Source organism: Thauera sp. DNT-1, assembly GCF_055393985.1.
Genome location: NZ_AP043752.1, coordinates 1,060,225 through 1,173,498 on the forward strand (window position 1 = coordinate 1,060,225; position 113,274 = coordinate 1,173,498).

At 68.7% G+C, this 113,274-nt stretch carries 102 protein-coding genes and 1 tRNA gene (2 of these 103 cut by a window edge); 49 read left to right on the plus strand and 54 right to left on the minus strand.

The window, feature by feature from the left end:
* A protein-coding gene (locus ACZ5PP_RS04990; protein ID WP_004318358.1) for a SurA N-terminal domain-containing protein crosses the window boundary here: on the minus strand, positions 1–623 show its beginning. Its footprint begins 1,273 nt before the window's first position; the window shows 623 of its 1,896 coding nt (coding positions 1–623); the start codon lies at positions 621–623; its stop codon lies off the left edge, out of view.
* A gap of 151 nt (positions 624–774) precedes the next feature.
* Between ACZ5PP_RS04990 and ACZ5PP_RS04995 the strand changes: the two genes are divergently transcribed.
* Positions 775–4,056 (plus strand): EAL domain-containing protein, encoded by a 3,282-nt coding sequence (locus ACZ5PP_RS04995; protein WP_464826820.1) that lies wholly within the window; start codon positions 775–777, stop codon positions 4,054–4,056.
* A 78-nt stretch (positions 4,057–4,134) separates the two neighbouring features.
* On the opposite strand, the gene clpB is transcribed toward ACZ5PP_RS04995, so the two are convergent.
* From clpB to acs, 7 genes are all read right to left on the minus strand, one after another.
* Entirely contained in the window at positions 4,135–6,717 is a 2,583-nt protein-coding gene (clpB, locus tag ACZ5PP_RS05000) for an ATP-dependent chaperone ClpB (RefSeq protein ID WP_464826821.1), read from the minus strand.
* Between the two features lie 70 nt (positions 6,718–6,787).
* A complete protein-coding gene (locus ACZ5PP_RS05005; protein WP_012585591.1) occupies positions 6,788–8,833 on the minus strand; it encodes a sodium:solute symporter family protein in 2,046 nt (681 codons plus the stop codon).
* 37 nt (positions 8,834–8,870) lie between these two features.
* Positions 8,871–11,180, minus strand: a complete 2,310-nt coding sequence (locus ACZ5PP_RS05010) for an exonuclease domain-containing protein (protein ID WP_004298605.1) — start codon at positions 11,178–11,180, stop codon at positions 8,871–8,873.
* A 3-nt stretch (positions 11,181–11,183) separates the two neighbouring features.
* Positions 11,184–11,552, minus strand: coding sequence for a response regulator transcription factor (locus ACZ5PP_RS05015; RefSeq protein WP_004298607.1), 369 nt, complete (start codon positions 11,550–11,552; stop codon positions 11,184–11,186).
* Between the two features lie 30 nt (positions 11,553–11,582).
* A complete protein-coding gene (locus ACZ5PP_RS05020) occupies positions 11,583–14,324 on the minus strand; it encodes a sensor histidine kinase (RefSeq protein ID WP_004298609.1) in 2,742 nt (913 codons plus the stop codon).
* Positions 14,325–14,337: 13 nt separating this feature from the next.
* Entirely contained in the window at positions 14,338–14,535 is a 198-nt protein-coding gene (locus tag ACZ5PP_RS05025) for a hypothetical protein (protein WP_464826822.1), read from the minus strand.
* 195 nt (positions 14,536–14,730) lie between these two features.
* Positions 14,731–16,695, minus strand: coding sequence for an acetate--CoA ligase (gene acs, locus ACZ5PP_RS05030; protein WP_464826823.1), 1,965 nt, complete (start codon positions 16,693–16,695; stop codon positions 14,731–14,733).
* A gap of 288 nt (positions 16,696–16,983) precedes the next feature.
* Between acs and ACZ5PP_RS05035 the strand changes: the two genes are divergently transcribed.
* Complete coding sequence (locus tag ACZ5PP_RS05035; protein ID WP_004298615.1) at positions 16,984–18,516, plus strand: fumarate hydratase; 1,533 nt, start codon at positions 16,984–16,986, stop codon at positions 18,514–18,516.
* A gap of 90 nt (positions 18,517–18,606) precedes the next feature.
* On the opposite strand, the gene ACZ5PP_RS05040 is transcribed toward ACZ5PP_RS05035, so the two are convergent.
* Together ACZ5PP_RS05040 and ppsA are read right to left on the minus strand one after the other, a co-directional pair.
* Positions 18,607–22,362, minus strand: a complete 3,756-nt coding sequence (locus tag ACZ5PP_RS05040; protein WP_464826824.1) for a bifunctional diguanylate cyclase/phosphodiesterase — start codon at positions 22,360–22,362, stop codon at positions 18,607–18,609.
* 148 nt (positions 22,363–22,510) lie between these two features.
* Complete coding sequence (gene ppsA / locus ACZ5PP_RS05045) at positions 22,511–24,877, minus strand: phosphoenolpyruvate synthase (protein WP_012585594.1); 2,367 nt, start codon at positions 24,875–24,877, stop codon at positions 22,511–22,513.
* Between the two features lie 137 nt (positions 24,878–25,014).
* On the opposite strand from ppsA, the gene ppsR reads away from it, so the two are divergent.
* The 3 genes from ppsR (at position 25,015) to msrB (ending at position 27,543) form a co-directional block, all read left to right on the plus strand.
* Complete coding sequence (gene ppsR, locus ACZ5PP_RS05050) at positions 25,015–25,848, plus strand: posphoenolpyruvate synthetase regulatory kinase/phosphorylase PpsR (RefSeq protein WP_004298619.1); 834 nt, start codon at positions 25,015–25,017, stop codon at positions 25,846–25,848.
* Between the two features lie 106 nt (positions 25,849–25,954).
* Entirely contained in the window at positions 25,955–27,124 is a 1,170-nt protein-coding gene (locus ACZ5PP_RS05055) for a DUF2863 family protein (protein ID WP_004298621.1), read from the plus strand.
* A gap of 17 nt (positions 27,125–27,141) precedes the next feature.
* Positions 27,142–27,543: a peptide-methionine (R)-S-oxide reductase MsrB gene (msrB, locus tag ACZ5PP_RS05060; RefSeq protein WP_004298623.1), complete on the plus strand. Its 402-nt coding sequence runs from the start codon at positions 27,142–27,144 to the stop codon at positions 27,541–27,543.
* 233 nt (positions 27,544–27,776) lie between these two features.
* Here the strand turns inward: msrB and ACZ5PP_RS05065 are convergent, their stop codons facing one another.
* From ACZ5PP_RS05065 to ACZ5PP_RS05080, 4 genes are all read right to left on the minus strand, one after another.
* Positions 27,777–28,958, minus strand: coding sequence for an acetyl-CoA C-acyltransferase family protein (locus ACZ5PP_RS05065; protein ID WP_004298625.1), 1,182 nt, complete (start codon positions 28,956–28,958; stop codon positions 27,777–27,779).
* A gap of 29 nt (positions 28,959–28,987) precedes the next feature.
* Positions 28,988–29,911, minus strand: a complete 924-nt coding sequence (locus tag ACZ5PP_RS05070; RefSeq protein WP_012585597.1) for a CobD/CbiB family protein — start codon at positions 29,909–29,911, stop codon at positions 28,988–28,990.
* A 112-nt stretch (positions 29,912–30,023) separates the two neighbouring features.
* Entirely contained in the window at positions 30,024–30,647 is a 624-nt protein-coding gene (locus ACZ5PP_RS05075) for a CoA pyrophosphatase (protein WP_004298629.1), read from the minus strand.
* An 8-nt stretch (positions 30,648–30,655) separates the two neighbouring features.
* Positions 30,656–31,306, minus strand: coding sequence for a retropepsin-like aspartic protease family protein (locus ACZ5PP_RS05080; protein ID WP_012585598.1), 651 nt, complete (start codon positions 31,304–31,306; stop codon positions 30,656–30,658).
* A 224-nt stretch (positions 31,307–31,530) separates the two neighbouring features.
* Between ACZ5PP_RS05080 and ACZ5PP_RS05085 the strand changes: the two genes are divergently transcribed.
* From ACZ5PP_RS05085 to ACZ5PP_RS05110, 6 genes are all read left to right on the plus strand, one after another.
* On the plus strand, positions 31,531–31,959 hold the full coding sequence (locus tag ACZ5PP_RS05085) for a type IV pilin protein (protein ID WP_012585599.1): 429 nt from the start codon (positions 31,531–31,533) through the stop codon (positions 31,957–31,959).
* Positions 31,956–32,492, plus strand: coding sequence for a GspH/FimT family pseudopilin (locus tag ACZ5PP_RS05090; RefSeq protein WP_004298635.1), 537 nt, complete (start codon positions 31,956–31,958; stop codon positions 32,490–32,492). The genes ACZ5PP_RS05085 and ACZ5PP_RS05090 overlap by 4 nt, the downstream gene beginning before the upstream one ends.
* Positions 32,493–32,503: 11 nt before the next feature.
* Positions 32,504–32,986: a type IV pilus modification PilV family protein gene (locus ACZ5PP_RS05095; protein WP_012585600.1), complete on the plus strand. Its 483-nt coding sequence runs from the start codon at positions 32,504–32,506 to the stop codon at positions 32,984–32,986.
* A gap of 100 nt (positions 32,987–33,086) precedes the next feature.
* Positions 33,087–34,121, plus strand: a complete 1,035-nt coding sequence (locus ACZ5PP_RS05100) for a PilW family protein (protein ID WP_464826825.1) — start codon at positions 33,087–33,089, stop codon at positions 34,119–34,121.
* On the plus strand, positions 34,121–34,747 hold the full coding sequence (locus ACZ5PP_RS05105) for a pilus assembly PilX family protein (protein WP_464826826.1): 627 nt from the start codon (positions 34,121–34,123) through the stop codon (positions 34,745–34,747). Before ACZ5PP_RS05100 ends, ACZ5PP_RS05105 begins: the two co-directional genes overlap by 1 nt.
* A 32-nt stretch (positions 34,748–34,779) precedes the next feature.
* The gene (locus ACZ5PP_RS05110; RefSeq protein WP_464826827.1) at positions 34,780–38,349 is read left to right on the plus strand and encodes a pilus assembly protein; all 3,570 of its coding nucleotides are present in this window, start codon (positions 34,780–34,782) and stop codon (positions 38,347–38,349) included.
* Positions 38,350–38,421: 72 nt separating this feature from the next.
* On the opposite strand, the gene ACZ5PP_RS05115 is transcribed toward ACZ5PP_RS05110, so the two are convergent.
* From ACZ5PP_RS05115 to ACZ5PP_RS05150, 8 genes are all read right to left on the minus strand, one after another.
* Positions 38,422–39,516: a PEP-CTERM sorting domain-containing protein gene (locus ACZ5PP_RS05115; protein ID WP_043746097.1), complete on the minus strand. Its 1,095-nt coding sequence runs from the start codon at positions 39,514–39,516 to the stop codon at positions 38,422–38,424.
* 254 nt (positions 39,517–39,770) lie between these two features.
* A complete protein-coding gene (locus ACZ5PP_RS05120) occupies positions 39,771–39,968 on the minus strand; it encodes a YjfB family protein (protein WP_004298647.1) in 198 nt (65 codons plus the stop codon).
* 432 nt (positions 39,969–40,400) lie between these two features.
* A complete protein-coding gene (locus ACZ5PP_RS05125; protein ID WP_004298649.1) occupies positions 40,401–40,886 on the minus strand; it encodes a YajQ family cyclic di-GMP-binding protein in 486 nt (161 codons plus the stop codon).
* A 15-nt stretch (positions 40,887–40,901) separates the two neighbouring features.
* Positions 40,902–41,225 carry a pyrimidine/purine nucleoside phosphorylase gene (ppnP, locus tag ACZ5PP_RS05130; RefSeq protein WP_004298651.1) on the minus strand — a complete coding sequence of 108 codons (324 nt, stop codon included), beginning with the start codon at positions 41,223–41,225 and terminating at the stop codon, positions 40,902–40,904.
* Between the two features lie 14 nt (positions 41,226–41,239).
* Entirely contained in the window at positions 41,240–41,470 is a 231-nt protein-coding gene (locus ACZ5PP_RS05135; protein WP_004298652.1) for a DUF2788 domain-containing protein, read from the minus strand.
* A gap of 21 nt (positions 41,471–41,491) precedes the next feature.
* Positions 41,492–42,721 carry an argininosuccinate synthase gene (locus ACZ5PP_RS05140; protein ID WP_464826828.1) on the minus strand — a complete coding sequence of 410 codons (1,230 nt, stop codon included), beginning with the start codon at positions 42,719–42,721 and terminating at the stop codon, positions 41,492–41,494.
* Between the two features lie 67 nt (positions 42,722–42,788).
* Complete coding sequence (gene argF, locus ACZ5PP_RS05145) at positions 42,789–43,715, minus strand: ornithine carbamoyltransferase (RefSeq protein WP_004298656.1); 927 nt, start codon at positions 43,713–43,715, stop codon at positions 42,789–42,791.
* Between the two features lie 9 nt (positions 43,716–43,724).
* Complete coding sequence (locus ACZ5PP_RS05150; RefSeq protein ID WP_464826829.1) at positions 43,725–44,900, minus strand: acetylornithine/succinylornithine family transaminase; 1,176 nt, start codon at positions 44,898–44,900, stop codon at positions 43,725–43,727.
* A 324-nt stretch (positions 44,901–45,224) separates the two neighbouring features.
* Here ACZ5PP_RS05150 and ACZ5PP_RS05155 point away from each other — a divergent pair, with 324 nt between their 5' ends.
* A complete protein-coding gene (locus ACZ5PP_RS05155; RefSeq protein WP_040828285.1) occupies positions 45,225–45,515 on the plus strand; it encodes a DUF3579 domain-containing protein in 291 nt (96 codons plus the stop codon).
* A gap of 165 nt (positions 45,516–45,680) precedes the next feature.
* On the opposite strand, the gene rpsT is transcribed toward ACZ5PP_RS05155, so the two are convergent.
* Positions 45,681–45,947, minus strand: coding sequence for a 30S ribosomal protein S20 (gene rpsT / locus ACZ5PP_RS05160; protein ID WP_004298664.1), 267 nt, complete (start codon positions 45,945–45,947; stop codon positions 45,681–45,683).
* Between the two features lie 170 nt (positions 45,948–46,117).
* Between rpsT and murJ the strand changes: the two genes are divergently transcribed.
* Positions 46,118–47,656 (plus strand): murein biosynthesis integral membrane protein MurJ, encoded by a 1,539-nt coding sequence (murJ, locus tag ACZ5PP_RS05165; RefSeq protein ID WP_464826830.1) that lies wholly within the window; start codon positions 46,118–46,120, stop codon positions 47,654–47,656.
* A gap of 193 nt (positions 47,657–47,849) precedes the next feature.
* On the opposite strand, the gene ACZ5PP_RS05170 is transcribed toward murJ, so the two are convergent.
* Positions 47,850–48,776, minus strand: coding sequence for a LysR family transcriptional regulator (locus ACZ5PP_RS05170; protein WP_004298667.1), 927 nt, complete (start codon positions 48,774–48,776; stop codon positions 47,850–47,852).
* Between the two features lie 107 nt (positions 48,777–48,883).
* Here ACZ5PP_RS05170 and ACZ5PP_RS05175 point away from each other — a divergent pair, with 107 nt between their 5' ends.
* The 3 genes from ACZ5PP_RS05175 to ACZ5PP_RS05185 all read left to right on the plus strand — a co-directional run bounded on the left by ACZ5PP_RS05175 (position 48,884) and on the right by ACZ5PP_RS05185 (position 52,820).
* Positions 48,884–49,660, plus strand: coding sequence for a ferredoxin--NADP reductase (locus ACZ5PP_RS05175; protein ID WP_004298669.1), 777 nt, complete (start codon positions 48,884–48,886; stop codon positions 49,658–49,660).
* 199 nt (positions 49,661–49,859) lie between these two features.
* Positions 49,860–52,232, plus strand: a complete 2,373-nt coding sequence (locus ACZ5PP_RS05180; RefSeq protein ID WP_464826831.1) for an EAL domain-containing protein — start codon at positions 49,860–49,862, stop codon at positions 52,230–52,232.
* Positions 52,233–52,337: 105 nt separating this feature from the next.
* A complete protein-coding gene (locus ACZ5PP_RS05185) occupies positions 52,338–52,820 on the plus strand; it encodes a glutathione peroxidase (protein ID WP_004298672.1) in 483 nt (160 codons plus the stop codon).
* Positions 52,821–52,894: 74 nt separating this feature from the next.
* On the opposite strand, the gene ACZ5PP_RS05190 is transcribed toward ACZ5PP_RS05185, so the two are convergent.
* Together ACZ5PP_RS05190 and ACZ5PP_RS05195 are read right to left on the minus strand one after the other, a co-directional pair.
* Positions 52,895–53,293, minus strand: coding sequence for a type II toxin-antitoxin system VapC family toxin (locus tag ACZ5PP_RS05190; protein WP_004298674.1), 399 nt, complete (start codon positions 53,291–53,293; stop codon positions 52,895–52,897).
* Entirely contained in the window at positions 53,293–53,529 is a 237-nt protein-coding gene (locus ACZ5PP_RS05195; protein WP_004298675.1) for an AbrB/MazE/SpoVT family DNA-binding domain-containing protein, read from the minus strand. Before ACZ5PP_RS05195 ends, ACZ5PP_RS05190 begins: the two co-directional genes overlap by 1 nt.
* A 151-nt stretch (positions 53,530–53,680) precedes the next feature.
* Between ACZ5PP_RS05195 and ettA the strand changes: the two genes are divergently transcribed.
* From ettA to ACZ5PP_RS05270, 15 genes are all read left to right on the plus strand, one after another.
* Positions 53,681–55,345 (plus strand): energy-dependent translational throttle protein EttA, encoded by a 1,665-nt coding sequence (ettA, locus tag ACZ5PP_RS05200; RefSeq protein ID WP_464826832.1) that lies wholly within the window; start codon positions 53,681–53,683, stop codon positions 55,343–55,345.
* 163 nt (positions 55,346–55,508) lie between these two features.
* Entirely contained in the window at positions 55,509–55,778 is a 270-nt protein-coding gene (locus ACZ5PP_RS05205) for a hypothetical protein (protein ID WP_004298679.1), read from the plus strand.
* A 29-nt stretch (positions 55,779–55,807) separates the two neighbouring features.
* On the plus strand, positions 55,808–57,232 hold the full coding sequence (locus tag ACZ5PP_RS05210) for a Tad domain-containing protein (protein WP_004298681.1): 1,425 nt from the start codon (positions 55,808–55,810) through the stop codon (positions 57,230–57,232).
* Positions 57,229–57,999, plus strand: a complete 771-nt coding sequence (locus ACZ5PP_RS05215; protein ID WP_004298684.1) for a hypothetical protein — start codon at positions 57,229–57,231, stop codon at positions 57,997–57,999. The genes ACZ5PP_RS05210 and ACZ5PP_RS05215 overlap by 4 nt, the downstream gene beginning before the upstream one ends.
* A gap of 2 nt (positions 58,000–58,001) precedes the next feature.
* Positions 58,002–58,784, plus strand: coding sequence for a hypothetical protein (locus ACZ5PP_RS05220; RefSeq protein WP_012585612.1), 783 nt, complete (start codon positions 58,002–58,004; stop codon positions 58,782–58,784).
* Positions 58,781–58,960, plus strand: coding sequence for a hypothetical protein (locus tag ACZ5PP_RS05225; RefSeq protein WP_004298692.1), 180 nt, complete (start codon positions 58,781–58,783; stop codon positions 58,958–58,960). The genes ACZ5PP_RS05220 and ACZ5PP_RS05225 overlap by 4 nt, the downstream gene beginning before the upstream one ends.
* A 7-nt stretch (positions 58,961–58,967) precedes the next feature.
* On the plus strand, positions 58,968–59,828 hold the full coding sequence (gene cpaB / locus ACZ5PP_RS05230) for a Flp pilus assembly protein CpaB (RefSeq protein ID WP_004298695.1): 861 nt from the start codon (positions 58,968–58,970) through the stop codon (positions 59,826–59,828).
* Positions 59,815–61,254, plus strand: coding sequence for a type II and III secretion system protein family protein (locus tag ACZ5PP_RS05235; protein WP_012585613.1), 1,440 nt, complete (start codon positions 59,815–59,817; stop codon positions 61,252–61,254). The genes cpaB and ACZ5PP_RS05235 overlap by 14 nt, the downstream gene beginning before the upstream one ends.
* 12 nt (positions 61,255–61,266) lie before the next feature.
* Positions 61,267–62,691: a CpaF family protein gene (locus ACZ5PP_RS05240; protein ID WP_043746136.1), complete on the plus strand. Its 1,425-nt coding sequence runs from the start codon at positions 61,267–61,269 to the stop codon at positions 62,689–62,691.
* On the plus strand, positions 62,688–63,557 hold the full coding sequence (locus ACZ5PP_RS05245; RefSeq protein ID WP_004298704.1) for a type II secretion system F family protein: 870 nt from the start codon (positions 62,688–62,690) through the stop codon (positions 63,555–63,557). The genes ACZ5PP_RS05240 and ACZ5PP_RS05245 overlap by 4 nt, the downstream gene beginning before the upstream one ends.
* Complete coding sequence (locus tag ACZ5PP_RS05250; protein ID WP_464826833.1) at positions 63,554–64,459, plus strand: type II secretion system F family protein; 906 nt, start codon at positions 63,554–63,556, stop codon at positions 64,457–64,459. Before ACZ5PP_RS05245 ends, ACZ5PP_RS05250 begins: the two co-directional genes overlap by 4 nt.
* Before the next feature lie 2 nt (positions 64,460–64,461).
* The gene (locus tag ACZ5PP_RS05255; RefSeq protein ID WP_464826834.1) at positions 64,462–64,788 is read left to right on the plus strand and encodes a DUF192 domain-containing protein; all 327 of its coding nucleotides are present in this window, start codon (positions 64,462–64,464) and stop codon (positions 64,786–64,788) included.
* Positions 64,785–65,813, plus strand: coding sequence for a TadE/TadG family type IV pilus assembly protein (locus ACZ5PP_RS05260; RefSeq protein WP_464826835.1), 1,029 nt, complete (start codon positions 64,785–64,787; stop codon positions 65,811–65,813). The genes ACZ5PP_RS05255 and ACZ5PP_RS05260 overlap by 4 nt, the downstream gene beginning before the upstream one ends.
* Before the next feature lie 257 nt (positions 65,814–66,070).
* Positions 66,071–71,629 carry an RHS repeat-associated core domain-containing protein gene (locus tag ACZ5PP_RS05265; protein ID WP_464826836.1) on the plus strand — a complete coding sequence of 1,853 codons (5,559 nt, stop codon included), beginning with the start codon at positions 66,071–66,073 and terminating at the stop codon, positions 71,627–71,629.
* Positions 71,629–72,339, plus strand: coding sequence for a hypothetical protein (locus tag ACZ5PP_RS05270; protein ID WP_464826837.1), 711 nt, complete (start codon positions 71,629–71,631; stop codon positions 72,337–72,339). The genes ACZ5PP_RS05265 and ACZ5PP_RS05270 overlap by 1 nt, the downstream gene beginning before the upstream one ends.
* A 50-nt stretch (positions 72,340–72,389) precedes the next feature.
* Here ACZ5PP_RS05270 and ACZ5PP_RS05275 read toward each other — a convergent pair whose 3' ends face one another.
* From ACZ5PP_RS05275 to ACZ5PP_RS05295, 5 genes are all read right to left on the minus strand, one after another.
* Positions 72,390–73,328, minus strand: coding sequence for a DMT family transporter (locus ACZ5PP_RS05275; RefSeq protein WP_012585621.1), 939 nt, complete (start codon positions 73,326–73,328; stop codon positions 72,390–72,392).
* A gap of 65 nt (positions 73,329–73,393) precedes the next feature.
* Positions 73,394–74,239, minus strand: a complete 846-nt coding sequence (locus ACZ5PP_RS05280; protein ID WP_464826838.1) for a Rossmann-like domain-containing protein — start codon at positions 74,237–74,239, stop codon at positions 73,394–73,396.
* Between the two features lie 151 nt (positions 74,240–74,390).
* Positions 74,391–76,136: a VWA domain-containing protein gene (locus tag ACZ5PP_RS05285; RefSeq protein ID WP_464826839.1), complete on the minus strand. Its 1,746-nt coding sequence runs from the start codon at positions 76,134–76,136 to the stop codon at positions 74,391–74,393.
* A gap of 10 nt (positions 76,137–76,146) precedes the next feature.
* Positions 76,147–77,580 carry an AAA family ATPase gene (locus ACZ5PP_RS05290; RefSeq protein ID WP_004315812.1) on the minus strand — a complete coding sequence of 478 codons (1,434 nt, stop codon included), beginning with the start codon at positions 77,578–77,580 and terminating at the stop codon, positions 76,147–76,149.
* Positions 77,580–77,966: a DUF2237 family protein gene (locus ACZ5PP_RS05295; RefSeq protein WP_004315811.1), complete on the minus strand. Its 387-nt coding sequence runs from the start codon at positions 77,964–77,966 to the stop codon at positions 77,580–77,582. The genes ACZ5PP_RS05290 and ACZ5PP_RS05295 overlap by 1 nt, the downstream gene beginning before the upstream one ends.
* A 210-nt stretch (positions 77,967–78,176) precedes the next feature.
* Between ACZ5PP_RS05295 and ACZ5PP_RS05300 the strand changes: the two genes are divergently transcribed.
* The 5 genes from ACZ5PP_RS05300 to ACZ5PP_RS05320 all read left to right on the plus strand — a co-directional run bounded on the left by ACZ5PP_RS05300 (position 78,177) and on the right by ACZ5PP_RS05320 (position 82,331).
* The gene (locus ACZ5PP_RS05300) at positions 78,177–78,791 is read left to right on the plus strand and encodes a response regulator (protein WP_004315810.1); all 615 of its coding nucleotides are present in this window, start codon (positions 78,177–78,179) and stop codon (positions 78,789–78,791) included.
* A 27-nt stretch (positions 78,792–78,818) separates the two neighbouring features.
* Entirely contained in the window at positions 78,819–81,386 is a 2,568-nt protein-coding gene (locus ACZ5PP_RS05305; protein WP_012585626.1) for a sensor histidine kinase, read from the plus strand.
* Complete coding sequence (locus ACZ5PP_RS05310) at positions 81,383–81,751, plus strand: response regulator (RefSeq protein ID WP_012585627.1); 369 nt, start codon at positions 81,383–81,385, stop codon at positions 81,749–81,751. Before ACZ5PP_RS05305 ends, ACZ5PP_RS05310 begins: the two co-directional genes overlap by 4 nt.
* Positions 81,752–81,765: 14 nt before the next feature.
* Positions 81,766–82,146 (plus strand): Hpt domain-containing protein, encoded by a 381-nt coding sequence (locus ACZ5PP_RS05315; protein WP_012585628.1) that lies wholly within the window; start codon positions 81,766–81,768, stop codon positions 82,144–82,146.
* Between the two features lie 94 nt (positions 82,147–82,240).
* Positions 82,241–82,331 (plus strand) — tRNA-Ser (locus tag ACZ5PP_RS05320).
* Between the two features lie 336 nt (positions 82,332–82,667).
* Here the strand turns inward: ACZ5PP_RS05320 and ACZ5PP_RS05325 are convergent.
* A complete protein-coding gene (locus ACZ5PP_RS05325; RefSeq protein WP_004315804.1) occupies positions 82,668–83,450 on the minus strand; it encodes a hypothetical protein in 783 nt (260 codons plus the stop codon).
* A gap of 279 nt (positions 83,451–83,729) precedes the next feature.
* Between ACZ5PP_RS05325 and ACZ5PP_RS05330 the strand changes: the two genes are divergently transcribed.
* On the plus strand, positions 83,730–85,052 hold the full coding sequence (locus ACZ5PP_RS05330) for an IS1182 family transposase (protein ID WP_004301215.1): 1,323 nt from the start codon (positions 83,730–83,732) through the stop codon (positions 85,050–85,052).
* A gap of 155 nt (positions 85,053–85,207) precedes the next feature.
* On the opposite strand, the gene ACZ5PP_RS05335 is transcribed toward ACZ5PP_RS05330, so the two are convergent.
* The 10 genes from ACZ5PP_RS05335 to ACZ5PP_RS05380 all read right to left on the minus strand — a co-directional run bounded on the left by ACZ5PP_RS05335 (position 85,208) and on the right by ACZ5PP_RS05380 (position 93,750).
* Positions 85,208–86,641 carry an efflux transporter outer membrane subunit gene (locus ACZ5PP_RS05335; protein ID WP_012585629.1) on the minus strand — a complete coding sequence of 478 codons (1,434 nt, stop codon included), beginning with the start codon at positions 86,639–86,641 and terminating at the stop codon, positions 85,208–85,210.
* On the minus strand, positions 86,638–89,691 hold the full coding sequence (locus tag ACZ5PP_RS05340) for an efflux RND transporter permease subunit (RefSeq protein ID WP_273421934.1): 3,054 nt from the start codon (positions 89,689–89,691) through the stop codon (positions 86,638–86,640). The genes ACZ5PP_RS05335 and ACZ5PP_RS05340 overlap by 4 nt, the downstream gene beginning before the upstream one ends.
* 14 nt (positions 89,692–89,705) lie before the next feature.
* On the minus strand, positions 89,706–90,806 hold the full coding sequence (locus ACZ5PP_RS05345) for an efflux RND transporter periplasmic adaptor subunit (RefSeq protein ID WP_464826840.1): 1,101 nt from the start codon (positions 90,804–90,806) through the stop codon (positions 89,706–89,708).
* Between the two features lie 144 nt (positions 90,807–90,950).
* Positions 90,951–91,160, minus strand: coding sequence for a gas vesicle protein GvpG (locus ACZ5PP_RS05350; RefSeq protein ID WP_004304933.1), 210 nt, complete (start codon positions 91,158–91,160; stop codon positions 90,951–90,953).
* 3 nt (positions 91,161–91,163) lie between these two features.
* Complete coding sequence (locus tag ACZ5PP_RS05355; RefSeq protein WP_012585632.1) at positions 91,164–91,364, minus strand: hypothetical protein; 201 nt, start codon at positions 91,362–91,364, stop codon at positions 91,164–91,166.
* A 195-nt stretch (positions 91,365–91,559) separates the two neighbouring features.
* On the minus strand, positions 91,560–92,057 hold the full coding sequence (locus ACZ5PP_RS05360; protein WP_004304937.1) for a hypothetical protein: 498 nt from the start codon (positions 92,055–92,057) through the stop codon (positions 91,560–91,562).
* On the minus strand, positions 92,054–92,455 hold the full coding sequence (locus tag ACZ5PP_RS05365) for a hypothetical protein (protein ID WP_004304939.1): 402 nt from the start codon (positions 92,453–92,455) through the stop codon (positions 92,054–92,056). Before ACZ5PP_RS05365 ends, ACZ5PP_RS05360 begins: the two co-directional genes overlap by 4 nt.
* A complete protein-coding gene (locus tag ACZ5PP_RS05370; RefSeq protein WP_012585633.1) occupies positions 92,455–92,817 on the minus strand; it encodes a hypothetical protein in 363 nt (120 codons plus the stop codon). The genes ACZ5PP_RS05365 and ACZ5PP_RS05370 overlap by 1 nt, the downstream gene beginning before the upstream one ends.
* A gap of 56 nt (positions 92,818–92,873) precedes the next feature.
* A complete protein-coding gene (locus ACZ5PP_RS05375; RefSeq protein WP_273424018.1) occupies positions 92,874–93,503 on the minus strand; it encodes a DUF3313 family protein in 630 nt (209 codons plus the stop codon).
* A 22-nt stretch (positions 93,504–93,525) separates the two neighbouring features.
* Positions 93,526–93,750, minus strand: coding sequence for an RNA-binding protein (locus ACZ5PP_RS05380; protein ID WP_464826841.1), 225 nt, complete (start codon positions 93,748–93,750; stop codon positions 93,526–93,528).
* A gap of 121 nt (positions 93,751–93,871) precedes the next feature.
* Between ACZ5PP_RS05380 and ACZ5PP_RS05385 the strand changes: the two genes are divergently transcribed.
* On the plus strand, positions 93,872–94,339 hold the full coding sequence (locus tag ACZ5PP_RS05385) for a hypothetical protein (protein WP_012585635.1): 468 nt from the start codon (positions 93,872–93,874) through the stop codon (positions 94,337–94,339).
* Between the two features lie 66 nt (positions 94,340–94,405).
* On the opposite strand, the gene ACZ5PP_RS05390 is transcribed toward ACZ5PP_RS05385, so the two are convergent.
* The 4 genes from ACZ5PP_RS05390 to dmeF all read right to left on the minus strand — a co-directional run bounded on the left by ACZ5PP_RS05390 (position 94,406) and on the right by dmeF (position 98,231).
* Positions 94,406–94,843, minus strand: coding sequence for a hypothetical protein (locus ACZ5PP_RS05390; RefSeq protein WP_464826842.1), 438 nt, complete (start codon positions 94,841–94,843; stop codon positions 94,406–94,408).
* Between the two features lie 158 nt (positions 94,844–95,001).
* The gene (locus ACZ5PP_RS05395; RefSeq protein ID WP_004301215.1) at positions 95,002–96,324 is read right to left on the minus strand and encodes an IS1182 family transposase; all 1,323 of its coding nucleotides are present in this window, start codon (positions 96,322–96,324) and stop codon (positions 95,002–95,004) included.
* A 413-nt stretch (positions 96,325–96,737) separates the two neighbouring features.
* Positions 96,738–97,076: an arsenic metallochaperone ArsD family protein gene (locus tag ACZ5PP_RS05400; protein ID WP_464826843.1), complete on the minus strand. Its 339-nt coding sequence runs from the start codon at positions 97,074–97,076 to the stop codon at positions 96,738–96,740.
* Between the two features lie 84 nt (positions 97,077–97,160).
* Positions 97,161–98,231, minus strand: coding sequence for a CDF family Co(II)/Ni(II) efflux transporter DmeF (dmeF, locus tag ACZ5PP_RS05405; RefSeq protein WP_464826844.1), 1,071 nt, complete (start codon positions 98,229–98,231; stop codon positions 97,161–97,163).
* A 222-nt stretch (positions 98,232–98,453) separates the two neighbouring features.
* Here dmeF and ACZ5PP_RS05410 point away from each other — a divergent pair, with 222 nt between their 5' ends.
* The 5 genes from ACZ5PP_RS05410 to torD all read left to right on the plus strand — a co-directional run bounded on the left by ACZ5PP_RS05410 (position 98,454) and on the right by torD (position 104,704).
* Complete coding sequence (locus ACZ5PP_RS05410; RefSeq protein ID WP_464826845.1) at positions 98,454–99,779, plus strand: hypothetical protein; 1,326 nt, start codon at positions 98,454–98,456, stop codon at positions 99,777–99,779.
* 194 nt (positions 99,780–99,973) lie between these two features.
* Positions 99,974–100,159 (plus strand): periplasmic nitrate reductase, NapE protein, encoded by a 186-nt coding sequence (locus ACZ5PP_RS05415; RefSeq protein ID WP_004304957.1) that lies wholly within the window; start codon positions 99,974–99,976, stop codon positions 100,157–100,159.
* Between the two features lie 75 nt (positions 100,160–100,234).
* Positions 100,235–101,458 carry a pentaheme c-type cytochrome TorC gene (gene torC / locus ACZ5PP_RS05420; RefSeq protein WP_004304959.1) on the plus strand — a complete coding sequence of 408 codons (1,224 nt, stop codon included), beginning with the start codon at positions 100,235–100,237 and terminating at the stop codon, positions 101,456–101,458.
* Between the two features lie 16 nt (positions 101,459–101,474).
* Positions 101,475–103,991: a trimethylamine-N-oxide reductase TorA gene (gene torA, locus ACZ5PP_RS05425; protein ID WP_464826846.1), complete on the plus strand. Its 2,517-nt coding sequence runs from the start codon at positions 101,475–101,477 to the stop codon at positions 103,989–103,991.
* Complete coding sequence (gene torD / locus ACZ5PP_RS05430) at positions 103,991–104,704, plus strand: molecular chaperone TorD (RefSeq protein ID WP_004304964.1); 714 nt, start codon at positions 103,991–103,993, stop codon at positions 104,702–104,704. Before torA ends, torD begins: the two co-directional genes overlap by 1 nt.
* Positions 104,705–104,766: 62 nt before the next feature.
* On the opposite strand, the gene ACZ5PP_RS05435 is transcribed toward torD, so the two are convergent.
* Positions 104,767–105,087: a helix-turn-helix domain-containing transcriptional regulator gene (locus ACZ5PP_RS05435; RefSeq protein WP_004304966.1), complete on the minus strand. Its 321-nt coding sequence runs from the start codon at positions 105,085–105,087 to the stop codon at positions 104,767–104,769.
* Positions 105,088–105,089: 2 nt separating this feature from the next.
* A complete protein-coding gene (locus ACZ5PP_RS05440; RefSeq protein WP_043746187.1) occupies positions 105,090–105,428 on the minus strand; it encodes a type II toxin-antitoxin system RelE/ParE family toxin in 339 nt (112 codons plus the stop codon).
* Between the two features lie 157 nt (positions 105,429–105,585).
* On the opposite strand from ACZ5PP_RS05440, the gene ACZ5PP_RS05445 reads away from it, so the two are divergent.
* A complete protein-coding gene (locus ACZ5PP_RS05445) occupies positions 105,586–105,741 on the plus strand; it encodes a universal stress protein (RefSeq protein ID WP_004304970.1) in 156 nt (51 codons plus the stop codon).
* A 3-nt stretch (positions 105,742–105,744) separates the two neighbouring features.
* Here ACZ5PP_RS05445 and ACZ5PP_RS05450 read toward each other — a convergent pair whose 3' ends face one another.
* From ACZ5PP_RS05450 to ACZ5PP_RS05465, 4 genes are all read right to left on the minus strand, one after another.
* Positions 105,745–105,942, minus strand: a complete 198-nt coding sequence (locus ACZ5PP_RS05450) for a zf-HC2 domain-containing protein (protein WP_004304972.1) — start codon at positions 105,940–105,942, stop codon at positions 105,745–105,747.
* Positions 105,939–106,550 carry a sigma-70 family RNA polymerase sigma factor gene (locus tag ACZ5PP_RS05455; RefSeq protein WP_004304974.1) on the minus strand — a complete coding sequence of 204 codons (612 nt, stop codon included), beginning with the start codon at positions 106,548–106,550 and terminating at the stop codon, positions 105,939–105,941. The genes ACZ5PP_RS05450 and ACZ5PP_RS05455 overlap by 4 nt, the downstream gene beginning before the upstream one ends.
* A complete protein-coding gene (locus tag ACZ5PP_RS05460; protein ID WP_043746193.1) occupies positions 106,547–107,347 on the minus strand; it encodes a DUF3047 domain-containing protein in 801 nt (266 codons plus the stop codon). The genes ACZ5PP_RS05455 and ACZ5PP_RS05460 overlap by 4 nt, the downstream gene beginning before the upstream one ends.
* 187 nt (positions 107,348–107,534) lie before the next feature.
* Positions 107,535–107,822: a BrnA antitoxin family protein gene (locus ACZ5PP_RS05465; RefSeq protein ID WP_012585644.1), complete on the minus strand. Its 288-nt coding sequence runs from the start codon at positions 107,820–107,822 to the stop codon at positions 107,535–107,537.
* A 248-nt stretch (positions 107,823–108,070) separates the two neighbouring features.
* Here ACZ5PP_RS05465 and ACZ5PP_RS05470 point away from each other — a divergent pair, with 248 nt between their 5' ends.
* The 5 genes from ACZ5PP_RS05470 to ACZ5PP_RS05490 all read left to right on the plus strand — a co-directional run bounded on the left by ACZ5PP_RS05470 (position 108,071) and on the right by ACZ5PP_RS05490 (position 112,874).
* The gene (locus ACZ5PP_RS05470; RefSeq protein WP_464826847.1) at positions 108,071–111,556 is read left to right on the plus strand and encodes a class I SAM-dependent DNA methyltransferase; all 3,486 of its coding nucleotides are present in this window, start codon (positions 108,071–108,073) and stop codon (positions 111,554–111,556) included.
* Positions 111,557–111,560: 4 nt separating this feature from the next.
* A complete protein-coding gene (locus ACZ5PP_RS05475) occupies positions 111,561–112,025 on the plus strand; it encodes a putative toxin-antitoxin system toxin component, PIN family (protein ID WP_082047912.1) in 465 nt (154 codons plus the stop codon).
* Positions 112,022–112,243: a ribbon-helix-helix protein, CopG family gene (locus tag ACZ5PP_RS05480; protein ID WP_012585648.1), complete on the plus strand. Its 222-nt coding sequence runs from the start codon at positions 112,022–112,024 to the stop codon at positions 112,241–112,243. Before ACZ5PP_RS05475 ends, ACZ5PP_RS05480 begins: the two co-directional genes overlap by 4 nt.
* A 46-nt stretch (positions 112,244–112,289) precedes the next feature.
* Complete coding sequence (locus ACZ5PP_RS05485; RefSeq protein WP_156147855.1) at positions 112,290–112,445, plus strand: hypothetical protein; 156 nt, start codon at positions 112,290–112,292, stop codon at positions 112,443–112,445.
* A gap of 114 nt (positions 112,446–112,559) precedes the next feature.
* Positions 112,560–112,874, plus strand: a complete 315-nt coding sequence (locus tag ACZ5PP_RS05490) for a BrnA antitoxin family protein (protein ID WP_276659430.1) — start codon at positions 112,560–112,562, stop codon at positions 112,872–112,874.
* A 46-nt stretch (positions 112,875–112,920) separates the two neighbouring features.
* Here the strand turns inward: ACZ5PP_RS05490 and ACZ5PP_RS05495 are convergent, their stop codons facing one another.
* Positions 112,921–113,241, minus strand: coding sequence for a type II toxin-antitoxin system RelE family toxin (locus ACZ5PP_RS05495; RefSeq protein WP_012585651.1), 321 nt, complete (start codon positions 113,239–113,241; stop codon positions 112,921–112,923).
* Positions 113,228–113,274 carry the end of a type II toxin-antitoxin system prevent-host-death family antitoxin gene (locus ACZ5PP_RS05500; protein WP_012585652.1) on the minus strand. It continues 205 nt past the right edge of the window, so the window shows 47 of its 252 coding nt (coding positions 206–252); its start codon lies beyond the right edge, outside the window; the stop codon is at positions 113,228–113,230. The genes ACZ5PP_RS05495 and ACZ5PP_RS05500 overlap by 14 nt, the downstream gene beginning before the upstream one ends.

A 113,274-nucleotide genomic window follows, 5' to 3' on the forward strand; every position in this document is an offset into this window, starting at 1 on the left:
GCGTCGTCCACCTTGACGTCGGCCGCCAGGGCCTTCGCCGAGAGGCGGAACTCGCGCACGCTGCGCGACTCCAGCTGGGCGTCGAGGAAGCGCCGCGCCGATGCCTGGGGAACGATGCCGGCGTCGCCGACCGCCGCGACGATCTGCTGCACCCGCACGTCCTGCGCCAGGCGCGCCTCGAAAGTCGCGGGTGTCATGCCCTGGGCACGCAGCAGGGTCTCGTAGCGCTGCAGCGAGAAGCTGCCGTTTTCCTGGAAGGAGGCCACGCCGGCGATGGTCTCCTGCAGTTGCTGCGGCGTCACCACGAGACGGTTCTCGGCGGCGTAGAGCGCGAGCACGCGCTGGTTGATCAGGTTCTCGAGCACGGCTCGCCGCAGTTCGGCCGACTGCAGCAGCGCACGGTCGACCTGGCCCCCGCCGTCCTGCCGCAGGCGGTCCTGCTGCTCGCGCAGGGCCTGGTCGAACTCCCATGCGCCTATGGTGGTGCCGCCGACACGCGCGGCCTCGTTCGCCGAACCCGAGTCGCTGAAGTAGGCGTCCATGCCGAAGAAGGCGAAGGGGACGATCAGGAGCGCCAGGATCACCTGGGCGACGCGTTTATTGTTGCGAACAGCCTCGAACATCTCGTATTCCGTGGAAAGGACAGAAAAATGCAGCCGTGTGGCAGGATCCCGGCGCGAAAAGTTCCGCAGTTTAGCGCATCGGTCCGGCTTCGGGTCCGCGGCATGCCATCCGTCACAGCGCGCAGGGAACGGCGCTCAATATACTGCGCGGATGCGCGCAAGCCCTCTCCCCGCAGTCGTCCTCGCCCTGGCCTATTGGGCGGTCGGCTATCCCGCCCTCCATCTCGCCATCCCACCGGGCTACACCGCCCCCTTCTTTCCACCGGCCGGTATCGCACTCGCCGCGCTGTTCGTGTTCGGACTGCGCCTGTGGCCTGCGGTGTTCGCAGGGTCGGCCCTGATCCAGCTCGCCACCGCCTGGCCGCTGCTCGGCAGCGCAGGCTGGAATCCGCTCGGTCCGCTCGCCGTCCCGGTAGGCGCCACCCTGCAGGCGGTGGTCGGCGTCCTGCTCGCGCGCCGGCTGCTCGCGCCCGGCGACACGCTCGACACGACCGGCTCGGTGATGCGCTTCCTCGGCATCTGCATGCCGCTGAGCGGGCTGGTGTGCTCGACGATCGGCGTCTCCGCCCTGGTCTGGGCGGCGGTGATCCCGGCATCCGACGCGCTTTTCAACTGGTGGACCTGGTGGACCGGCGACACCCTGGGCATGCTCGTCGCCGCCCCGCTCACCCTGGTGTTCATTGGTCGCCCGACGCAGGACTGGCGCCAGCGCAGACTCGGCGTCGCGCTGCCGATGTCGATCGCGCTCGTGCTGCTCGCCCTCGCCTACCGGCAGGTGGTGAGCTGGGAGGATTCGCGCGTGCGGGCGCAGTTCGAGCGCGACAGCGTCCATCTCTCCGCCCTGCTGCAGAAGCGCCTCGAAGAACAGGTCGACATGGTGCGTTCGATCGAGCGCCTGCTGCTCGCGAGCGACCAGGTCTCGCGCGCCGATTTCCACGAGTTCGTCGCACCCTGGATGCGACTGCACCCGGGCACGCGCAGCTTCACCTGGAACCCTTACGTAAGACACGCTGAGCGCGCGGCATTCGAAGAGGGGATCCGGAGCGACTACCGGGTCGATTACCGCATCCTCGACCGCGATCCCGCCGGACAAACTTCGCCTGCTACCGAGCGTCGCGAGTATTTCCCGGTCACGCACGTCGAGCCCGAAGAGGGCAACCACGCCGTGCTCGGCATGGATCCACTGTCCTTCCCGGTCGCGGGCGAGGCGATCGAACGCGCGCTGGCCACCGGCCAGCCAGCGGCCAGCGCGCGCATGCGCCTGGTGCAGGAGCACGGGGAGCAGCATGCCGTGGTGCTCTATCAAGCCGTTTTCGCCTCCTCGCCGCCTGCACCGGTCCGCGCCCCGCTCGGAGTCGTGTCCGCGGCACTGGGCATGGACGACCTGCTCGCAGCCGTTTCACGCCAGGCTGCGGCGCAGGGCATCGCGGTGCGACTCTCCGACCGCGACGCCGGGCCCGAGTCGGCGCTGCTTGCCGGCGACGATCGCGGACAGGAGTCGGTCTGGCCGGAAGAGATCCTGGCGCGCACCACGAGCATCGATTTCGCCGGTCGTCGATGGGAGCTGCACACCCGCGCCCTGCCCCGCTACATCGAACAGCTGCGCAGCTGGGCCGCGTGGGGCACGATCGCGGTCGGCGTCCTCACCAGCGCAATGCTCGGCGCGCTCCTGCTCATCACCACCGGCAACCGTCGCCGCATCCAGGCGCTGGTCGAACACCGCACCGCCGAGCTCCAGGCCGCGAGCGTACGCTTGCATGAAAACCGCGCCGCACTGATCGACGCCCAGCGCATCGCCCGCCTCGGCAGCTGGGAGACCCTCTGCGCACGCGACGGGCTGCACGCCTCGGACGAGCTCCACCTGCTGCTCGACAGCACGGCAGGCGACCTGAACTCGCTCGCCGACCTGATCGACGCGATCGCCCCCGCCAGCCGCGCGGCCCTGACCGACGCGCTCGAGCGCGCCGCCACGGAGCCGGGCCGGATCATGCTCGACTGCAACACCGACAGCCTGCCGATGCGCACGCTGCAGTTCCGCATCGAGGGCGAGCATGTGGGCGGCCGCCTCCGGCGTATCCGCGGTACCGCGCAGGACGTCACCGCGCTGCGCGAGGCCGAAGCCCGCATCCGCTACCTGGCTCGCTTCGACCCGCTCACCGGGCTGCTCAACCGCAGCGCCTGGCAGGACCACGCCCAGGACGTGCTGCGGCACGCCGCGCGCCATGACGACCGCTGCGCCGTGCTGTTCCTCGACCTCGACGACTTCAAGACGGTCAATGACTCGCTCGGCCACGCCGCCGGCGATCGCCTGCTCGCCCAGGTGGCCTGCCGCCTCGGCGGCTGCGTACGCGCGGAAGACCTGGTCGCCCGCATCGGCGGCGACGAGTTCGTGATCCTGTTGTCGCGCCTCGCGCACGCCGAAGAGCCGGCGCGCGTTGCCGAGCGCGTGCTCGATGCGCTCGCCCGCCCGCTGCAGATCGACAGCCAGCCGCTGCGCGTCGGCGCGAGCATCGGAATCGCCCTCTACCCCGCCGACGGTGGCGAGATCGATACGCTGCTCAAGCACGCCGACACTGCGATGTACGAGGCCAAGGAGTCCGGCCGCAACGCCTACCGCTTCTTCCTGCCCGAGATGACCCAGCGCGTGACCCGCCGACTGCAGACCGAGGCCGAACTGCGCAAGGCGATCGAGAGCGGCGATCTGCGCCTGCACTACCAGCCTCAGATCGACGCGGCGAGCGGCCGGGTGTACGGCTGCGAGGCCTTGGTGCGGTGGCAACATCCCGAGCGGGGTCTGCTCCCGCCCGACCGCTTCGTCCCTTTCGCCGAACAGAGCGGCCTGATCGTGCCGCTCGGGGAATGGGTGCTGCGCGAAGCCTGCCTGCAGCAGGTGCGCTGGCGCGACGCCGGCCTGCCGCCGCTCGACGTGGCGGTAAACATCTCGGCGCTGCAGTTCCGCCGGCGCGACTTCGTCGCCACGGTGGCGCGCGTGCTGGGCGAGACGGGCGCCGATCCGGCGCGGATCGAGCTGGAGATCACCGAGAGCGCGCTGATGGACGCGACGCCCGAGCTGGTGGCGAGCTTCGACCAGCTCGTGGCGCTCGGACTGACGCTGGCCCTGGATGATTTCGGCACCGGCTACTCCAGCCTGTCCTACCTCAAGCGCCTGCCGCTGCGCCGCCTGAAGATCGACCGCTCCTTCGTCGACGGCCTGCCGGACAATCCGGAAGACGTCGCGATCACCTCGGCCACCCTGTCGCTCGCCCGCGACCTCGGCATGGAGGTGGTCGCCGAGGGCGTGGAAACCGAGGAGCAGCGCGGCTACCTCTGCAAGCGGGGTTGCCGCGCGATGCAGGGTTACCTGTTCTCGCGGCCGCTGGGGGTAGAGGAGTTCGGCACATGGTTCGAGGAACGGGCGGCGGCGATCGCATGACGCCGATCGCCGCGCTTCGCCACGGGCCGGCAGGCACGAGACGAAGCGCGATCGGGGCGCGGCTTTGCGCGCCGCGCCTCAGTCGGCGCGCCGGAACAGCAGTTGCCCGCCCTCGACATCCACCCGGATGCAGTCCTTGGCGGCGAAGCGACCTTCGAGGATCGCCTTCGCGAGCGGGTTCTCGATGCGCTCCTGGATCGCCCGCTTCAAGGGCCGTGCGCCAAACACCGGGTCGAAGCCGGCAGTCGCGAGCTCGGCGAGCGCCGCATCGCTGATCTCCATGCCCATTTCCAGCCGCGCCAGGCGCTTCTCGAGGTACTGCAACTGAATCTTCGCGATGCCGGCGATGTGCTTTTCATCCAGCGCGTGGAACACCACCACCTCGTCGATGCGGTTGATGAACTCCGGACGGAAGTAGGTCTTCACTTCCGCCATCACCGCGAGCTTGATCACCCCGTAGTCGTCTCCCGCCATGGCCTGGATCATCTGGCTGCCGAGGTTGGAGGTCATCACGATCACGGTGTTCTTGAAGTCCACCGTGCGGCCCTGGCCGTCCGTCATGCGACCGTCGTCGAGCACCTGCAGCAGCACGTTGAACACGTCCGGATGCGCCTTCTCGACCTCGTCGAAGAGGATCACGCTATAGGGCTTGCGCCGCACCTGCTCGGTCAGGTAGCCGCCTTCCTCGTAGCCGACGTAGCCCGGGGGCGCACCGATCAGGCGCGCCACCGAGTGCTTCTCCATGAACTCGCTCATGTCGATGCGGATCAGGTGTTCCTCGGAATCGAACAGGAAGTTCGCCAGCGTCTTGCACAGCTCGGTCTTGCCCACCCCGGTGGGGCCGAGGAAGAGGAAGGAGCCGTAGGGACGGTTCTCGTCCGACAGGCCCGCGCGCGAGCGCCGGATGGCGTCGGCCACCAGGCGCACCGCCTCGTCCTGGCCGACCACGCGCTCGTGCAGCTTGTCCTCCATCTTCAGGAGCTTCTCGCGCTCGCCCTGCATCATCTTGCTCACCGGGATGCCGGTGGCGCGCGATACGACCTCGGCGATCTCCTCGGCGCCCACCTCGGTGCGCAGCAGCTTGTTGGGCGCGGCATTCTGGCCCGCCTGCTCGGCCATCCTGAGCTGGCCCTCGAGCTGCGGCAGCTTGCCGTACTGCAGCTCGGCGACCTTGTCGAGCTGGCCCTTCCGTTGGTACTCGGCCATCTGCGCGCGCAGCGCGTCGATCTCCTCCTTGATGTGGGCCGAGCCGGCGACCTTGGCCTTCTCCGCCTTCCACACCTCTTCCAGGTCGTTGTACTCGCGCTGCAGCTTGGCGAGCTCGTCCTCGATCAGTTGCAGGCGCTTGAGCGAAGCCTCGTCCTTCTCCTTCTTCACCGCCTCGCGCTCGATCTTGAGCTGGATCATGCGACGGTCGAGCTTGTCCATGACCTCGGGCTTGGAGTCGATCTCCATCTTGATGCGCGCCGCGGCCTCGTCGATCAGGTCGATCGCCTTGTCGGGCAGGAAGCGGTCGGTGATATAGCGGTGCGACAGTTCGGCCGCGGCGACGATGGCCGGGTCGGTGATGTCGACGCCGTGGTGGATCTCGTACTTCTCCTGCAGGCCGCGCAGGATGGCGATGGTCGCCTCGACCGAAGGCTCCTCGACGAGCACCTTCTGGAAGCGGCGCTCGAGCGCCGCGTCCTTCTCGATGTACTTGCGGTATTCGTCGAGCGTGGTGGCGCCGATGCAGTGCAACTCGCCGCGTGCGAGCGCGGGCTTGAGCATGTTGCCGGCATCGATCGCGCCCTCGGCCTTGCCGGCGCCCACCATGGTGTGGAGCTCGTCGATGAACACGATGATGCGCCCCTCTTCCTGGGCGATCTCCTTGAGCACCGCCTTCAGGCGCTCCTCGAACTCGCCGCGGTATTTGGCGCCGGCGAGCAGCGCCGCCATGTCGAGCGAGAGCACGCGCTTGCCCTTGAGCGTCTCGGGCACCTCGTCATTGACGATGCGCTGCGCCAGGCCCTCGACGATCGCGGTCTTGCCCACGCCCGGCTCGCCGATCAGCACCGGGTTGTTCTTGGTGCGGCGCTGCAGGATCTGGATGGCGCGGCGGATCTCGTCGTCACGACCGATCACCGGGTCGAGCTTGCCGCTTCGTGCGCGCTCGGTGAGGTCGAGACAGTACTTCGACAGCGATTCGCGCTGGCCTTCGGCGTCCTGGCTGCCCACGTTGGCGCCGCCGCGCACCGCCTCGATCGCGGCCTCGAGCGCCTTGCGCGCCAGGCCGTTCTCCTTGAGCAGGCGGCCGGCCTCGCCCTTGTCGTCCGCGAGCGCGAGCAGGAACATCTCGCTGGCGATGAACTGGTCGCCGCGTTTCTGCGCTTCACGGTCGGTGACGTTGAGCAGGTTGTTGAGGTCGCGCCCGATGCTGACCTCGCCGCCGTGCCCTTCCACCTTGGGCAGGCGGCCGACGGCCTTGGCGACCGCATTCTTGAGCGGCGGGACATTGACCCCGGCGCGCTGCAGCAGCGACACACTGCCGCCGTCGTCCTGCTCGAGCAGGGCCTGCAGCACGTGCAGCGGCTCGATGAACTGCTGGTCGTTGCCCACGGCGATGCTCTGCGCATCGGCGAGGGCCTGCTGGAACTTGGTGGTGAGCTTGTCGAAACGCATGGAGGTCATCCTCGGGATTCGTTGAACTGAACCCTATGTGGGGCGCATCCGGCGCGCTTCAAGTGCGCGCTCAAAGATGCGGCCGGCTTTGTCCCGGGATGTCGGGGTAACGTACGTAGTCGACCAGGTCCTGGATCTCCTGCGGCGGTGGCTTGGTCAGCAGGCTGACCGCGACGATGGTCGCAAAGCCGAGCGGCACGCCGAACACGCCGGCCGAGATCGGGTTGATTTCGAACCAGGCGTTCGCCATCGCGCCGCCGAAGAAGGGATGGGTACGCACCACGTAGAACACCGTGACCGCCAGCCCGGCCAGCATGCCGGCGACCGCCCCCGGGCGGTTGGCGCGCTTCCAGAAGATGCCCAGCACGAGCGCCGGGAAGAAGGCCGAGCCACCGATCGAGAAGGCCAGGCCGACCATGAAGAGGATGTTGTCCGGCCGCATCGAGGCCACCCAGGCCGCCACCACCGCCACCACCAGCAGCTGCGACTTGGAGATCACCAGGCGCCGGTGCGCGCTCGCCTTGGGGTTGATGACCTTGTAGTAGAGATCGTGCGACAGCGCGTTCGAGATCGTCAGCAAAAGGCCGTCGGCGGTCGACAGCGCGGCGGCCAGCCCCCCGGCCGCGACCAGGCCCGATACCACGTAGGGCAGGCCGGCGATCTCCGGGGTGGCGAGCACGATCACGTCGGTGTTCAGGCGCAGCTCGGCGAGTTGCAGGATGCCGTCGCCGTTGAGGTCCTCGATGCGCACCAGCCCCACCCTGCCCCACGACGCGACCCAGTCGGGCAGGATCGCGATGTTCGAGCCGACCAGATTGTTATAGACCTCCCACTTGGCGAACACCGCGTAGGCCGGCGCGGTGACGTAGAGCAGGAAGATGAAGAACAGCGACCACAGCACCGAGCGCCGCGCCTCCATGACGCCGGGCGTGGTGTAGTAGCGCATCAGGATGTGCGGCAGCGCCGCGGTGCCGACCATCAGCACGAACATCAGGGCGAGGAAGTTGTTGCGCGCGGTGGCGGACTCGCTCGCGGTGGCGCCCGGATGCGCCTCGGCGTGACGCGGCGGCGGGCGGGCGCGCTCGAGCGCCTCGGCGCGCGCGCGCTGCCAGGCCTCGCGGGCCTCGGCCGGCGTGCGCGGCAGGTCGCGCAACGCGCGCTCGGTCAGTGCGATGTCGCGCGCCGGCGCGCTGTCCAGGCGCATGCGGTTGAGCTCGTCGATCATGCGCCGGCGCTCGTCCTCGAGCGAGGCGGGCAGCGCGGCGATCTTGTCGGCGTAGTCGCGCGCGCGCGCGCTGTAGAGATCGCGCACCGCGCGCTCGGTGGGAGCCTCGAGGAGCTCGTCCTCGCGCGCGCTGATCTGCTGCAGCACGGTGCCGTAAACCGCCTGCGGGATCGGAATCCCGGTGAGCTTGTAGGACAGGATCACGACCGGAACGAGGTAGGCGATGATCAGGATCACGTACTGCGCCACCTGGGTCCAGGTCACGGCGCGCATGCCGCCGAGGAAGGAGCACACCAGGATGCCGGCCAGGCCGATGAAGAGCCCGATCTCGAACTCGACGCTGACGAAGCGGCTGGTCACGAGGCCCACGCCGTAGATCTGCGCGACCAGATAGACGAAGCTCGCCAGCACCGCCGCCGCCAGTCCGACCAGGCGCGCGACGTTGCCCTGGTAGCGCGCGCCGAGGAAGTCGGGGATGGTGTATTGGCCGAACTTGCGCAGGTAGGGCGCGAGCAGCAAGGCCACCAGCACGAAGCCGCCGGTCCATCCGGTCACGAAGGCCAGGCCCTCGAAGCCGCTGAAGTACAAGGTACCGGCCAGACCGATGAAGGATGCGGCGCTCATCCAGTCGGCCGCGGTCGCCATGCCGTTGAACAGCGCCGGCACGCGGCGCCCGGCGACGTAGTACTCGGTGACGTCGGAGGTGCGCGAGAGCACGCCGATGGTGGCGTAGATCGCGATCGTCACGAACAGGAAGACGTGGCCGATGAGCTGCTGCGACAGGCCCAGGCTCTCGCCAATCGCGAGCAGCACGACGAAAAGCGCGAAGCCGAGGGTGTAGATGCCGTAGTAGCGGCGCAGCTGGCGCGCGAAGCCGGGGTTGCGCCTCAAGGGGAATGCTCTCCGCGCGGCCTGCGGCAGCCGGTCATCAGTACTTGACCCGCGCGTAGTAGGTCTTCTCGGCGGCCTCGCGCGCGTCGCGCAGGGTGCGGATGCCCTTCTCGGCGAGCAGCGGGATCAGCTTGAGAAAGACCTCGGCGGTCACGATCGCGTCGCCGAGCGCGGTGTGACGGCCGACGATGGTCAGGCCCAGGCGCTCGGCGATCGCCTCCAGGCGGTGCGACTCCTGGTTGGGATGCACCACTGCCGACAGCAGCAGGGTGTCGATCACCGGATGGTCGAAGCGCAGGCCGGTCTGCTCTTCCTTGAGCTGCAGGAACCGCATGTCGAAGGCGGCGTTGTGCGCGATCAGCACGGTGTCGGCGGCGAAGGCGTGGAAGGCGGGCAGCACCTTGTCGATGGTGGGCTGGCCGCGCAGCATCTCCGAGGTGATGCCATGGATCTTGGCCGACTCGGGGGCGAGCGGACGCTCCGGGTCCACCAGCTGCTCGAAGGATTCCGCGCGCAGCAGCTTGCCGTTGAGGATGCGGGTGGCGCCGACCTGGATGATCTCGTCGCCCTGCGAGGGGTTGAGCCCGGTGGTCTCGGTGTCGAACACCGTGTAGCTGAGCTCGGAGAGCAGGCGGTCGTCGAGTTCGTGCGACTTCTCCGACCACGCGAAGAGATCGAAGTCGTAGTACTCGGGACGGCTCTCGCCGCGCAGGTAGGTCTCGGCCTCGGCCTGCTCCTGCGGCGTCGCCGCCGGCAGCAGGATGCGGAAGAAGGCACGGTGGCGCACCTTCTCGCGCTCGAGCCACATCTCGCCGTCGTGGCGGTCGACCACGTCGCGCACGGTGAGCGGGCTGCTCTCGTCCTCGATCTTCATCGGTTCGAGCTCCCAGCTCATCACCGTCTCGGTGCTCATCGCCTGCCCCGACCAGATCAGGTCGAGGTGCACGAGGCGCCCGGCCGCGCTCAGGCGGAAGCGCACCTCGCGCACCTCGAATTCGTCCGACAGCCGGCTGGCGAGGTAGGTGATGGCCTGGATCAGCGAGAAGCTGTCGACCTTCACCCACAGGGATTCATCGACCTCCTCGAGCTTGGTGGGCAGGCCGATGCGGGCCTCGATGCGGCGCTGCGCCGCGGCGATCAGGTCGGCGCCGAGCATCTCCTCGAGCGGCCAGCGCGCCTTCAGCGAGTCGGCGAACTCGTTCGCCGTGTGGTCGAGGCGCTGGCTCATGGCCTGCACCTCGTCGCGCACCACCTTGCGGAAACGCGTGCGCATCTCGTCGGTGAGGTCCTCGAACTCGAGCATGTCGGCCGCCGCGCGCACGTTGGCGAGCGAGGCGCGGTTGCCCTCGGTGAGGTTGTGCAGCATCTGGTCGCGGCGCGACTCGGTCTCGAAGTTCCGCGTGATGTTGTCGAGCATCAGGATGAAACCGGTGAGCGTGCGCTCGGACGTGACCGCTGCCGCGGCGACCTCGGGCGCTGCGGGGGACGCGCCGCCCCCTGCATTGCCAGCGCCGTCGCCCTCCGCTGCCGCATTCTGCTGCACACCGGTCACGCTCCCTGCGGCGACGGCTGTCGACTCCGCCGCCACAAGCGCCGGCGCGGCCAGCGACAGCACCGGCGCCATCTGCACGCGCAGCAGCTGGCCGGCACGCGTGGTGGTGACGAAGTTGGCCTGTGCCTGGGCGGCACCGCGACGCAGGCGCTGCTGGATGGTGTCGAGCGCGTGCGCGATCAGGTTGCGCTCGAAGACGCCATAGATGGAGCGCCCCAGCCCGATCAGCTCGCCGCCGCCGGCCACGCCGGGCGCGTCCGAGAGCGCGCGGAACTGGGCGCGCGCACGGTTGTTGTAGAGCAGCACGCGGCCGTCGAGGTTGCACACCACCACGCTTTGGGTGAGCTCGGACATCAGCGCGGCGAGGCGGTCCTTCTCGAGCTCGACCGAAGCCTTGGCGCGCCCGATCTGCGCCTCCACGTCCTGCAGCAGCACGTCGCGCTGGCTCGCGAGCTCGTTGGTGGCGACCGCGAGCTGCTGCACCTCGGGCGGCCCCTCGGGGTGCACGCGGAAACCGCGGTTGGCCCCCAGCATCAGGCGCAGGTTCTCCGACATGCGCAGCAGGCCCTGGACGTACTGACGGAAGAGCACGCGCACCACGCCCACCCCGGCAGCGAAGCCCATCGCGGTGAGCAGGGTACCGAGCGTGAGGTGCGGCGACAGCACCTTCAGGAGCAGGTCGCGCGCCTCGCCCTCGGTCTCCACCCAGACGATCAGCGCCGTGAGCAGGAAGGGCCCGGTCATCAGCAGGAACAGCACGACGACCGCGAGCATGAATCGCGCACGTGCCTGCATGATTCAGTGCTCCAGAAGGCTGCGCACCTTGTCCACCAGCTCGCGGGTGGAGAAGGGCTTGGTCATGTAGGCGTCGGCGCCGAGCGCGAGGCCCTTGGCGACCTCGGTGTCGCGGCCCTTGGCGGTCAGCATCAGGATGCGGATTCCCGCCATCTCGGGGTCGGAACGGATCTCCTGGCAGACCTCGAAGCCGCTCTTCTTCGGCATCATCACGTCGAGCAGCACCAGGTCGGGTCGCGAGGCGCGGATCCTGCGCACCGCCTCCTCGCCGTCGTTGGCCACCTCGACCTGGTAGCCCTCGCGCTTCATGAGAAATTCCAGCGAAATGACGATGTTCTGTTCATCGTCGGCAATCAGTACTTTCTTGTCCATCAGCGTCTCCTCCCCGCCCGATATTCTATGTCATCCCTCGCCCGCCGCCGACTTCAGCGGCAGCTCGAAGGAGAATGTCGCGCCCTCGCCCGGCACCGACTCCAGCCACAGCCGACCGCCGAAGTGCTCGACGATCTGGCGGCTGATCGGCAGCCCCAGGCCGGTACCCTGCGGTCGCGAGCGTTCGTCGCCGCCCTGGCGGAACTTCTCGAACACCACCGGCTGCTGCGCCGGCTCGATCCCCGGCCCGTTGTCCTTCACCGCGACGCGCAGGCGTTCGCCATCGCAGCTCAACGTCACATCCACGCGACCGCTGCCCGTGGGCACGAACTTCGCCGCGTTCGACAGCAGGTTCAGCATCACCTGCAGCAGTCGGTCGTGGTCGGCACGCAGGGTCGGCACCGACTCCGGCAGGTGCAGGTGCAGTTCGGCGCCGCGGTCGCGGAAGAGCTGCAGGGTGGCGTCGCCCGAGTGGCGCACCAGTTCGCACAGGTCGATGTCGGTGTTGTGCCACTCGGCATGGCCGGACTCGATCTTGGCCATGTCGAGCACCTGGTTCACCAGGCGCGACAGGCGCACCGCCTCGGACACGATGATGCCGAGGAAGCGCTGGCGGTCCTCGACGTCGATGTCGGGGTCGTCGAGCATCATCTCGGAGAGCGCTCGGATCGAGGTCAAGGGCGTGCGCAGCTCGTGCGTCACCGAGGACATGAAGTCGTCCTTGAGGCGGTCGAGCTCCTTCAAGCGCTCGTTGGCGGCGCGCAGCTCGGCGGTCGCGGCCTCGAGCGCACGCGACTTCTCCTCGAGCTTGTGCGAGTAGGCGCGCACCTGCGAGGCCTCGTCGAGGATGTCCATGACCTCGCCGAGCCCGAGCGGCTCCGCCTGCACCACGGTCGACACCATCACCCGCGCGGAGGCGCTGCCGATCGCGCCGGCGAGCAGGGTCTCGGCGAAGTGCACCAGCTCGGGATCGGCCTTGAGCTCGGAGACCTGCTGCAGGCCGTGCGAGCGCGCGTAGGCGCCGAAGGCCTCCTCGGTGCGGCGCTGCCCGAGGAAGCGCGCCACCAGCGGCACCAGCTCGCCGGCCTCGGCGCCGGTGCGCCAGAAGCTCGCCGGCGCCGCCGCGCCGCTCCGGAACACGTCCACAAAGAGCGCGCCCTGGGTCGCCTCCGGCCCGGTCGGCACGCGCAGCATCGATACCGCGACGTAGCAGCCGATGTTGGCGAGCAGGCTCCAGAACAGCGCGTGGCTGATGTTGTCCAGGCCGGTGAGGCCGAAGAGCTGCTCGGGCTTGAGCCATTCCAGGCCGAGCACGCCGTGCTCGAGGAAGCCCGGATCGAGCCAGCCCGACTTGGCGAACGAGGGCAGCAGCAGCGTATAGACCCACACCGCGAAGCCGGCGAGCAGACCGGCGAGCGCGCCCTCGCGGGTGCCGCCGCGCCAGTACATGCCGCCGATCACCACCGGGGCGAACTGCGCCACCGCGGCGAAGCTGATGAGGCCGATGCTGACCAGCGCGTAGGCCTCGCCGGCGAGGCGGAAGTAGAGGTAGCCGAGCAACAGCAGCACCACGATCGCACCGCGGCGGATGCCCAGCAGCAGGCCGGTGAGGTCGCGCTCGCGCGCGAGGTCGAGCCGCCGGCTGCGCAGCAGCATCGGCATCACCAGGTCGTTGCACACCATGGTGGAGAGCGCGATCGCCTCCACGATCACCATGCCGGTCGCCGCCGACAGGCCGCCGATGAAGACGAGCAGCGCGAGCGCGCTCTGCCCGTGCGCGAGCGGCAGGGTCAGCACGAAGGTGTCCGGATCCACGGTGCCGCGGCCGAAATGCAGCAGCCCGCCGATCGCGATCGGGATCACGAAGATGTTGATCGCCAGCAGGTAGGCGGGAAAGACCCAGGTCGCGCGGCGCAGGTGCTGCTCGTTGACGTTCTCGACCACCGCGATCTGGAACTGCCGCGGCAGGAAGATGATGGACAGCATGGCCAGCAGCACGTGAGCGAACCAGCCGCCGTAGCCGAGCCGGCCGGCACCGTCGAAGGCGAGCAGGCGGTGCAGCTCGGGCACGGCGGCGGCGCGCGCGTAGAGGTCGCCAAAGCCGTCGTAGAGCCAGTAGGTGACGTAGATGCCCACCGCCAGGAAGGCGAAAAGTTTGACCACCGACTCGAAGGCGATCGCCGCGACCATGCCCTCGTGGCGCTCGGTGGTGTCGAGGTGGCGGGTGCCGAACAGCACCGTGAAGGCGGCGAGCGCGAGCGCGATGTAGAGCGTGCCGTCCTGCCACCAGCCCGCCTGGCTCTCGATGCGGAACAGCGGGTCGTGCTCGCCCACCAGCAGCGCGTAGCCGCTGGAGATCGCCTTCAGCTGCAACGCGATGTAGGGCACGATGCCGACCACCGCGATCAGCGTGACCAGCCCGCCGAGCAGGTGGCTCTTGCCGTAGCGCGAGGCGACGAAGTCGGCGATCGAGGTGACCCGGTAGCTGCGCGCGATGCGGATCATCTTGAGCACGACCAGCCAGGCCAGGGTCAGGCCCAGCGTCGGCCCGAGATAGGTGGGCAGGAACCACGGCCCGCCCGAGGCGGCGCGGCCGACGCTGCCGAAATAGGTCCACGCGGTGCAATACACCGCGAGCGAAAGGCTGAAAACCCAGGGATTGTCGATGACCGAGCGCCCGGCATCCGCGCGCCGGTCGCCGAAGTAGGCCACCGCGAACAGCAGCAGCAGATAGGCGAACGAAGCGCCGACGATCAGCCAGCCCGGGAGCATCCCGACCTCCGCATCAGCGCGTCCCGCGCTCGACGATCCACGCCACGACCAGGATCAGCGCGACCCACACCGAGAACAGATAGACGTGGAGCAGCGGCAACCCGAGAACGGTCTGCGGCCGATCGAACAGGGACAGTATGGGATAGTTGAGCAACACCAGGCCGGCGATGAACACGGCCACCAGCCGCTGCCCGGCCAGACCCTTGCGCATCCTGTCGCTCCCATGAAACGAGCCACGGCAAACGAAAAGGCGCAGCGCCGCCCTGCTCTTCGTGGCAGGGTCGGCGCGACGCACGATCAGGGGCACGCCTTGCGCGTACCCGGTCTCCCCCCGGCACCGGCTCGCTGGCCGGCTTCCTCCTGTCGTTCAGGAAGGCCGGACGCGGGGCGCCCGGCCGGCACTGCATCAGCCCTTGAGCTGCTCGAGGATATGCGGGTTCTCGAGCGTCGAGGTGTCCTGGGTGACATCCTCGCCCTTGGCGAGCTGGCGCAGCAGGCGGCGCATGATCTTGCCGGAGCGGGTCTTGGGCAGGTTCTCGCCGAAACGGATGTCCTTCGGCTTGGCGATCGGCCCGATCTCGTGACCCACCCAGTTCTGCAGTTCCTTGATCATCTTCGCGGCATCCTCGCCGGTCGGACGCGCGCCCTTGAGCACCACGAAGGCCACGATCGCCTCGCCGGTCAGGTCGTCCGGACGACCGACCACGGCGGCCTCGGCCACCTTCTCGTGCGCGACCAGGGCCGACTCGATTTCCATCGTGCCCATGCGGTGGCCGGAGACGTTCAGCACGTCGTCGATACGACCGGTGATGGTGAAGTAACCGGTCTCGGCGTCACGGATGGCGCCGTCGCCCGCGAGGTAGAGCTTGCCCTTGAAGTCCTCGGGGTAGTAGGTCTTCTTGAAGCGGTCGGGATCGCCCCAGACGTTGCGGATCATCGACGGCCACGGCTTGGTGACGACGAGGATGCCACCCTGACCCCAGGGCACCTCGGTACCGGTCTCGTCCACCACCGCAGCCATGATGCCCGGGAAGGGCAGCGTGCACGAGCCCGGAACCATCGGCGTGGCGCCCGGCATCGGCGTGATCATGTGCGCACCGGTCTCGGTCTGCCAGAAGGTATCGACGATCGGGCAGCGGCCGCCGCCGACGTTCTCGTAGTACCACTCCCAGGCCGCCGGGTTGATCGGCTCGCCGACCGAACCCAGGATGCGCAGCGAGGACAGGTCGTACTGCTTCGGATGCACTGCCGGGTTGTTGTCGGCGGCCTTGATCAGCGAACGGATCGCGGTCGGCGCGGTATAGAAGATGCTGACCTTATGGTCCTGGATCATCTTCCAGAAGCGGCCGGCGTCCGGGTAGGTGGGCACGCCCTCGAACACGATCTCGGTCGCGCCGCAGGCGAGCGGGCCGTAGGTGATGTAGGTGTGACCCGTGACCCAACCGATGTCGGCGGTGCACCAATAGACGTCGTTCGGCTTGATGTCGAAGGTGTACTTCATCGACAGCACGGCCTGCAGCAGGTAGCCGCCCGAAGAGTGCTGCACGCCTTTCGGCTTGCCGGTGGAACCCGAGGTGTAGAGCACGAACAGCGGATGCTCGGCCTCGACCCACTCCGGCTCGCAGACCTCGGACTGGGTGGCCACCACGTCGTGGAACCAGCTGTCACGGCCGGCGACCATGGCGATGTCGGCACCGGTGCGCTTGACGACGATGACGTTCTTGACGGTATCGCAGCCGCCGAGCGACAGCGCCTCGTCGGCGATCGGCTTGAGCGGCAGCGCCTTGCCGCCGCGGAACTGGCCGTCGGAGGTGATCACGGCCACGGCAGCGGCGTCCTCGATGCGATCGCGCAGCGCCTGGGCGGAGAAGCCGCCGAACACGATCGAGTGGGTGGCGCCGATGCGGGCGCAGGCCTGCATCGCGACCACGCCTTCGATCGACATCGGCAGGTAGATGATGACGCGATCGCCCTTCTTGACGCCCATGCCGCGCAGGGCGTTGGCGAACTTGCTGACGCGGGAGAGCAGGTCCTTGTAGGTGATGCGGGTGACTTCGCCGCCGTCGGCTTCGAAGATCAGCGCGACCTTGTCGCCGAGGCCGTTGACCACGTTGCGGTCGAGGCAGTTGTAGGAGACGTTGAGCTTGCCGTCTGCGAACCACTTGAAGAAGGGCGCATTCGACTGGTCGAGGACCTGGGTGAAGGGCACTTTCCAGTCCAGCAGCTCCTTGGCGCGACGCCCCCAGTAACCCTCGTAGTCGTCCTCGGCTTCCTTGCACAGCGCGCGATAACCGTCCATGCCGGACACCGCTGCGTTCTTGACCATCTCTTCCGAGGGATTGTAAATGCGGACTTGTTGCTCGTTGGACATGCTCACCTCTCCTCAACTGTTCAAATGGTTGAAGCTACCCGTTGCGGGTGGGCTGGTTGAACCCAGCCTATGATCCGCCCGAACGCCGACGCCCCGTGAGGGCCCTCCCCGTCCGGACACTCGGATGCCGTTCGAAACGCCGGCATTAGAGAACAGCTATCTTACACAGGACTTACACCGCCCGGCCAGCGACGGCCGGCGGGGCCGGTGGTAGAATCCGGCGCCACTCCGGGCCTTCCGGTCCGGTCGCGTCATTCTGCCCCCATGTCATTCCGGAGACCAAGCGCCATGACGATCATTCGCCAGGAAGACCTCATCCAGTCGATCGCGGATGCCTTCCAGTACATCAGCTACTACCACCCGCTCGACTACATCCAGGCGCTCGGCGAAGCCTACGCGCGCGAGGAAAGCCCGGCCGCGAAGGACGCGATCGCGCAGATCCTGACCAACTCGCGCATGGCCGCCGAGGGCCACCGCCCGATCTGCCAGGACACCGGCATCGCGGTCGTCTTCCTCAAGGTGGGCATGAACGTGCAGTGGGATGCGAAGATGAGCGTCCAGGAGATGATCGACGAGGGGGTGCGCCGCGCCTACAACCACCCGGACAACAAGCTGCGCGCCTCCGTGCTGCTCGACCCCGCCGGCAAGCGCCAGAACAGCAAGGACAACACCCCGGCGGTGGTGCACTACGAGGTCGTCGCGGGCGACGAGGTCGAGGTCATCTGCGCGGCCAAGGGCGGCGGCTCCGAGAACAAGACCAAGATGGTCATGCTCAACCCCTCCGACTCGATCGTCGACTGGGTGCTCAAGACCGTGCCGACCATGGGCGCCGGCTGGTGTCCGCCGGGCATCCTCGGCATCGGCATCGGCGGCACGCCCGAGAAGGCCATGCTGCTGGCCAAGGAATCGCTGATGGATCCGGTCAACATCCACGAGTTGCGTGCGAAGGCCGCCTCCGGCGCCACGCTCTCCCGCGTCGAGGAGCTGCGCCTCGAGCTCATGGAGAAGGTCAACGCGCTCGGCATCGGCGCCCAGGGCCTGGGCGGCCTCACCACCGTGCTCGACGTCAAGATCATGGACTATCCGACCCACGCCGCCTCGCTGCCGGTCGCGATGATCCCCAACTGCGCCGCCACCCGCCATGTGCACTTCCACCTCGACGGCTCGGGCCCGGCGCATCTGCCCACGCCGAAGCTCGAAGACTGGCCGCAGGTCACCTGGAAGGCCGACACCAACGTCGCTACCCGCGTGAACCTCGACACCCTCACCAAGGAAGAGGTCGCGTCCTGGAAGCCGGGCCAGATCCTGCTGCTCAACGGCAAGATGCTCACCGGCCGCGACGCCGCGCACAAGCGCATCGCCGACATGCTGGAAAAGGGCGAGAAGCTGCCGGTCGACTTCACCAACCGCGTGATCTACTACGTCGGCCCGGTCGACCCGGTGCGCGACGAGGTCGTCGGCCCGGCAGGCCCCACCACCGCGACCCGCATGGACAAGTTCACCCGCATGATGCTGGAGAAGACCGGCCTCATCTCGATGATCGGCAAGTCCGAGCGCGGCCCGGTTGCGATCGAGGCCATCAAGGACAACCAGTCGGCCTATCTGATGGCGGTCGGCGGCGCGGCCTACCTGGTGTCGAAGGCGATCAAGGAAGCCAAGGTCGTCGGCTTCGCCGACCTCGGCATGGAGGCGATCTACGAATTCACCGTGCAGGACATGCCGGTGACGGTCGCAGTCGATGCCAAGGGCACCAGCGTGCACAACACCGGCCCGCAGGAGTGGCAGGCGAAGATCGGCAAGATCCCGGTCGTCGTCGCCTGAGCGCCCTCGACGCGCACCCTGCCCCCGAGCGCTTCCCGGAGCGCCCGCATCGAGGGGCCGGGGCGCGGGTGGAGGACGCAGGGCGCGGGCTCAGGCCCGCGCCTGCCGCCACGCCGCGGGCGGCGACCAGTTCGCCACCCAGGCCGGAATCTCTTCCGCCGGCATCGGCCGCGCGATCCCGTAGCCCTGCGCCACCTCGCAGCCCAGTTGCAGCAAGAGGCTGCCGTGCTCGACCTCCTCGACCCCCTCGGCGATCACCTCGCGCTTGAAGGCATCGGCCAGCCCCATGATCGCCTTCAGGATGGCGAGGTCCTCGGCGTCCTCCACCATCCCGCGCACGAACAGCTGGTCGATCTTGAGACGCGCCGCGGGTAGCCGCTTGAGATAGGCGAGCGAGGAATACCCCGTCCCGAAGTCGTCGAGCGCGAAGGACACGCCGATGCGTGCGCACGCCTCGACGATGCGCGTGACCTGGGCGATGCTCTCCAGCGCGCTCGTCTCCAGCACCTCCAGTTCCAGCGCGCCCGGCCCCAGATCGGGGTGGCGCGCCAGCGCCGCCTGCAGGCGCGGCATGAAATCCGCCGCCTGCAGGTGACGCGCGCCCACGTTCACGCTCACCGGCAGGAACAATCCCGCGTGCTGCCAGGCGGCAACCTGGGCGAGCGCCTGTTCGATCACCCAGTCGCCGATCTCGACCGCGAGCGGGTGGTCCGCCACCACGGGCAGGAAGCCGCCCGGCTCGAGTTCGCCCTGGCGCGGATGCCGCCAGCGGATCAGCGCCTCGGCACCCACCACCGCGCCGCTGCGCATGTTCACCTTGGGCTGGTACAGGAGGCGGAACTCGCCCGTGCGCAGCGCGCCACGGATCGCCGCCAGGGTCTGGTGGCGCCCGCGCTGGGAGCGGTCGTGCGCGGTGTCGAAGAGGTGGTAGCGGTTCTTGCCGGCGAGCTTGGCCTGGTACATGGCGAGGTCGGCCTGGCGCAGCAACTGGTCGGCGTCGACCTCCTCCGCCTGCGGGTACAGGGTCAGGCCGATGCTCGCCGAGACCTTCACCTCCTGCCCCGCAAGCTGGACCGCCTGCGAGACCGCGCCGAGCAGGCGGCGCACGAGCAGTTCGCAAGCCTCTACATCGGGCAGGTCGAGCAGCAGGGCGACGAACTCGTCCCCCCCCAGGCGCGAGATGCTGTCGCCCTCGCGCAGCGCCGCCTTCATGCGCGCCGCCACCACCGCGAGCAACTGGTCGCCGGCCTGGTGGCCGAGGGTATCGTTGATGGCCTTGAAGCCGTCGAGATCGATGTAGGCGAGCGCGAGCTGCTGACCGCGCCGGCGCGCCTGCGCCATCCCGCGCTGCATGCGGTCGCTGAGCAGGACGCGGTTGGGCAGCCCGGTGAGCGCGTCGTAATGCGCGATGTATTCCAGGCGCGACTCGTGCTCCTTCTGCTGGGTGATGTCGGTCAGCGTCCCGGAAAGGCCCGCGGGCCGGCCTTGCGCGTCGAACGCGCGCCGCGCGCTCATCTCCAGCCAGCGGAATCCGCCGCCGGCGCAGCGGTAGCGTGCCGCGTGGGTGCAGGACTCGAGCTCGCCTGCAAGCACCTGCTCGATCATCTCGCCGTGCTGGTCGCGATGGTCCGCGTGCACGTGGGCGAGGAAGTGGCGGCCGAGGCTATCCGCGAGCGCGTAGCCGGTGATGTCGGCCCACGCCTTGTTGAGAAAGGTCCAGCGCCCTCGCCCGTCGAGCTGGAAGATGACCTCGCGCACGCTCTCGACCACCGAGCGGTAGCGCGCCTCGCTCGCCTGCAGGCCGTCGTGGGCGCGCTTGCGCTCGATGACCCCGCTGAAGGCATTGCCCACCAGGGTCATCAGGGTCTTGTCCTCGTCGGTCCAGGTGCGCTCGCTGCGCACCGCGTCGAGCCCGATGACGCCGCGCACCTGGCCGTCCACGACCATCGGCACGCCAAGCACCGAACGGATCGACTGCGCCCCGAGCAGCACGCGGTCGGCCTCGGCCTCGGCCGGCAGCGCGGCGACGCTGGGGTAATCGACGATCGCGAGCTGCTTGATCGTGCGCAGGAAGAGCAGCGAGTCGTCGAAGGGCAAGCCCTGCAGCTTGTGGATCTGCGGCTCGACGCCCTCGGCGCACCACTCGTGGGTGTTGTCGAGCAGGGAACCGTCCTCGGACACCTGGAACACGTAGGCGCGATCCGCCTCGGCGAAGCGCCCAAGTTCGCCGAGCGCCCGATGGAGATGAAGGTCGAGCTCGGCCGGCGAGGCGAGGATCAGATCGGACGAGATCCGCCCGACCAGGCGCTCGAAGGCGATCCGTCCGTTCAGCACGCGCTCCGCGCGCTCGCGCGCCAGCTCGGCCGCGACGCGGTCGTCGAAGATCTCCAGCAGGGTGCGTACCGCCGCCTCGTCGTCGAAGGGGCGGCGACGCAGCGCGACAATGAGGCCGAGGACGCCGCCATCGCGATCGAACAGCGGCATGCCGGCGTAGGCCTCTATGCCCATGCGCACGAGTTCGCGGTCGCGCGGAAAGCGCGCATGCACCCCCCGCGGGTAGATGCAGGCGCCCAGCCCGATCGTGCCATCGCAGGGGGAGTCGGCAAGGGCATAGCGGAACGGCCCGATCGCTGCGCCCTCGCCCCAGCCCGCGCGCACCTCGATGTGCGCGCCGTCCGCGCACAGCTGGCCGACGAAGGCGATGTCCAGATCGAGCGCCTCGACGATGTGCCGGCACACGGCCTCGTAGAAGCCCTCGCCCGACAGCCGCGCGTAGCGCGCCGCGAGCGCATCGAGCGCGAGGTCGCCGCGCTTGCGCTCGGTGATGTCGTAGCAATAGCCGATGTAGCCGACGAAGGCGCCGTCCGCGTCGCGGCGCGGATTGCCCTCGTCCGAAATCCAGCGGTAGCCGCCCGCGGCGTGGCGCAGGCGGTATTCCATGCGGAAGGGCTCGCGGCGGGCGAAGGCTCGTTGCCAGGTGTCGAGGCAGCCCTCCAGGTCGTCCGCATGCACGTCGGCCACCCAGCCCGTGCCTTGCGATTGTTCCAGCGTGCGGCCGGTGAACTGCAGCCAGGTGTCGTTGAAATAGTTGCACCCGCCGTCCGCGTCCGAGGTCCAGATCAGCGCCGACTTGCTGTTGGCGAGCTCGCGGAAATGGCGTTCGCTCTCCTCCAGGGCGCGACGTGCGGCCTTGCGGTCCTGCTCGGTGCGCAGCGCGATGATCATGCTCGCGCAGGTGACCAGCATCGGCTCCAGCTCGACGATCAGGGCGTGGTCGTAACCCTGCGCCGCGTTCGCCAGGCCGACCATGCCGATCAGCTGCCCGCCGTGGAACAAGGGCAGGCCGAGAAAGGCGCGCAGCTCGGGGTGGCCGGGCGGCACCCCTGCGCCGCGGGGATCGCCCGCGGGCGCATTGCAGATCACCGGCGTGGCGGTTCTCACCACCGAACCGAACAAGGTGTCGAGGTTGTGGAACTCGAAACCGCCGGTGCGCATGCGTTCGAACAGGGCGCGCGACTCGGGACTCCAGGAGATGTCGCTGAGTCCGTGCATGCGCAGGAAGGACTCGCCGGCCTCGTCGTGCAGCACCTCGCCGATGAAGCCGTACTCGCTGCCGGTCAAGGCCACCAGCTGGTCGAGCATCGCGGAGAAGGTGTCGGCGGACGAACGCCCCACGAGCATGCCGCGCTGCAGCGTGGACAGCACCGACAGCATCTGCGCCTGGCGCGCCACGCAACGCTCGAGGTCGGCGAGCGCGACGGATGCGGGCGGTGGCGCCGGCGGCGCATCCCCATGTCCTGCCCGGGCGGGCACCTCCACCGACGACTCGATCCTCAAGCCCGACATCCGATCCCCTCGAATCCGCATGCACGACAAGCGCGCATGTTAGCGGGAAGCTCTTTCCAGCGGCATGACTGCAACGCCCGGATGCATAAAAAAGGGCGCCGACCCTCGCGGTCGACGCCCTCGATACGACAGCGTGCCGAAGCGGCGTTCAGCGCTTGCCGTGTGCGGCGAGCTTGAGCCAGGTGTCGACCACGGTGTCCGGGTTCAGCGAGATGGTCTGGATGCCCTCGTCCATCAGCCACTCGGCCAGGTCGGGGTGGTCCGACGGCCCCTGGCCGCAGATGCCCACGTACTTGCCGAGCTTGTTGGCCGCCTGGATGGACATCGACAGCAGCTGCTTGACCGCCGGATCGCGCTCGTCGAAGGAATGCGCCACCAGCCCCGAGTCGCGGTCCAGGCCCAGGGTGAGCTGGGTGAGGTCGTTCGAGCCGATCGAGTAGCCGTCGAAGTACTGCAGGAACTGCTCGGCCAGGATGGCGTTGGACGGGATCTCGCACATCATGATCAGCTTGAGGTCGTTCGCGCCGCGCTTGAGACCGTGCTCGGCGAGCAGGTCCACCACCCCTGCGGCCTCCTCGAGGTTGCGCACGAAGGGGATCATGATCTGCACGTTGGTGAGGCCGAGCTCGTTGCGCACCTTCTTCATCGCGGCGACTTCCATCTCGAAGCAGTCGCGGAAGCTGTGCGCGATGTAGCGCGAGGCGCCACGGAAGCCGAGCATCGGGTTCTCTTCCTCCGGCTCGTAGATCTCGCCGCCGAGCAGCTTGCGATACTCGTTCGACTTGAAGTCGGACATGCGCACGATCACCGGCTTCGGATAGAAGGCCGCGGCGATGGTGGCCACGCCCTCGACCAGCTTCTCGATGAAGAACTGCTTGGGCGTCGCGTAGCCGCGCGAGCGGCGGGTGATCTCGTCGCGCAGGCTGGCCGGCACCTGGCCGATGTCGAGGATGGCCTTGGGGTGGATGCCGATCATGTTGTTGATGACGAACTCCAGGCGCGCCAGGCCGACGCCGCCGTTGGGGATCTGCGCGAACTCGAAGGCGAGCTCGGGGTTGCCCACGTTCATCATGATCTTCACCGGAATCTCGGGCAGGTTGCCCATGTCGGTGGTGATGACCTCGAACTCCAGCTTGCCGCGATACACGTAGCCGGTGTCGCCTTCGGCGCAGGACACGGTGACGGATTCGCCTTCGTGCAGCACGTCGGTGGCGTTGCCGCAGCCGACGATGGCCGGGATGCCCAGCTCGCGCGCGATGATCGCGGCGTGGCAGGTGCGGCCGCCGCGGTTGGTGACGATCGCGCTGGCGCGCTTCATCACCGGCTCCCAGTTGGGGTCGGTCATGTCGGTGACGAGGATGTCGCCGGCCTGCACGCGGTTCATCTCGGAGGCGTCGCCGACGATGCGGACCGTGCCGGCACCGATCTTCTGACCGATCGCGCGGCCGTGGGTGAGGGCCTTGCCGTACTGCTTGAGGCGGTACTTCTCCATCACCAGGCCGGAATCCTGGCTCTTCACCGTCTCGGGACGCGCCTGCAGGATGTAGAGCTTGCCATCGACGCCGTCCTTGCCCCACTCGATGTCCATCGGGCGGCCGTAGTGCTTCTCGATGATCACCGCGTAGCGGGCGAGCTCGAGCACGTCCTCGTCGGTCAGCGAGAAGCGGTTGCGATCGGCCTCGGGCACATCGACCGTGCGCACCGACTTGCCGGCGACGGCCTTGTCGGTAAACACCATCTTGATGAGCTTGGAGCCGAGGTTGCGGCGGATGATCGCCGGCTTGTCGAGCGCGAGCGTAGGCTTATGGACGTAGAACTCGTCCGGGTTCACCGCGCCCTGCACCACGGTCTCGCCGAGGCCATAGGAGGCGGTGATGAACACCACCTGATCGAAGCCCGATTCGGTGTCGATCGAGAACATCACGCCCGAGGCGCCCGAATCGGAACGCACCATGCGCTGCACGCCGGCCGACAGCGCGACGTCGGCGTGGGCGAAGTTCTTGTGCACGCGGTAGGCGATCGCGCGGTCGTTGTACAGCGACGCGAACACTTCCTTCATCGCATGCAGGATGTTCTCGTAGCCGTGGATGTTGAGGAAGGTTTCCTGCTGGCCGGCGAAGGAGGCATCCGGCAGGTCCTCGGCGGTCGCCGAAGAGCGCACCGCGAAGCTGCCCTCGCCCTCGGCGGTGATCGCATCGTAGGCGGTCTTGATCTCGGCCTCGAGCTTGGCCGGGAAGGGCAGGTCCACGATCCACTGGCGGATCTGCGCGCCAGTCTTGGCCAGGGCATCGACGTCATCCACGTCGAGCGCGTCAAGCGCGGCGTTGATGCGGTCGGCCAGGCCGTCGTGGGCGAGGAACTCGCGATAGGCTTCGGCGGTGGTGGCGAAGCCGCCCGGGACACGGACGCTGGAAGGCAGCTGGCTGATCATCTCGCCGAGCGAGGCGTTCTTGCCGCCGACCTTCTCGACGTCGGACATGCGCAGTTCGTTGAAAGGGATCACGTAGCGTGTCATGGGTGGCTTCCGCAAATGTTGGGGAAAAAGCAAAATATCGCGAACGGCAGTGTACGATTTTTTGTGCTGTGCCGCATCACAGGGTTTGCCCCAATACACGCCCCGCACCCCTGGTCGGGGCCGCAAGGTCCGAAATCATGAACGACATCGCCCGCCGCACCGTCTTCTTCGTCTCCGACGGCACCGGCATTACCGCCGAAACCCTTGGCCACAGCCTGTTGGCGCAGTTTCCCGAGGCGCGCTTCCGCCAGGTGCGCGCCCCTTTCATCGACGACATCGACAAGGCGATCGACTGCGCGACGCAGATCCGCGAAGCCGCGGCCGCGGACGGCGTGCGCCCGATCGTGTTCAGCACCCTGGTCAATCAGGCCACCGTTGATGCACTGCACAAATCCGACGCCCTCTTCCTCGACCTCTTCGAGCGCTTCATCGGCCCGCTCGAGGCCGAACTCGGCCAGCGCTCCACGCATGCGGTGGGCCGCTTCCACGGCATCGCCGACAGCCTCAACTACAAGTACCGCATCGAGGCGATCAACTTCGCCATGGCGCACGACGACGGCATCTCCAGCGAGGGCGAGCTCGCCGAGGCCGACGTGATCCTGGTCGGCGTGTCGCGCTCGGGCAAGACCCCCACCAGCCTCTACCTGGCGATGCAGTTCGGCGTCAAGGCGGCCAACTACCCGCTGATCCCCGAGGACTTCGAGCGCAACAAGCTTCCCGGCGAGCTGCACAAGTACCGCACCAAGCTCTTCGGCCTCACCATCGCCCCCGAGCGCCTGTCGCAGATCCGCCAGGAACGCCGCCCCAACAGCCGCTACGCCTCGCTGGAGAACTGCCGCTACGAGATCGACGCCGCGCACAAGCTGATGCGCCGCGAGAACATCCGCTGCCTCGACTCGACCACCAAGTCGATCGAGGAGATCTCCGCCACCATCCTGCAGACCATCCGGGTCGACCGCCCCGGTTTCTGAGCGCGCGCCGGGCGCTTCGACCGGCGTTTTCCCGCGGCATTGGTAGAATACGCGGTCATGCGTGCCGCCCAAGCCGGCACCCCGAACAGCGCAACAGGAACCCGACATGAAAAGAACGCGCCTCAAGCGCCGCGGCGGTCTCGGCCGCACTGCCGAACAACTCGTCTGGCTCGCCGGCGGGCTGGCCCAGTCCGGCAGCCGGATCGAGGACCACTACTGGGAGACGCAGCTCGCCAGGCTGATCGACGAGACCCTGACCGACAACGACGAGGAAGTGCTCAACGCCGCGCTCGACCACCTCTACAGCGCCGACGCGCGCGCCTACGACGAGCTCGCCGACAACATCGAGTCGCGCGCCGAATGCGCCGCCGGCAGCCTCGCCGAGCACGACGTCGTGCTGATCGCCGCGCCGGTGCTGGCCTGGTCGCGCTACCGCATCCCCGCCGCCAACATCCCGCCCGCAGTGCTCGCCAACCTGCGCGTGCACCTGCAGGCCCACGTGCTCGCCAAGGGGGCCAAGCTGTCGGTGGCCGACTTCCTCTTCAGCCCCGACCAGCTGCCCCAGGGCTACTGCGCCACCGCGGAGTTCGCCAAGGTGATCTGCGGTGCGGCGGCCGACAACCTCGACCTGCACATCGACACCGATGGCATGCCGGAGACCGCGCAGTTCCTCTCCGACACCCGCTACCTGCTCGCCGCGGTGGCCGTGCCGCGCGGCGCCGCGCTGTTCCGCTGGCAGGAGCCGGACGGCACCCGCGACGGCGCGCTCGAGCAGTGGCGCGCCCAGGGTGGCGCCTGCCTGACCCCGCTGCTGCCCGGCTGCGCGGTCGACCTCGTGCTGCCCGACTCCTACTTCGCCGCCAGCCGCGCCGCCGACAAGGACAGCCGGCCCTACTCGGTGCGCGCCTCGGTCGCCTTCCTCGCCACCACGCTGGAAACACCTGCCGCCAACCTGCGCGCGGTGGTCGCGCCGTTCTGGGAGCGCACTCTCGAGGAATACCGCATCGGCTTCACCGTGCGCGGCCGCGACGAGGTCGTGCACGGGGTGGTGTGGCCGCTGTTGGGGGCCGAGGACGAGACCACCGACTGCGTCGCGCAGATCGAAACCGTATTGCGCGAATCCGGTCTCACCGACGTCGTGGCGCTCGAGCACCACTTCCCGCTCGAGTACTGCGACGATTGCGGCGCCCCGCTCTACCCCTCGCCCGAGGGCGAGGTCGTGCATGCCGAGATGCCCGAGGAACAGGGCGTGCAGGCGCCGCGCCACCTCCACTGATCCCGCACGAGGTTCCCATGGCCCGCGAAGTCGACAAACCCGACGCCGAATGGCGCCGCCAGCTCTCCGACCTGCAGTACCGCGTCACCCGCGAGAAAGGCACCGAACGTGCCTTCACCGGCGAATACTGGGACGTCTGGGACAAGGGCGCCTACAACTGCGTGTGCTGCGGTGCCCCGCTCTTCCGCTCCGAGCACAAGTTCGACGCCGGCTGCGGCTGGCCGAGCTTCTGGACCGCAGCCGAGCCCGACAACGTCGAGACCGCGGTAGACCGCAGCCACTTCATGGTCCGCACCGAGGTCCTTTGCCACCAGTGCGGCGCACACCTCGGCCACGTCTTCGAGGACGGCCCGCAGCCCACCGGGCTGCGCTACTGCATCAACTCGGCGTCGGTGCGCCTGGAGAAGGAGTCGGACTGAAGATCGCGACTCGCGTCGCTCCCACAAAACCCGCACAGCTCCGCAGCCCCCCGGAGGAGCAACACAAGTCGCGATCGAGGCCCCCCGTAGGAGCGACGCAAGTCGCGATCGAGACCCCCAGACCGCCCCGTAGGAGCGACGCAAGTCGCGATTGCCAGTTCAGCGCGCCCGAAACGAAAAAACCCGCGCCAGCCTCTCGGCCGCGCGGGTTTTTCTTGCGACGAGGACGACGCTTACACGCGTTCCCACACCGTGGTGATGCCCTGGCCGCCGCCGATGCACATGGTGGCGACGCCATAGCGGCCGTTGGTGCGGATCAGCTCGTGCAGCAGCTTGGTGATGATCACCGAGCCGGTCGCGCCGACAGGGTGGCCGAGCGAGATCGCGCCGCCGTTCGGGTTGACCTTGGCGGTGTCGAGGCCGAGACCGCGGTTCACCGTGATCGACTGCGCGGCGAAGGCTTCGTTGGACTCGATCACGTCGATCTGGTCGAGCTTCAGGCCGGCACGCTGCAGCGCGAGCTTGGTGGCGGGGATCGGACCTTCGCCCATCACGTCGTTGGGCACGCCGGCGATCGCGTAGGACACCAGGCGCGCGATCGGCTTGTGGCCGCCCGCAGCCGCCTTGGCGGCATCGGCCAGCACCAGGAAGGCGGCGGCGTCGTTGATGCCCGAGGCGTTGCCGGCGGTGACCGAACCATCCTTCTTGAACGCCGGCTTCATCTTGCCCAGCGCTTCCATGGTGGTCATGCGCGGATGCTCGTCGGTGTCGAACACGACGGTGCCCTTGCGGGTCTCGAAGGTGATCGGCACGATCTGGCCCTTGAAGCGGCCCTCGGCGATCGCCGCGGCGGCGCGCTTCTGCGACTCGAGCGCGAAGGCATCCTGCTCTTCACGGGTGATGCCGTGCTTGGTGCACAGGTTTTCGGCGGTGATGCCCATGTGGCCGACGCCGAACGGGTCGGTCAGCACGGCGACCATCGAGTCGATCGCCTTGGTGTCGCCCATGCGCGCACCGCTGCGCAGGGCGGGCAGCAGGTAGGTACCGCGCGACATCACTTCGACGCCGCCGCCGATGGCGAAGTCGGCATCGCCCAGCATGATGGCTTGGGCCGAGCTGACGATGGCCTGCTGCGCCGAGCCGCACAGACGGCTGACCTGGAAGGCGACCGAATCCATCGACATGCCGGCGTTGATCGTGGCCACGCGCGAGACGTAGGCATAGCGGGAATCGGTCGGGATGCAGTGGCCGACGGATGCGAACGAAACCGCCTTCGGGTCCACACCCGCGCGGGCGATCGCTTCCTTGATCACCACCGCGCCGAGATCGGACGGCTCCATGTCCTTCAGCGAGCCACCGAAACCACCCACGGCGGAACGAACAGCGCTCAGAACGACGACTTCACGATTTGCCATAACCCACTCCCTTGTTGAGATTAGACTTGTCACCGCCCCACCCAGCCCGCAGCCGCGAGCAGGAAGAGCAGGAACAGACACACGAACAGAGCCCGCCATAGCAGGCTCACCGTGTTTTGCATGTGATCGACGCCTGCCTCGCTCCCCAGCCCCAGTTCGGGCCGATCCACGATGCCCCCGGCCACATGGACCGGCATGCCGAGCCGCACGCCCAGCGCGCCACCACCACTAGCGATAAGTATAGCCGACGACCTCTCCGGCCACAGCACCGCCTGCGAGCGCCAGCAGTAGATCGCATCCTCGAAATTGCCCATGATGGAAAAAACGATCGCGGTGATCCGCGCAGGCAGCCACTCGATCGCCTCGCGCGCGCGCAGCGCGAAGCCGCCGAAGCCCGCGTCGCCCCCATCCGGGCGCCCCCACTCCTCGGCCAGCAGTCCGGCGAGCCGGTACATCACCGCGCCGCTCGGGCCGGGTAGCAGCACGAACCAGAACATCACGCCGAACAGCCGGCGGTGCGAGACGACCAGCGCCTCCTCGATCGCGAGGCGGGCGATCTCGCTCGCGGAGGCCCCCTCGTGGCGGGTCCCCCGCCAATCCTCGAGCAGGCTGCGCGCGCCCTCGGGCTCGCCGAGGCGAAGCGCCATGTGGATGGCCGAGAAGAAGCGGGTGTCGTGGCGGAAGCCGATGCAGAGGTAGAGCGCCACCACGTTGAACAGGAAGGCCAGCGCGGGATGCATCTCCCACAGCAGCCAGAAGGCGAGCGCGCTCGCGAACCCGGCGGCGGGAACCAGCAGGAGCCACGCGAGCCGTCCCTGCGCCGCCGAGCCGCCCTCGAAGCGCCCTCGCATTCCGCAGACCACGCCGCGCACCCCGCGCACCGTCCACCCGCGCGCCGGCAGCGGACGCAACTGTTCGAGGACGAGCGCAAGGATCAAGGAAAAGAAGGTCATTCAGGCAGGACGTCGCGGGCCGAAAAGGCCCCGGGCACAGAGCCGAGTCATCGGTGCGGCAAGATATCACAAAGGCAAGCGCGCGCCGCCTGCCGGAAACCCTTGGCCGCGCTCAGCCTTCCTCGTTCAGCAGGCGATACAGCGACATCAGGATCCCCGCGGTCGCACCCCAGATGAAATAGCCGTGCCAGGGCATGGCGTGGAAGCGTCGCATCCGCCCCTCGTGCAGGATGCTGTGCTCCTGATGGTTGCGCGGATCGAGGAAGTGCGCGAGCGGCACCTCGAAGGCCTCCGCGACCTCGAAGGCGTCGAGCGTGAGTTCGAGCGGCGGATGCACCACGCCGACCACCGGGGTCACCCTGAAGCCGGTACCGGTGAAGTAGTCGGGCAGCGCGCCGATCAGCTCGACGTGACGGCGGGCGAGCCCGATCTCCTCTTCCGTCTCGCGCAGCGCGGCATGCACCGGCGAGGGGTCGTCGTCCTCGAGGCGGCCGCCGGGAAAGCTGATCTCGCCCGGATGATGGTGCAGGTGGTCGGTGCGCCGGGTGAGCAGCACCGACGGCACCTCGTCGCGCACCACGAGCGGCACCAGCACCGCCGCCGGCTTGGGCGGGCGCGAGCGCGCGAGGTCGCGGCCGTCGCCGTTGAACCCGCCGTCCCGGTGCGGGCCCGCGGCCAGCCGGCGGCGGATCTGTTCCAGAGGGGGAAGACCATGCGGTCCGCTAGCAGGATTCACGCGACGCCTCAGTAACGTTTCTTGAGCAGCAGGCGGTCGCCCTCGCGCCGCCAGTCCATTCGATTGAGGAAACTCATGCCGAGCAGCACCACGGGCAGGTCTGTCTCGTGCACCGCCGCATCGACCCCGAGCATGCGCACGCCGCCGAGCTCCACCGCGTCCAGCCTCACCTTCCAGATCGTCGCCAGCCCGTTCGCGGTCGCGCTCTGGCCCATCGTGCCGGCGCGGTAGTCGATGCCAAGCCGCAGCGCATCGCTGCGCCCCATCGCCACCAGGGTGGCGCCGGTGTCGACCAGGGCATTGACCGCCACGCCGTTGATGCGCGCGCCGGTAAAGAAGTGCCCGCCCCCGTCGGCCTGCAGACTGATCTCGCTCGCCGCGGTTCCCGCGCTGCTCGCCACCTGCTCGCCCAGGCGCGCGACGAAGACACGGCCGTCGTGCTCCAGCGTGGCCGCCTCGCTCGTCGCCGCCCGCAGCACGATGCCCTCGCGCGTGCGTGCGCCCACCTTCACGGTCTGCGGCGCGCCGCCATCGACCACCAGCACCGCCCGGCCCGCGAACAGCCCGGCCACCGCCACGTCGGCAGCGTACGCCGCCCCCGCGCCCAAGCCCGCCGCGATGGCCAGCACGCCGACCGAAGCCGCCTTCCATCCGTCCATCCCGTCCTTCCTCCGCATCGCGCCGATCTCCCTCCCCGTTGCCGATCCGCCAAGCGGGCCCGCCCGCGCTGCGCACCGCCCGCCGATCATCCTCCGAGCCCCCGCCGTTCGTCCACCCGCGACGGCGGCATTCTGCGTGGCGCCATAGAATCCGTCACGAACACCCCGGCGGCAAAGTCCGACAATGCAATCGAGACTGTGCACCATCCGACACGGAGCCCCCCTTGAAACACGCCTCCCGCACCCGCGGCTTCACGCTGATCGAACTGATGATCGTGGTCGCCATCATCGGCATCCTCGCCTCGATCGCCCTGCCCGCCTACTCCGACTACATCCGCCGCTCGAAGATCGTCGAGGCGACCTCGGTGCTGTCCGACCTGCGCGTGCGCATGGAGCAGTTCTACCAGGACAACCGCAGCTACGTGTCGACCGGCACCACCTGCGGCGTCGCCATGCCCACACAGCAGTTCTTCACGATGAGTTGCACCGGCACCAGCACTACCTACACGCTGACCGCGACCGGCAAGTCCGGCACGGACGTGGCAGGGTTCACGTACACGCTGAACCAGCAAAACGTCCGCGCGACAACCGGCGGCAGCTTCGGCACCAGCACGACCTGCTGGGTCGGCAAGAGGGGAGGCGGCTGTCTATGAGGACGCCGATCCAGCGCGGTTTCGGCCTGGTCGAGGCCATGGTGACGATCGCAGTCTTAGCGATCCTGCTCGCGGTCGCCGTACCCAGCTTCCAGCAGATGATCGTCAACGGCCGCACCCGCACCATCGCCGAATCCTTCCGCGCCGGTGTGGATCTGGCCCGTACCGAGGCGATGCGGCGCAATCTGCCGGTCGGGTTCGCCGTCGTCTCAGCCGTCACCGGCTGCAGCGCCGACACCACCGGCACGAACTGGGTGGTCTTCTTGGGCACGACCTGCAACAACGACGCGACGGTGGTGCAAAGGTTCGTCGCCGGGGGTAGTGAGGCGGGCGTCACGGTCAGCACCTCGAGGGGCACGCTCATCTTCAACGGGATCGGCATGAGTGTGGGCGGAGCCACGGCCACCATCGACTTCGGCAACAATCTCCCCTCCGCACAACGACGTACGCTCCGCCTGGGCGTCAGCGCGGGCGGCCAGACCCGCCTGTGCGAGCCCGGCATCACCGCCAGCGGCGACCCGCGTGCCTGTTGAGGAGGCCAGCCATGAAGCGCACCGTGAGACTCCCCATCCAGCCCGGCCGCTCCAAGGCCTGCGCGGGCAGCCGTCCGCAGCGCGGCGCCAGCCTGCTCGAGGTGCTGATTGCCCTGCTGATCTTCTCCTTCGGCGTGCTCGGCATCGTCGGCCTGCAAGCCAGCATGAACATCCGCAGCACCGAGGCCCGGCAGCGCGCCGAGGCAGCGCTGCTGGCCGACGAGATCATCGGTCGCATGTGGCTGGCGCCTGCGATCAGGCGTGAGGATTTTGTCTATCGGTCCGACGCCGACTGCACTGCGACCGCGACGACACCGCCAGACATCCTGTCGTCCTGGTTGAACAAGCTGCGGGCGACCATCCCCGGCGCCCAGGTGGTCATCGGCCACGACGAGACCACTGGCGAGACCCGGCTCACCATCTGCTGGCCGCGCCCGCAGACCAACGAATGGAGCAACCATGTCGTCCGCGCCCGCATCAATTCCAACAACTGAAGCCGCGCGGCCGGCACCCGGGCGCGCAAGCGCCGGCAGATGGCGCCGCGCTCCAAGGCTACGCACGCGCGGCATCGGCCTGGTCGAGCTGATGGTCGGCATGACCATCGGCCTGATCGCGCTGCTCGTCATGGTGCAAACCTTCTCGGCAAGCAATGCACACAAGGCCAACACGGTCAGCGGCGCCGACGCGACGACGGCCGGCCAGGTGGCCATGACGCTGCTGGAACGCGATCTGCTGAACGCGGGCGCCGGCTTGATCGGCACGGGCTGCAGAACGATCAAGTATCTCAAGCCCGGCACCAGCGGAGCACAGGAGATGAATGGCATGCCGGTCACGATCGTGGCGGATCCGGGCGCGCCGAGCGCCCTGGCCTCGCGCAGCGATCGCATCACGATCCGCTACGCGAGTTCGGGAGAGGCCTCGATCGCCAAGGCCACCCTCACCGAATCCATGCCCAGCCCCTCGTCCACAATGTTCGCGAACATCGGGATGGGGTTTTCCGAGGACGATCTGATCGTGCTCAACGACGCGGAAGGCCACTGCGCGATCCAGCAGCTCACCCAGGACCCCGGCTCGGTCGGGCGCGGAGGCGGTGCATGGCGGTTCCAGATCAACCCGAGCAGTCCGTATAACGATCCGGGCGACTCGGCCGGCCTGTTCCCCTCCGACGGTTACCAGTCGGGGACCGGCACGATCCGCTCGCTCGGCCCGGGCGGCATCGCCGAGACGGTCTATCGCCTGCAGTCGCGCGGCAGCAGCACCGCGCCACCCGACACCGACCTGGCGACCTCGCGCGCCGACATGGCGAGCACCACGGCCGCGCAGACGCTCGTGCGCGACGTCGTCGCCCTGCGGGCCCAGTACGGCTGGTGGAACAGGACGACCAACACCGTGAGCTTCAGTTCGACGATCCCCACCGGAGCCGGGGCGGCGGATCTGGTCGCCGTGCGCGTGGGCGTCCTGGTGCGCGCGAGCCAGCGCGACGCCAGCTACACCGCGCCCGAGACCTTCAGCTTCTTCGAATACGACACGCCGGTCCAGATCACCCTGGGCAGCGCGGAGCGCAACTACCGTTATCGGAGCTACGAAACCGTGGTTCCGTTGAGGAATGCCTTATGGAACCGCGAGTGATGCACGGTGAACGCCGCCAGCGCGGCACCGCGCTTTTCATGGCGCTGATCATGCTCGTGGCGATGAGCATCGCCGCGGTCTCGCTCGTGCGCAGCGTAGACACCACGGTCACGATCGCCGGCAACCTCGCCTTCCAGCAGGCGGCACTGCAGGCCTCCGACTTCGGCGTCGAAGCCGCCGCGCACGACCTCGACACCAAGCCGCGCGAGAGCCAGTGGAAGGTCGGCGGGACCTGTCGGCTGACGAGCGCCGAACCCACGGTCTCGAACTATTTCCCGACCATGTTCGCCACGGCGAGCACGATGGGCAGCCCGACCATCGGTGGGCGCAGCTACACGATTCCGGGGGTCCCCACGCTCGACTGGGACAAGGTCGCCTGCATCGAAGACTCCCGGATCCCCGATGGATACCGGGTGCAGTACGTGATCGACCGCATGTGCACCGGCACGCTGCCGATCGCCAACCGTGCCGAATCCTGCGTTTCGGACAACCCCGAGGAAGGCGGATCCCGCCGTGCCGGTTCGCCACGCATCACCGGCGCCTCGTCGATCCGTTACCGGCTGACCGTCCGCGTCACCGGCCCGAACAATGCGCAGTCCTTCGTGCAGGTCGTGCTGCGCGACTGATGGACTCCTCGCCCTTAACCGGAGAACGCGTCGTGAACAACGCACACCCCGCCTTCCGGCCGCTTGCCCGGCACACCCGCCTCGCGCTGCTCGCAGCCGGCCTGCTCGCCGCCCAGATTGGCTTCGCCGCCCAGACCGAGATTTCCGAGGTCCCTCCCGAATCGAAGATCACGGTGCCGGCGAACGTGATGTTCACGCTCGACGACTCCGGCTCGATGTACTGGGAGAGCATCCCCGATTCACATGGTTTTCGGGACGGCATCTATCTCTTTCCGCGCCCGGCGAACGTCTACGATTGGCGCACCGGCGCCACCGACTATCCGGCCAACCCGGTCTCCACGGATCTCGACGACCCCAATGCGCGCTTCTATCGTTCGTACGCCGGAAACCCCCTGTATTACAACCCGGAAAAAACCTACAAGCCCTGGAGCAACAGCGACGGCAGCCTGTGGCCGAACGCGGAGCCGACCCGGGCCTGGCTGAATCCGGGTCATCCGAACAGGGACGACTACACCCTGGACCTCACGCAGAACCTGCTCTGGCGGCCACCACCGGACAACTCCAACGTTGCAGAGGCCACGATCTATCCTGCGACCTATTTCGTCTACACCGGCCCGGCCCCTCTGGTCCGCACCGACACGACCACGACGAACACGCCAGGCAACTTCGCCCGGGTGCAGATCGGCCTCACCACCTTACCCCCCCGCAGTCCCAAGCGTACCGACTGTGCCGGCGATCCCTGCAGCTACGCGGAGGAAATCAAGAACTTCGCCAACTGGTTCTCCTACCACCGCTCCCGCCACCTCGCCGCACGCGCGGCGATCGGCAAGGCCTTTTCCGAACAGAAGGACAACCTGCGTGTCGGCTACGCGACGATCAACCGAACCACCGAGACGGACATCGACGGCTTCACGACCAAGCGGGTCGTGCGCGGCCTGCGCCTGTTCAAGGACGAGGAGGCCGCCGACAAGCGCTGGCGCACCCAGTTCTTCGACTGGCTCTACAAGGACCCGATGCCGCGCTTCTTGACCACGCCGCTGCGCACCGCGATGGACGATGTCGGCAACTACTTCACGAGCGCGCCGCCCTGGCGTGCGAAGGTCGAGGACTCTACCAGCGCGGCCTTGAGCTGCCAGCGCAGCCACCACATCCTGATGACCGACGGCTACTACGACAACGACGGAGACAGCGCACGCGCGTCCATCTCGGGATCGAACGTCGACAACCTCGAAGGCGACGAGCACACGAGCGAGGACGGCACCAGGAGCTTTAGCTACCTGCCGGCCGCCCCGTACAAGGACGACTACACCAATACCCTCGCCGACGTGGCGATGTACTACTGGAAGACCGACCTGCGCCCGGGCCTCGCCAACGGCATTCCCGATGACGATCGGAACCCGGCCTTCTGGCAGCATCTCTCCACCTACACCATCGGCTTCGGCATCACCGGCATGCTCTCGGAAAGCGACATCGTCGCGCTGTTCGCGGGCCGCCTGAACTCGGTGTCCTGGCTGAACCCGACCACCGGAGGGAACACCGACCGTGCGAAGGGCGACGACCTCGTGCACGCGGCACTCAATGGCCGCGGAGAATTCTTCCGCGCCGACGATCCGGAGCTCTTCGCCCAGCGCATGAGCAAGGTGCTCGAATCGCTCGCCAACAATCCGAGCGGCGCCGCAGCCGCGGCGGTGACCAAGCCCTACATCGATATCGCGAACAATTTCACCTACGAGACCAGCTATAAGGCCGCGCAGCGGATGGGCGACATCAAGGCCTACAAGTTGCACCTGGAGACCGGGCAGCCCGACCGTAACGAACCGGCCTGGACAAAACCCTGCCCGACCGATGCGAGCAGGACCTGCGCCAAAGGGGTCGCCGAAATGCTCGAGACGCGCACCGCGGACTCGCGCCAGATCGCCACCTTCAACGGCAGCAGCGGGGTGGACTTCACCAGCAGCGGCCTCGGCACCACGCTCGTCGGTCAGCTTCAGTCCCCGGCCGGGGCTGGCAATGGTGCGCAGGTGCTCGCCTACCTGCGCGGCGACCGCAGCCAGGAGTCGACGAGCTTGCGTCGCCGGCTGCAGCTCCTCGGTCCGATCATCCACAGCGAACCGGTCCTGGTGCGCGAGCCCGACCGCTCCTATGCCGACGCCGGCTACGCGAGCTTCCGCTCGAGCACCGCGGGACGCACCCGCATGCTTTACGTCGGCGCCAACGACGGCATGATGCATGCATTCGACGCCTCCACGGGCGCGGAGAAGTGGGCCTACGTCCCGAAGGCCGTGTTTCCGCGGCTGCCCGGACTGGCCTCGCCCAACGGACTGTTCGAGGCCACGGTTGACGGCTATCTCACCGAAGGCGATGTGGATTTCGGCTTCACCGGGGGAACGCGGGGCACCGCCGACTGGCGCACCTTGCTGGTGGGTGGCCTCGGCCGTGGCGGCAAGGGCTTCTATGCACTCGACATCACCTCCCCCGAAGTGACCGAGTCCAGCCCGCTCACGGCGAAGGTGCTGTGGGAATTCAGCGGCGACGCCGATCTCGGCCTCGCCTTCTCGCGGCCGATCATCGTCAAGCACGAGGTAGTCACGACCGACAACCGGGGTAACGAGACGCGCTCGGGCCAGGGGTGGGTCGTGCTCGTCAGCTCGGGCTACAACAACTCGAGTGGCGACGGCAGAGGCTACCTGTATGTTCTCAACGCCAAGACCGGTGCGCTCATCAAGAAGCTCTCCACGGGCGTCGGCAGCGCCAGCGACCCGAGCGGGCTCGGCCAGCTCAGCGCCTGGGTGCACAACGCCGACGTCAATAATGGCGTGCAGTGGGTCTACGGTGGGGACCTGAAGGGGAACCTGTGGCGCTTCGACCTGAGCGCAACCAACCCCGACGCCTGGTCGACAAGCAAACTTGCGGTCCTCACCGACGCCAGCGGCAACGTCCAGCCCATCACCGCGGCGCCCGAACTCACCCGCGTCAAGGCCGGCAACGATTTCCGCAACCTGGTCGTGGTGGGCACGGGGCGCTACCTTGGAGAGAAGGACGTCCCCGGTACCACGGTCTCCGCGGCCGACGCGGCCCAGGTCCAGACGTTCTACGTCATCGAAGATCGCATCGACCGCGGCGGCAGCACCGTCGTGCGCGCAGACCTGACGCCTCGGACCCTCGCCGCGGAGACCGACGGCACGCGCACCCTGTCCGATGCAGCGGACATCAACTGGTCTGCGAAGCGCGGGTGGAGGGTGGATCTGAACATCAGCGGCGAACGTGCCACGACCGATCCTGCGATCGCCCACACCACGGTCGCATTCACGACCAACGTCCCGAGCGCGTCCGATCCATGCGTGCCGGGCGGGACGAGCTATCTGTTCCAGTTCGACCTCGCAACCGGGATGGCTCCGATCGGTACAAACGCCCTTCCCTACGTGGGCAAGCGCCTGCGGCCCGGTCTGGCGAGCCGCGTCGTACTGATCGTGACGCCGAACGGCCAGGTCATCGGCCTGATCCGCAAGACCGACGACAGCAGCGAAGCCGAGCCGATCGTGACTTCGGTGTCCGGGGGCGACATTCGCCGGATATCCTGGCGCGAACTGAACTATCGCTGAGACCGGACACGATCACTGGAAACGAGAAAGGCGCCGACGGCGCCTTTCTCGTTTCGGGAACCACCTAAGAAGTCATCGCGCGGCACGCCCGCGCACGGCCAGCCCGAAGAGACCGATACCGAGAAGCGCCAGCACGCCCGGCTCGGGCACCGGATTTCCGTTTCCGTTGTCGACGACGTTGGCAAACACCGTCAGCTCCAACTCGTAGCTGCCGCGACTGGAGGCGAACCCGACATCCTCATCCGACAGCAAGAGCGAGAACATCATCTCGTGGCTGCCAAGCTCGTCCGCCCTGAAGCTCGCCTTGACATTCCGGCCTGTGCCCTGCGCGAGCCCCTCGAACAATTCGAGGTCCGTCATCGACAGCCCGGAACCGCTCTTGGGATTGAATCCATCCAGATCCAGTCCCGCTCCGCCGAGCAAACCAAGGTTGAAGATGTTCAGATCGAGCGTAAATAAGTCGCCGAGCCCGACCTCGATGTTCCCTGACACAGGGAGCCGCCAAGTCGTCGTGGTCTGGTCTCCTTCGAAGGAGGCGATCGCATGAGGAACGTAGCTGTAAGCGAGCTTATGGGTGAACGATCCCGCCGCGTCGGCCGTACGGGAGCTGAGGGATGAGGTCAAAGAGTCGGCCGAACCCGGCGCCGTCGAACTCAGGTCGGCAACAAGCTCGTACGAAGCCGCGCTGTTTCCGGGCGGCTGCCCGGCTTTCGCGACGAAGGCGTCTCCGGCCGCATCACCCGAGGCGATGGTTCGAGAAAGAGTATCGAAATTGCTCAGCGACGGCGTCGGCGTGCTCACCGAACCGATGACCTGGCGATCGAACAGGGACTCGCCGAAGGACGTCCAGCTGACGCGCACCGCACTCGTCCCCGTCGCGCCACCCGTGACTTGCTGCGAGAGCAGCAAGTTCGAAGCGGAGACCGATGCGGTAATCGAGGTCAGCACGCCCGTCGATGCATCGAACTGCTGGAACGAATTCGGGCCGACCGAGCCGCTGGTCGTTATTGCCGTGCTAACCGCGCCGTCCATCACGGACGAGTCGGTCACTGCATAACTTCTCTCAGCGATATCGTACGTCCGCACGGAAATCATCGGTGCGGCTTGGACAGCCGACATGCCGATCATGGAAAGCACCAGCGCCATCAGGCGGGGTTGAGGATTCATGTGGTTCTCCCGTTCTATTTGAGCAAGCGGGTATTACATGCTTGCCGACGAGCGTTACCAGCAAAAATCAAGCCAGAAGAAATTTTGCTTAATAATCCGTGACTTAAATTATTACCCCCCCCCCGAACCCTGGGTAACTGTAAAAAAAACCGACGCAAAGCGAAATCGAGGCCTCATCGATGCCCCAAAATGGGGTCCAGCCAATGGCTGCGAGACGCATGGGTGGTTTTCGTGGTTCGGGCCCGACGACCTGCTCAAGCCCAGGTGTCGACGATGCCGCCCGCCGTGCTGCCGACCGCCGCAGCGGGGGGCCGGGGAATCGCCTGCAGCAGTTGCATCGCGCTCTCGCCCTGGAGGTCGAGCGCCTTGCGCAGGACTTCGACCGAGGCTTCCTGCTGGACCTGCGCGAGCGCATTGTTCGAGGCCAGCGCGGCGATTGCGGTTGCTTCCATGATTTGTTCTCCTGTCGAGCCGGGGCGAGGGCGGTGATGTCGAAGAGCATATCGGCAGGGAGCGGAGGAGCTTGAGCCGCACCGGCGGCAGCGGGTGACGGACCGCCCGCATCGCGACTTGCGCCGCTCCTGCAGCGCGTGCAGGTGTCGGAAATACGCGAACGCAGCGCGCTCGGCATGCGTGAGGACCGCCCCACCCGCGCGGGAAACAACGGCCGAACCCCAGCCGAACCGCGTCCGAAATCGCGCTGCTTCTCGTGGGAGCGACGCAAGTCGCGATTCCCCGCTGCTTCTCGTGGGAGCGACGCAAGTCGCGATTCCCCGCCCGGAACATCGCCTCGTCGCCGTCAACCCGACTCCCCCACAACCCAACCCCCGAACGCACGACGGGCGCCTCGCGGCGCCCGTCGGATTCCTGCCCCGGCGTTCCGCTCAGTCGCGGAAGTTGCCGTACTGCAGCGGAAAATCGGTGATCTGCTTCTTGACCAGCGCGATCGCCTCCTGCAATACGTCGCGCTTGGCGCCGGAGACGCGCACCGCGTCGCCCTGGATCGCAGCCTGCACCTTCATCTTGCTGTCCTTCAAGAGCTTGACGATCTTCTTGGCCAGTTCCTGCTCCACGCCGACCCGCACCTTGACCTCCTGCTTGACCTTGTTGCCGGAGATCTTCTGCACGTCGCCGTAGTCGAGACATCGGACGTCGACGTTCTTCTTGGTCATCTCGGGCAGCAGGATGGTCTTGATCTGCTCGAGCTGGAAGTCGCTGTCGCCGTAGAGGGTCAGCAGCTTCTCGGCGAGCTCGATCTTGGCGCTCGTGCCCTTGAAGTCGTGACGGCCGTCGACCTTGCGGTTGGCCTGCTCGACCGCGTTGCGCAGCGCGGGCTGGTCGACCTCGGACAGGATGTCGAAAGACGGCATGCTCCCCTCCCCCGCTCAGCCGAAGTGGCAGATGTAGTGGTAGGGCTCGCCCGCCACCTCGATGTCGAAGCTGGAGTCGCCCGGCACGTCGAAGGATTCGCCGGCGCCGTAGGTCTTCCAGTCCGCCTGGCCTTTCAGGCGGACGCGGCAGGAGCCGGCCACGCCCTCCATGATCTCGGGCGCGCCGGTGTTGAAGGTGAGCGAGGCCGGCAGGATGACCCCCACGGATTTCTTCGTGCCGTCCGCGAACTGCACGCTATGGCTGACGCACTTGCCGTCGAAATAGACGTTGGCCTGGGTGGTGACGGCGACGCCGTCGAGCTTGGCGGTAATGCCCATCGCTTGTGTTTTCCTTATTCGATGCCGAGCAGCTTCTGGATGATGCCCTTGGCGATGAAGCCGACGAAGCCCACGCCCAGGCCTAGGAACAGCCACATCATGCCGTAGCGGCCGGCCTTGGATTCCTTGCCCAGGTTCCAGATGATGAAGACCATGAACAGGATCAGGCCGGTCAAGCCGAGTTTGAGGGCGAGGTCCTCGAACTCGACGAAGCTGAGTCCGAGGATGTAGTCGTCGTTGGCCATCGCAAGGGATCCGTTGCGGGTTTAGCCGCGCTTGGCCTTGGCGTTGGCCGCGATGCGCATGCGCAGCGCGTTCAGGCGGATGAAGCCGTGCGCGTCCTTCTGGTTGTAGGCGCCGGCGTCGTCCTCGAAGGTGGCGATCGTCGGGTCGAACAGCGAGTCGGTCTTCGAGTCGCGACCGGTGACGATGACGTTGCCCTTGTAGAGCTTGAGGCGTACCCAGCCGTTGACGGTCTGCTGGGTGTGGTCGATGAGCGCCTGGATCGCGCGGCGCTCGGGGCTCCACCAGTAACCGTTGTAGATCATGCTGGCGTAGCGCGGCATGAGGTCGTCCTTGAGGTGGGCGACTTCGCGGTCGAGCGTGATCGATTCGATGGCGCGGTGGGCGCGCAGCAGGATGGTGCCCCCCGGGGTCTCGTAGCAGCCGCGGCTCTTCATGCCGACGTAGCGGTTCTCCACCAGGTCGAGGCGGCCGATGCCGTGCTTGCCGCCGAGCTCGTTGAGCCTGGCGAGCAGCTCGTGCGCCTTCATGCGCTTGCCGTCGATCGCGACCAGATCGCCCTGTTCGAACTCGAGGTCGATGTACTCGGCGGCGTCGGGCGCGGCCTCCGGCGACATCGTCCAGCGCCACATCGACTCCTCGGCCTCGGCGGCGGGGTTCTCGAGGTGGCGGCCCTCGAAGGAGATGTGCAGCAGGTTGGCGTCCATCGAGTAGGGCGAGCCGCCCTGCTTGTGCTTCATCTCGATGGGGATGCCGTGCTTCTCTGCGTAGGCGAGCAGCTTTTCGCGCGACAGCAGGTCCCACTCGCGCCACGGCGCGATGACCTTCACGCCCGGCATCAGCGCGTAGTAGCCGAGCTCGAAGCGGACCTGGTCGTTGCCCTTGCCGGTGGCGCCGTGCGAGACGGCATCGGCGCCGGTGGCGCGCGCGATCTCGATCTGGCGCTTGGCGATCAGCGGACGCGCGATCGAGGTGCCGAGCAGGTATTCGCCTTCGTAGATGGTGTTGGCGCGGAACATCGGGAAGACGAAGTCGCGCACGAACTCCTCGCGCAGGTCGTCGATGAAGATGTTCTCGGGCTGGATACCGAACTGCAGCGCCTTGGCGCGCGCGGGCTCGAGCTCTTCACCCTGGCCGAGGTCGGCGGTGAAGGTGACCACTTCGCACTGGTAGGTGTCCTGCAGCCACTTCAGGATGACCGAAGTGTCCAGCCCGCCCGAGTAGGCGAGCACTACTTTGTTGACGTCGCTCATGCTGTTTTCCTGTTTCCTGCTGTGTTGCCGGCGCGCACGCCCGTGCGTGCCGTGATTGTTCGTTGGATCAGTTCTCGATGCGGCCGAGGACCAGGTATTCCATCAACGCCTTCTGCGCATGCAGGCGGTTCTCGGCCTCGTCCCACACCACGGACTGCGGGCCGTCGATGACTTCGGCGGTGACTTCCTCGCCGCGGTGCGCGGGCAGGCAGTGCATGAAGACGGCCTCCTTGTGCGCGACCGACATCATCTCGGCATCGACGCACCAGTCGGCGAAGGCCTTCATGCGCTCTTCGTTTTCGGCCTCGAAGCCCATCGAGGTCCACACGTCGGTGGTGACCAGGTCGGCGCCGCGGCAGGCGTCCATCGGGTCGGCGAACTGCTCGAAGTTGGCCGTCCCGTAAAGGCCGGCGCGCTCGGGCTCGACTTCATAGCCCGGCGGGGTCGACACGTGAACGTTGAAGTCCAGCACTTCGGCGGCCTGCAGCCAGGTGTTGCACATGTTGTTGCTGTCGCCGATCCAGGCCACGGTCTTGCCCTGGATCGAGCCGCGGTGCTCGATGAAGGTGAGGATGTCGGCGAGGATCTGGCAGGGGTGGTACTCGTTGGTGAGGCCGTTGATGATCGGCACGCGCGAGTTGGCGGCGAAGCGCTCGACGATGTCCTGCTCGAAGGTACGGATCATCACCAGGTCGCTCATGCGCGAGATCACCTGGCCGGCGTCCTCCACCGGCTCGCCGCGGCCGAGCTGCGAGTCGCGGGTGTTGAGGTAGATCGCCGAGCCGCCGAGCTGGTGCATGCCAGCCTCGAACGAGAGGCGCGTGCGCGTGCTCGCCTTCTCGAAGATCATCACCAGCGTGCGGTCGAAGAGCGGGTGGTAGGGCTCGTAGCGCTTGAACTTGTCCTTGATCCACTTCGCGCGCGCGAACACGTATTCGTATTCCTCGCGGGTGAAATCCTTGAACTGGAGGTAGTGCTTGATGGGAGAGCTCATACGCAGTCCTCAGCCGTTCGCGAGGAAGTCGCGAATCATCGGCGCCAGCATGGACACCAGGGTCTGCGCGTCGGCGGTGGTGAAGGTGAGCGCCGGCAGCAAGCGCACCACGCGCTCGGAGGTCACCGACAGCAGCAGGCCGTTCTCGGCGGCGCGCGCCATCAGCACGCCGCAGGGGCGGTCGAGTTCGATGCCGATCATGAGGCCGCGACCGCGGATGTCGACCACGCCCGCCTCGCCGGCGAGCGCCTCGGCCATGCCCTTGCGGATCGCCGCGCCGACGGCGACGGCGTTGTCCATGAGCTCGTCCTCGACGATGGCGTCGAAGGTGGCCAGGCCCGCCGCGCAGGCGAGCGGGTTGCCGCCGAAGGTGGAGCCATGGTTGCCCGGCCCGAACAGGCCCTTGGCCAGGCCGCTGGTCACGCAGGCGCCGATCGGCACGCCCGAGGCCAGGCCCTTGGCCAGCGTCATCACGTCGGGCCTCGTGCCCGCATGCTGCCAGCCGAACCACTTGCCGGTGCGGCCCATGCCGCACTGAACCTCGTCGCAGATCATCAGCCAGCCCCTGTCGTCGCACAGGGCGCGCAGATCACGCTGAAAGGCCTCGTCGGCGACGTTGACCCCGCCCTCGCCCTGGATCATCTCGAGCATCACCGCGACCACGGTGTGGTTGTGCTCGGCGATCCTGCGGATGGCCTCGATGTCCTTGTAGGGCACGCGGATGAAGCCCTGCACCAGCGGCTCGAAACCGGCCTGGGCCTTGCGGTTTCCGGTGGCCGACAACGTGGCCATGGTGCGACCGTGGAAGGCGTTCTCCATGACGATGATGTGCGGCAGCTCGATGCCCTTGTTGTGGCCGTACATGCGCGCGAGCTTGATCGCCGCCTCGTTGGCCTCGCAGCCGGAGTTGCAGAAGAACACCTCGTCCATGCCCGCGGCTTCGGAGATGCGGTCGGAGAGCTGCTCCTGCAGCGGGATGCGATACAGGTTGGAGGTGTGCAGGACGCGCTCGGCCTGGTCGGCGATGGCCTTGACCAGGCGGGGGTGCTTGTACCCGAGCGTGTTGACCGCGATGCCGGAGAGGGCATCGAGATATCGCTTGCCTGTCTCGTCGTACAGCCACACGCCCTCGCCGTGCGTGAAGGCCACGGGCAGGCGGGCGTAGGTATTCATGACATGGGACATGGGGGTACCTCGATCGGTGCGAAGCCGGAAAACGCACACGGCGGCAGACGCCGCCGTGCAGGAAATGTGCCGATGTTAAGCCAAAACGGCCGACCCTGTACATAAGCGGGCCGCGCTCCGCGGGACGCCGGACGCCATCCGCGAGCCTCGTCAGCACGACCGGAGCCCCGGCGCCGACAGGTCGCACGAAGCCCTTCGGCAGGATCGCCCGACGCCCGCGCGGCGGAATGGCCGCGGGGGATTTCTGCTAGAATGCCGCCCGTCCTGATTCCGGCGACAAAGAACCGGAACATGCGCATCCCCGAAGCCGCCAAGGCATCACACATGAATCAGAAGATCGAGAACTTCATCATCGTCGGGGTCACGAGGGAGGGGAAGAAATTCCGTCCGAGCGACTGGTCCGATCGCCTGTGCGGCGTGATGTCCGCCTTCGGCGCCGACCATCGGATGACGTATTCGCCCTACGTGCGCCCAGGGTGCACGCTGAAGGGCGACAAGACCGTCCTCGTCGACGCCCGCCTCTACGACGTCGAACCGCTGGCCTACAAGTTCATGGTGAACTTCGCCAACGACAACAACCTCCAGATCGAGTGGATGGGCGACGCGCCGTTCTGAGACGGCGCACTCGTCCCCTCCGCTCCGGAACCGCAAGAGCGACGCAAGTCCCGATCCCGGGACCGGGAGTCCGCGCCGAGGACTTCCCGGCATACGCCCAACAAAAAAGCGACCCTCGGGTCGCTTTCTCGATCTCGGCGCCGAGGCGCCGGCATGCGGCAAGGATCAGGCAGCCATCGCCTTGACGGCGGCCGACAGGCGGCTCTTGTGGCGAGCAGCCTTGTTCTTGTGGATGATCTTCTTGTCGGCGATGCTGTCGATGGTGCTCATCGAGGTGCGAAAGACCGACTGAGCCGCCGCCTTGTCGCCACCCACGATGGCCTTGCGCACGGCCTTGATCGCGGTACGCAGGCGGGAACGAAGGCTGGCGTTGTGGGCGCGGGCCTTGGTCGCCTGACGGGCGCGCTTGCGAGCTTGTGCCGAGTTGGCCATAGATTTGAAGTCCGTATTGGTGGTTCTGGAAAAGTCCGCGATTATAGGGACCGGCTCCGGTGAATGCAAGCGTCTTTTCCCGCACTCCCGCTTATCGAGACACCGGCGGGCGGCTATGATGCGCCCTCCGCATCTTCCGCGCGCCGCCGGCCGGCGCGCGCCTCGACCGAATGAACCTCCTGCGCGCGCTCGCCACCGTCAGCGGCATGACCTTGTTGTCCCGCATCCTGGGCTTCGTCCGCGACCTCGTGATCGCGCGCGCCTTCGGCGCCGGCATGGCGACCGACGCCTTCTTCGTCGCCTTCCGCCTGCCCAACCTGCTGCGCCGCATGTTCGCCGAGGGCGCGTTCTCGCAGGCCTTCGTACCCATCCTCGCCGAGTACAAGAACCGCCAGGGCGAGGCCGCCACCCACACTCTGGTGGGCCGGGTCGCCACCCTGCTCGGGCTGGTGGTGGCGGTGGTCGCGGCGCTCGGCGCGCTCGCCGCACCGCTGATCATCTACGTGTCGGCCCCGGGCTTCTCCGGCGACGCGGGCAAGTTCGCGCTCACCGTCGAGCTCACCCGCATCACCTTCCCCTACATCTTCTTCATGTCGCTGGTGGCGCTCGCGGGTGGCGTGCTCAACACCTGGAGCCGGTTCGCGATCCCGGCCTTCACGCCGGTGCTGCTCAACCTCGCCTTCATCGGCATGGCGCTGTTCGCGGTGCCGTACTTCGACCCCCCGGTGCTGGCGCTGGCGTGGGCGGTGTTCCTCGGCGGCCTGCTGCAGCTCGCGCTGCAGGTGCGGCCGCTGATGAAGATCGGCATGATGCCGCGCTTCGACCTCGACCTCTCCGACCCCGGCGTGCGCCGCGTCATGACGCTGATGGCGCCGGCGATCCTGGGCGTGTCGGTGAGCCAGATCTCGCTGCTGATCAATACCATCTTCGCCTCCTTCCTGGAGAGCGGCAGCGTGTCCTGGCTGTATTACGCGGACCGCCTGATGGAATTTCCCGCCGGCCTGCTCGGCGTGGCGCTCGGCACCATCCTGCTCCCCAGCCTCTCCAAGCTGCACGCCGACGACAAGGCGGAGGAGTTCTCCTCGCTGCTCGACTGGGGCCTGCGCCTGACCCTGATGCTGACCCTGCCCGCCGCGCTCGGCCTGGCGCTGCTGGCGGTGCCGCTGGTGGCGACGCTGTTCAACTACGGCGCCTTCACCCCCGCCGACGTGATGCAGACGCGCAGCGCGCTGGTCGCCTACAGCGTGGGCCTGACCGGGCTGATCCTGGTGAAGGTGCTCGCACCGGGCTTCTACGCCCGCCAGGACATCCGCACACCGGTGAAGATCGCCATCCTGACCCTGGCCGCGACGCAGCTGATGAACCTCGCCTTCGTAATCCCGCTGCGCCACGCCGGCCTGGCGCTGTCGATCGGCCTGGCTTCCTGCCTCAACGCCGCCCTGCTCTACCGTGGTCTGCGCAAGCGCGAGGTGTACATTCCGCAGCCGGGCTGGGGGGCGTTCGCGCTCAAGCTGCTGGCGGCACTGGGCGTCATGGGTGCCGCGCTCTGGTTCGCGAGCGGGCCGGCAAGCCTGTGGACCGGGATCGGCGGTCTCGAGCGCGGCCTGCGCCTGGCCCTGATCGTGCTCGGCGGCGCGGTGGCCTACTTCGCCACCCTGTTCGCACTCGGCTTCCGCCTGCGCGACTTCCGCCGCCGCGGCGCGGCCTGAGGCGCTGATATCGCGACTGGCGTCGCTCCTACAGAACGGGCTGCGGAAGCGCTGCGCACATTGTGGGAGCGACGCCAGTCGCGATATCAGCGCTGCGGATTGTGGGAGCGACGCAAGTCGCGATGACCGCGTCGCACATTGTGGGAGCGACGCAAGTCGCGATCGCAGCGCCGAACGAAACACCGCGACGAATTCAAGCCACCGGCGGCAGCGGGATCTCGTCGCTGCGGCGGGCGCCGGCGGTGAAGGCACGGCAATCCTCGACGAAGCGGCGCAGCGCGGCACCGTGATATTTTCCGCGATGCCAGACGAAGCTGAAGCGCCGGCGCAGGTCGAGCTCGGGCACCTCCACCGCCACCAGGCTGCCGCGCCGGAACGCATCGCGCAGCGCCAGCCGCGACAGGCAACCCAAGCCCAGGCCGCTCTCCACCGCGCGCTTGATGGCCTCGGTATGCTCGAGCTCCAGTCGCGGCACGACCCCGCCCGGGTGATGCCGCAACGCGCGATCGAAGGTCTCGCGCGTGCCCGAACCACGCTCGCGCAGGATCCACGGCTGGCCGGCGAGCTCGGCCACGCTCGCGCGACCGCGTGCGGCGAGCGCATGCCCCGGCGCGCAGAACACCACGAGCTCGTCCTCGACCCAGGGCTCGACGTGCAGCTCGGCATCCACCACCTGGCCCTCGACCAGACCCAGGTCGATCTCGTGGTGCAGCAGGCGCTCGGCGATGGTCGCGGTGTTGCGCACCTGCAGATGCACCCGGCTCTCGGGGTGGGCCTGGAGGAAATCCGACACGATCAGCGGCAGCAGGTAGTTGCCGATGGTCAGCGTCGCGCCCACGCGCAGCGGGCCGAGGCCCTGCTCGCCGCGCATGCGGCCCTCGAACTCGGCGGCACGGTCGAGCAGCTCCACCGCGTGCGGCAGCAGCAGACTGCCCTGCTCGTTCAGGCGCAGGCGCTTGCCGTGGCGGTCGAAGAGCGGCTGCGCGCACTGACTCTCCAGCTCGGCGAGCGCCGCACTCGCCGCCGACTGCGACAACGCGAGGCCCTCGGCAGCGCGCGAGACGTGCTCGGCGCGCGCCACTGCGACGAAGACCTGGATCTGGCGGAGGGTGAACTTCATATCGATAAAGTCGATGAAGGATATGAATATTATCCGCCATACAGGTAAGGAGAAGTGCCTAGAATCCGCTCACTCCTCCATCCCGCAGCCTGCAGAGACCCGAAACCATGAGCAGCCTCGCCACCGAACGCGTCCTCAGCGTCCATCACTGGAACGAATCCCTCTTCAGTTTCCGCACCACCCGCGACCCCGGGCTGCGCTTCGAGAACGGCCAGTTCGTGATGATCGGCCTGGACGTCGGCGGCAAGCCGCTGACGCGCGCCTACAGCATCGCCAGCCCCAACTACGAGGAGCACCTCGAGTTCTTCAGCATCAAGGTACCGGACGGCCCGCTGACCTCGCGCCTGCAACACCTGCGCCCGGGCGACCCGATCGTGGTGAGCAAGAAGCCCACCGGCACCCTGGTGCTGCACGACCTCAACCCGGGCAAACACCTCTACCTGCTCGCCACCGGCACCGGCCTGGCGCCCTTCCTGAGCGTGGTCCAGGACCCGGAGACCTACGAGCGCTTCGAGAAGGTCGTGCTGGTGCATGGTGTGCGTTTCGTCTCCGAACTCGCCTACACCGACTTCATCACCCGCGAGCTGCCGCAGCATGAATACTTCGGCGAGCAGGTGCGCGAGCAGCTGATCTACTATCCGACGGTGACGCGCGAGCCCTTCCGCAACACCGGACGCATCACTCATGTGATCGACTCCGGTCGGCTCTTCGCCGACATTGGCCTGCCGGAGCTCGATCCCGGGCACGACCGCGTAATGATCTGCGGCAGCCAGGCGATGAACAAGGACTGCTGCGACCTGCTCGACGCGCGCGGCTTCAAGATGTCGCCGCGCATCGGCGTGGCGGGCGACTACGTGATCGAGCGCGCGTTCGTGGAGAAGTGAAGCTGTCGTGGAAGGAGCCATCCCGGCATAGTGGATCGGCATGCCCGACCCGCATGTCCTATCATCCAACTTTTGATCCAGATCAATTCCAGGGCAAGACGCGCAGATAGGATCCGCCCGTGCCCGCCTTGCCCACCTCCCTTCTCCCCGGCTCAACCTTGCCCCCCGCTCCCCGGCCCCTCGCTCCGGAGCGGAGGAAGTGACCCGCGCCGCCTTCGCGCTGCTGCTGCACACCTCGAGCAGCATCCGCCTGCTCGTGCTCGCGCTGATCGGCCTCGCCGGGCTGGGGTGGTTCGTGGTCGAGGCCGGCACCAGCTCGGCACGCGAGCACCTGCGCTACGCCCGCGACCTGCGCGAGATCCGCCAGGTCGATGCCGAGCTCGGCGCCGCCGCGCTCGCCCGCCGGCTCGGGCTCGCCGAGGACTGGCACGGGGCCGACGCCCACCTGGCGCGGATGGGTGAACTCCTCGAAGACCTCGGCCGCGTTCCCGACTTCCTCACCGGCAGCGAGATGGCGGCCGTGCGCCGCCAGCTCGATCACTACACCGCCCTGCAGACCGACAAGCGCACCGTGATCAGCGCGCTGCGCGTGCTCCTCGACGCGCCGCCGCAGAACGGCGGCGCGGCCGAAGCCGAGGCCGACCGCCTCCTGCGCCAGCTCCTCGCGCTGCAGACCGCACGCGAGGGCGAGCGCCTGGTGGAGAGCTACACCGACGGCTACGTCGCCTCGCAAACCCGCATGAACCGCCACCGCGTGCTGCTGGTGCTCGCCGCGCTCGCGCTCGGCGCCTACCTGCTGCTCACCGCGCTGCGACTGCGCGCGGTCTCGCTCACTGTCAGCAAGGCGCATGCCGACCTGCAGGAACACGCCGCTGCGCTCGGCCGTGCCGAAGCCGAGCTGCGCCTGTACGCCACGGTGTTCACCAACGCCAGCGAGGGCATGCTGATCACCGATGCGCACAGCCGCATCATCGCCGCCAACCCGGCCTTCTCCCGCATCACCGGCTACAGCCCGGCGGAGGTCGCGGGGCGCTCGCCGGCGCTGCTGAACTCCGGGCGGCAGGACGCCGGCTTCTACCGGCGCATGTGGTCCACGCTCGCCAGCCGCGGCAAGTGGCAGGGCGAACTGTGGAACCGCCGCCGCGACGGCTCGATCTATCCCGAGTGGCTGTCGATCACCGCGGTGCCGGGCGAGGGCGAGGGGGCGGACGGACAGCCGTGCAACTACATCGGCATCTTCTCCGACATCACCGAACGCAAGGAGGCCGAAGCGCGCATCCTGCACCTCGCCCACCACGACCCGCTCACCAACCTGCCCAACCGCGCGCTGCTCAACGACCGCCTGAGCCAGAGCCTGCTGCAGGCACGGCGCGACGGCCGCGGCGCCGCGGTGCTGCTGCTCGACCTCGACCGCTTCAAGACGATCAACGACACCCTCGGCCACGAACGCGGGGACAGTCTGCTGCTGGAGATCTGCGCACGCTGCCGGCGCGTGCTGCGCGACACCGACACGCTTGCCCGCCTGAGCGGGGACGAGTTCGTCATCGTGCTGCCCGACGCCACCACCGCCGACGTCAGCGCAGACACCGCGCGCAGGATCCTCGACGCCATCGCCCTGCCCTGCCGGCTGGGCGAGCACGAGATCAGCATCACGGCGAGCATCGGCATCGCCCTCTTCCCGCGCGACGGCGGCGACGAATCGACCCTGTTGCGCAACGCCGACGCCGCCATGCATCGCGCCAAGGAGGCCGGACGCAACGGTTTCGAGTTCTACACCGAGGACATGAACACCAGTTCGCTCGGCCGCCTGTTGCTCGAACACCAGCTGCGCGGCGCCGCCGAGCGCGGCGAGCTGCTGCTGCACTACCAGCCCAAGGTGAGCGCCGCCGACGGCCGCCTCGGCGGCTTCGAGGCGCTGCTGCGCTGGCAGCATCCCGAACTCGGCATGGTCGCGCCCGGCCAGTTCATCCCGCTCGCCGAAGAATCGGGCCTGATCGTGCCGATCGGCCAGTGGGTGCTCGAGGAAGCCTGCCGCCAACAGCGCGCCTGGCTGGACGCCGGTTTCGACGTGCCGCCGCTCGCGGTGAACCTCTCGGCGCACCAGCTCGCCCAACCCGACATCGTCGCAACCGTGGCGGCGGCCATCGAGTGCCACCGCCTCGCGCCCGGCCTGATCGAGCTCGAGCTCACCGAGACCATGCTGATGCGCGACGTCGATCGCACCATCCGCACCCTCGTGCGCCTGCGCGAGATGGGCGTGCGCCTGGCGATCGACGACTTCGGCACCGGCTACTCCTCGCTCAACTACCTGCGCCAGTTCCCGGTCAATGCGCTGAAGATCGACCGCAGCTTCGTCAGCGACATCGGCAGCGACGGCGCCGAGGGCAAGATCGCCGCAGCCATCGTCGGCATGGCCCACAGCCTGGGGCTGGACGCGGTCGCCGAAGGCGTGGAGAGCGAGGCCCAACGCGCCTTCCTGCAGATGCACGGCTGCCATCAGTTGCAGGGCTTCCTGATCGCCCGCCCGGCGCCTGCGCGCGAAATCGAGCGCTTCCTGAGCCGGCGCGCCTGAATCGCGCGGCTCGGCGGAAACTTGCGCCGGCCCGCCCGCCTCCAAGCCTGCGAAGTCCGCCATGCGGCGGGCCCGCATCCCACCCGCGCACGGAGACCCTCCCCCATGAGCTCGCCCCTGTACGACCTCGAAGTCGACCGCCTCGCCGGCGGCACCACCACGCTCGGCGAATACGCCGGCAAGCTGCTGCTGATCGTCAACACCGCAAGCCAGTGCGGGCTCACCCCGCATTACGCCGGCCTGGAAAAGCTCTATCAGACCTACAAGGACCGCGGCCTGGTGGTGCTCGGCTTTCCGTGCAACCAGTTCGGAGCGCAGGAGCCGGGTAGCGCGGAGGAGATCGGCGCCTTCTGCACCAGGAACTACGGCGTTAGCTTTCCGATGTTCGCCAAGATCGAGGTCAACGGCGACGGCGCACATCCGCTGTACAAGTATCTGAAACAGCACGCGAAAGGCATCCTCGGCACCGAGGCGATCAAGTGGAACTTCACCAAGTTCCTGGTGAGCCGCGACAGCGAGCGCATCGAGCGCTACGCGCCGACCACCACGCCGGAGGAACTGGTGAAGGAGATCGAGGGGATGCTCTAGGCAAGGGAGACGCATGCGCTGGGCCGGATTCGTGCGCCCCAAGGCGGGGGGCGGACGTGGTCCCGCGACAGGATTCAGGGCGTCACAAGCTCGACCGAGGGAAAGTACTGTCGGTACTTGCGCGGATCTCGCGTAAGGATGTTCCAGCCTTCGACCGCGGCATGCGCGCCGATGAAGAAGTCGGCCAGCACGTTGCGCCGCTGGCCGCCGTTTCGACGATAGGCGACGAAGGCCTTGCCCGCGAGAAAGAGCGCCGGCCTGGGGATCTCGACGACTTCAACGCCGAAATCGGTGACCGCCTCATCCAGCGCCTCGACGGTCGAGAAGGTCAAGGAAAGTTCGGCGTAGATGATGGGATTGATCGCAAGTCGATGCACTTGCGACTGCCGACGCAGCATGTCGATCGACCAATCCGCCCAGCGCGGATCGTCTTCCAGCACATCGATCAGCGCATTGGTGTCGACCAGCAGCATCAGTTGTCGCCACGCAGCAAGGCCATCAGGTCATCCGTCCGCCACTTGACGTCGGCCTTGCCGCGCAAGCGCTCGAAGCGATCATCCTCGTCTCGTAGTTCACTGGGGCGCGTCAGGACGACCTCACCCTCGCGATTGATGCGGAACTCGATCGCGCATCCGGGCTCGAGATGCAGCGCGTCGCGGATGTGCTTGGGGATCGTCACCTGCCCCTTGCTCGTCAGTGTGGTGTGCATCTCGATTCTCTCCTTCCTGTATTTCTTACACGTCTTCGCAGCGTAATACCCCAATCGGCTAGCTGCAAGCTCCATGCGTGCCTGCCGCTGCCCACTCGGGTAGACTTCCGCTTTTTCCGCCCCACCGAACACCGCCAACGAGGTACCCGCAGTGGCCCAATACGTCATGTCGATGCTGCGCGTGAGCAAGATCGTTCCGCCCAAGCGCCAGATCATCAAGGACATCTCCCTCTCCTTCTTCCCCGGCGCCAAGATCGGCCTGCTCGGCCTCAATGGCTCGGGCAAGTCCACCGTGCTGCGCATCATGGCCGGCGTGGACAAGGAATACGACGGCGAGGTGCAGTGGCTCGCCGGCCAGCGCATCGGCTATCTGCCGCAGGAGCCCGAGCTCGACCCCGCCAAGACGGTGAAGGAAGAGGTCGAGGCTGCGCTCGGCGAGATCATGGAGGCGCGCCAGAAGCTGGAAGAGGTCTACGCCGCCTACGCCGAGCCCGACGCCGACTTCGACAAGCTCGCCGAGGAACAGGCGAAGTACGAGAACATCCTGTCGACTGCCGGCAGCGACGTCGAGACCCAGATGGAGATCGCCGCCGACGCGCTGCGCCTGCCGCCCTGGGACGCCGTGATCGGCAAGCTCTCCGGCGGCGAGAAGCGCCGCGTCGCGCTGTGCAAGCTGCTGCTGTCCAAGCCCGACATGCTGCTGCTCGACGAACCCACCAACCACCTCGACGCCGAATCGGTCGAGTGGCTGGAGCAGTTCCTCACCCGCTTCCCCGGCACCGTGGTGGCCGTCACCCACGACCGCTACTTCCTCGACAACGCCGCCGAATGGATCCTCGAGCTCGACCGCGGCCACGGCATCCCCTGGAAGGGCAACTACTCGTCCTGGCTGGAGCAGAAGGGCGACCGCCTCGCGCAGGAGGCCAAGCAGGAGGCCGCCCACCAGAAGGCGATGAAGACCGAACTGGAGTGGGCGCGCTCCAACCCCAAGGCGCGCCAAGCCAAGTCGAAGGCCCGCCTGGCCCGCTACGAGGAGATGGCGAGCGTCGAATACCAGCGCCGCAACGAGACCCAGGAGATCTTCATCCCGCCCGGCGAGCGCCTCGGCGACAAGGTCATCGAGTTCCACGGCGTCAGCAAGGCCTTCGGCGACAAGCTGCTGATGGACAACGTCAGCTTCGCCATCCCGCCCGCCGCCATCGTCGGCATCATCGGCCCCAACGGCGCCGGCAAATCGACGCTGTTCAAGATGATCGAGGGCCGCGACAAGCCCGACTCCGGCACGGTCGAGATCGGCGCCACGGTCAAGATCGCCGCGGTCGACCAGACCCGCGAGGGCCTGGCCAACGACAAGACGGTGTTCGACGCCATTTCCGATGGCGCCGACGTGCTCACGGTCGGCCGCTTCGAGATGCCCAGCCGCGCCTACATCGGCCGCTTCAACTTCAAGGGCGGCGACCAGCAGAAGATCGTCGGCAACCTGTCGGGCGGCGAGCGCGGGCGGCTGCACCTCGCCAAGACCCTGATCCAGGGCGGCAACGTGCTGCTGCTCGACGAGCCGTCCAACGACCTCGACGTCGAGACCCTGCGCGCGCTCGAAGACGCATTGCTGGAGTTCGCCGGCTGCGCGCTGGTGATCTCGCACGACCGCTGGTTCCTCGACCGCATCTGCACCCACATCCTGGCGGCCGAGGGCGACTCGCAGTGGTTCTTCTTCGAGGGCAACTACCAGGAATACGAAGAGGACAAGAAGAAGCGCCTGGGCGAGGAAGGCGCCAAGCCCAAGCGCATCCGCTACAAGCCGATCGCGCGCTGACACATCCACCGGACGCGCTGTCCCCGGAGGCCCGCTGCATGCCCTGCAGCGGGCTTTTGCGTTTACGCCTCCCGAGGACCTCGAACAGAGAATCTTATTTGCATATTGACGACACCATTCCCGTTTGTCATTATCCGCTCATCATCAACCCGGAGGATCGATCATGGCGGCAGGCAGAAGGATCCAGTGGCAGCGCGGTCAGGGCATGACCGAGTACATCATCATCGTGGCCCTGATCGCGGTCGCCGCGATCGCCGTGTATCAGTACTTCGGCCAGACGGTGCGCAACCAGACCGCGGCGATCGCCACGGAGATCGCCGGCAAGGACGGCGGCACCGCCAAGAGCGCCGCACAAACCGCGGCCGGCAAGGCTGCGACGGAGGCCAACACCGCCCGCACGCTCGACACCTACACCGGCAACGCGGGCCGCTGAGCCTGTCCGAACCGCCCGCACCGGTTGCCATGGCCGCCACCCCGCGTCCCGGCGTCGCGCAGCGCCCGCAACGAGCCGACCGCCAGCACGGCCAGGCACTCGTCCTCGGTCTCTTCCTCGTCTTTGCCACCCTCGCGGTCCTGCTGCTGATGTTCAACACCGGCAGGGTGGTCGACGAAAAGATGCGCCTCACCAACGCCGCCGACGCCACCGCCTGGAGCGTGGCCACACTCGAGGCGCGCGCGCTCAACTACGACGCCTACACCAATCGAGCGATCGTCGCCAACGAGGTCGCGATCGCGCAGGCGATCAGCCTGATCTCGTGGATGCACTACTTCGAGACGGCGGTCGAAAACGCTCCGAACCTGAACCAGGTCGCCGCGAGCTGGCTGTACAAGCCCGGCGAGTATCCGCGCCTCCTTCAATTGCTCGCCGGGGTCAATGGCACGTCCTATCTGGATGTCGGGAGCGGCGGTTCGCTGCGGGCGATCGTGGAGGGCCTGGATATCGGGCTGGGTACCATCGCCACCGCCCACGACGCGGTCGCGAACGCACTCTCGCTCTCGCAGCGCGTCATGCACGCGAGCCTGGACACGGGCATCGCCCAGGCCGGTTTCGCGAACGACTTCGTGCGTCGGATCGATCCCGAAATGCGAGCGTCGATCAACCCGATCAGCCACGGGTTCCGCAATCTCACCCGCACGATGGCGAAGGACTCCGCGCAAGGCGATGCGCGCCAACGGATCGCCGACGTGACGCTACGCTCGCGCGACGCATTCACCCGCGAGCGCGTCTGGTCGATCCGCGGCTTGAACCTCCCGCCATTGCAACGCAAGGTCGAACTCAAGCGACGCGGCGGCACCGAGCTGATCGGTTACGACGAATGGCGCGCGCTCGACACGCTCGAACACCAGGGCCAGCGGATGAAACGCTGGCGCTGGCGCTGGCGTCGCACGCCGCTCGCCTGGGGCGGTGCCGGCTTTACGGGCGATGAGGGTGCCGATGCCCGGCGTGGCGATCACGGCGACACCTACACGAGCAATCCGATCACGACGCTGAACCGGGCCGAGCCCGCGATCGTCGATGCGGGGGCCGCGCACTTCGGCGGGCTGCCGGAGACACGCGAGCTGCGCGACCTTTCGCCCGCCGCAGAGCACCGCTCCGGCGTGACCGTCCACGTTGCCAAGGCACGGGAAAGACTGCGCGGTTCGGGGGGCATCGGCAGCGTGCAACCGCAGGGAAACCTGCGTGCATTCGAAGCGACCGCGCCGGGCGGCCACCTCGCCGCGATGGCGCGCGCCGAGGTGTTCTTCGAGCGTCCCGCCGCGCGCAGCGACAACAAGACCGAGCGGGCAAGTCTGTACAGCCCCTACTGGCAGGCCAGGCTCGCCGCCGTCACCCCGACGGACCGCGCCTGGGCCGCCGGACGGCAGGACGGGATGGCGCTGCCATGAAGCCCTGCCACCCCCTCCTCCCGGCTGCGCGCGCAGCGCAAGGCGGCCAGTCGACAACCGAGTTCCTCGTGCTCGCGCTGGTCCTGGTCCCGCTCTTCCTGAGCCTGCCGCTGCTCGGCAAGTACCTCGACCTCGCCCATGCGACCGAGCAGGCGGCACGTTACGTGGCCTTCGAGACCTCGATCGTGGGCCCTGCCCGGCAGCCCCCCACGGCCGCAGCCCTGGCCGCGCAGGTCCGCGAGCGCATCTTCTCCACAAGCGGAGCGCCGATCCTCAGCGGTGCCGGCAACGCGTCCGCGACGGAGCATCCGGCCAACCCCTTGTGGATCGATCATCGCGGGGAACACCTGCTCGCCGACCCGGCCAGCCGGATCGGGGTCGATCTCGCGGCGCACGCCAACGCGGCACCGGCCTCCGCGCTGCTCGCCGGCCCGCACGGCCTCGACCTGCCGGCCGGCTCCGAACACACCGGGACGATCCACGTGTCGCCGCGCGACGTTGCCGGCCTGCCCCCCTTCGACACCCTCGGACTGTCGATCCGCCGCCACCAGGTCCTGCTCGGTCACAACTGGTCGGCGGCCGGATCGACCGACTACGCCCGCCGCATCGAAGACGCCGGCCCGCTCGCCTACCCGATCCGGCCGCTGGCGCTGATCGGGAATACGGTCGGGCGCCTCCTGCCGCCGCTGGTGCTCGACAAGGCGATCGAGGTCGGGCGCGTGCACGCCGAGATCCTGCCTTGCGACCGTCTCGAACAAGGGTGCTGACCATGCCCGCACACCCCGCCCCGCGCCTCCCGACTTCGCGCCACACGACTCCTGCCCTCCATCCCCGGCCTCGTCCGGACGGACGTGGTCGCGGCGCGCGCGCAGGCCTGTCGATCGCCTTCGCGCTGCTGGTCGGTTCCCACGCCGAGGCCGCCCTGCCCGAACCCTTGCCGCCCCTCGCCGGAGCCCGTATCACGCCGGTGCTCGACAACGCCCGCGTCCATGGCGTACCGACCCGGATCCGCCGGTTCGAGGCGCGAACCGCGACAGCCAGCGTGCGCGCCTTCTACGAGGGAGCGGTCGAGGGCACGCCCCTGAGCTCGCGCATCGACGGCTGGGAAGTGCTGTCCTGGAAGCACGGCGCGGCCTTGCGCACCTTGCGCCTGCGTCCATGCCGTACGGCGCCGGCCGCCTGCACCGAAGGCACCCTGTCCGAGTCCGATCTCTCGCGCGATCCGGCGCCATCCTCGCCAGCTCCGGGCCGCCCGGCGGACAGCCTGCTCAGCACCGACCTGGAAACGAACGATGCCGGCCGGCATGCACGCATCCTCGTCTGGCATGACGAATCCTCGCCCTCCTGGGCCGCGGCGCGCCTGGTCCGCGAGCTCTCGGCCCAGGGCCTCGCGCTCGAGCGTCGTGCGCCGGTCTCCCGGCCCGGCCTGGAGGGCGTGGGGCTGTGGTTCGGCGCCCGGGGCCGCGAGGCGGTCGCGACCATCGTCCGCCACGGCAGCGGGACCACGGTGACGCTGCAGATGATCGACCACGGCGCACGGAGCGGGCGATGAAGCGGATCCGGCGCCTCCGCGGCCAGGCGATGCATGAATACCTGGTCATCCTCGCCATCGTGCTCGGCGTCTTCGGCCTTCCGGCCTTCGACGGCAAGCCGCTCCTCGTCTTCTTCGCCGAAGCCGTGGCCACCGGCTTCGCGCGTTTTCTCGCCAGCATTTCACTGCCGTTGTGATCCACCCATGCTCAAGAGAGTCCCCCGCAACCTCATCATCCTGGCCGTCGCCTCCCTCTTCGGCCTTGGCGCCGCGTGGCTCGCCGCACGCTACCTGGAGGAGCGCGCCACCGAGATCGAACTGCGCCAGCAAGGGCAGATGGGCCATGCGGTGGTCGCCAAGACGGACCTCGCGGTCGGGACCCCCCTCACCCGCGACCTCGTCGCCGTGCGCGAAGTGCCGGTCGAGTGGCTGCACTCGAGCGCGATCACCCCGGAGCAGTTCGAGCGCGCGGCAGGTGCGGTGCTCGCCCAGCCGGCTCGCGGTGGCGAGCCGCTGGTGTGGTCGCAGCTCGAAGAGCGGCGACCCGCCACCCTCTCCGCGCAGCTCGCCCCGGGTCGGCGCGCCACCACGATTCCGGTCGACGAGACCAGCTCGCTCTCCGGCCTGCTGCGCCCGGGCGACCGCATCGACCTGCTCGCGACCGTGCAGCGCGACCACCATCACCTGACCCTGCCCCTGCTCCAGGGCGTACGCGTGCTCGCGACCGGGAGCCGCACCCGGCCCGGCGAGGACGATGGCGCGGGCGACCTCCTGGGTGGAAGCTTCGGCACCCTGACCCTGGATCTCTCCGAGGAGGAGGCGACCCGGCTCGTCGCCGCACGCGCACTCGCCCGCCTGACCGCGGTGCTCCGCCATCCTCGGGACACAAGAACGGCTCCGCTGCAGCGGACCGACGCGCTCGCGCTGCTCGGCCTCGCACCGCCAGCCCGCGAAGCGGGCGTACCGGTCATCTACGGCGGCATCGAGAACCCCGCGCTCGTCCCCACCCCGTCCCCCCTTACCCGCCCCACCCCGCGCGCCGAGCCTGCCCATGACCCGGACTGACCCGATCTCCCCGCCGGCGCGCCGGCGGGCGCTCCCTCCCCTCGTGTGCGCAATCCTGATCCTGGGCCTGCCCGGCCCGAGCCGCGCCGCTCCGCCCGCAAGCGCCGCGCCGCCGGAACCTGGGCGCGCAGCGCTCGCGGTCGTCCACGAGATCCAGATGTTCGCCGGCGAAACCCGGGTGCTGCCGCAGCGCGACGCGCAGCGCCTCGCCGTCGGCGACGCCAAGGTGCTCTCCGCGGCCGTGCTCGACGACCGCGAGATCCTGTTGATCGCCAACGGCCCGGGCGACACCATGCTGCAGGTGTGGACCCGCTCGGGCCGCAGCCAGCGCATCAAGATCACCGTCCGCCAGACCGACACCGCCCGCATCGCACGCGACCTGCAGGGCTTCCTGCACGACGTCCCGCGGCTGCGCACGCGCACCATCGGCGACAACGTGGTCATCGAGGGCGAGGGCCTGAGCGACGCCGAACGCGACAAGGTCACCGAGCTCGCCAAGCGTTTCCCGCAGCTCATCGACTTCACCAGCCGCGTCGGGCTCGACCGCATGTTCGCCTTCGACGTGCGCTTCGTGGAGATCAGCCGCAGCGGCCTGCGCGACCTCGGCATCGACTGGACCACGCAGGGCAAGCCGCTGCTCGGGATCGGCGTGATCGGCGACCTGTACCACGACAACCGCACCGGGGCGACCGTGACGCGCACGCTCGGCAGCGGCGAACTGAGCTCCGAGGTCGAGATCGAGGCGAACCGCGTCTCGCCCTTCGCCGCCAACGTGGCCCTGGTCGGCAGCTTCTTCGGCCGCCTCAACCTGCTCGCGCAGAAGGGCGACGCGGTCATCCTCGCCTCGCCGCGACTCTCGGCGCGCAACCGCGGCGAAGCGAGCTTCCTCGCCGGCGGTGAAATCCCCGTCCCGGTCGCCTCCGCCACCGGGACGCCGAGCGTGACGTTCAAGGAATACGGCATCCGCCTCAACATCCTCGAACCGGTCGCCGACGCCGCCGGAACGATCCGCGCGCGCATCCGCACCGAAGTCAGCTCGCTCGACCGCAGCGTCGCCGCCCAGGGCGTTCCCGGCCTGCTCTCGCGCCGAACCGAGACCGAGTTCAACCTGCGCAACGGCGAGACCCTGGTGCTCTCCGGGGTGCTGCAGCGCGAACAGCAGAGCGACGAGAATGCGCTCCCGCATTTGGGTGAGCTCCCGGTAATCGGTCGACTGTTCCGGTCCACCCGGTTCAACAGCCGCGAAAGCGAACTCGTGGTCTTCGTCACCCCCTGGCTGCTCGAGCCCGGCGAAGGCCTTCTGGATCCGCGCGCGCAACTGCTCGAACGCCGTGCCGAGCAGGCCCTCGCCCCTGCGCCCGAACCCTCGCCGGCGCTGCGCGAGCCCGCGGATCCCGCGTGGAACGCCCTCTACGGCGGCAACTGACCGGAGGCCTGCATGTTTTTCCGCACCGCACGCAAACCGCCCGAAGACTCGTCCGTCGCCCTGGCCGCAGCAACAGATAAGCCGGCCGCAGCGTCCGCGCCCATATCCGAGCCACCAGTCCGCCCGGCCGACGAGCCGCACCCGCCCGCTGCCGAAGCGAACGCGGATTTCACCTGGCGCAAACGCATCCACGAACGCCTGCTCGACACCATCGACCTGCGCCGGCGCGATCTCAACCGCATGTCGGACGACGAGTTGCGCGCCGAGACCACCGCGCTCGTACGCGAGATCATCGCCGCCGAGGCCGCGCTTCCAGGCGGGCTCGACCGCGAACAGCTGTGCAGCGAGGTGCTCGACGAGGCCATCGGCCTCGGACCGCTCGAGACCCTACTCGCCGACGAGTCGGTGAGCGAGATCATGGTCAATCGCTTCGACCAGATCTTCGTCGAACGTGGCGGCCGCATCGCGCCGCACCCCACCACCTTCACCAGCGACCGCGCGGTGCTCGGCGTCATCGAGCGCATCGTCGCGCCGCTCGGCCGCCGCATCGACGAATCCTCGCCGATGGTCGATGCCCGGCTGCGCGACGGCTCGCGGGTCAATGCGATCATCCCGCCGCTCGCCCTCAAGGGCCCGACGCTCACCATCCGCAAGTTCGCGCGTCGGGCGCTCGAGGTCGCGGACCTCGTCCGCATGGGTTCGCTCTCGCACGAGATGGCCGCATTCCTGCGCACCTGCGTCGAGCAGCGGCGCAACATCGTGGTCTCCGGCGGCACCGGCTCGGGCAAGACCACCTTCCTCAACCTGCTGTCGAACTTCATCCCCGACGGCGAACGCATCATCACCATCGAGGACGCCGCCGAGCTGCGCCTGCGCCACAGCCACCTGGTCAGCCTGGAGGCGCGCCCGTCCAACCTGGAAGGGCGCGGCGCGATCAGCATCCGCGACCTCGTGCGCAACGCGTTGCGCATGCGCCCCGACCGCATCGTGGTGGGCGAATGCCGCGGCGGCGAGGCGCTCGACATGCTGCAGGCGATGAACACCGGCCACGAGGGCTCGATGACGACCCTGCACGCGAACAGCCCGCGCGATGCGCTCGCCCGCCTCGAGACGCTCGTCCTGATGGCCGGCATGGATCTCCCGCTGGCCGCAATCCGCGAGCAGATCGCCAGCGCGGTGGACATCATCGTCCAGCAGACCCGCTTCGCCTGCGGCGCGCGCCGGCTCACCAGCATCACCGAGCTCACCGGCATGGAGGGCGGACGCATCCAGCTGCAGGAACTCTTCCGCTTCGAGCGCCGCACCGCCGATTCCCCCACCGCCGACCCGAGCGGCGGCCACTTCACCGGCTGCGATGCCGTGCCGGGCTTCTACGACGAACTGCGTCGCCAAGGGGTCGCGCTCGACCTGCACCTGTTCGACCGGAAGCGCTCATGAGTGCCCTGGCTTCGTCACCCGCCGTGCTGCTGGCCACGCTCGCCTTCGGCCTCGCCTCCGCCCTGCTCGCCTGGTCGGCAATGCGCATCGCGGGCAATGCGCTCGCACGCTACCGCGAACGCTTCACCGCCGAGGCCCACCTGCAGCTCGAAGAACTCTTCCTGTTCATGGACCCGGCGCGACTCTTCGTCCTGAACCTCCTCGCGGTCACCGTCGGCGGCATCGGCAGCTGGCTCGCCAGCGGCGAGGTGCTGATCGCACTCGCCAGCGCGGGTGCGCTGGCCCTGCTACCGCGTCTTGCCTTCGGACTGCTGCGCCGGCGCCGGCTCGACCTCATCGAACAGCAGCTGCCCGACGCGCTGCAGGTGATCGCCGGCGGCCTGCGCGCGGGGGTTTCGATGACGGTGGCGCTGCAGCAACTCGTCCGCGAAGGGCGCCCGCCGATCGCCCAGGAGTTCGACCTCACCCTGCGCGAGCACCGCCTCGGCATTCCGCTCGACGAGGCGCTCGACCATCTCGCCGCACGCGTGCGCATGCCCTCGCTGACCCTCGTGATCGCCGCGATGCGGATCGCCAACGAGACCGGCGGCAGCCTGGCCGAAGCGCTCGAACGCGCGGCGCTGACCGTACGCAGCCAGCTCGCGATGGAAGGCAAGATCGGCGCCCTCACCGCACAGGGCAAGCTTCAGGCGGTGGTGGTCGGCATGCTGCCGCTGGCGCTGCTGCTGGTGCTCGACCGCATGGAACCGGAGGCGATGGGCTTCCTGTGGCACTCGCCGCCCGGCTGGGCGACGCTGGCGGTGATCGCCACGCTCGAGGTGCTCGGCGTGCTGCTGATCCGGCGCATCGTGGCGATCGACGTATGAGCTCCGCGCACTTGCTTGTGCTCGACGAACGCACGGTGATCGCGGCGGTGGCCCTGCTCGCCGGTCTCGGCAGCGCCGGCATCGTCGCCGCGCTGGCCCGCAGCGTCAGCGCCGTCCGGCCCGAGGACCGCACCTGGCTCGACACGCCACCGCGCTTCCTGCGCCTGCTGTGGTGGCCCACGCGCTGGATCGCGCACCTGGTCGCACCGCTGCTGCCGGCGCGGCTGCAGGCACGGCTGGCCGTGCGACTGCGCCTTGCCGGACTCGACTACACGCTCTCTCCGGCGCAGCTGCTCGCACACCGGGTCGCCGTCGGGCTGTGCGGGCTGGCAGCCGGCCTCGGGTGTGCCCACGCATGGGCACTTCCTCCGGCGCTTCCCGCGCTGGCGGGCGCCACCGCCGCCACACTGATCGCGTGGTCCTGGCTGGACGATCGCATCCGCTGCCGACGCCGGCTGATGCTCAAGCAGCTCCCCTTCGTGCTCGACCTCATCACCCTGTGCGTCGAGGCCGGCCTCAACCTCACCGGGGCACTCCAGCAGGCGGCCGCGAAAGGCCCTGCCGGACCGCTCGGCGAAGAACTGCACCGCGTGCTGCGCGACGTGCGTGCGGGCAAGTCGCGCGCCGACGCGCTGCGCGGTTTCGCCGACCGCATCGGCGAACCGGCGATCGCGAACCTGGTCTCCACGGTCATTCAGGCCGAGAACATGGGCATGAGCCTGGGCCCGATGCTGCGCGCGCAGGGCGAGCAACGCCGCGCGGAGCGCTTCGCCCGCGCCGAGAAGGCGGCGATGGAAGCGCCCGTGAAGATGCTGCTCCCACTGATCGCCTGCATCTTCCCCTGCACCTTCATCGTGCTCGGCTTTCCGATCGCGGTGAAGTTCATGACCATGGGGCTGTGAGCATGCGCGTCCTTGTCGCCCGCAGCTTCCTGCAACGCGCCCGCGGCCTGCTCGGACGCGCGCACCTCGCCGACGACGAGGCCTTGCTGCTTCGTCCATGCTCGTCGGTCCACACCTTCGGCATGTGCTTCGCCATCGACGTGGTGTTCATCGACCCGCAAGGCGTCGTTCTCGCGGTGCGCGAGGCGCTCGGCCCGTGGCGTGTCGCGCGTTGCCGCGGCGCCGCCGCCGTGCTCGAGATGGCGGCCGGCGCCGCGAGACGGGCGGGACTCGTCCCCGGCACGCATCTCAGGCTGGCTTCCACCTTGTCGGTGGTAGTGCGCGCATGATGAATCCCGCCCATCCGCTGCCGCCGGCGCGGCGGCCTCTTCCACGGCTTCTTCCACGGCCTTGGCGCCACCGCCAGCGGGGCGCCGGCGCGGCCGAGTTCGTCATCGTCGCCCCGGCCCTGCTCGCGCTCACACTGGCGATGCTGCAGACCGGGCTCGCCTTCCATGCCCGCAGCATCGTCAATTACGCCAGCTTCGAGGCCGCGCGCGCCGGAAGCATCGCCAACGCCGGACTGGCGAGCATGCGCCTGGCCTTCGCGCGCGCGATGACCCCCTATTACGGCGGCGGTCGCAACCTGGCCGAGCTCGCCGACGCCTTCGCCGCGGCACAGATCGATCTCGCTGCCGCCCTGCGCATCGAGATCGTCTCCCCCACCCGCGAGAGCTTCGACGACTACCACAGCCTGGCGGCCGCGCGCCGCCTGCAGACCACGGCGCGGGTGATTCCGTCCGCGCAGCCGGGCGTGCTCGGCTGCCCGGCGGACCGCGCGAACTGCAACGCCGATCCGGCAAGCAACCGCTCGGGCCAGACACTCGCCGACGCCAACCTGCTCAAGCTGCGCGTCACCTGGGGGCTGCCGCCGGCCAAGCAGGTTCCCCTCGCCGGACGATTCTTCACCTGGGCCCTGCGCATACTCGATCCGGACGACGACGACGCCTTCCGCCGCGGCCTGGTGGAGGCCGGCCGCATCCCGATGGTGAGCCAGGTCACGCTGCGCATGCAGTCCGACGCGATCGAGAACGAGGCGATGCGGCCCCGTACGGCGGGAAGCGCCACCCCCCCAGCCGCCGATTCGACGCCCCTGCCCGGCTGCACCCCCACGGCCCCTCTGTGCACGCCCGAACCTGCGACTGCGGACACTGCACCCGAGGCGGCGGACCCGACCGGGGAAGACGGTACGCCGGCTGGCGACGGCAGCGGATCCGACGGTGAGCCGGGGCCGGGAACCGACAGCGGCGACGAAACCGAGGACGCGGAGGACGCCGAGGACGCCGAGGACGCGGAGGAGGAACCCGAGTGCTGAACGCTGCCCCCACGCTGTCATGCGATGCCCCCGCGGCCTTGTACCGCCGGACCACTCCGGCGCGGCGGCAACCGATGCGCAGCTCGTCCGCATGCCTGCAGCCGCCAGCCGGTCCGCTGCACCATGCGATGCGGGCGGGTGCCGCACTGCTGGCGGCGCTCTGTATCACGGCGCTCCCCGGGGTAGCGGCCGAGACCTCGGCGGCGCAATCCGGCGCCGCGGATCACGGCATCCAGCAGAGCGGGTGCGGAATCACGATGAGCTGTGCACCGGACTCTGCGCAGGACGGCCCCTCGGCGCCAGAGCCCCCCGCAGCGGGGCAATGCGTCTCCAACAACGCGGGCAACCCCTGCGGCAGCGCCAGCGGCCCGGCCAGCCAGGGTTCCACCACCGGCCAGGACGTCGGCGCGGGAAACCCGATCGACGTCCTCTCGGGCAACAAGTACCAACAGGAGGTCGATCTTCCGGCGCTGCCAGGCATCCTCGGCCTCGAGATCGTCCGCCACTACAACAGCCGACGTGCGCGCCCGGGCGACATCGGGGCGCTCGGCAGCGGCTGGAGACTGTCCTACGAAACGCGCCTGAACATCCGCGACGATCGCCTCGAAATCCTCCAGGCCGACGGCGCACGGGTGATCTTCGCGCGCCGGCCCGGTGAGCCGCAGCGCTGCGCCAGCCGCGACCCCAGCCGCGGCGAGATCCTGCTCCGGCACCGCCCCGGCGGCGGCGACGAATATCTCTGGCGCTGGCCCGACGGCCGCAGCCTGCTGTTCGACAGCGCCGGCCACCTGGTGCAGATCCTCGTTGCGAGCGGCGAGTTCGTCTCACTGCGCCACGACGCCGCCGGCCGGCTGCTGCAGGTCACCGACCCGCAGGGCCGCAGCCTGCAAGTTCACTACCACGCGCCCGGCAGCGGCATCGACGGCATCACCCACATCGACAGTCCGCTCGGACGCTTCTCGTATGCGCAGGAACGCGTCGCGCTTCCCGCGCGGACGGACGCAGGCACGCAGCCTGGGCGCTCCGTCCACGCTCCGCAACGCCCGGGCTCTGCCGGCCCGAGCCGCCCCCTGCAGCGCGGCGCTCCCGCCGGAAAGGCCGCTGCACCCGCGGTCACCGCGGCGCGCCTGCTCCGTGTCGACTACCCCGGCGCACCGGCTGCGCAGACCGGCGGAGCCGCCGCGCGCGAATATCACTACGAGGACCCGCGCCATCCGGTCGCGCTCACCGGCATCAGCGTGCTCGCGCGTCAGCCCGCAGGCCCGCCCGTGCCCGAACGAATCGCCAGCTACGCCTACGACCACGCCGGGCGCGGCATCCGCTCGGTGCGTGGCGCGCTGCCGGCAGGCGGTGAAAGCGGCCCCGAGGACGTGCGCCTCGACTATCCCGAACGCGGCCGCAGCGTGCTCACCAACAGCCTCGGCCAGCGCACCACCTACCTTGGCGCGGTGATCGCCGGCCAGCGCCGCCTGCTCGAAGCGCGCGGCCCGGGCTGCGCGCGCTGCGGCCCCACCGACGTCCGCTACCGCTACACGCCCGACGGCCGATTGAGCGCCATCACGACCCTGGACGCCGAGGGCAGGCCGCGCCTTTCCACCCAGCACCGCTTCGACACCCGCGGGCGCCTCGCCGAGACCCTCGGTGCCGATCTCTCCGGCGCCCGGCCGCGCCTGCTCGACCGCACGCGCTACGAATATCCCGACGCGCCGGCAACCGCGCTCGCCGACACGGACCGTGCAGCGCAACGCACCGAGCCCGCCGCGACGACACCTCCGCGCGCGATCATCCGCCCGAGCGTCGTCCCCGGCCGCGAGCACCGCATCGAGCTGCGCTACAACGCGACCGGCCAGCCCATCGAACTGCGCGAGTCCGGTTTCAGCCCGATCGACGCCGAAGGCCGGCCGGATCCCGTGCCGATCGAACGCCGCGTCACCTGGCGCTACGCCACGATCAATGGTCGCAGCGTGCTTGCCGAGCTCGACGGCCCGCTCCCCGACGGAGCGGACGCCAGCCCGCTCGACAGCGACCTCGTCCGCCTGCACTGGGACGAACGCGGCAGCTTCATTCGTGCGCTGGAAGGTCCCGGCGGCCAGCGCAGCGAGATCGAATCCGATCCGGCCACCGGCCTGCCGCGGCGGGTGCGCGATGCCGAAGGTCACGAGACCCACTTGCGCCGCGACTCCGCCGGCCAGCTGATCCGGTGGCGCAGCCGCAGCCCGCGTGAGGCGGCAGATCGCATCCACGCTGCCGAATACGATGCCCTCGGCCAACTCGTCGAGCTGCGTTCCGGAGAGGATGAAGAGCGCCTGCATCCGCGCTGGCGGCGCGCCTTCGATGCCGCCGGCCGCCTGCAGTGGCACGCCGACGCGCTCGGCATCCTGCGGACCTGGGCCTACGACCACGAGAGCCGCGTCGTCGAGACCGGGCTGCGCAGCGCCAGCCGGCTGCTGCGGCGCCGCTGGCGTTACGACGAGCACGGACGCCTCGCCGCGATCGACGACGACACCGGCTTCACCCGCAGCCTGCGCCACGACGTCGCAGGCCGGCTCGTCGGCCTCCTGGACAGTCACGGTCGCGAGCTGCTGCCGCCCGCGCGCCACCCCGACGGCGGATCCGCGCCGGCAGCACCCCCTGCCCACCCACGCATCCTGAAGGACGACTTCGGACGCCCCGTCCTCGAACGCAGTCCCGACGCCGGAGCGCGCTGGCGCAGTTTCGATGCCGCGGGGCGCCTTGTCGCCATGGGCGACGCCCTCGGCCACCGCGCGCGCTACACCTGGGACCCGCGCGGCCGCATCCTCGCCCAGGAGATCACCGACGGGCGCAACGGCAGCACCGAGACCACCCGCTGGCGCTACGACGGCTCCCGCCTGCTCGAAGTCGATCACCCCAATGGGCGCGAACGCTACGAGTACGACCAGCGCGGCTTGCGCAGCGCGCGCATCGTGAGCCTGAAGCGCGACGGCGGCGAGCTCGTCGTGGTCACGCGCTACGAGTACGACGCCGAGGGGCATCTTGTCGCCACCACCCTGCCCGACGGCAGTCGCCTGCGCTACGAGCGCAACGGCCAGGGCCAGGTCGTCGCGCTGAAGCGCCAGCCGGTGGCCACGCCCTGGCTGCGCGCGCTGGCGCGCGAACAGGTCATCGCCAGCGGGTTCGAGCGCGATCTCTTCGGCCTGCGTGGCTTCCGGGCCGGCAACGGCATGCGTACGTTGCACGAGCGCACGCGCACCGGCACCCTGGTCCGCGTCGTTCATCTGCGCGCCGACGAGCGCGGCGCACCGGTCCGTAATGCACGTGCGCTGCTGCCGATCGCACCTGGCCAGCCCCTGGCCGCGCGCATCGAACGCTTGTTCGGCATTTCCGCGGCCCACGCCGCGCAAGCAAACACCGATGCGGACGTCACCCAGCCGGTGGAGGCAGCAGATGGCCAAGCCCTCGAAGGTGCGTTACCACGCCTGCAGGAGACTGTCGCGTCCGCCGACACCATCCTGCTCGACTACCAGTACGTCTGGGACCCGGAAGGCAACCTCCTGCACGCACGCCGGCGCGAGCCCGACGGCCCGCTGCCCTCGACGCGCCGCAGCCAGGCCTACGACCTTCGCAACCAGCTCGTGGCCAGCGTCGAATGGCGGGACGACGGCGACGTGCTGGCCGAAACCGCCGTGTGGCGTTACGCCTACGATCGCCACCAGCGCCGCGTCCTTGCCCAGGAAGGCGCGGTGTCGCAGCAGGAGCTCGCCGGCCACACCCGCCCGACCCACTTCGCACCGGGCAGCCACCGTGCCCTGTCCTCGAGCCCACGCGCAGCGAACGTGCCGGCGCGGGCCGCCGCGAGCCGACCGCACGAGGCCGCCACGCCCGGTCACCACGACGCCAGCGGCCAGCCCGAACGCTTCGGCGCGCGCAGCCTGCGATGGGACGCACTCGGCCGCCTGATCGAGGTGCACGCAGGCGATCGCAGCATCGCCCGCTACGCCTACGACCACCGCGGTCTGCGCATCGCGCGCACGCGCTTCGATCCCGCAATGGTCGCGCCCACAACGACCCACACCGTGTACGACGACGCCCGCCAACCCCTCGCAGAGCTGGACGCCGACGGCAGATTGATCCGCCAGTATCTGTGGCTCGCCGACCTGCCCCTCGCCGTGCTCGACACCCCGGCGCGCCCCGACAGCGCAACCGACTCCGCGCGACGCATCCTCGCAGACCTCGGCCGCATCGCGCAAAGCTGGCTCGCCCCGCAGGCCGGCCTCGCCTGGCTGCACACCAACCACCTCGGCGCCCCCGAACTGGCCACCGACGCCGACGGCGAGCCGCTCTGGCGCGCGCGCCACGCCCCCTTCGGCGCCGCGACGGTCACCACCTCGCCCCGGCGTCCCGACTTCACCCTCGACCTGCGCCTGCCCGGCCAGGTCTTCGACGCCGAAACCGGCCTGCACTACAACCGCCGCCGCTACTACGCGCCGACCCTGGGCGAATACCTCACCCCCGACCCGCTCGGTACGCCGGACGGGCCGAACCCGTATGCGTATGCGGCGTTCAATCCGCTGCGGAACGTGGATCCGGATGGGCTGGTGCTGTTCGCGTTCGATGGGACGGGGAACAGCGACGACCTCAACGACCCGGCGATGGCGGGCAGCGGATTCAGCAATGTGGTGTATTTCTTTGACGCTTACACTGCCACCAAGCGCTATGTAAGTGGCGTCGGCACCGTGCATCACGACATCGACTACGGCGACATCCGCCCGGAAGACCACGCGACCGGCCATCTGCTCTGGTGGCTGACACCGGGCGATCCGGTCCATGTGAACGACATGGGCGGCAACTACTCGGGGCCGGCACGGATCGGGCGGATGAGCCAATACCTGGACGACGAGGCCGAGCTCTTCAGTGACGACCGGGTAATGGACATCGACATCGTCGGCTTCAGCCGCGGCGCGGCCCAGGCGCGCGAGTTCGCCAACCGGATCGTCGCGAAGACGGTCCGCCATGAGGGCCAGGACTACTACCGCTACACGAACCGCCGCGGAGACTCTGCCTGTCAGGCGGTCGATTTCCGCTTCATGGGGCTCTTCGACACCGTGCTATCGACCAATTTCAGCGGCGAAGCGTATCGCCTCGGGATCCCGGAGGTCTTCGCCCATGTTGCGCAGGCGGTCGCGCTCAACGAGCACCGCTCGGACTCGATCACGGAGTTCGCCTATCGCAACCCGAAGCCGCATCGCATGCACTGGGGCGGCTTTCCGCTCGAGTCGATCGGCGCCAGCAGCGATGCGCCCGGTCGCATCCGCATCGAGAAGGGCTTCGTCGGCGCCCATGCGGACATCGGCGGGGGCTATCCCGACGCCGAGCAAGGCCTCTCGCTGGTTGCACTCAACTGGATGGTGGCGCAAGCACGCGACGCCGGGGTAGAAATGGAGTCGGTGGCCCCCGTTCCCATCCTTAATGTGGTGATCCACGACCAGAGCAATGTGATCGAGATCGGCAACCCGCAACACAGCGTCGTTCCGCGCCCGACCGGGAACGGCGATCTGCCCCGGATCGATTACGTCTTCCCCGAGGACCGCGCGGTCAACGGCGCGGTGGCCGGAGATCGCCAGCGCCGCATGGCGTTCGACAACGGCAGCCTCACCCACGCCGACACCCTGCGCTACATCACCTGGCTCCCGCGCGACGCCACAAGGCGCGGCGACGGCTCCACGCTCGACCCGCGCCGTCTCGGCGACGTCACCGGCACGGTGGATATGGCGAGCTACCTCGCCTGGCTCGGGCAGCCCGAGAACGGCTACACGACGACAAATGGAGGATTCTGATGCGACGACGCTTCCTGATCCGGCTCGCGGTGGCGACCCTCGGCACCGCCCTTATGACGGCCTGTCGCGGGACCCTGCCGACAGCCCCGCCCGCCCCGCTCACCGAATCCCAGGCGCGCTACCTGGAGAGCCGGCAGCGCATGCTGCAGCGCTTCGGTCGTCCCGGTTTCGAGTTGGTGGTCGATGCGCTGGCCGGACAGGAGTTCCTCGGCGTGGAGTTTTTCCCGGAGTATGCGAATCAATCTTTTTACCGGGCTGGCGGGCAGACCTTGCGATCGCAGGCCAAGCTGATCCTCTCTCAACCCGTCCCCGAACGCGCCCGGATTCTTTGGCGCGACACCTCCGAGCGACGCTTCATCGAGGGGGTCGGCAGTCGATACGCCGGCAACATCCTCGGCGACGAAACCATCGAAGTCGGCTCCCGCATCCCGCAGGAGCTCATCGACGACCTCGAGCGCGACCCGCGCGGCAATCTGCGGCTCAAGTTCCGCATGAGCAAGGATGGCACGCTGTTCGGCTGGGATATCCAGCGCCGGCCGGGCTACGATCCGAACCTGCGCGACCCGCAAGGCCGGGACATCCACTTTCCCGCCGTCCACTCCTTCGCCGGGGGCGATTTCCGTGAGGCCGAAATCGTCAACGGCAAGGTCGTGCGCAAGGGCTGGCACATCGAGCGCCGCACCGGCCGAAAGGTCGAGACGGACTATTGACGCGCGCGCGGTGAAGGCGCACGGGACCGACTGCACCGTCCCGCGCCGGCTTACGCCGCCTGGCGCCGCGCCGCCGCGCGGGTGCTCACCAGGATGCCGCCGACGATCAGCAGGAAGGCGATGCCATGATAGGGGCGCGGCCATTCGCCGATCACCGCGGCGGAGAACACCGCGGCGAAGAGCGGGGTGAGGTTGTAGAAGATGGCCGCGGTGGCCGGGCCGGCCTCGGCCACCGCCACGCCCCAGGAGCGGTAGGCGATGATCGAGGGGCCGACGGCGATATAGACGATGGCCGCGACCAGGCCCCACGACCACTGCGTGGGCCCGGACGGGAACACGACGTCGCCCGCCGCGGCGGCGGCCACCGCCCACAGCACGCCGAAGACGCACTGGGCGACCAGGAACTCGGCCCAGTTCCACTTCGGCCGCGCCTCGCCCGCCATGTGCGCGGGCGGGCGCGCGAGCAGCCAGCTGTAGCCGGTCCAGCCGAGCATGGCGAGCAGCATGAGCAGGTCGCCCTCGACGAACTCGATGCGCGCGATCGCGGCCGGGTCGCCGCGCGACAGCACCAGCGCCACCCCGACCAGGGAGAGCAGCGCGCCGAAGACCTGCACCGGGCGCGGGATGACGCGGTAGAACACGGCGCCGATCAGCATCATCCATACCGGCGCGCTGGAGGCGATCAGGGTGACGTTGAGCGGCGTGCTGGTGCGCAGCGCCATGTATTGCAGCGCGTTGTACGCGCCCACGCCGATCAGCCCGAGCACCGCGAGGTGGGTCCAGCGCGCGCGGATCTGCGCACGTGCCGCCGGCGTGCCGAGCGCGCGCCAGCCGAGCGGCAGCAGCAGCACGAAAGCGAGCATCCAGCGCACCGCGTTGAGCCAGAGCGGGTCCATGCTGCCGATGGCGAGGCGGCCGACGACCGCATTGCCCGCCCACAGCAGGGGCGGCAGGACGAGGAAGAAGACGAGTCGGGGAGTCAGGTGCATTTGGGGGGTCGATCTTTATTGTTTTGCGGGCAGCGTGGAGGCTGCCCGCACGCGAGGCCGCAACCTTAGCGGTTTTCCGACAGGCCTGGCCAGTCCGCCGCGCCGAGCGCGAACTTGTAGGCGAAGCCGCTCCAGGACTCGCCCCGGCGCAGGGCGTCGATGAAGCCGGCACGATCGGTGATCCAGCTCCCGCCCACCACGGTGACACCGCGCGCGAACAGCGGATCGGGCAGGCAGCCGGCGCTCGGGCCGATCAGCACGATGCGCCGCGCATTGCGGCAATGCGCGAGCATGTCGTCCACCGTGTGGTTGAGCAGGATGGTGCTGGTCGACAGCACCTTGTTGCAGTCTTCCAGCGCCGCGGCGTCGAGGGTGACGCGGTAGCCGTCGTAGTGGCCGGCATAGTCGGGGTTCAGCTCGATCACGGTGAGCTGCGCGCCGGCAGCGGTGACCTGCTTCAGCAGCGGGGTGAACAACCCCACCATGCCGACGTGGTCGCCCGCCTGCGGGTCGATGCCGCCGATCGAGTCGGTGGCGCGCGGCGGCGCGAAGCCGATGCGCTCCATCACCGTGCGCGACAGCGCGTTGGCCGCGGCGAAGCCGAGCGTGCGGCGGATCTCCGCGTCGCCCCCCGCGCCGGCGGCGGGCGCGGCGAACTCGCGCGCGAGCTGCAGCGCGTCCATGCCGACGATGGTGTGCGGGTCGTCGGAGGCGGCGAGCCGCGGGAGGATGCCGCCGAGCAGCACATAGGAGAGGCCGAGCGCGCCGTCGTCGAGCTCGAGCGCGCAGAACTCGCCGTTCTTCGATGCGGCCGCCTCCGGCGGCGGCAGGTGCAGGGCGCGCACGCGCGGGATCGGGCAGCCGGCGGTGGCGCGTTCGAGTTCGGCGATCAGGTCGGTGGCGAAGCTCATGATGGACAGCGGCGCAAGGCCGGGCGGTGGGGTCGGGCGAGCCTACCACGACGGCACGCCCCTGCAGGAGCGCCGCAAGGCGCGAATCCGGCCGCGGGAACGAGACGCGCGGGGATTGCCCGAAGGCCGACGTTCGCGGCGTGCGCCGCTCCTACAACCGGTCGCCGCGGTGGCGGCCGGCACGGATGGCAGCGGCAGCCGCCTCGGGTGTGACGGTGGCGGCACGGTTCTCGGGGGTGCGCAGGGCACCGGGGAAATAGTCCGCGGTGAGGTGGCTGGAATGCACCGGCGAGCCACCGCCGGCAGCAAGGGTCGGGGCGTTCGCGCCGGCGCCATCGCCACGCCGCTTGTCCGCGTCGGCCCCACCCGGCTTGTCCGTACCGCCTCCATAGCGCCGCCAGTCGCGCACCCAGTGGATGTCGTCGGCGAGTTCGAGCAGGCCGATGGTCTCGCGGTCGCCGATCAGGATGCCCTGCACGCGCAGGCCGCGCTCGCGGCGGGCGGCCTCGACGCGGGCGGCGAGCGCCGGGGTGGCGCCGAATTCGCCATCGGACGCGATCAGCAGGTCCGCGAGCTGCCAGCCGGCTTCGTCGAGGCGGGCGAGCGCACGCTCGAGCGGGGCGCAGATGTCGGTGCCGCCGCCGAAGCCCTGGCCGAGGAAGCGGGCGAGCCGGCCGACGCCATCGACATCGACGCCGAGCTCCATCTCGACCACCTCGTCGGGCCCGCCGAAGGCATACACCCGGCAGGCGCGGCGCCGGGCGTGAGCGCAGCGCACCGCCTCCAGCACGACCGCCTTGGCCACCGCCTCGGCGCCCCCCTGCATCGAGCCCGAGGTATCCACGCACACCAGCATCGGCCCCTGCTCCAGGCGCCGTGCCGGCGCAGGGCGCTGACTGGGGCGCAGCACCGGCGCCGGGCGCAGGCAGTCCTCCTGCAGGTGGTCGTCGTCCTCGTAGGCGAGCAGCGTGCGCTCGGCGCGGCGCGCATGCCAGACCAAGCGCAGGCGCGGATGGCCGAGCAGCGTCGCCTCGGCCGGCAGCATGCGCGCGATCCGGCCCGAGCGCTGCACGCCGCGCGTTTCGCCGGGCAGGTCGGGCACCCGCACCCGGTGCGAGACGCTGCGCTGTATCTCGGTGTGCTCGACCACGGCGTGCAATGCCCGGCTGGATTCGGCGTCCTCGTCGGTGGGGCAGGCGCGGCCGAGTGCGCGCAGGATGCGGGCGAGCTCGGGCAGGCCCTCGATCAGCGCGCGGATGCGCAGCACCTCGCGCCAGTCCGTGCTGCGCAGCAGGCCGCGCAGCGCATCCCAGCGGGCGTTGTCGAGCAGATCGCCGAGATCCCCGAAGGCGCCGACCAGCTCGTCGATCTCGCCGCAGCGCTCGGCCCAGTCGGCAGCGAAGGAATCGAGCGCCCTCGCCTGCGCTGCGGCCTCGGTATCGCCGCGGTCGCGGTAGTCGACGATCAGGTCGAGGTGGAAGAGCAGGCCTTGCAGCACGGTATCGACCAGCGCGGGCTGGTCTGCACAGTAGGCGGGCAAGCCCAGGCCCCGGAAGACCTCGCGCACCGCGTCCTGCACCTCCGCCTCGGGCCAGGCCGCGCAAGACCCGGGCAGGCCGCCGGCGAGCAGCGCAGCGCGCCAGGCTTCGAGCGCGGCGAGACGGCCCGCGATTTCGCCGCCGGAGTGGGTCATGCCACCGAGCCAGAGCGGACGCGGCAGGCGATCGAGCGGCGCGAGCACGGCTTCGAGCGCCTCGAAGAGCCGGGGGACGGGTGGAGCCTCGGCGGCCCGGGCGCGGTCCGGCGGCAGCGGCGCGGGCGTGCTGTCGGCCGCCGCGGAGGCCGATTGCTGCGCGACGGCGGGCGCCACGCCGGAACCTGCATCGCCGGTCGCCATCACCCCCTCCTCACTCCGGCAGCGGGTCGTGCTCGACCGGCGCGGGCGCCGCGCCTGCCTGCTCCAGCCGCGGCAACGCCTCGAAGCCGGCACGCGCGCTGCGGGCGCGGGCCTCGAGCCCGGCCAGTACCGCATCCACCGCGTCCAGCCCGGAACGCGCGCAGGCGACGAAGGCAGGGTCCGCCCACAGCGCCTGGTCCGCCCATGCCTCGAGCGTCGCACGCTGCGCGCCGAGTTCGCCGCGATACGCCGCCAGGCGCGCGAGCACGCCGTCGAGCTGGGCCGTGCGCGCACCGATGTGCAGGCTGCCATAGCGCCGCATGCGCGCGGCGCTCATGCGCAGCGCCGCCGCCCCGCCCTTGGCGTCGCCGATCGAGCCGGCGAGCTCGCCGGCCTGCGTCGCCACCGGGTCGATCGCCGAGAAGCGCAAGCGCCCACGCTCGTCGTAGTCGAGATCCCGAGCCTCGCGCTCGGTGGCGAGCTGAGCCTCGAAGGCCTCCACCACCCGCGTGATGCGCGGCGGCGACCAGACCTCGCGGATCCCCAGACGCGCCGCCAGCCAGTCCGCCACCGCCAGCCGCGTGGGCTCGTCGGCAGCGACGCAACACGGCGCCAGGCCCAGATCCCACTCGCTCGCCGCCGCCCTGCCCTCGCTCGCCGCGGCCACGCGCAGCAGGTGGGCGAGCTTGACCCAGCGCCGGTCGGATACATACACCCCACGCCCCGCCAGCCAGGCCCGCAGCTCGCCGAGGCGGTCGAGCACCGCCGCAGGCAGTGCGCAAGCGGCGGCAGCCTGCGCCAGCGCCGCGCGGTCGGCCTCGTCGAGCTGCAGTCCGGAAGGCGGCGCGAGTACCTCGGGCGACCCCGGGCGATCCTCGCCGAGCAGCCACCGAAACCCCTCCGCGCTCACCGGTGCCACGGTCAGGCGCAGCAGGAAGCGGTCGAAGAAGGCCTCCGCCACCTCGTCCTCGGGGACCTGGTTGGTCGCCCCCACCACGCTGATCAGCGGACAGCGCAGGCGGCCCGCGCCGTTGTCGAACTCGCGCTCGTTGAGGAGTGTCAGCAGCGCGTTGAGGATCGCGCTGTTGGCCTTGAAGACCTCGTCGATGAAGGCCACCGCCGCATCGGGCAGGAAGCCCGCCACGTGGCGCTCGTAGCGGTCTTCCTCGAGCGCGCGGATCGACAGCGGGCCGAAGAGCTCCTCCGGCACGGTGAAGCGGGTGAGCAGGCGCTCGAAATAGCGCGCATCGCGAAAGGCCAGGTGGATGCGGCGCGCGAGCGCGCTCTTGGCCGTGCCGGGCGGTCCGATCAGCAGCGAGTGTTCGCCCGCGAGCGCGGCGAGCAGGCTCGCGCGCAGCACCTGCCGGCGTTCGACCAGGCCCGCCTCGAGTACGGCGAGCAAGCCGGCGAGCCGCTCGCGCAGCGGCGCGCGCGCACTCGCCATCAGGCGCTGGGGCCGTGCGCCGCGCCGTAGGCGTGGGCCTTGAGGGTCTCGAGGTCGATCACGCGCAGCGCCGCCTCGTGGGTGGCCTCGAGGATCACCGGCGGCGCCACGCCCGCCTCGAGCGCCTCCTTCCAGCGCAGCGCGCACAGGCACCAGCGGTCGCCCGGCTTCAACCCGGCGAAGCGGTACTCCGGTCGCGGCGTCGACAGGTCGTTGCCCGCCCGTCGCGAGAACTCGAGGAAGGCCGCATCGACCTTCACGCAGACGACGTGGCGCCCGAGGTCGTCCTGCCCGGTCTCGCAGCATCCGGTGCGGTAGAAACCGGTCAGGGGGGAGTAGCTGCAGGCGAGCAAGGCTCCGCCCAGCACGTTCTTCGAGGTGTTCATGGTCGGCGATCCGGAAGTCTTTCGTAGCGGCATCGGCGAACGCCCGCGGCGCCCGCGGCCCACCGCGTCCGGATCATTGTAGCGGCCCGTCCCGTGCGCGGAACACCCCCGCCGGGTCGAGGCCCGCACCCTTGAAATTCCTTTCGCATCGCCACGTCAGACTGCCATAATTCTGGTACTTTTAACTTTTCCCTCGAATCGCAGACGCCCATGGCTGGAAAGTCCGACTCCAATTCCGAGTTCATCAGCACAGCCCAGGCAGCACGCCAGCTCGGCCTGTCGCTCGGTGCGGTGCAGCAAATGGTCGAAAGCGGAACGCTGGCAGGCTGGAAGACCGCCGGCGGCCACCGCCGCATCCGCCAGGACTCTGTCGACGCCCTGCTCGCGCATGCGCGCTCGCCCTCGGCACCGATGCGCAGCAACCGTGAGCGCCTGCGCGTGATGGTGGTCGAGGACGACCGACTGCTGCAGAACATCTACCGCGAGACCTTCCTTACCTGGAGCCTGCCGCTCGACGTGCACCTGATGGAGCACGGCCTCGATGCGCTCGTCGAGGTCGGCCGCGAGCCGCCCGACCTGCTCATCGCCGACCTGCGCATCCCGGGCATCGACGGCTTCGAGATGATCCGCCGCCTGCGCGACAACCCCCTGTCGAGCGACATCGCCATCGTCGTGGTGTCCGCGCTCGGTCCCAAGGAGATCGCCGCGGCGGGTGGACTGCCGGAGGACATCACCGTCTATCGCAAGCCCATTCCCTTCCACGAGCTGCACGGCTACGTCCAGGCGATGATCTCGATGCGCCGCCGCGCTCGCCACCCGGGCTGAGCGCCGCCTGCCCCGCGAGCCTGCTCGATGGAGACCCCTCGCGCGATCCGCGGGATGAGCCTGCGCGCCAAGCTGATCGCGATCTTCATCGCGATCAAGGTGGTGCCGCTGGTGCTGCTCGCGGTGTTCGCCTGGAAGGCGGCGCACGATCTGGGCCGGCTCGTCACCGAGCGCGCGATCACCATGTCCGACGTGATGCGCGACACCCAGATGCGCACCGGCCAGACCGCGATCGACGACGCCATCGACGCACTCGACGACCGCTCGCGCGAGGCCATCGAAACGCTCACCACCGCCACCGCGCGCAGCATCGCGCAGTTCCTCCACGAGCGCGACGGCGACATCCGCGCGGCCGCCAGCCTGCCCGCGGACGCGGCCGCCTACCGCAGCTTCGTCGACACCCGTGTGCGCAACATCGAGGAGCACGGGCCATACGCGCTCGACGCCGAGGGCGAGCGCTGGGTCGAGCGCGACCCGCAGCCGCGCGAGCTCGCGTTGGTGCGCGCGCCGCTGCCCGACAACTCCAACAGCTTCCATTACCGCGCACCCGACACCCACATGCGCGGCACCCCGCGCCCGCTCTTCCTCGAGATCACCTTCATCGACCGCGACGGCCACGAGCGCATCAAGGCGCTGAGCGAGACCGGCCGCCAGGTCCTCGACCCCGGCCTGCGCGACATCACCCGGCGCGAAAACACCTTCGTGCGCGCCGAGACCTACTGGCCGGCACTGAAGGCCCTGCGCCCCGGCGAGATCCACGTCTCGCGCGTGATCGGCGCCCAGGTGCGCACGCACTGGATCGGCGACTACACCCCCACTCGCGCGCAAGCCCTCGGCAAACCCTTCGCCCCCGAGGACTCCGGCTACGCCGGACTGGAGAACCCGGTCGGCAAGCGCTTCCGGGGATTGATCCGGTGGGCGGCCCCGGTGCTGCGCCAGGACAGGATCATCGGCTACGTCACGCTGGCGCTCGACCACGCCCACCTGATGGCCTTCACCGACACCCTGCGGCCCACGCCAGAACGCTTCGCCCCGATCGCCGACCCCGCCTCGGGCAACTACGCCTTCATCTGGGACGACGAAGGCCACAACATCTCGCACGCGCGCGACTACTTCATCCACGGCTACGACCCTGCCACCGGCGAGCGCAGCGTGCCCTGGCTCGACCGCGAGCTCTACGAAGCCTGGCGGAGCAGCGGACGGTCCTGGCCGACCTTCTCCGCCGCCCTGACGCCTTATCAGGACCAGCGCCTCACCCGGGAGCCCCACCCCGAATCCACCGCCTCGGGCCTGGTCGCGCTCGACTGCCGCTACCTCGACTTCTCGCCGCAATGCCAGGGCTGGCACGACATGACCGAGCACGGCGGCTCGGGCTCCTTCACCATCCTGTTCTCGGGGCTGCGCAAGCTCACCACGGTTGCCACCATCCCCTACTACACCGGCCAGTACGGCAGGACGCCGCGCGGCTTCGGCTACGTCACCATCGGCGCCAATGTCGACGACTTCCACCGCGCGGCCACCGAATCGGGCCAGCGCATCGGCAAAATGATCGGCGAGGCCGACGCGCTCACCCAGCACGAGCGCGACACCCTGGTCGGCGACATCGCAGACCAGCTGCGCGGGACCACCACCCGCCTGGCCGCCTCCACGCTCGCGATGGTGCTCGCGGTGATCCTGATCGCGATCTGGATGGCCGGACTGCTCTCGCGCCGGATCACCCACGTGGTCGATGGCATCCACCGCTTCGAGCAGGGCGACCTCGACCAGCGCCTGGCCGCCGCGGGCGGCGACGAGCTCGCCGAACTGGCCCGCGCCTTCAACCGCATGGCCGACACCGTGCAACGCTCGATCCGCAGCCTGGAGGATGCCCGCCACACCGCCGAGCAGGCCAACCGCATGAAGAGCGAGTTCCTCGCCAACATGTCGCACGAGCTGCGCACCCCGCTCAACGGCGTGATCGGCTTCGCCGAGCTGCTCAGCATGGAGCTCGAGGACCCCGAGCAGCGCGAGTGCGCGACCACCATCCACGACAGCGCCCGCCACCTGCTCGCGGTGGTCAACGACGTGCTCGACCTCGCCAAGGTCGAGGCCAACCGGCTCACCCTCGTCGCGCAGACGATCGACCTCGTCCCCCTGGTCGCCTCGGTGGCCGCGCTGCACAAGGTGAACGCCGAAGCCAAGGGCGTGGACCTGCGGCTGGATCTGCCCGCCCATCCGTGCATCGTGGACGCGGACCCGGTGCGCCTGCGCCAGATCATCGAGAACCTGCTGTCGAACGCGGTGAAGTTCACCCGCGAAGGCCATATCCTCGTCGGCCTCGCCGCCGCCGCGGACGAGATCTCGATCCGCATCGCCGACACCGGCTGCGGCATCGCTCGCGACGAGCAGGAGCGCGTCTTCGCACCCTTCTACCAGGCCGCATCCTTCCTCAACCGCGGGCACGGCGGCACCGGCCTCGGACTCACCCTGTCGCGTCGGCTCGCCCACCGGATGGGCGGCACGATCGATCTCGACTCCGTCCCCGGCAAGGGATCCACCTTCACCCTGCGCCTCCCGCGCCACTTCACCGCCCCCGCGGGCGGTCCTCAATCATGAACAAGCTCGCCTTCATCATCGACGACAGCGCGGTCAACGTCGCGGTCGCCCGCCTGCTGCTGCGCCGGCTGGGTTGGGTCGTGGAGGATTTCGACAGCGCCATCCCGATGCTCGCGCGCCTCGCCGAGGTGCAGCCCGTCTTCATGCTGCTCGACATCTCCATGCCCGACCTCGGCGGAGAGGAAGCCTGCAGGAGGATCCGCGCCAATGCCGCCTGGAACGGCGTCCGCGTCATCGCCTACACCGCCCACGCGATGGAGACCGAGCGCCAGCGCTACCTCGCGGGCGGCTTCGACGCCGTCATCACCAAGCCGATCACGATCGGCGGGCTGCACGCCGCGGTGGGCCACGCACCGAACGACTGAGCTGCGAGACCGACATGCCCCCCCACACGCCCGAATCCACCTCCCACTTCGACCTCGCCGCCCTGCGCAGCGACATGTCCGAGAGCCGCGCCGCCGTGCGCGTCGTGCTGGAGACCTTCGCCCCCTGGCTGACCGACACCCGCCAGCAGCTGCGCGCGGCCATCGAGAGCGCTGAAGCCGAGCCATTGGGTCGCGTGGCCCACCGCCTGCGCGGCGCCCTCGCGCAGCTGCGCGCCGCGCCGGCGGTGGCCCTGGTGAAGAAGCTCGAGGCGCACTGCAAGGCAAATCCCGAAGCCTGCCTCTCGCGGGACCATGCCTTGCTCGCCGAACTCGACGCCGAACTCGATGCCCTCGCCGCGGAAGTCGCAGCACAGCTCGAAGCGCTGCGGCGGTGAGGAGTACCGATTCCGGGCGGGCAGCGCCCAGCGCCCCGCGCACAAAAAGCGCTTTCTAATCCGCGCCCCTGCGGCTATAATGCCGCGCTTCACCGGACAGGTGGATGAGTGGTTTAAGTCGCACGCCTGGAAAGCGTGTTTGGGATAATATCCCAACGCGGGTTCGAATCCCGCCCTGTCCGCCAGAACACCTGCAATCAAGCGCCTTTCGGGGCGCTTTTTTGTTGCGCCACACGATTCAACCCTCGTCCCGAAGACCCTCGAGCGGGCATCGCCTGTTCGCGGCGGTGCAGGTTCGCCCGCATACGGCACCGTCGCCTTGCGCGCACCGGGTTGCCGAACTTTCCCCCCTCCCGCTCAGCGCGCCGGGCTGCTGAGCGAGGCGGCGATGAACCCGTCGATCGACGTCATCGCAAGGGCGAAGACCGGATGGACGAGGGACGGTCCCGGCGAAACTCCGGCGCGAGCTGACGCCCCATGTGATCGGCCCCCGATCGCAAGTTCCGCCATCCATGAACCGCTCAGGCGAGCCCTGCCCCCTGGAGGACCGGCTTCCAGCGTTCCTTGGCGATCTTCCTGAAGCCCTTGCCCTTCGGGTGCAACTCGTTCGCCCAATCCTCTTCCGCGAGCGTACCCCGGCTGTCGACGATCCGCAGATGCGCCGGATCGCCCATCGCGATGCGCCCGAGCATGGCGTGGAACGCATCGATGAGATAGCGCACGCAGTCACGCTGGAGCGCTTCCGGCACGCCCGCGTCGACCAGCGCCGGCTTGAGCCAGCCGGCCTTGCCCGCGACGCCGCGACCATCGGGAATCGCATAGTCATACGAGTGCATCAGGATCAGGCAGTCGAGCGAGGTATGGGTGTAGATCAGGCCGATCAGGCGCCGGTAATGATCGTCCATGCGCTCCAGGAACTGACCGAGCCCGCCGTCCCCGCTGCGGAAGCAGTCGGCAGCCGACTGCGCGCCGCTGCAGTCCAAGGCGAGCAGGGGCCGCATGTCGTTGAACCCCGCGAAGTCGTTGCCGCCACCGCTGATGAACACCGCCGACAGGCTGCTGCCATATCGACGCAGCGCACCGGTGATCCGGTCCTTGTACTTGCCATCGACGTAGTCGAAGGCCTCCGCCCCGTTCATTCCCTGCGCGAGGATGGTGTGCTCCTTCTTCTCGACGATCGGTCCGAGGTAGCTGATCAGGCTGCCTCCGGGAAAGGGATACCAGAACCAGGAATCTCCAATCGCCAGGATGCTCGGCATCACCAGCGCCCGCTGCATCGCGGCTTCATCCCAGTATGCGGCCATGTCGCGCTCCTCTCGAGAAGATCCATCCGTCCTCGCCGGGAAGCAGCTTCGCATATCCCGACCACCATCGACGCCATCCGCTTTCAATCAAGGTGACAGGTGAGCAGATGTCAAGACACGCGGACGGACGTGTCCGAGGGAACACCGCAGCCTTCGAAGCTCCGCTGGATCGTCGAGGGCGCAGCGTTCGACCGGCGCCAGCTAGGAGTCTGCGCGGCAGAAGCCAAGCGTCGGTGAGTTAAGTCCTCGCGGGCGTTTCGGGGCCGGTAGACTGTCGAGATGACGAGCTATCTGCCCTATTGCCCGCAGCAGCAGATGCTGCTGCCCCAGGCGCTGCAGGAGTGGCTACCCGAAGGCCACTTGGCGTACTTCATCAGCGACGCGGTCGACGGGTTGGATCTGAGCGCGTTCCACGCCCGGTATGCCGGTGGCGGACCGCGCAACCAGCCGTTTCATCCGGCCATGATGGTCAAGGTGCTGCTGTATGCGTACGCCACGGGCGTGTTCAGTTCGCGCAAGATCGCGCGCAAGCTGCACGAGGATGTGGCGTTCCGGGTCCTGGCGGCAGACAACTTCCCGGCCCACCGCACGCTGAGCGACTTTCGCGCGGTCCATTTGAAGGAGCTGAGCGAGTTGTTCGTGCAGGTGGTGCGACTGGCCCGCGAGATGGGGCTGGTCAAGCTCGGGACGGTGGCCATCGACGGCACCAAGGTCAAGGCAAACGCCAGCCGCCACAAGGCGATGAGTTACGGCCATATGGTGAAGGCGGAGGCCGAGTTGAAACGGCAGATCGAGGCGCTGCTCAATCGGGCCAAGGCCGCCGACGACGCCGAGCGGAACGAGCCCGAGTGGGATGTGCCGGCCGAGATCGCGCGGCGCGAGGCGCGGCTGACGGCGATTGCTGAAGCCCGGGCGCGGCTCGAGCAGCGCCAGCGCGAGGCCGATCAGGCGCGCGGGCGCAGCGACGATGACGAGCGTCGCCCGCGCGGCGGTGACGGCAAACCGAAGGGCGGGCGCTACAAGCGCGACTTTGGAGTGCCCGAGGACAAGGCGCAGGAGAACTTCACCGATCCGGACAGCCGCATCATGAAGCGCGCCGGCGGCGGTTTCGATCCGAGCTACAACGCCCAGACGGCGGTCGACGAGACCGCCCACATCATCGTGGCGGCCGAGCTGACCAACAACGCCAGCGACGCCGGGCAACTGGCGGGGGTACTGCAGGCCGTGCGCGACAACGTCGAACACCGACCGCGCCAGGCGCTGGCCGACACCGGCTACCGCTCGGAGCAAACGTTCCGGGAACTCGACGGGTGCGGGACCGAACTGGTGGTGGCGCTGGGCCGGGAAGGTAAGCGCCGACTCGGCTTCGATCGCGAACGCAATCCGCACACCGCGCAGATGGCCGACAAGCTCGAGAGCGAGGCGGGCAAGAGCGCCTACCGAAAACGGAAATGGATCGCCGAACCGCCCAACGGCTGGATCAAGAACGTGTTGGGATTCCGGCAGTTCAGCCTGCGGGGCCTGGAGCGCGTCAAAGCGGAGTGGAAGCTCGTCTGTATGGCGCTGAACCTGCGCAGGATGAGCACATTGAGGACGGCATGACGGGAAAAGGGGGCAAACCTGTCCCCGTTGCCGTCCGGCATGCGCGCCGCGCCGTCGCAAAGCAACTTGACCACGGCCTCAGTCTCGTGCAGCACCTCGCGGTTCGCCAATCATTCTGCTAGAAAACACGCTCTGGAGTTCTGCCGCGCAGACTCCTAGGTGTTCGACGCACTCGACTCCGCCGCTCCACCCCCCAGCGCCCGATAGAGCTGCACCACCGCCTGCTGCGCACCACGCGTGGCCTGCGCGAGGCCGAGCTCGCTGTCGAAGAGCTGGCGCTCGGCGTCGATGACCTCGAAGTAGCTGGAGATGCCGGCGAGGTAGCGCGCCTTGCTCACGCGCAGGCGCTCGCGATTGGCGTGCACGAGGCGGCGCGTGGCCGCGCGCTGCTCGGTGAGGCGCTCGAAGGCGACGAGCGCGTCCGCGACCTCGCGGAAGGCTTGACGGATCGTCGCCTTGTACTGCTCGACCAGGATGCGCTGCTGCGCCTCGGCCACCTCCACGCCGGCCTGCAGGCGGCCGCCGTCGAAGAGCGGCAGGCCGAGCGTCGGCTGCAGCGACCAGGCGTAGCGGTCGCTGTCGAAGAGCTGGCCCAGGTCGGTGCTGGCGAAGCCGAGCAGGGTGGTGAGCGTGATGCGCGGCAGGAAGGCCTTGCGGGCCGCCTCCACGCTGGCGCCGGCGGCGCGCAGGTTCTGCTCGGCGGCGCGAATATCCGGGCGGCGCTGCAGCAGCTCCGCAGGCAGGCCGGCTTCGAGCCGGGCGGGCGTACGCAGCTCGTCGAGCCGGGCGCTGCGCGCGATCGGGCCGGGGTTGCGGCCGAGCAGGATGGCGAGCGCGTTCTCCGTCTGCGCGATGCGGCGCGCCTGGTCGGCGAGCGCCTGCTCGGATCCAGCCAGCAGGGATTCGGCCTGGCGCACGTCGAGGATGGACGACACCCCCTCGTCGAAGCGCGCGCGCGTCAGCCGCAGCGCCTTGCGCCGACCGTCGAGCGTGCGGCGGGTGATCTCGTGCTGGGCGTCGAGATCGAGCAGGTCCAGGTAGAGCGAGGAGACCTGCGCGACCAGGCTGGTGCGCACACCGTCGGCGAGCGCGGCGCTGGCGAGCACCTCCCGACGCGCGGCCTCGCTGCGGGCGGCGAGGCGGCCCCACAGGTCGATCTCCCAGGCCGGCATCGACAGCCCGACCACGGCGTTCTCCCCGATGCGGTTCGCGCGTGGATCGAAGCCGGGCATGCGCTCGCGTGCCACGGATGCGGCGGCATCGACGCCCGGAAACAGCGCCGCACGCTCGACGCCGTACTGGGCGCGGGCGAGCTCGATGCGCTCGATCGCGATGCGCAGGTCGGCGTTGGCGGCGAGCGCCTCCTCGATCAGCGCGTGCAGTTCGGGCGCGGGCAGGATCTCCCTCCACGGCTGCACGCCCAGGCTCGCGGCGGCCTCCGCCTGCGCCACCTCGGCCTGCCGCGGCCAGCTTGCGGGCACAGGCACGTCCGGCCGCACGAAGGCGGCTGGCTGGCATGCCGCCAGCAGCAGTGCGAGCGCGGGCAGCAGGGCGGACCGCGGGCACCCGGGCAGCGACGCGCGTCTCATCGCCCCGCCTCCGCCTCGTCGCCGCGGATGCGGAAGAAGCTTGCGTACAGCAGCGGCACCACCACCAGGGTGAGTCCGGTGGCGAAGATGAGGCCGAACATGATGGTCACCGCCATGCTGCGGAAGAAGGGATCGACCAGCAGCGGCGCCACCCCCAGCACCGTCGTGACCGCGCCGAGGAAGACCGGGCGTGCCCGGCTGGCCGACGCGTCGAGCAGCGCGAGCAGGCGCGGCTTGCCCTCCCGGATCTCGACGTCGATCTGGTCCACCAGCACGATCGCGTTCTTGATCAGCATGCCGGTGAGGCTCAGGAAGCCGAGGATGGCCATGAACTCGAAGGGCGCCTGGAACAGCAGCAGCCCGATCGCCACCCCCACCACCGCGAGCGGCACGGTGAGCCAGATCACCGCGGTCTGGCGCAGGCCATTGAACATCACGATCACCGCCACCACCATCGCCGCGAAGCCGAAGGGCGCCGCCGCGGCCAGGCCGGCGTTGGCCTCGACCGAGGCCTTGTGCTCGCCGTGCCACTCCAGGACATAGCCCGGCGGCAGCGTGATGGCCTCGATCTGCGGGCGCAGGCGCTCGAACAGCGGCGCGGACAGCTGCCCTGCGGGCGGGTCGCACTGCGCCTTGATGGTCGGGAAGCGGTTCTCGCGCCGGATCAGCGCGTCCTCCCACACCGTGTCGACGCGCTCGACGAACTGGCTCACCGGCACGTACTTGCCGGCGGTCGCACTGAAGACCTGGGCGTTGCCGAGATCCTCGACGCCGCCGCGCTCGTCCGCCGGCGCGCGCGCCAGGATGGGGATCAGACGCTCCTTGTCGCGATACACGCCGATCTGCTGGCCGACGTAGTTGCGCTCCAGCGCGGCGGCGATGTCCGAGGGCAGCACGCCGGCGCGCTGCGCGGCCTCGACCGAAAAGTGCGGGCGCACCACTGGCACCGCCTGGCGCCAGTCGTCCTGGATCGCCACCGCCCCGGGGTCGGCGGCCATGATCGCCTTGGCCTCTTCCGCCAGCCGGCGCAGCACCGCCGGGTCGGGGCCGCGGAAGGCGGCCTCGATCTTCTTGCCGCCGCCGCGGCCGAGCATGAACTTCCACACCTTGACGCTGGCCTGCGGGAAGGCGGCCTCGAGCTCGGGCTGCAGGCGCTCGATGAGGCCGGCGATGTCCTCGAAGCGCTCGACATCGACCAAGAGCTGGCCATAGGCCGGGTTGGGGTCTTCCGGGCTGTAGGTGAGCATGAAGCGCAGCCCGCCCTGGCCGATGAAGCTCGTCACATGGCTCACGCCCGGCGCCGCGCTCACCTTCGCCTCGGCCTCGGCGACCACGGCGGCAGTGGTTCGGATGTCGGTACCCTGCGGGAGCGCCAGGTCGACGACGAACTGCGGCCGCGCCGAATCGGGCATGAATCCCGGTGGCACGTGACCGAAGGCGAGCACGCCGGCGGCGAGCAACCCCAGCAGCACCACGCCGCTCGCCACGCGCCGGGCCAGCACGCCCTGCAGCAGGCGGCGATAGGCGCGCAGCAGGCCGCCCTCCCGCGCACCCGCCTCGACCTTCACCTTCAGGAAGGCGGCGCACAGCAGCGGCGTCAGCGTGATCGCGAACAGCCACGACAGCAGCATCGAGTACAGGATCACCCAGAACAGCGAGCCGGCGTACTCCCCCATGTCGGTGGGCGACAGGCCGATCGCGCTGAAGGCGAGGATGCCGACCACGGTGCCGCCGAGCAGCGGCCACACCGTCCCACGCACCACGGCACCCGCAGCCGGGCCCACCGCCTCGCCCTTCTGCATCCGCACCAGGATGCCGTCGGTGACCACGATCGCGTTGTCCACCAGCATGCCGAGCGCGATGATCAGCGCGCCGAGCGAGATGCGCTGCATGGCGATGCCGTCCATCCACATCGCGATCAGCGTGCCGGCCACGGTCAGCACCAGCACCGCGCCGATGATCAGCCCGCTGCGCAGGCCCATGAAGAGCAGCAGCACCACGACCACGATCGCCACTGCCGCCACCAGGTTGTCCACGAAGCCCGCCACCGCGGCGCGCACCGAATCGGACTGGAAGGAGACCACGTTCAGCTCCATGCCCACCGGACGCTGGCCTTCGAGCTCGGCGAGGCGGCGCTTGACCGCGTCGCCCATCTCCACCACGTTGCCGCCGAGCACGTTGGAGATGCCCAGTCCGATCGCCGCCTGGCCGTCGTGGCGCATCAGCACCGCGGGCGGGTCGACGTACTCGCGGCGGATCTCGGCGACATCGCGCAGACGCAGCAGGCCGCTCGCGGCGTCGCCCGCCACCACCAGCTCGCCGAGCGCCGCCACCGAGACCACGCCGTCCGCCGGCTGGATCTGCAGGCGCAGCGGGCCGGCATCGACCGCACCGGCGGGCGCGATCAGGTTCTGCGCGCGCAGCGAGGCGTAGATGCGCTCGAGCGGCACGCCGAGCTGCGCGGCGCGCGCGCTCGAGACCTCGACGTAGATCGCCTCCCTGCGCTCGCCCAGCAGCGCCACCCGCGCCACGCCCGGCACCAGCACCAGCTCGCGGCGCAGCAGGTCGACATAGTCGTACAGCTGGCGCGGGCTGTAGCCCTCGCCGGTGACCGCGTAGAAGAGCGCGAAGACGTCGCCGAAGTCGCCCTTCACCACCGGCTCGGCCGCACCCGGCGGCAGGGCGCGCGCGGCCTCGGCGATCTTGCCGCGCAGCTTGTCCCACACCTGGTCGAGCTCGGCCTGGGTATGCGAGAAGGCGAGCCTGGCCTCCACCTTCACCAGCGACTCGCCGGCGCGCGACACCGAGACGACCTCCTCCACCTCCTGCATCTGCTGCACCGCGCCCTCGATGCGGTCGGTGATCTCCTCGGCCACCTGCGCCGGCGAGGCACCGGGGTAGGCGGTGACGACCACCGCCTGGCGGATGACGAACTCCGGATCCTCGAAGCGGCCGAGGCGCTCGTAGGCCAGCCAGCCGCCCGCCAGCACCAGCAGCGTGGCCACCCAGGCGACGACGGACTTGCGGATCGTGTACTCGGCGATGTTCATCGGCGCACCCCGGCTCAGCGCGCTTCGAGCGCGCGCACCCGCATGCCCTCGCGCAGCGCGCCGACGCCCGCAGCGACGACGCGCTCGCCGGGCGCGAGTCCGGACTCCACGACGATGTCGGCGCCGACGATGGCGCCGGTACGCACCGGGCGGCGCGCGACCCGCCCGTCGTCGCCGACGACCCACACGCCCGGCCGGCCGTGCGCGTCGGCGGCCACGGCGGCGAGCGGGACGGTGATGGCGGCGTCCGCCGCGGGCGCCCCGCCGGCGTCCGCCGCCGGTTCCAGGCTCACCGCCATCCCCGGCAGCAGGTTGACGCCGGCAGGCACCGAGCGCACCGCGAGCACCACCGCATAGGTCTGCGTCAGCGCGTCGGCCTCGGCGGCGAAGGACTGCAGCTCGAGCCTCAGCACCTGCCCCGGCGCGGCGCGGTCGCCCTCCACGCTGCGCTCGCCCTCGAGAAACGCGACCGCAGCTTGCTGCGGCCGCATGCGGCGCACCAGACGCTCGGGCACATTCACCACGACCTCGAGCGCACGCAGGTCCTGCAGCTCGGCGATCGGCTGCTTGGCCTGCACATTGGTGAAGGGCTCGATGCGGCGGCGGGTGATCACGCCCTCGAAAGGCGCCTTGATCGCAGTGTCGGCGAGATCGCGCTCGGCGGCGGCGAGGCTGGTGCGCGCGGCTTCGAGGCGGGCGCGGCGGTCGTCGACCTCGGCGCGGGCGACCGCCTGCTCGCTTTCCCACAGGCGCTGATAGCGCGCGAGATCGTTCTGCGCACGCTCGAACTCCGCACGCGCGGCGTCCAGACGCGAGCGGTAGATGCGGTCGTCAAGGCGCGCGACCACCTCCCCAGCCTTCACCCGCCGCCCCTCCTCCAGGCTGAAGGAGTCGACGAAGCCGGGCACGTCGAACGACAACTCGGCGCGCCTGGCTGCACGCACCCGCCCCGGCAGGCGCAAGGCCTCGTCCGCCGTGCGCCGTCCGACGGTGAGAATCGGCGCCGGACGCGTCGCCTCCACCGCCGCAACGGGCGCGGGCCGCTCGCTGCAGGCGGCCAACGACAGGCAAAGAAGCGCGGTAGTCAGCGCGAAAACTGATTTTTGAATGCGCATGAATTTCTTCTGGTCGGATGCGGGCGGTCGGGGCGCGGGTCGCGTGCGCACTGCCGGCGCGGCGCAGCCACCAGACGTGCTCATCGCGCAAGGCCCGTTTACACGACGCGTGCATGCGGGGCACGCACGACGCGGGACCGATCGTCAGTTGGGTCGGTCAAGTATCCGCTTGCGCAGCAGATCGTAGTCGCCGCGATCGATCGCACCCTCGTCGAGCGCGCGCTGCAGGTCGGCCAGCTCCTGCCCCTTCGAGATCGTCGTGGTGCCCTGCACCTTCACATAGGTGTCCCCGCCGCAGCTCGCCAACAGCAGGCAACCGAGGACGGCCAGCAAGGGATAAGCTTTCGTGCGCATGATTCACTCCACGCTGTCGATCAGGCGTTCGCGCTGGCGCTCGTACTCGCGGTCCGAGAGGGCGCCCGCCTCGCGCGCACGCTTGAGGTCGATGAGCTGCTGGCCGATGGAGACGTCCACCGTAGGCCGTACGACTTCGTGGCCACCGCAACCCGTCAGCGACAAGCCGATCAGCCCGGCGAAGAGGGCAAGCCTGGTATTCATTGAAAGGATCCCATGAGCGTGGCGACAGGCACGACCGAAACCGGCCATGCGGGACGGGCGAAACCGATTTGCGCAGCTTAATCCGGCCCGCATGCCCCATGTCCGCGTTCGTCCCAAAATGGGCCAGGCCGACGCAACAGGCGCCCGCCTGCAGGCACTCGGCTGCGAACATCGCTTCGGCTGGCCGGCCACTGCCTACTTCGCCAGGGGGATCTGCTGGAGCACACGACTGCCGATCGACGCATCCATCGCCAGTTCAAGCTGATACAGCCGCAGCGTCTGGATGGGCGTGATCACCTCACCCGCCTTCCGGATCATGTGGTGGCGGGCGTCCACCCGGGCCTGCTCCAGCGCGAGCGAGCGTGCCAGCGAGGTGCGCGCCGTGGGGTCGTCGATCCAGCCCGCGTCGAGCTGCCTGGCGTACTCGGCAAGCGTGTCGATCTGACGGTCACGCAAGGCGACGATCTCGGCCAGGTAGGCGCGATAGATCGGCCAGAAGCGCTTCGCACCCTGCTCGTCGAGCTTCATGCTGGCGCTGACCTCGATCACGCGGCGCAGGTCCACATCCTGGAACTGCTCGCGGATCAGACCGAGGGTCGCGTCCTCCTCGGGCGTTCCGGCATGCGCACCCAAGGCCAGCCCGGCGCAAAGGACGACGCCGGCAAGGTAACGGGTTGCGGATCGGATCGTCATCGTGCGTCCCCATCCTGGTGACTGTTCATGATGATGCTCGTGGCGACCGCGCCGACTGCGACCCCGATCAACACGCGGCTGAGATCGTCATCGTCGCGACGGTCGTAGCGCTCGTAACGGTCGCGGTAATAGCGGTCCTCGTAACGGTCCCGGATCCGCTCGCGCCGATGCTGCGCGACCGCGCCGGCGACATAGGCCCGTTTCATCTGCCGATGCCGGATCGCATCCTTGGCCGCCAGCGAACGCTCCACCCGCCGCTCGCGTGCGCGTGGCGATTGCGCCTCGGCCGGTTGCGGCCACAGGCCCGCGAGCAGGACCAGGGCGAGGCCCAGCGCGGCGAGTTGCCGGCGCGCGTCGCCGCGCTTGCCGTGACGAAAGTTGAAGGCCGGTTCGCTCATCAGCGGATCTCCTTCACCGCATCGAGGAACAGACGCGCCTCGTCGTTCCTGCACACCGCGTAGATCTCGCCCACCAGCGCGGTGATGCCGTCCTGGTTCAGCGGCCGGCGTGCGAAGTCGATGCCGTCGCGGCCGCTCAGGTAGCCGTGGGCCCACATCAGGAAGACGTAGGCACGATCCTGGGCGGCGGCCAGCGCCTGTTCGTCCTTCTCGAGCGCTGGGTCGGCCGCTACGAACAGATCGATGATGCCACTGCAGCGGGCACGCTCCATCTCGTCGCCCTGTGCGGGTTCGGCCCCCGCGTTCGGCGCGGAAAGACCCAGGCACAGCGCCAGGCTGCAGACAAACGGACGAATTTTCATGTCAGGTTTCCTTCGAGGGAGACGGCAATCAGGACGGCGCATGCGCGGCCGAGGGCTCAGGGCCGATCGAGGTCCGTCGCCAGGCGCTCGGCGGCGTTCTCCAGCACCTTCTCGGCAGCCGACCAGCGCCCGAACGCCGAGGCGGCGTCGATGCCCGGCCGGCTGCGGGTGGCGACGAAGGCGACGCTGGGCGTGCTGGCCAGCCCCTCGTAGAGCTCGCCGCCGACGGTGACCGAGCCGATGAAGAGCCCCTTCGGGCTCACCATGTTGATGAGGGCGAAGGGCGGCACCATCATCACCATCTGGGCACCGCTCGTCGGCTCGAGCCCGATGATGCGGAAGCGCACGCTCAGCACGTCCGGCGCGGGCGCGGTGACGAGTTGCCGGGTTCGCGACAGTTTCTCCTTCAGCACCCGCTCGGCGAACGCCGCCACCGCACGCGCCTCGGCGTCGCCGACATCGTGACGCGCCCCCTCTTCACCGATCTGCACGCCCACCGGGGCGACGAAGACCTTCGTGTAGCGGCTCAGCTCGATGCCCGGCTTGACGAACACGAGGGTGTTGGGCTCGTCGGCCTTGACGTCGAGCCGGGGGTAATCCTCCGGTGCGCGCAGCGCCGGAGTGGTGGAACAGGCGCTCAGGCCCAGCATGAGCGCACACGGCAGGGCAAGGCGTAGCATCTTCATCTATCGGATCCGATCGGGAGCATCACGCTCGCGTGCAGGAAGCGGCCGTAAAATAGATGCCGTCGATGCGGCGCGCGACCGCAACCGCGGCGCCGTGCGGCAGGTCGAGGTCGACGATGAACCATGGGCGCTGCGGATCGCCCTCGCGGACCGGTCGGACGCCACGCACCGGGCCGAAACGGCTCATGCGCTTGGCGAGGTTGGCGAGATCCGTTTCCGGACTCAGGCCCGACAGGATCAGCTTCAAGTGCGGCCTCCGGCAGCTGGAACTGGATTGGGTCGAAAAGGCGTTGCAGGATAAATCGGGCGCAGGGAAAATCGTCGGCAAACGGCCCATTTCGGGCCGCCGCTCGTCTGGAGACACCGAGATGGACGACTTCGACCGGCGCTTCGAGAAGACCTTCGCGATGGTGGCCTTTGCGAGTAACCGCCACCTGGTCGATCACATGCGACGCATCATCAACTTGCTCGAGGTCGACGCGGAGAGCGCCATGTTGTGGGGCCTGGTCGCGCACCTCAGCGTCGCGCATGCCATGCATCCCGGCGCGCAGCCGGCGGACCTGCTCGCGCCCGACGGCTTCCTGCTCGGCGAGGCACGCCCGGTTCGCCTCGCCGATCTGGTGCAGGTGTCAGGGCTGCCGAAGGAGACCGTGCGGCGCAAGCTGGAAAAGCTGCGCGAGCGCGGCAAGCTCGGACGCACCGAGGACGGGCGCTGGGTGGTGCTGCGGAGCGGCGTCGACGAGACCACCTACGAGTTCACCCGCGAGTCGGTCAAGCGCCTGCTGCAGACCGCGCGCGTGATCGAGGGCATCCTGCAGCACGCGCGCCTGGACTGAACCGGCGCCGACTGCCGGCGGCAGGGGCGGACAGGGTGGCTCGGTCCGGGGGAACGGGGAATCCGTTCAGGTTGCGGCGACGGTCTCGGAGGCAGGGCCGCGAGGCGTTCCCGATGCGCTTGCGCGAGTAATCGTCGCGGCCGGTCGCTCCACGCCCACCTTCGCCTGGCCGAGGCGCAGGGAGAGGCGGCGCCAGTGGCGTTCGGGCAGATGGGCGTACAGCCACAGCTCGGCGGGTCGCCACATCGCCACCCAGGCGAAGATGTTCAGGCTCTCGCGCACCCCGTTCATCAGCTTCCCCGCGTCCTCGGGGATCGCCTGTGCGCAGGCGAGCAGCAGCACCACGCAAAGCAGACCGACCGCGGTCGACACCCGCGCGAAGCGGAAGATGTCGCGGATCTGCAGCGCGTGACGCTGCGCAGCGCGCGCGAAATGCGTGTGCACCCGCGCCGCGATCGCATCGGCGCACGCCGTGTCGGCGTCGGGCACCACGAACCGGATCACTAGGAGTCTGCGCGGCAGAACTCCAGAGCGTGTTTTCTAGCAGAATGATTGGCGAACCGCGAGGTGCTGCACGAGACTGAGGCCGTGGTCAAGTTGCTTTGCGACGGCGCGGCGCGCATGCCGGACGGCAACGGGGACAGGTTTGCCCCCTTTTCCCGTCATGCCGTCCTCAATGTGCTCATCCTGCGCAGGTTCAGCGCCATACAGACGAGCTTCCACTCCGCTTTGACGCGCTCCAGGCCCCGCAGGCTGAACTGCCGGAATCCCAACACGTTCTTGATCCAGCCGTTGGGCGGTTCGGCGATCCATTTCCGTTTTCGGTAGGCGCTCTTGCCCGCCTCGCTCTCGAGCTTGTCGGCCATCTGCGCGGTGTGCGGATTGCGTTCGCGATCGAAGCCGAGTCGGCGCTTACCTTCCCGGCCCAGCGCCACCACCAGTTCGGTCCCGCACCCGTCGAGTTCCCGGAACGTTTGCTCCGAGCGGTAGCCGGTGTCGGCCAGCGCCTGGCGCGGTCGGTGTTCGACGTTGTCGCGCACGGCCTGCAGTACCCCCGCCAGTTGCCCGGCGTCGCTGGCGTTGTTGGTCAGCTCGGCCGCCACGATGATGTGGGCGGTCTCGTCGACCGCCGTCTGGGCGTTGTAGCTCGGATCGAAACCGCCGCCGGCGCGCTTCATGATGCGGCTGTCCGGATCGGTGAAGTTCTCCTGCGCCTTGTCCTCGGGCACTCCAAAGTCGCGCTTGTAGCGCCCGCCCTTCGGTTTGCCGTCACCGCCGCGCGGGCGACGCTCGTCATCGTCGCTGCGCCCGCGCGCCTGATCGGCCTCGCGCTGGCGCTGCTCGAGCCGCGCCCGGGCTTCAGCAATCGCCGTCAGCCGCGCCTCGCGCCGCGCGATCTCGGCCGGCACATCCCACTCGGGCTCGTTCCGCTCGGCGTCGTCGGCGGCCTTGGCCCGATTGAGCAGCGCCTCGATCTGCCGTTTCAACTCGGCCTCCGCCTTCACCATATGGCCGTAACTCATCGCCTTGTGGCGGCTGGCGTTTGCCTTGACCTTGGTGCCGTCGATGGCCACCGTCCCGAGCTTGACCAGCCCCATCTCGCGGGCCAGTCGCACCACCTGCACGAACAACTCGCTCAGCTCCTTCAAATGGACCGCGCGAAAGTCGCTCAGCGTGCGGTGGGCCGGGAAGTTGTCTGCCGCCAGGACCCGGAACGCCACATCCTCGTGCAGCTTGCGCGCGATCTTGCGCGAACTGAACACGCCCGTGGCGTACGCATACAGCAGCACCTTGACCATCATGGCCGGATGAAACGGCTGGTTGCGCGGTCCGCCACCGGCATACCGGGCGTGGAACGCGCTCAGATCCAACCCGTCGACCGCGTCGCTGATGAAGTACGCCAAGTGGCCTTCGGGTAGCCACTCCTGCAGCGCCTGGGGCAGCAGCATCTGCTGCTGCGGGCAATAGGGCAGATAGCTCGTCATCTCGACAGTCTACCGGCCCCGAAACGCCCGCGAGGACTTAACTCACCGACGCTTGGCTTCTGCCGCGCAGACTCCTAGCGCCGCACGCTCGTCGGCCGAACGTGCCTGGGTGAGAAGTTCCTCCGCGATGTCCGCCGGCAACGTCCCCCCAAGTGCACCGGCATCCGGAGGGCCCAAGGACCGGATGCTGTCCAGGGAGACACGCAGCTCATGGCAAGCCTTGACCATCGAAGCCCCCTCCCGCACGCGCCCAAGTGCTCACAGCCGGCATGATCGCGCGCGTAGCCGGCGCCCGGGACCGCCTTGCCCCATTTCGGGCAACCGTGCCACCCCACCCGCCGCATTCGCGCCTTCCGGCGCTGCCGCTTGAATCGACCGCGCGCGGGCGGTCGAATGAAGGGCCCGTCCCAAGCTCAGCCGCAATGGCCGCCCGAGCAGCACCCCCCCGCCGGAATCGGCTGCGCCAGCCCGGCCCAGCGCGCGAGCTCGCTGCGCGTGGGATGGCGGCCGGCCACGGCCAGCTCGCCGTCGACCAGGGCCAGCGGCAGGGCGTCATATCCGGAGCGCTCGACGAAGTCCTCGACAACCGTATTCCGCGCGAACTCGTCCGGCTGCTCGGCAAAGCCGAAGCGCTCGATGTGTGCGCCCTGCCCGATCGCCCACGCCACGTCGGCGGCGAAATCGGCCATCGACTCGTCCGCGACCGCGCCGCGACCACCCTGCGAAAGCTCGAAAATCTGGATGTTTCTCATTTCTTGTCTCCTGTACCCGCCAGCCCGGCGAAGTCGATGGAAAGATCGATCGATTCGGTCACCCACGGCGCCGAAGCACCCAATTTAATCGCGCCCCGGCATCGGTGCCAAGCGGGCGGGCGCACCGTCGCCGCCGCACGGAGCGGCCTCGACAAGGGCTCCCCGGGAACCGCCATGGTGATGGATCTCGATCGTGGAGTGCACGATCTCCTCGTGCTCCGCCAGGCGGGCGCGTACGGCGTCGGGGGTGAGCGCGGCATCGGATGTCACCACCGCGACGGCGCACGAGTAGGCCGCCTTGCCGACGCGCCAGACGTGCAGGTCGGTGATCCGGGTTTCGCCCGCCTCCGGTGCGGATTCGACCGCTTCACGGATCTCGGCGACGACCGGGTGATCCATCTCGCGATCGAGCAGCACCCGGCCCGTCTCGACCAGCAGGCCCTTGGCCCAGACGGCGACCAGCACCGCGCCGACGATGCCCATCACCGGATCCAGCCAGGACCAGCCGTAGATCCAACCGCCAACGAGCGCGACGATGGCCAGCACCGAGGTCGCCGCGTCGGCGATGACGTGGAGGTAGGCCGACTTGAGGTTGAGGTCGTGATGGGGGTGATCGTGGGCATGACCGGGATGCTCGTGACCGTGGCCGTGCGAGTGGCCGTGACCGTGGCCGTGGTGGTGATGGTCGTGACCGTGATGGTGCGCCCTGCCCAGGATCAGCGCGCACACGAGGTTGACCGCCAGCCCCAGGATGGCGACCGCGATCGCCTCGCGGTACTGGATGGCTTGCGGCGACACGATGCGCTCGATCGAGCCGACGACCATCATCGCCGCCACGCCGAGCAGGAAGATGGCGCTGGCGAAGCCGCCCAGGATCTCGATCTTCCACGTGCCGAAGGCGAAGCGCCGGTCCTGCGCGTAGCGCCGCGCGGCGGCATAGGCCAGCGCGGAAACACCGATCGCGAAGGCGTGCGAGCTCATGTGCCAGCCATCGGCCAGCAGCGCCATCGAGTTGAACCACCAGCCGGCGGTGATCTCGATCACCATCGCCGCGGCGGTGATCCACATCACCACCCGCGTGCTGCGCTCGGCGAGCGCGTTGCCGGTATCGAAGACGTGGTCGTGGGTCCACGCGGACAGGTTCTCGGTTTGCATGGCGGGGCTCGCTTCAGATAGGTGCGCAGGACGCCGATCAGTTCGTCGGCGCCTTTGGTGCGCTCGGCATCATCGGTCATCGCCGGATCGGCGATGCGGGTGCGGACGTGCTCCTCGACGACCTCGGCCGATAGGGGGTACGGTATCCGAAGCCGGGGACCGGGGCCACCCGGGTCGTGTTCCAATGGGCATGCAACAGCCCGGACGGGCTTGCAGAAAGGGATGAACATGGAAGCGAGCGATTTCAGCTTCACCCCGTACGCCGGCGCGCGCGACATGGCCGAGGCGATCAACCGGGGCTGCGACTGCCGCAGCCTCGATCCCGAGCGCCTGCGCCGGCAGCTCGAGGCGGAGCCCAGCCTGCTCGGGCTCGCCGCCGAGATCGGCCGCAGCCGGCCGCAGCTCTTCTCCGCGACCGCCGTGTTCATCGCGCCCGCAACCCTGGCGGCCATGGCGGACCTCATCGGCGCGGTCGAATCGGTCCTGACGCTGCCGGCCTGTCAGGCGATCGCGCTCGATCGCGCACCGCCGATCGCCCGCATCGCGCTCGGACCGAAATCGGTGTTCATGGGTTTCGACTTTCACCTGGGCGAAGCCGGCCCGCAGCTCATCGAGATCAACACCAACGCCGGCGGAGCCCTGCTCAACGGGGCACTGGCACGCGCGCAAAAAGCCTGCTGCGAGCAGATCCAGCCCTTCCTGCGCCCGACCGCAGCGCTCGGGACGCTCGACCAGCGCTGGCTGGACGACTTCCTCGCCGACTGGTCGCTGCAGGGGCGAAGCGGCAAGCCCGCCCGCGTCGCCATCGTCGACGAACATCCCACGGGCCAATACCTGTATCCCGAGTTCCTGCTCTTTCGCCAGCTCTTCCGCGGCGCCGGCATCGATGCCGTGATCTGCGACCCGGCCGAGCTGTCGTTCGAGTCGGGCCGCCTGCTGCATGGCGGCGCGCCGATCGACCTGGTTTACAACCGCCTCACCGATTTCTACCTGCAGGCTCCGGCGCTGGCGCCCCTGCGCGCAGCCTACGAGACCGGCGCGGTCGTGCTGACCCCCCACCCGCGTGCGCACGCGCTCTACGCGGACAAGCGCAACCTCACCGTCCTGAGCGATGCCGCACGGCTTGCCGAACTCGGCGTGCCACAACCCCTTGTCGACCGCCTGCTCGCAGGGGTCCCGCGCACGGTCGAAGTCACCCCGGAACGCGCAGGAGCGTTGTGGGCAGCACGGCGCGGCCTGTTCTTCAAACCCTTCGCCGGTTTCGGCAGTCGTGCGACCTATCGGGGAGACAAGCTCACGCAGCGCGTCTGGCAGGAGATTCTCGCCGGCGGCTACGTCGCGCAAGACCTCGCCCTTCCCTCCGCACGGCGCGTCGCGGTTGATGGCCAAAGCAGCGATCTCAAGCTCGATGTCCGCGCGTATGCGTATGCCGGCGCGATCCGCCTGGTCGCTGCGCGGCTGTACAAGGGACAGACGACCAACTTCCGCACGCCGGGCGGCGGCTTTGCGCCGGTATTCGTGGCCACCGCCGGGCGGCTTTCCGGGTGAAAAGAGGCTTGTGTTAATGCCATTAACACCAGCGCTCCTTTCCATTCACAAATTTCCCCTCGGCGTTAACACCCGATATCTATGATCAGGGTGTGGCTTTAGTACCGGACCATCCCCAGCCCGAGCCGATCCCGCGCCACGCGCGCGTCGCCTCCGGCCTCGTCCGGAGAACGCATCAACGCGGAGATCGAGACGTGAACAATCAAGCAAGCGGGCATTCCGCCCCATCGGGTACCCAGGCGCCCCAGCGCCCGGGCGAGTGGCGCAGGTTCCTGCTGCTCGCCTTCGTCGGCCTGCCCATCACCATGGTGCTGGCGATCGCGGCCTACGGATTCGTGGTCTGGTTCCTGCAGATCCTGTTCTTCGGCCCCCCGTCCTGATCCCTCCACGCTGCAACACAGGCCTCGCGGCAGGGCCGCAGGCCCGGGAACCGGACAACAAGCAGGAGCATTGAAATGAAGAATCTACTCAGGTCCTTGCGGGACCTCTTCCTCAAGCCATCGGTTCGGATCGGCCTCGGCGTGCTGGTCACCGGCGGCTTCATCGCCGGCGTGCTGGCCTGGCAAGGCTTCAACACCGCCATGGAAGCCACCAACAAGGAAGAGTTCTGCCTGAGCTGCCACACCATGCACGACAACCTGCTGCCCGAGCTGCAGAAGACGGTGCACTGGAACAACCGCAGCGGCGTGCGCGCGCGCTGCCCGGACTGCCACGTGCCGCACGACTTCACCGACAAGGTGGCGCGCAAGATGCAGGCCAGCCGCGAGGTGCTCGGCCAGCTCCTCGGCACCATCGACACCCGCGAGAAGTTCAAGGAGCACCGCATCGTGCTGGCGCAGCGCGAGTGGAAGCGCTTCGCGGCCAACGGCTCGAAGGAATGCCGTGCCTGCCACGACTACAAGGACATGAACTTCGACAAGATGCGTCCGGCATCGCAGGTGGCGATGCGCAAGGCCGCCGAGCGCAACCAGAGCTGCGTCGACTGCCACAAGGGCGTCGCCCACCAGTTGCCCGAGATGAAGGGCGCGCGCAACCCGGCCTTCGACACCCTGGTGTCCTCCGCCTCCGGACAGAGCGTGGCTACGGGCAAGGACTACTTCCTGGTGGTGCCGCAGGAACTCTTCGCCGACGAAGGTCTGAGCAAGCGCATCGGCTCGGTCGAGGTCGCCACCCAGGTCAAGGTGCTCGAGACCAAGGGCGACGCGCAGCGCGTCGAGTTCGCGCTGTGGCGCAAGAACAAGGGCTATGGTCGCGTCTGGTACAGCCACTTCGGCCTCAACATCACCAGCGCCACCTTCGACAAGGACGTCGCGCAGGACACGAGCTTCGTGAAGGTGCTCGACACCCGGGAAGACCCGATGACCGGTCTCGAATGGCAGCAGGTCACCGCCACCGCGTGGATGCGCAAGGGCAGCGTGCTCGACAGCGTCGAACCGGTGTGGTCGATCGCCCGCGCCAGCTACAGCAGCAGCTGCAGCGTGTGCCACCGCCAGCCCGACGAAGCGCACTTCGACGCCAACACCTGGCCGGGCCTGTTCGGCGGCATGGTCGGCTTCACCAGCATGGACGACGACACCGCCCGCGTGGTGCTCAAGTACCTCCAGACCCATTCGTCCGATTTCAGCAAGTCGCATGGCGCCGGTTCGCCCGATGCCGCCCTGCAGACCGCGCGTCCCTGATCAGGAGTTGAACACCATGAACTACTCTCGGCGAGGTTTCCTCAAGGCCATGGCGGCGATGTCGGGCAGCGCGCTGGTCGCGCCCGGTCTGCTCACCGCCGCCCCGGCCCTCGCGGCCGGCGAGGCGGCCGCGGTCGGCGACGACATCACCACCTGGAAGATCTCCGGCTCGCACTTCGGCGCCATCCGCGCCAAGGTAGTCGGCGACCGCGTGGTCGATATCCGCCCCTTCGAGCACGACAAGCATCCGACGGAGATGGTCAAGGGCCTGCTCGGCCTGATCTACAGCCCGTCCCGCGTGCGCTACCCGATGGTGCGCCTGGACTGGTACCGCAAGCGCCACCTCAGCGACACCAGCCAGCGCGGCGACAACCGCTTCGTGCGCGTGAGCTGGGACGAGGCGCTCGACCTGTTCTACGAAGAACTCGAGCGCATCCAGAAAAACTACGGCCCGTGGGCGCTGCACACCGGCGGCGTGGGCTGGCGCTCGGTCGGCCAGGTGCATAGCTGCGGCAACCACATGGTGCGCGGCGTCGGCATGCACGGCCGCAGCGTCGGTACCATCGGCGACTACTCGACCGGCGCCGGGCAGATGATCCTGCCCTACGTGCTCGGCTCGACCGAGGTGTACTCGCAAGGTACCTCGTGGGACGTGATCCTCAAGGAGAGCAAGCTCGTCGTGTTCTGGGCCAACGACCCGGTCAAGAACCTCCAGGTGGGCTGGAACACCGAGACCCACGAGTCCTACGCCTACTTCGAGCAGCTCAAGGCCAAGGTTGCCGACAAGTCGATCCAGGTGATCTGCATCGACCCGGTCAAGAGCAAGACGCTGAACTACCTCGGCGCTGCCGAGCACCAGTACATCAACCCGATGACCGACGTGGCGCTGATGCTCGCCATCGCGCACACGCTGGTGAAGGAAAACCTGCACGACCAGAAGTTCCTCGACACCTACACCCTCGGCTTCGACCAGTTCCTGCCCTACCTCCAAGGCAAGACCGAGGACAAGGTCGAGAAGACGCCCGAGTGGGCGGAGAAGATTTGCGGCGTGCCTTCTGATCGCATCCGCGAGCTCGCCCGCCTGATGGCCAGGCACCGCACCCAGCTCATCTTCGGCTGGGCGGTGCAGCGCCAGCAGCACGGCGAGCAGCCCTACTGGATGGGCGCGGTGCTCGCCGCCATGCTCGGCCAGATCGGCCTGCCCGGCGGCGGCATCAGCTACGCGCACCACTACAGCTCGGTGGGCGTGTCCTCGTCGGGCGCCGCCATGCCCGGCGCCTTCCCGCTCAACCTCGACCCCGGCCGCAAGCCCAGGCACGACAACACCGACTACAAGGGCTACAGCGCGGTGGTGCCGATCGCTCGCGTCATCGACGCCCTGCTCGAGCCGGGCAAGGAGATCGACTTCAACGGCGGCAAGGTCAAGCTGCCGCCCTACAAGATGGCGATCTTCAGCGGCTGCAACCAGTGGCATCGCCAGCCCCAGCGCAACCGCATGAAGGAAGCCTGGCAGAAGCTCGAGACCGTGGTCGCCATCGACTACAACTGGACCGCCACCTGCCGCTTCGCCGACATCGTGCTGCCGGCGTGCACGCCCTTCGAGCGCAACGACCTCGACGGCTACGGCTCGTACAGCAACCGCGGCATCCTCGCGATGCAAAAGCTCATCGACCCGCTCTTCCACTCGCGCCCCGACTTCGAGATCTTCCGCGGCCTCACCCGGCGCTTCAACCGCGACGCCGAATACACCCGCGGCATGGACGAGATGCAGTGGATCGAGAAGATCTACGAGGACTGCCGCAAGGAGAACGGCCTCAAGGACATCGCCATGCCGCCGTTCGCCGAGTTCTGGCAGAAGGGTTACGTGCTGTTCCCCGAGGGCAAGCCCTGGGTGCGCCACGCCGACTTCCGCGACGACGCCGAGGTCAACGCGCTCGGCACGCCGTCGGGCTTCATCGAGATCTTCAGCCGCAAGATCGAGCGCTACGGCTACGCCGACTGCAAGGGCCACCCGGTGTGGATGGAGAAGACCGAGCGCTCGCACGGCGGCCCCGGCTCCGACCGCTTCCCGCTGTGGCTGCAGTCGGTGCACCCGGACAAGCGCCTGCACTCGCAGCTGTGCGAATCCGAGCCGCTGCGCGAGACCTACGCCATCGCCGGCCGCGAGCCGGTGTTCATCGGCCCCGAGGACGCCGCCGCGCGCGGCATCGCCCACGGCGACCTGGTGCGCGTCTTCAACGACCGCGGCCAGTTGCTGGCCGGCGCGCACGTGTCGGACAACTTCCCGCGCGGCGTGGTGCGCATCCAGGAAGGCGCCTGGTACGGACCGACCGGTCCGGAGATCGGCGCGCTCGACACCTACGGCGACCCCAACACGCTGACGCTCGACATCGGCACCTCCAGCCTGGCGCAGGCCACCAGCGCCAACACCTGCCTGGTGCAGATCGAGAAGTTCGTCGGCACCCCGCCGCGGGTGACGTCCTTCGGCGGCCCGATCGAGGTCGATCCGGAAGGCCGGGAGGTGAAGGCGTGATGGACGCGCGATCGCAGGCAGGAACACCCCCGCCCCTCTCGCCCGCGGAATGGCGGTTCGCGAGCACGCAGCGCGCCGGGCTGTACGGCTGGTTCTCCCGGCTGTACGCGCAGGAGGTCACCGACGAGCTGTTCCGCAGCCACTTCGCGGACGGGGGCTTCGCCCCCTTCGCGGGGCTGGCCGAGTTGGGCCTCGCCGCCGAGGTGCAGCGCCTCGACGACGCCGTCGCCGCGCTGCGCGCGGAGCAACTGCCACGCCTGGAGCTGGCCGCGGACTTCGCCCAGCTCTTCCTGCTCGACGGCACGACCAGCGCCCTGCCCTACGCCTCGGCCTACGCGGGCAAGGACGCCGCCTCGCCGCTCTACGGCGCGGCGGAGGCGCGCATGCGCGAGTTCCTCACCGCGCGCAAGCTGGCGATCCAGGCCGACTTCCGCGAACCCGCCGACCACCTCGCCGTGGCGCTGGCGGTGATGGCGGAGGTGGCGGAGAAGGACTCGGGGGCCAGCGACCTCCCCACCGCAGCCGCGACCCAGGCGGATTTCCTGCGCACCGCGCTGCTGGACTGGCTGCCGCACTTCGTCGCCCGCTGCCAGCAGGCGCGGCCGCGCTTCGACGTCTACCCGGCGCTGGCGGCCCTGCTGCTCGGGTTCGTGCGTGCGGACATGGCGTTTCTGGGGGATGTGGGCGGGGGTGCGGGGGCAGCCGCAGACTGACGCGCGCGCCCTGCACCGTCACACCCGACGGTGCGAGCGCACGTCTCGGTGCGCGCCCGCACTCATGCCACGACGACGGTCGTCCGCACTTCGACCCCGAGCGCCCGCTTGATGGCGGCAAAGATCGCCGAGATGTTGCTCATCGTCGGATTGCCCGACGCCGACAGCATCCGGTGCAGGCTTTTCGCGGGCTTGTGGATCTCCTCGGCGAGGGACTCGAAGCCAAGGGTCGCGTTCACAAGGTCTCGCAAAACCAGCTTTGCGGTGTCGGGCTCACCGTTGATGAACAGGGTGATCGCCTCGTCGAGCAGCGCCTGCGCGAACGCGGGGTCGCGCTGCACCCGTGCAGCGACGGTCTGCTTGAAGTCGCGGGTCAGTGCCATGGTCAGGCTCCTTTATTCATCCGGGCCTTGCGGCGCTTGTAGTCCTCCCACAAGGCCACCGCTTCGTCGATATCGCGCTGCTGGCGCTTCTTGCTCCCGCCACCGAGCAGCACGACGATCTCGAGCCCATCCTTCTCCAGGTAGATGCGGTATCCAGGGCCCCAATCGATCTTGTACTCACCGATGCCCCGAAACCACTCGACGTTCGAGAGGTTGCCCAGCTCCATTCTTGCCGCTGCTACCGTAACCTTCGCGGCCGCGATGGGGTCGAGCGTTGAAAACCAGTCGGCGTAGGGACTGCTGCCATCAGGTAAAACAAGCTCTCTGAGATGGTAGGGCATTGCTTGCCAATGGTAACAGATAAGTTACTTTTAAGGAGAGCGACTTCAGCGAGCGTTCTCGAAGATTTTGCACAGCAGGGTCGGGCTGCCAACAGAATTGCTTAATGCATATTTCGATCGCATTTTACCTGTGGCAGAGGCCGGCGGGAAAACGCTGTTGGCGGGCCTATTCCCGCTCGCGCTGCTGATCCGCGTGATCCAAATGCTGCTGATGGGCGCCTACGCCCACTCGCCGCTGCGCGCGGTGCTCGTCGGCAGCAAGACCACCGACCTGCTGCGCGCAGCGACGATCCCGACGTTGCTGCTGCGCTGATGCTCAGCGCTCGCCACCCTCGCAGCCCTCGCGCAGGCGCCTGGCGGCGAGGCGCAGCACGTCGAGATGCAGCCCGTAGTTCGAGCAGCCCCTGCACATCGCCGTGTGCACCTTCAGCGCCAGGCGCTCGCGCAGGCTCAGCGTGCGCTCGTAGCGTTCGGACATGAGCCGGGTCGCGTCCTTGCAGTTCATCATCTTCATCGGGACTCTCCCTGGAACCAGCGGTTCTCCAGACACTCCCGCAGCCCGAGCCGCGCACGGTGCAGGATCACGAAGCAGTTGTTGGGGGTGATGCCCAGCTCCGCGCAAATCTCGGCGGTCTCGAGCTCCAGCAGCTCGCGCATCGTGTAGACGCGGGCGATGTGCTCGGGAAGCTTGTTCATGCAGAGGTCGAACACTTGCCAGAACGCGTCCTGCTCGAAGGCGGCTTCCGGATCGGACCAGGTCGCGGGGCGATCGTCGGGGTTCCAGTGCCCCCCTTGCTTGAACAGCACGTCGAACTCTTCCAGCCCGGCGTCCAGATCCGAGGACCCGACGAGATCCGAGCTGCAGATCTCACGCGAGGACGCGCGGATGTGGTCGACGATCTTGTTGCGCAGGATCGCGAACATCCAGGTCTTGAAGGCAGACCGCCCGGCAAAGCTCTTTGCGCTCCGCATCGCCGCCATCAGCGCCTCCTGAACCATGTCCTCCGCCGCCCCGCTGTCGCGCAGCTGCATGCGGGCAAAGCGCAGCATGTCGCGCCGGATGGCGCTGATCGACGCGTCGTCCCACGGCGGGGCCGCAGCCTGTGCGCCTGCCTTGCTCATCGCTCGCTCCTGTCGGGTGCAACCCGATCATCGCGCTTCGTCGCTAGATGGGGCGCCGCACAGGTCTCGTCCCGCGAAACGAAGCGGAACTCCGCAAACCCTGCGCGCGCCCGCTCGCCGGTGTTGTCCGTATCGGACGCCAGGGCAATCCCGCCGAGCTGCGCCGGCAGATCACCGAAGGCGCGCTTGAAGTCTTCCGCCACATCGCGCCGCTCGACGACCCAGGCCCCGGCATCCCCCGCGCCCGAGCGCAGCACGATCATGCGCGTGCGGTCGGTGTAGGCGTTGGGCATCAGGGTGCCGACCGGCTGGCGGTTGTCCCACACGTAGTTGAGCGCCGCGTCCGGCACCTGGTCGCCGTAGATCGAGCGCGCCAGCGCCAGCTTGGCCCGGGTGGCCAAGCCGAGCGCCTCGGGCGCCACCTTGAAGCTCACATACACCCGCGCCGCGTAGTCGTCGCCAGCCTTGGTCCTCATGTCCGCGGTGACGAGCGGCGCATCGACGCGCCACAGCCAGCACAGGTGCGGCGTGGCCTCGAGGTCGACCTCGAGCGGGCGGCCGAGCAGGGCCATGCTGCGCTCGGCGACCGCCTCGATCGCGACCACGCCATTCCAGGTCTTGAGTGTGTACCGCGTGGGCGCGACGCGCGCGTCGAGCTGCTGCACGCGCCAGGGCTCGGGCAGGCCCGAGGCGCCGGCGGGGAAGCGCCCGACCCAGACCGTGGCAGCCTGCGCCACGGTTGCGGAGCACATCAGTGACAGGGCGAGTGCCCAGCGCATGCAGGTATCTGCAGGCATCTGTGTTGTCTCCATCTCAGGCTGCTTGTCCTAAGCGCGTGGCTTGCAGGCTCCGGATGGTGGTCGGATCAGCACGGCACGCCTTCCCGGGAGGAAGAGAGCACGACACCCAACCTGCGCACCACGCCCCACGAACGCTTACAAGAATTGTGTGCGTGCCATACGCATCACCTACCGCGCAAACGTCTCAAGCCGGCGAGTGCGTCTTCAACCAGTCCTTGAGCGCGGCATCCATCCGCGTCTGCCAGCCATCCCCCGTCGCGCGGAACTGCTCCACCACGTCGCGCGACAAGCGGATCGTGATGCGTTCCTTGGTTACAGCGGCCGGCGGCCTGCCGCAGCGGATCGTCGGTTTGGCCGCCTCCCACTCCGCATCCGTATAGGGGATGGCATCCGGATCCGACAACGCAGCGGCCGTGATGGCAGCAACTTCCTCGGCGCTCGGATGCAGGGTTCCCGTCCTAAGCTTCGGCATAGCGTTTGACCTCTCGTTGGTTTGCCTTGCGAAGGCTGATCACCCGCCGGCTATCGGCACGATCCACGAAGACGACGGAATCTGTCCGACATTTTTGTACATGCACGTCCAATTCACCACACCCCGACCTCACTGCGACCACTTCCCCGCCCTTGCCTTCGCCGCGCGTGCAGTGCAAACCCACAAGTCCTGACACCACCCCGCCCGCTACAATCCCCCGCACCCCAACCCGTCTGCATGACCACCCCGTGACCTCGTCATCCACCTTGCCCCAGCCCGCCGACAGCGCCAGCCCCGCCGCCCTCGACGCCTTCATCGCGCGCTGGCAGCGCGCCGGTGGCAGCGAGCGCGCCAACTACCAGCTCTTCCTCGCCGAGCTGTGCGAACTGCTCGCGCTGCCGCGCCCCGACCCTGCCGGCGAGGACACCCGCGACAACGCCTACGTGTTCGAGCGCCGGGTGCTGATGCGCCAGCCCGACGGCAGCGCCAGCAACGGCTTCATCGACCTCTACCGCCGCGGCGCCTTCGTGCTCGAGGCCAAGCAGTCGGGCAGGACGCTCGACAGCTCGGGCTGGGACAAGGCCATGCTGCGCGCCCACAACCAGGCCGACCAGTACGCCCGCGCGCTCCCCGCCGACGAGGGCCGGCCGCCCTTCATCCTGGTGGTCGACGTCGGCCGCAACATCGAGCTCTACGCCGAGTTCAGCCGCTCGGGCGCCACCTACACGCCCTACCCCGACCCCCGCAGCCACCGCATCCGCCTCGACGACCTGCACCGCGAAGACATCCGTCAGCGCCTGCGCGAGGTCTGGCTCGACCCGCTCGCGCTCGACCCCGCCCGCCGCTCGGCGCGCGTCACGCGCGAGATCGCCGACCGCCTGGCCTCGCTCGCGCGCTCGCTCGAAGCCGCCGGCCACGCCCCGCAGCAGGTCGCCGGCTTCCTGATGCGCGCGCTGTTCACCATGTTCGCCGAGGACGTCGGCCTGCTGCCGCCGCGCGCCTTCACCGAGCTGCTCGAAAGCCTCGCGGGCCAGCCGCACACCTTCGCGCCCATGCTCGAACACCTGTGGCAGAACATGAACACCGGCGGCTTCTCGCCGATCCTGCGCAACAAGGTGCTGCGCTTCAACGGCGGCCTGTTCTCCGAGGCCAGCGCCATCCCGCTCGACCGCGACCAGCTCGAGCTGCTGCTGAAGGCATCGAAGGCCGACTGGCGCTACGTCGAACCCGCCATCTTCGGCACCCTGCTCGAGCGCGCGCTCGACCCGCGCGAACGCCACAAGCTCGGCGCCCACTACACCCCGCGCGCCTACGTCGAACGTCTGGTGCTGCCCACCGTCATCGAACCGCTGCGCGCGGAATGGCGCGAGGTGCAGGCGGCCGCGCTCACCTACGAGCAGCAGGGCAAGCACAGGGAGGCGGTCGCCGAGATCCGCACTTTCCACCGCCACCTGTGCACCGTGCGCGTGCTCGACCCCGCCTGCGGCAGCGGAAATTTTCTGTATGTGACGCTGGAACACCTCAAGCGCCTCGAAGGCGAAGTGCTCAACCTGCTGCACGACCTCGGCGAATCCCAGGGCCTGCTCGAACTCGAAGGCGTCACCGTCGACCCGCAGCAGTTCCTCGGCCTGGAGATCAACCCGCGCGCCGCCCGCATCGCCGAGATGGTGCTGTGGATCGGCTACCTGCAATGGCACTTCCGCACCCACGGCTCGGTGAACCCGCCCGAGCCGGTGCTGCGCGACTTCCGCAACATCCAGCACCGCGACGCGCTGATCGAGTACGAGCGCGAGGAACCCGTCACCGACGAGGCGGGACGCCCGGTCACGCGCTGGGACGGCGTGAGCTACAGGAAGAGCCCGATCACCGGCGAGGACATCCCGGACGAGGCGGCGCAGGTGGTGCAGATGCGCTACGTGAATCCGCGCAAGGCGGCGTGGCCGCAGGCGGATTACATCGTGGGAAATCCGCCGTTCATCGGGAACAAGCGGATGCGGGCAGTTCTCGGTAATGGTTATGTCACGGCCGTTCGAGAGACGTGGGTCGAGGTCCCTGAGTCTGCAGATTTCGTCATGTACTGGTGGCATATCGCTGCCGAGGCACTGCGCGGTGGAACCACTCGGCGCTTCGGCTTCATCACTACGAACTCCATCTCGCAGACGTTCAACCGTTCAGTGATACAGCGTGCATCGGATGAAGGGCTTTGTCTGCGATTCGCGATACCGGACCACCCTTGGGTCGACAGCTCCGATGGAGCTCAGGTGCGGGTGGCAATGAGCGTCGCTGACGCTTCGCGCGAGCTGGGCAGGCTTTGGCTGACACAAAGTGAGCGGGCCTCAGACGAAGATGCGGTCGAAGTGCGCTTCGACGTCGTTGAGGGCGTGATCTTTGCCGACCTGACTGTTGGTGTTAATACTTCCGAACTCGCTTCCTTGAACGCGAACATTGGTCTGGCATGCCCCGGTGTCCAGCTTTCCGGACAAGGCTTTCTTGTTGAGGCCAACGGACTGGAAGCATTCCAGCAATCGACGATTGCTGCGCTGATCAAGCGTTACATAACCGGTCGCGACTTGGCCCAAACGATGCGGGTTCAGTACGTGATCGACACCTTTGGGCTCACGCAGGATGATTTGAGACAGACGTATCCAGATGCGTTTCAGTGGCTTCACGACCGGGTCAAACCCGAGCGGGACAAGAACCCGCGGGAGAAATATCGGCGCGACTGGTGGATTCATGCCGAACCGAGGGGAAGGTTCCGAGCGGCTCTCGCAGGGCTTGAGCGAATCACGGTTAGTTCCCGTACTTCGAGGCACCGGGTCTTCCAGTTCATTGGGTCCTCGTTCTTGCCGGAGACGAAGGTTCTTGTTTTCGGATTCGATGACGCGCTTCAGCTTGGCGTGTTGTCGTCCAGGTTGCACGTTTGCTTTGCTAATCGGGTTGGCGGGTGGCTGGGTGTAGGCAACGACTCGACCTATAACCACTCGGACTGCCTTGAGAAATTCCCCTTCCCCGACTCCACCCCCACCCAAGCCGCCCGCATCCGCGACCTCGCCGAGCAGCTCGACGCCCACCGCAAACGCCAGCAAGCCCAGCACCCCGAGCTGACCCTCACCGGCATGTACAACGTGCTCGAAAAGCTGCGCGCCGGCGACACGCTGACGCCCAAGGAACGCACGATCCACGAGCAGGGCCTGGTGTCGGTGCTGCGCGAGCTGCACGACGCGCTCGACAGCGCAGTGTTCGAGGCCTACGGCTGGTGCGACCTCGCCGCGCAACTCGTCGGCAAGCCCGGCGCCACCACGCCGTTGCCCGACAAGCCCGAAGCCCAGGCCGCCGCCGAGGAAGAACTGCTGCGCCGCCTGGTCGAACTCAACGCCGTGCGCGCCGCCGAAGAAGCCCGCGGCCACATCCGCTGGCTGCGCCCCGACTACCAGAACCCCGGCGCCACTTCCGCCACTGCCGTCCCAAGCCAGGTCGAAGCCGACTTCGGCCCCGCCGACGAGGCCGAATCCGCTGCAGCCCCCGCCGCCGCCGGCAAGGCGACCTGGCCCAAGAACATGCGCGAACAGGTCGCCGCCGTGCGCAGCGCGCTCGCGCATCAGCCGCTCCCCGCCGAGGCCATCGCCGCCCGCTTCAAGCGCACCCCCCGCGCCGGCGTGCAGGCCGTGCTCGAAGCGCTGGAAGAGCTGGGCATGGTGGCGCACGAGGGCGGCACGTATCGCTTGCAGGGGTGAGTCAATGAGCCGTCTTGTCCGGGAATCTGACAGCACCTATGCTGTCAATATCGTGCCAGTCGTCATCGATACGAATGTCTTCGTCGCAGCTTTGCGATCCGCGGGAGGTGCATCGCGACAGGTGCTGCGCCGGGCCTTGGAAGGCAATTTTCAGCCATTGTTCGGAAACGCACTCTGGCTGGAATACAACGACCTCCTTGGTCGGCCGGTGTGGGGCGATGCAACAACCTTGACCGAACGACAGCGGGTTCTGGCTGCACTTGCACGGCGCGGTCGATGGGTTTCGGTCTATTTCGGGTGGCGCCCGAACCTGCCCGACGACGGCGACAATCATCTTTTCGAACTTGCACTTGCCGGGAATGCAGCTGCGATCATCACCCACAACGTTCGGGATGTCGGGCGGGGTGAACTAAAGCTGGGCGCGCTGCGCGTGATGACGCCGGCTGAAGCATTGAAGGAGTGGCCATGAGTACGTTGACGATTCGTTTGCCTGATGACACCGCCGCGAGGCTCAAGGCGCTGGCGCGTAGCCGCGGGCAGAGCATGAACAAGCTGATCGAAGAACTCGGCGCGCAGGCGCTGGCCGCATGGGATACGGAGAATCACTTTCGCGCCGTTGCGGCGACGGGTGACGTCCGCGCGGCGCTCGCGGTTCTGGATCGGCTCGATGCTGCGGATCGCAATTAAGGAATAACGGGGACGTACCCCGGTTACGCGCGAACAGGTCGCCGCCGTGCGCAGCACGCTCGCCCACCAGCCGCTCCCCGCCGAGGCCATCGCCACCCGCTTCAAGCGCACGCCCCGCGCCGGCGTGCAGGCGGTGCTCAAAGCGCTGGAAGAGCTCGGCACGGTGTTGCCTGAGGACGGTGCGTATCGGCTGCAGGGCTAAGGTCGCTTGTCGGCGCCTTTATGGCGGTGTTGACGGTGGTGCATACCGGGCGCAGTGGTGCGACGCGCGTGATCAGCTTTCGCCGGGCAAGTCGTGAACAACGCGAGGTATGCGATGAGTGGCTCGAAAACGAATGCGATGAAACGTAAGGCTGTGCTGGAGGCGGTACGGGCCATCCCGCCAGCGCAGGATTTTGTGTGGGACGGCTCGGATGAGGATGACCGTCCCGCCACTGCAGTCGAGCTGGCCGCAGGAATCGAGGCTGCGCGGTGCAAGCGCGGACGGCCTGTCGGATCAGGCACCAAGGAGCAGGTCGCGATCCGCATCGACCACGACATCCTCGAGGCCTTCCGCGCGGGCGGGCCGGGGTGGCAGACGCGAATGAACGACGCCCTGCGCGAGTGGGTCAAGAAACATCCGACGCCGTGAACGGAAAACGGGGACAGACCCCGATTATCCCTCCGGTTGGGCGGCGTCAACCGGACAACAGGCGATCCACTGCGGCGCGATATGCGGCCATGTCTTCGCGCTTCGCCACTGCAAGAACGAGAACGGTCAGCACACCTTCTTCGACCTGGTAAACGAGCCGGTAGCCTTGCTTGCGCAACTTGATCTTGTAGCAGTCACGCAGATCGCCATGAAGCTCAGCCCCTGGCACCCTGGGATGCTCCAGACGCTTCCTCAGCAGTTTCTTGAGCACTTCCTTGACGCTGCCGTCGAGAGCGTTCCATTCGTCGAGGGCGTCGGGCAGGAACTTCAGTCGATAGCGCGGCGGCGGCGATTCAGAGCTGCTCAAGATCGACCTCGATCGCCTCAGCTTTCTTGGCCA

What these genes read in the sequence shown, in the direction of transcription:
- ACZ5PP_RS05105 (WP_464826826.1), top strand. Translation starts at nt 34,121, where the DNA reads ATGCACGGTGAACGCCGCCAGCGCGGCACCGCGCTTTTCATGGCGCTG.
- ACZ5PP_RS05260 (WP_464826835.1), top strand. Translation starts at nt 64,785, where the DNA reads ATGATGAATCCCGCCCATCCGCTGCCGCCGGCGCGGCGGCCTCTTCCA.
- ACZ5PP_RS05280 (WP_464826838.1), bottom strand. Translation starts at nt 74,239, where the DNA reads ATGAGCTTCGCCACCGACCTGATCGCCGAACTCGAACGCGCCACCGCC.
- ACZ5PP_RS05020 (WP_004298609.1), bottom strand. Translation starts at nt 14,324, where the DNA reads ATGCTCCCGGGCTGGCTGATCGTCGGCGCTTCGTTCGCCTATCTGCTG.
- clpB (WP_464826821.1), bottom strand. Translation starts at nt 6,717, where the DNA reads ATGCGTTTCGACAAGCTCACCACCAAGTTCCAGCAGGCCCTCGCCGAT.
- torA (WP_464826846.1), top strand. Translation starts at nt 101,475, where the DNA reads ATGAACTACTCTCGGCGAGGTTTCCTCAAGGCCATGGCGGCGATGTCG.
- ACZ5PP_RS05175 (WP_004298669.1), top strand. Translation starts at nt 48,884, where the DNA reads ATGAGCAGCCTCGCCACCGAACGCGTCCTCAGCGTCCATCACTGGAAC.
- ACZ5PP_RS05225 (WP_004298692.1), top strand. Translation starts at nt 58,781, where the DNA reads ATGAAGCGGATCCGGCGCCTCCGCGGCCAGGCGATGCATGAATACCTG.
- rpsT (WP_004298664.1), bottom strand. Translation starts at nt 45,947, where the DNA reads ATGGCCAACTCGGCACAAGCTCGCAAGCGCGCCCGTCAGGCGACCAAG.
- ACZ5PP_RS05220 (WP_012585612.1), top strand. Translation starts at nt 58,002, where the DNA reads ATGCCCGCACACCCCGCCCCGCGCCTCCCGACTTCGCGCCACACGACT.
- ACZ5PP_RS05315 (WP_012585628.1), top strand. Translation starts at nt 81,766, where the DNA reads ATGCCCCCCCACACGCCCGAATCCACCTCCCACTTCGACCTCGCCGCC.
- ACZ5PP_RS05040 (WP_464826824.1), bottom strand. Translation starts at nt 22,362, where the DNA reads ATGTCGGGCTTGAGGATCGAGTCGTCGGTGGAGGTGCCCGCCCGGGCA.
- ACZ5PP_RS05400 (WP_464826843.1), bottom strand. Translation starts at nt 97,076, where the DNA reads ATGAGAAACATCCAGATTTTCGAGCTTTCGCAGGGTGGTCGCGGCGCG.
- ACZ5PP_RS05440 (WP_043746187.1), bottom strand. Translation starts at nt 105,428, where the DNA reads ATGCCCTACCATCTCAGAGAGCTTGTTTTACCTGATGGCAGCAGTCCC.
- ACZ5PP_RS05185 (WP_004298672.1), top strand. Translation starts at nt 52,338, where the DNA reads ATGAGCTCGCCCCTGTACGACCTCGAAGTCGACCGCCTCGCCGGCGGC.
- ACZ5PP_RS05335 (WP_012585629.1), bottom strand. Translation starts at nt 86,641, where the DNA reads ATGAGACGCGCGTCGCTGCCCGGGTGCCCGCGGTCCGCCCTGCTGCCC.
- ACZ5PP_RS05355 (WP_012585632.1), bottom strand. Translation starts at nt 91,364, where the DNA reads ATGAATACCAGGCTTGCCCTCTTCGCCGGGCTGATCGGCTTGTCGCTG.
- ACZ5PP_RS05215 (WP_004298684.1), top strand. Translation starts at nt 57,229, where the DNA reads ATGAAGCCCTGCCACCCCCTCCTCCCGGCTGCGCGCGCAGCGCAAGGC.
- ACZ5PP_RS05460 (WP_043746193.1), bottom strand. Translation starts at nt 107,347, where the DNA reads ATGCCTGCAGATACCTGCATGCGCTGGGCACTCGCCCTGTCACTGATG.
- ACZ5PP_RS05035 (WP_004298615.1), top strand. Translation starts at nt 16,984, where the DNA reads ATGACGATCATTCGCCAGGAAGACCTCATCCAGTCGATCGCGGATGCC.
- ACZ5PP_RS05120 (WP_004298647.1), bottom strand. Translation starts at nt 39,968, where the DNA reads ATGGAAGCAACCGCAATCGCCGCGCTGGCCTCGAACAATGCGCTCGCG.
- ppnP (WP_004298651.1), bottom strand. Translation starts at nt 41,225, where the DNA reads ATGGGCATTACCGCCAAGCTCGACGGCGTCGCCGTCACCACCCAGGCC.
- dmeF (WP_464826844.1), bottom strand. Translation starts at nt 98,231, where the DNA reads ATGCAAACCGAGAACCTGTCCGCGTGGACCCACGACCACGTCTTCGAT.
- ACZ5PP_RS05255 (WP_464826834.1), top strand. Translation starts at nt 64,462, where the DNA reads ATGCGCGTCCTTGTCGCCCGCAGCTTCCTGCAACGCGCCCGCGGCCTG.
- ACZ5PP_RS05345 (WP_464826840.1), bottom strand. Translation starts at nt 90,806, where the DNA reads ATGCGCATTCAAAAATCAGTTTTCGCGCTGACTACCGCGCTTCTTTGC.
- ACZ5PP_RS05465 (WP_012585644.1), bottom strand. Translation starts at nt 107,822, where the DNA reads ATGCCGAAGCTTAGGACGGGAACCCTGCATCCGAGCGCCGAGGAAGTT.
- ACZ5PP_RS05235 (WP_012585613.1), top strand. Translation starts at nt 59,815, where the DNA reads ATGACCCGGACTGACCCGATCTCCCCGCCGGCGCGCCGGCGGGCGCTC.
- ACZ5PP_RS05025 (WP_464826822.1), bottom strand. Translation starts at nt 14,535, where the DNA reads ATGCGCAAGGGTCTGGCCGGGCAGCGGCTGGTGGCCGTGTTCATCGCC.
- ACZ5PP_RS05100 (WP_464826825.1), top strand. Translation starts at nt 33,087, where the DNA reads ATGACCATCGGCCTGATCGCGCTGCTCGTCATGGTGCAAACCTTCTCG.
- murJ (WP_464826830.1), top strand. Translation starts at nt 46,118, where the DNA reads ATGAACCTCCTGCGCGCGCTCGCCACCGTCAGCGGCATGACCTTGTTG.
- ACZ5PP_RS05435 (WP_004304966.1), bottom strand. Translation starts at nt 105,087, where the DNA reads ATGGCACTGACCCGCGACTTCAAGCAGACCGTCGCTGCACGGGTGCAG.
- ACZ5PP_RS05450 (WP_004304972.1), bottom strand. Translation starts at nt 105,942, where the DNA reads ATGAAGATGATGAACTGCAAGGACGCGACCCGGCTCATGTCCGAACGC.
- ACZ5PP_RS05250 (WP_464826833.1), top strand. Translation starts at nt 63,554, where the DNA reads ATGAGCTCCGCGCACTTGCTTGTGCTCGACGAACGCACGGTGATCGCG.
- ACZ5PP_RS05375 (WP_273424018.1), bottom strand. Translation starts at nt 93,503, where the DNA reads ATGAAGATGCTACGCCTTGCCCTGCCGTGTGCGCTCATGCTGGGCCTG.
- ACZ5PP_RS05170 (WP_004298667.1), bottom strand. Translation starts at nt 48,776, where the DNA reads ATGAAGTTCACCCTCCGCCAGATCCAGGTCTTCGTCGCAGTGGCGCGC.
- ACZ5PP_RS05350 (WP_004304933.1), bottom strand. Translation starts at nt 91,160, where the DNA reads ATGCGCACGAAAGCTTATCCCTTGCTGGCCGTCCTCGGTTGCCTGCTG.
- ACZ5PP_RS05455 (WP_004304974.1), bottom strand. Translation starts at nt 106,550, where the DNA reads ATGAGCAAGGCAGGCGCACAGGCTGCGGCCCCGCCGTGGGACGACGCG.
- ppsR (WP_004298619.1), top strand. Translation starts at nt 25,015, where the DNA reads ATGAACGACATCGCCCGCCGCACCGTCTTCTTCGTCTCCGACGGCACC.
- ACZ5PP_RS05135 (WP_004298652.1), bottom strand. Translation starts at nt 41,470, where the DNA reads ATGGCCAACGACGACTACATCCTCGGACTCAGCTTCGTCGAGTTCGAG.
- ACZ5PP_RS05285 (WP_464826839.1), bottom strand. Translation starts at nt 76,136, where the DNA reads ATGGCGACCGGCGATGCAGGTTCCGGCGTGGCGCCCGCCGTCGCGCAG.
- ACZ5PP_RS05340 (WP_273421934.1), bottom strand. Translation starts at nt 89,691, where the DNA reads ATGAACATCGCCGAGTACACGATCCGCAAGTCCGTCGTCGCCTGGGTG.
- ACZ5PP_RS05240 (WP_043746136.1), top strand. Translation starts at nt 61,267, where the DNA reads ATGTTTTTCCGCACCGCACGCAAACCGCCCGAAGACTCGTCCGTCGCC.
- acs (WP_464826823.1), bottom strand. Translation starts at nt 16,695, where the DNA reads ATGTCCAACGAGCAACAAGTCCGCATTTACAATCCCTCGGAAGAGATG.
- ACZ5PP_RS05310 (WP_012585627.1), top strand. Translation starts at nt 81,383, where the DNA reads ATGAACAAGCTCGCCTTCATCATCGACGACAGCGCGGTCAACGTCGCG.
- torD (WP_004304964.1), top strand. Translation starts at nt 103,991, where the DNA reads ATGGACGCGCGATCGCAGGCAGGAACACCCCCGCCCCTCTCGCCCGCG.
- ACZ5PP_RS05115 (WP_043746097.1), bottom strand. Translation starts at nt 39,516, where the DNA reads ATGAATCCTCAACCCCGCCTGATGGCGCTGGTGCTTTCCATGATCGGC.
- ACZ5PP_RS05055 (WP_004298621.1), top strand. Translation starts at nt 25,955, where the DNA reads ATGAAAAGAACGCGCCTCAAGCGCCGCGGCGGTCTCGGCCGCACTGCC.
- ACZ5PP_RS05305 (WP_012585626.1), top strand. Translation starts at nt 78,819, where the DNA reads ATGGAGACCCCTCGCGCGATCCGCGGGATGAGCCTGCGCGCCAAGCTG.
- ACZ5PP_RS05070 (WP_012585597.1), bottom strand. Translation starts at nt 29,911, where the DNA reads ATGACCTTCTTTTCCTTGATCCTTGCGCTCGTCCTCGAACAGTTGCGT.
- ACZ5PP_RS05010 (WP_004298605.1), bottom strand. Translation starts at nt 11,180, where the DNA reads ATGCAGGCACGTGCGCGATTCATGCTCGCGGTCGTCGTGCTGTTCCTG.
- ACZ5PP_RS05385 (WP_012585635.1), top strand. Translation starts at nt 93,872, where the DNA reads ATGGACGACTTCGACCGGCGCTTCGAGAAGACCTTCGCGATGGTGGCC.
- ACZ5PP_RS05480 (WP_012585648.1), top strand. Translation starts at nt 112,022, where the DNA reads ATGAGTACGTTGACGATTCGTTTGCCTGATGACACCGCCGCGAGGCTC.
- ACZ5PP_RS05490 (WP_276659430.1), top strand. Translation starts at nt 112,560, where the DNA reads ATGAGTGGCTCGAAAACGAATGCGATGAAACGTAAGGCTGTGCTGGAG.
- ppsA (WP_012585594.1), bottom strand. Translation starts at nt 24,877, where the DNA reads ATGACACGCTACGTGATCCCTTTCAACGAACTGCGCATGTCCGACGTC.
- argF (WP_004298656.1), bottom strand. Translation starts at nt 43,715, where the DNA reads ATGAGCTCTCCCATCAAGCACTACCTCCAGTTCAAGGATTTCACCCGC.
- ACZ5PP_RS05245 (WP_004298704.1), top strand. Translation starts at nt 62,688, where the DNA reads ATGAGTGCCCTGGCTTCGTCACCCGCCGTGCTGCTGGCCACGCTCGCC.
- ACZ5PP_RS05155 (WP_040828285.1), top strand. Translation starts at nt 45,225, where the DNA reads ATGAATCAGAAGATCGAGAACTTCATCATCGTCGGGGTCACGAGGGAG.
- ACZ5PP_RS05300 (WP_004315810.1), top strand. Translation starts at nt 78,177, where the DNA reads ATGGCTGGAAAGTCCGACTCCAATTCCGAGTTCATCAGCACAGCCCAG.
- ACZ5PP_RS05090 (WP_004298635.1), top strand. Translation starts at nt 31,956, where the DNA reads ATGAGGACGCCGATCCAGCGCGGTTTCGGCCTGGTCGAGGCCATGGTG.
- ACZ5PP_RS05080 (WP_012585598.1), bottom strand. Translation starts at nt 31,306, where the DNA reads ATGGACGGATGGAAGGCGGCTTCGGTCGGCGTGCTGGCCATCGCGGCG.
- ACZ5PP_RS05365 (WP_004304939.1), bottom strand. Translation starts at nt 92,455, where the DNA reads ATGAGCGAACCGGCCTTCAACTTTCGTCACGGCAAGCGCGGCGACGCG.
- ACZ5PP_RS05265 (WP_464826836.1), top strand. Translation starts at nt 66,071, where the DNA reads ATGAGCTGTGCACCGGACTCTGCGCAGGACGGCCCCTCGGCGCCAGAG.
- ACZ5PP_RS05205 (WP_004298679.1), top strand. Translation starts at nt 55,509, where the DNA reads ATGGCGGCAGGCAGAAGGATCCAGTGGCAGCGCGGTCAGGGCATGACC.
- ACZ5PP_RS05015 (WP_004298607.1), bottom strand. Translation starts at nt 11,552, where the DNA reads ATGGACAAGAAAGTACTGATTGCCGACGATGAACAGAACATCGTCATT.
- ACZ5PP_RS05290 (WP_004315812.1), bottom strand. Translation starts at nt 77,580, where the DNA reads ATGGCGAGTGCGCGCGCGCCGCTGCGCGAGCGGCTCGCCGGCTTGCTC.
- ACZ5PP_RS04995 (WP_464826820.1), top strand. Translation starts at nt 775, where the DNA reads ATGCGCGCAAGCCCTCTCCCCGCAGTCGTCCTCGCCCTGGCCTATTGG.
- cpaB (WP_004298695.1), top strand. Translation starts at nt 58,968, where the DNA reads ATGCTCAAGAGAGTCCCCCGCAACCTCATCATCCTGGCCGTCGCCTCC.
- ACZ5PP_RS05475 (WP_082047912.1), top strand. Translation starts at nt 111,561, where the DNA reads ATGAGCCGTCTTGTCCGGGAATCTGACAGCACCTATGCTGTCAATATC.
- ACZ5PP_RS05360 (WP_004304937.1), bottom strand. Translation starts at nt 92,057, where the DNA reads ATGACGATCCGATCCGCAACCCGTTACCTTGCCGGCGTCGTCCTTTGC.
- ACZ5PP_RS05065 (WP_004298625.1), bottom strand. Translation starts at nt 28,958, where the DNA reads ATGGCAAATCGTGAAGTCGTCGTTCTGAGCGCTGTTCGTTCCGCCGTG.
- ACZ5PP_RS05125 (WP_004298649.1), bottom strand. Translation starts at nt 40,886, where the DNA reads ATGCCGTCTTTCGACATCCTGTCCGAGGTCGACCAGCCCGCGCTGCGC.
- ACZ5PP_RS05095 (WP_012585600.1), top strand. Translation starts at nt 32,504, where the DNA reads ATGAAGCGCACCGTGAGACTCCCCATCCAGCCCGGCCGCTCCAAGGCC.
- ACZ5PP_RS05190 (WP_004298674.1), bottom strand. Translation starts at nt 53,293, where the DNA reads ATGCTGCTGGTCGACACCAATGCGCTGATCGATGTGCTGGAAGACGAT.
- ACZ5PP_RS05210 (WP_004298681.1), top strand. Translation starts at nt 55,808, where the DNA reads ATGGCCGCCACCCCGCGTCCCGGCGTCGCGCAGCGCCCGCAACGAGCC.
- ACZ5PP_RS05395 (WP_004301215.1), bottom strand. Translation starts at nt 96,324, where the DNA reads ATGACGAGCTATCTGCCCTATTGCCCGCAGCAGCAGATGCTGCTGCCC.
- ACZ5PP_RS05410 (WP_464826845.1), top strand. Translation starts at nt 98,454, where the DNA reads ATGAACATGGAAGCGAGCGATTTCAGCTTCACCCCGTACGCCGGCGCG.
- torC (WP_004304959.1), top strand. Translation starts at nt 100,235, where the DNA reads ATGAAGAATCTACTCAGGTCCTTGCGGGACCTCTTCCTCAAGCCATCG.
- ACZ5PP_RS05325 (WP_004315804.1), bottom strand. Translation starts at nt 83,450, where the DNA reads ATGGCCGCATACTGGGATGAAGCCGCGATGCAGCGGGCGCTGGTGATG.
- ACZ5PP_RS05295 (WP_004315811.1), bottom strand. Translation starts at nt 77,966, where the DNA reads ATGAACACCTCGAAGAACGTGCTGGGCGGAGCCTTGCTCGCCTGCAGC.
- ACZ5PP_RS05270 (WP_464826837.1), top strand. Translation starts at nt 71,629, where the DNA reads ATGCGACGACGCTTCCTGATCCGGCTCGCGGTGGCGACCCTCGGCACC.
- ACZ5PP_RS05140 (WP_464826828.1), bottom strand. Translation starts at nt 42,721, where the DNA reads ATGAGCGACGTCAACAAAGTAGTGCTCGCCTACTCGGGCGGGCTGGAC.
- ACZ5PP_RS05370 (WP_012585633.1), bottom strand. Translation starts at nt 92,817, where the DNA reads ATGAAAATTCGTCCGTTTGTCTGCAGCCTGGCGCTGTGCCTGGGTCTT.
- ACZ5PP_RS05330 (WP_004301215.1), top strand. Translation starts at nt 83,730, where the DNA reads ATGACGAGCTATCTGCCCTATTGCCCGCAGCAGCAGATGCTGCTGCCC.
- ACZ5PP_RS05150 (WP_464826829.1), bottom strand. Translation starts at nt 44,900, where the DNA reads ATGTCCCATGTCATGAATACCTACGCCCGCCTGCCCGTGGCCTTCACG.
- ACZ5PP_RS05275 (WP_012585621.1), bottom strand. Translation starts at nt 73,328, where the DNA reads ATGCACCTGACTCCCCGACTCGTCTTCTTCCTCGTCCTGCCGCCCCTG.
- ACZ5PP_RS05195 (WP_004298675.1), bottom strand. Translation starts at nt 53,529, where the DNA reads ATGCACACCACACTGACGAGCAAGGGGCAGGTGACGATCCCCAAGCAC.
- msrB (WP_004298623.1), top strand. Translation starts at nt 27,142, where the DNA reads ATGGCCCGCGAAGTCGACAAACCCGACGCCGAATGGCGCCGCCAGCTC.